Below are 112,139 nucleotides of genomic sequence, written 5' to 3' on the forward strand. Positions count from 1 at the left end.
TTTTGTGGGGGCCCCCCTTTTTCCCGGGGTGGGGGCGCGGGGGGGGGGCCCCCGGTTCCCGGGGGTTGTTGTGGGGGGGGGGGGGGCGCGGGTCCCGGGGGTTGCCCCCGCGCCCCGCGGGGTGTGCGTCAGTCGTGGAAGGTCTCGCCCTTCTCCGCCTTCTCCACGAGCAGCGCGGGCGGCAGGAAGCGGTCGCCGTACCGCTCCGCGAGTTCCCGGGCGCGGGCGACGAAGCCGGGCAGGCCGCCCTCGTACCCGTTGATGTACTGGAGCACGCCGCCGGTCCACGGCGGGAAGCCGATGCCCATGATGGAGCCGATGTTGGCGTCGGCGACGGTGATCAGGACGTTCTCCTCCAGGCAGCGGACGCTGTCCAGCGCCTCGGAGAACAGCATCCGCTCCTTCATGTCGATGAAGGGGATGTCGGTGTCCGGCTTCGTGAAGTGCTCCCGCAGTCCGGGCCAGAGACGGGTGCGCTTGCCGGCCTCGTCGTACTCGTAGAAGCCCGCGCCGCCGCTGCGTCCCGTCCGGCCGAACTCGTCGACCATCCGGTCGATGACCGCGTCCGACGGGTGACCCGGCCAGGTTCCGCCGGCCTCTTCGACGGCCCGCTTGGTCTCGTTGCGGATCTTGCGGGGCAGGGTGAGCGTCAGCTCGTCCATCAGGGAGAGCACCTTGGCCGGGTACCCGGACTGGGCCGCGGCCTGCTCGACGGAGGCGGGCTCGACGCCCTCGCCGACCATGGCGACGCCCTCGTTGATGAACTGGCCGATGACGCGCGAGGTGAAGAAGCCACGAGAGTCGTTGACGACGATCGGTGTCTTCTTGATCCGGCGGACCAGGTCGAAGGCGCGGGCCAGGGCCTCGTCGCCGGTCCGCTCGCCCTTGATGATCTCGACCAGCGGCATCTTGTCGACGGGCGAGAAGAAGTGCAGCCCGATGAAGTCGGCCGGGCGCGAGACGCCTTCGGCGAGGACGGTGATGGGCAGGGTCGAGGTGTTGGAGCAGAGCAGCGCGTCCGGCTCGATGATGTCCTGGATCTCCTGGAACACCTTGTGCTTGAGCGCGGTGTCCTCGAAGACGGCCTCGATGACCGCGTCGCAGCCGGCCAGGTCGGCCGGGTCGCCGGTCGGGGTGATCCGGGCCAGCAGTTCGTCGCGCTCGGCCTCGGTGGTGCGGCCCCGGGAGAGCGCCTTGTCGAGCAGCTTCTCGCTGTACGCCTTTCCCTTCGCGGCGGCCTCGGTGGAGACGTCCTTGAGGACGACCTCGATGCCGGCGCGGGCGCAGGAGTACGCGATGCCGGCGCCCATCATCCCGGCGCCGAGCACGGCGACCTTGTTGACCTGGCGTTCCTCGATGCCCTTGGGGCGGCTGGCACCGGAGTTGACGGCCTGGAGGTCGAAGAAGAACGCCTGGATCATGTTCTTCGCGACCTGGCCGGTGACCAGCTCGGTGAAGTAGCGGGCCTCGATGGTCAGCGCGGTCTCGAAGTCCACCTGGGAGCCCTCGACGGCGGCGGCCAGGATGTTGCGCGGCGCCGGCATCGGGGCGCCCGCGAGCTGCTTCTTCAGGTTGGACGGGAAGGCCGGCAGGTTGGCGGCGAACTTCGGGTTGGACGGGGTGCCGCCGGGAATCCGGTAGCCCTTGACGTCCCAGGGCTGCTGGGACTCGGGGTTGGCGTCGATGAAGGCGCGGGCCTTTTCGAGCATCTCCTCGCGGGTGGCGGCGACCTCGTGGACCAGGCCGTTCTCCAGGGCGCGCGACGGGGTGTACTGGGTGCCCTGGAGGAGGACCTTCAGCAGCGCGTCGGCGATGCCCATGAGGCGTACGGTGCGGGTGACGCCGCCACCGGCGGGCAGCAGGCCGAGGGTGACCTCGGGCAGGCCGATCCGGGAGCCGGGGGCGTCGAGGGCGACGCGGTGGTGCGAGGCGAGCGCGATCTCGTAACCGCCGCCGAGCGCGGCGCCGTTGATGGCGGCGACGACGGGGATGCCGAGGGTCTCGATGCGGCGCAGCGAGTTCTTGATGGCGGTGCCGGTGTCGAAGGCCAGCTGGGCGTTCTCCGGACCGATCCTGATCATGTCCTTGAGGTCGCCGCCCGCGAAGAAGGTCTTCTTGGCGGAGGTGTAGATGATGCCGCGGATGGCATCCTTCTCGGCCTCGGCGCGGTCGGCGACGGCCGCGATGGAGTCCTTGAACGCCTGGTTCATCGTGTTGGCGGACTGGTTCGGGTCGTCGAGTACGAGGGTGACGACGCCGGTCTCGTCCTGTTCCCAGCGGATGGTCGTGCTCTCGGTCATTGCTGTTCTTCTCCGTAAGTGAGGGGCCGGCGGTGGGTGGCGTGGGTGAAGGAGCGGGGCTGGGGTGCGTGCATCACAAGGCGGAGGATCGAGGCAACGCAATGGTGTCTGCCCTGCTCGAACGAAGCCGGGAGCTCGGGGAAGTCGGTGATTGACGACAACACCTAGAGGCGCGTGCCCCGGCCCCGCGACGCCTCGCCACCCGCCGCCGGCCCCTACCGGATGGCCGTGGGACGGTCAGAGACGCTCGATGACGGTGGCGATGCCCATGCCGCCGCCGACGCAGAGGGTGGCGAGGCCGTAGCGCTGGTCGCGGCGCTCCAGTTCGTCGATGAGGGTGCCGAGGATCATCGCCCCGGTCGCGCCGAGCGGGTGGCCGAGCGCGATGGCGCCGCCGTTGACGTTGATCTTGTCGAGGGAGAGACCCATGTCCCTGGCGAAGCGGAGGACGACCCCGGCGAACGCCTCGTTGATCTCGACGAGGTCGATGTCGTCGATGGTCAGCCCGGCCTTGGCGAGGGCCTTGCGGGTGGCGGGCGCGGGGCCGGTGAGCATGATGGTCGGCTCGGAGCCGGAGACGGCGGCAGAGATGATCCGGGCGCGCGGCGTGAGTCCGTAGCGCTCGCCGACCTCCTTGTTGCCGATCGCGACGAGCGCGGCGCCGTCGACGATGCCGGAGGAGTTGCCCGCGTGGTGGACGTGGTCGATCTTCTCGACCCAGTGGTACTTCTGCAGCGCCACCGCGTCGAAACCGCCCATCTCGCCGATCGCGGCGAAGGACGGCTTGAGCGCGGCGAGGGAGTCGGCGGTGGTGCCGGGCCGCATGTGCTCGTCGTGGTCGAGCACGACGAGGCCGTTGCGGTCCTTGACGGGGACGACGGAGCGGGCGAAGCGGCCGTCCTTCCACGCTTCGGCGGCGCGTTCCTGGGAGAGCGCGGCGAACTCGTCGACGTCCCGGCGGGTGAAGCCCTCGATGGTGGCGATGAGGTCGGCGCCGACGCCCTGCGGGGCGAAGCCGGTCTCGAAGTTGGTCATCGGGTCCATCGCCCAGGCGCCGCCGTCGGAGCCCATCGGCACCCGGGACATCGACTCGACGCCACCGGCGAGGACGAGGTCCTCCCAGCCCGAGCGGACCTTGGCGGCGGCCAGGTTGACGGCCTCCAGACCCGAGGCGCAGAAGCGGTTCTCCTGCACGCCGGCGACGGTGTCCGGGAGGCCGGCCGCGATGGCGGCGATCCGGGCGATGTCGGAGCCCTGGTCGCCGAGCGGGCTGACCACCCCGAGGACGATGTCGTCGATGGCCGCCGGGTCGAGGCCGGGAAAGCGGCTGCGGAGTTCGTGGATGAGGCCGACGACGAGGTCGATCGGCTTGGTGCCGTGCAGGGCGCCATTGGCCTTGCCGCGGCCGCGCGGGGTGCGGATCGCGTCGTAGACAAACGCTTCGGTACTCAAGACAGCAGCCTTTCGGGGGTGGTTGTGCGACGGGGTCAGGCGAGCAGCGAGCGGCCGATGATCTCCTTCATGATCTCGGTCGTGCCGCCGTAGATGGTCTGAATGCGGCCGTCGGTGAATGCCCTGGCGACCGGATACTCCGCCATGTAGCCGTATCCGCCGTGGAGTTGGAGACAGCGGTCGGCCGCGCGCTTCTGCAGTTCGGTGGCCCACCACTTGGCCATCGAGGCGTGCACGGCGTCGAGCGTCCCGTCGGAGTGGTCGACGATGCAGCGGTCGATGAAGGTGCGGGTGACCGCGCACTCGGTGGCCATCTCTGCGATCTCGAACCGGATGTGCTGGAGCTTGGAGAGCGGCCTTCCGAAGGCCTCGCGCTCCTTGACGTACTTCGTGGTGATCTCCAGCAGGTGTTCCGCCGCGGCGATCCCGGCGACCGCTATGCCCATCCGTTCCTGCGCCAGGTTGGTCATCAGATGGATGAAGGCGCCGTCCCGTTCGCCCAGCAGGTTCTCCTTGGGCACGCGGACGTCGTTGAAGAACAGTTCCGCGGTGTCCTGGGACTTCTGGCCGATCTTGTCGAGGTTGCGGCCCCGCTCGAAGCCCTCCGCGCCGCGTTCGACGACGATCAGCGAGAGCCCCTTCGCACCGCCCTCCGGGGTGGTCCTGGCGACCACGACCACCAGGTCGGCGAGGATGCCGTTGGAGATGAAGGTCTTGGAGCCGTTGAGCAGCCAGTGGTCGCCCTTGTCCTCGGCGGTGGTGCGGATGCCCTGGAGGTCGGAGCCCGCGCCGGGTTCGGTCATGGCGATGGCGGTGATGGTCTCGCCGCTGCAGAATCCGGGCAGCCAGCGCCGCTTCTGCTCGTCGGTGCCGAGGCCGGTGAGGTAGGGGCCGATGATGTCGTTGTGCAGCCCGAGCGCGAGGCCGGGAGTGCCGGCCCTGGTGAACTCCTCGGCGAGAACGGCGCTGTAGCGGAAGTCGGTGTTGCCGCCGCCGCCGTACTCCTCGGGCACGGCGAGGCCCAGCAGCCCCTGCCGGCCGGCCGCGAGCCATGCCTCGCGCGAGACGATGCCGTCCTTCTCCCACTGCTCGTAGTGCGGGAGGACCTCCTTGGTGAGGAAGGTACGCACGGTCTCGCGGAACGCCTGGTGCTCTTCGGTGAAGATCTGCCGCTGCACTGCGTGCCTCCTAGAACCAGTTCTTGACGGTGGGGATGGGCCGGTCCGGTGCGGGCCCGCCGGGGATCACGTCGAGCCGCACCATCAGCCGGCACCCTGCTCAGGGGTCCTCGTGATGCCGGGTACGTCCCAGTCGGCGGCGACCGCCGCGGTGTCCGCGCCGGGCTGCGCCGGTCCGCGGCGTACGGAGACGGGGGTCGCGGAGAAACGCGGTGCGGGCGCCGGCTGGGTGAGCCCGTCGTGGTCGACGAAGGTGGAGCGGGCGGCGAGGTGCGGGTGGTGCGGCGCCTCGCGGAGCGAGAGGACGGGGGCGACGCAGGCGTCCGATCCCTCGAACACCTCGGTCCACTCGGCACGCGTCCGGGTCCGGAACCGATCGGCGACGACGGTGCGCAGCTCCTCCCAGCGGCCGATGTCGCTCCGGTCCGGGGCTTCGTCCCCGATCCCGAGGAGCCTGCCGAATTCCTCGTAGAATCGCTGTTCCAGCGGCCCGACCGCCATGTACTGGCCGTCGGCGGTCTCGTACGTGCCGTAGAACGGGCAGCCGCCGTCCAGGAGGTTGGAGCCGCGCCGGTCCTGCCAGCCGCCGGCCGCCAGCATTCCGTGGATCATCATGGCGAGATGGGCGGCGCCGTCGACGATCGCCGCGTCCACGACCTGGCCCCGGCCGCCGGGGGTGCGGGCGTGCTGGAGGGCGGCGAGCACACCGACGACGAGATAGAGCGAGCCGCCCGCGTAGTCGCCGACGAGATTGGCCGGGACGGTGGGCGGCTCGCCGGGCTTGCCGATCATGGAGAGGGTGCCGGTGAGCGCGATGTAGGCGACGTCGTGGCCGGCCCGCTCGGCGAGCGGGCCGTCCTGGCCCCAGCCGGTCATCCGGCCGTAGACGAGCCGCGGATTGCGGGCCAGCGCGGCGGCGGGGCCGACGCCGAGGCGTTCGGCGACGCCCGGCCGGTAGCCCTCGATCAGGATGTCGGCGCGCTCGACCAGATCGAGCACCCGGGCAGCTCCGTCCTCGGCCTTGAGGTCGACGAGCACGGAGCGTTTGTTGCGGTTGGTGAGGTCGTACGCGGGGTCGATGCCCAGCCCCGCACCGCCGGGCCGGTCGACCCTGACGACGTCGGCGCCGAGGTCGGCCAGGAGCATCGCGGCGAAGGGGCCGGGTCCGATGCCTGCCAGTTCGACCACCCGCACCCCTGACAGCGGGCCGTGCGAGCCGTGCTCTGTCGTTGCCATCGAGCCCCCAGCGGTATGACACAACTGATGTAACAGCGATGATGCTAAGAACGCGCCGCGCTCCGCACAACCCCTTTGGCCGAGCAAGCGCTTAGTTCTTCCCCCGGGATCCTCCCCCATGGGGGCCGCCCGGCCGCACACCGCCACGACCCCCTCCGCTAACCTCTGCCTGCCACATCGGCGCCGGCCCCGCGGAGGCACGCATGAACAGGCAGAACGGGGCACAACGCCCCTTTGACGTAATCCTCTTCGGCGCCACCGGCTTCGTGGGCGCCCTCACCGCGGAATATCTCGCCGCCCACGCACCTTCCGGCTGCCGCTGGGCCGTGGCCGGACGCGACCGGGCCAAGCTGGAGCGCCTGCGCGAACGTCTCGCCGCGATCGACCCGCGCTGCGCGGAGCTCCCGCTGCTGCACGCCGACGCCGGGGACGAGCACTCGCTGCGCGAACTGGCCGAGTCCGCCCATGTGGTGGCCACGACGGTGGGCCCCTATGTCTGGTACGGCGAGAAGCTGGTCGCGGCCTGCGCCGAGGCGGGGACGGACTACGCGGACCTCACCGGTGAGGCGGAGTTCGTGGACCGGATGTACCTGGAGCACGACGCGCGGGCCCGCGAGACCGGGGCCAGGATCGTGCACGCCTGCGGTTTCGACTCCGTACCGCACGACCTCGGGGTGTACTTCACCGTCCAGCAGCTGCCGCGGGACGTCCCCCTGACCGTCGACGGCTTCGTACGCAGCAACGCCGTCTTCTCCGGCGGTACGTTCGCCTCGGCGCTCACCGCGATGGGCCGCGGGCCCCGGATGCTGAGCGCCGCCCGGGAACGCCGGCTGCACGAACCGCGGCTGGTCGCCCGCCGTGCCCGCGCACTGCTCGGCACCCCGCACTTCAGCACGGAGACCGGCACCTGGGCGCTCCCGCTGCCGACCCTGGACCCGCAGGTCGTCGAACGCTCGGCCCGGGTGCTGGCCCGGTACGGCCCCGACTTCCGCTACCGCCACTTCGCCTCGGTACGCCATCTGCCCGTGGCGCTCGGCGGCACGGCCGCGGTCGGCGCCCTGCTGGGTGCCGCTCAGCTCCCGGCGGCCCGGTCCTGGCTGATGGACCGGTACGAGCCGGGCAAGGGGCCGGACGCGGAGCGCCGCCGGCGCAGCTGGTTCACCGTGCGCTTCGTCGGCGAGGGCGGCGGGCACCGGGTCTTCACCGAGGTCTCGGGCGGTGACCCCGGCTACGACGAGACGGCGAAGATGCTCGCCGAGTCCGCGCTCTGCCTCGCCCTGGACGAACTCCCGCCGACCTCGGGTCAGGTCACCACGGCCGCCGCGATGGGGGACGCGCTGCTGGAGCGGCTCCGCTCGGCCGGGCTGCGCTTCCGGGTCGCGTCGGCCCGCTGAGCGGCGGGCGTCCCGGGCGGGCAGGTGGCTCGTCCCTGTGGTGACCCCGGTCCGGGCGAGGCGCACTCGTACGGGTGACGTCCGATGCGCGGCCCGGGTCTCCCCGCTCCGCCGCGTATGCGCAGGCAGGAGCACCCCTGGCAGGGGGTGGGAGCGGGGCGGGTCCGCAGGGCCGACGGGTCGGCCGCTCCTCGGCCGTCCGGTACGGAACGGGGCTTTCACTACGATCTGCGTCCCGCGGGTCGACGCGCCTGGGCACGTTCCCGATGCGCGGCGTTGACCTGCGGCTATGCACACAGAGAGTCGGGGAAGAACCATGACGGACAACACTGTGGCGGGCCGTGACGAGCAGCCCGGGCGAGCGCTCGCCGAGTTGCTGAGGAACTGGTGGGAGTCGTCGGCCCGCGACGGCCGCGAGAAACCCACTCAGCAGTCCCTCGCCAAGCGGCTGGGTGTCGACCAGACCACCCTGTCGCGCTATCTGAATCCCGCCCACGCCTCCAACGCACCGCGCAGGATCGTCGAGCAGCTGCACTCGGCGCTGCGGGCTCCCGCCGACGACCTGGCCCGGGCGTGCGCCCTGGCCGACGCGGCGGCGGGGGCGGCCCCGTCCCGCAAGCGCCCGGCGGCCACGGCCGCGCCCGGACCGGCATCCGTGCCCGCCGGACCGGCCGACGGGCACGGGGCGACGGCCCGTTGGTGGGACCGCTCCCCCGTCACATACCCGACCCTTGCCGTCGCCTCGCTCCTCCTGCTCGTGCTCGGCGGCTTCGCGTGGTGGCTGGCGCCGGCCACCGGACAGAGCGATGCCAAGGCCACGGCGCACGTGTCGGACCGGCCGTCGGAAGGCACGGACTGGCCACTGGCCCGCAAGGGCAATGTGCTCTGGAAGGCACGTACCGTGCAGTCGCTGCTGCGGGCCAACGGCTTCGACGTGAAGGTCGACGCCGACTTCGGTCCGGCCACGGCGGAGGCCGTTAAGCAGTTCCAGGCGGCACATGGTCTGACCCCGGACGGCAAGGTCGGGAAGGACACCTGGCCGCTGCTGATCGTCACGGTCGACTCGCGCACCACGAAGCCCGACGCCATCACGGCGGTGCAGTACCTGCTGCACCACGCCGGAGTGCCGACCGACAGCACCGGTACGTACACCCTCTCGACCATGCGGTCGCTCAAGGAGTTCCAGGAGTCCAGGAATCTGCCGGCGACGGGGATCGGGGACGAGGGAACCTGGCGCGCGCTGCTCAACGCCCAGGGGCCGGATCAGCACAAGTAGCCGCGGACCGCCGGGCAGGCGGGGAGAGGGCGGCCGTGCGCTGCGGGCTCAGAGCGCCCAGGAAACCAGCGTGCAGATCATCGAGACGGCCCAGGCCACTCCCGCGATCATCCCGAGTGTCATCCCTATCGCGACCCGGCGCTGAGCGAGATAGACGGTGCCGGGTCGTGTGGACGTTCGATGTTCGTTCATGCGTACAAGCTTGCCGGTGATGATCGGCAAACGGAATCCGTACGCGTACTCACGCGCGCCGCGTACTCAGGCGGTCGCCTCCCGCAGCGTCTTCCGGCAGAGCGAGTCGGCCCTGCGGGTGGTCTCCGGCTGACGGAAGTCGCGGGCCAGCAGCAGGGTGTGGGCGCAGGCGTTGTCCAGGCCGGTGCGGTGACCGACCGACACGAAGACGGGCTTCACGCCGTCCTGGGTACGCAGCGCCCGGCCCACCTCCTCCTGGCCGTCGAGCAGCGGGGACCAGTCGCCGCGACGGGGGCCCGGTTGCTCGTACGAGAAGGTGAACGGGTTCTTGGCGACGCCGATCACCGGGAGGCCGGTGAGCACCCCGAGATGGCTGGCGAGTCCGAAGCGGCGCGGGTGTGCCCGGCCGTATCCGTCGCAGATCACCAGTCCGGGGTCGACCGGCAGGGATTCGAGCGCGGCCAGCACGGTCGGGATCTCCCGGAAGGCGAGGAGGCCGGGGATGTACGGGAAGGTGATCCGGCCGACGGCGGTGGTCTCGGCGACCACTTCGAACGTCGCCCCGTCCAGGACGACCGCCGCCGCGACGACGACATCGCGCTCGTCGTCGTAGGCAACGTCCACCCCCGTGACCCGCCCGGTCCCGGGCGGTGGGCCGGGTTCGTCGAGCACCACCCGGGAACGCAGGGTGTCCTGGACGGCTCGGGCTTCGGCCTCGTCGGCGGGCATCGGAAGGTTTGTCATGGTGCGGCCGAGTCTAAGTGCTGCCCACGGGCCGGGCCCGGGGGTCCGCCGGGCCCGGCCGTACCCGTAGCCTGGCGATCATGTTTGTACTCGAACTGACCTACACCGCCCCCGTCGAGCGCGTCGACGAACTGCTCCCGGACCATGTCGTCTGGCTGGACGCGCAGTACGCGGCGGGGGTGTTCATCGCGTCGGGCCGCAAGAACCCGCGCGACGGCGGGGTGATCCTGGCCGTCGGGGACGATCGTGCGCGGATCGAGAGGATCGTTTCGGAGGACCCCTTCTCGGTCCGGGGCGTGTGCGCGTACCGCATCACCGAGTTCATCGCGACGAAGACCTCGGACGAACTCGCCCCGCACCGCCAGCAGTTGCCCGGATAGCGGGCACTCGGAACAGGGTGGGCTTCCGTGCCGTGGAGTACGCACGCCGTCGATCTCCGGTCCGACCGCGTGATCAAGACGTTCCGGCGTGACAGTCACGGAGAGTGCGAGCGGGAGTGGCGCGCGCTGAGGCTTCTCGCCGCGTACGCACCGGACTTGGCCCCCGTCCCGCACAGCGTGGATCTCGCAGCGGAGGAACCGGTGGTGGTGATGTCCCGCGTGCCGGGCGAGCCGCTGCGCGGACAGCCGCTCGACGACCGGCGGCTGGCGGCTCTGGCAGCGGCCGCGGACGAGCTGTACGCGGCCGTGCCGCTCGACGTCCTGTCCGAGGTCCCCGTCCGGCCCGGCCGGCAACAGCGGCTCGTCGCCCGGATCCACGCCTGGGTACCGCGGACTCGCCCGCGAGTCGGCGGCGAGGTGGGCGAGGCCATGGACCGCGGCCTTGCCTGGCTGTCCCGCTCGGGCATGGACCGGGCCGGTCGGCCGGACGTCCCGGTGGTCTTCGGTCCGGGGGACGGCAACCTCGCCAACTATCTGTGGGACGGCGCTCGTGTGCGGGTCGTCGACTTCGAGGACTCCGGCCTCAGCGACCGGCCCTTCGAGCTGGCGGAGATCACGGAGCACGTGTCCGGCTGGATCGGCCCGCCCCTCGATGTGGCGGCGTTCCTCGATCGGTTCGACCTGACCGCCGCCGAACGCGCGCGGCTGCCGGAATGCCGCAGGCTGCTGGCGCTCGTCTGGTTGTTCCTGCTGTCCTTCGACGACCCTCGCCATCCCCGCAACCCGCCGGGAACGGCCGAGCGGCAAGCCGCCCGGCTGTGCCGGCTCCTTGCCTGAGGCCGGACCCCGGCCGAAGCTGTGGGCAGGCCGCCCCGCTGCCCGACGGTGCGGGCGGGCAGCGGGGAACCGTGCGGACTCGTGGTGGCCGGTTACCGGGCCGGACGCTGTCCCGCGTGTGCCACGCGGCCCTTCTCTCCCGCGGCCCAGCAGCCGCCGTCCGGGGTGCAGTCGACGGTGTCGTACGAGCCGGTGTCGACCGTGCGCCAGGTGCGGCCGCCGTCCGTCGTGAGGTCGGTGCCGGTCGGACCGACCGCCAGGGCGCCGGACCTGCTGTGCGGCAGCCAGGCGACGCCCGAGCGGTAGGCGCTGGGCGGGGTGGCGGCCTGTTGCCAGGTGCGGCCCGCGTTGCCCGTCGTGGCCGCGGCGTTCGGCGACGGCTCTCCGGCACGGTAGTCGCCGCCGACCGCGAGGCCGTGGTGGCGGTCTCGGAAGGCGAGTCCGAAGACGCCGCGGGCCGGATCGCCGGCGGGGATGGCCGATTCGGTCGCGGTCCAGGTCAGCCCGCGGTCGGCGGAGTGCAGCACCCGTGCGGTGGCGGCGCCTCCGGTGGCGAGCCAGACGTCCCGGGGGCCCGACGAGACCAGGCACTGGCCGCTTGCGGCGAATCCCGCCTCACCGGGCTGGGCCCGCGGCATGCCCGTGTCGGGCAGCACCCGCCAGTTCCGGCCGCCGTCCGAGGTGGACAGGATCCGGTACTTGCCGTCCACGGGATCGCTCATCGCCAGTCCGTGCCGGCTGTCGAAGAAGGTGAGGCAGTCGTAGAAGGCGCGCGCGTCGGTGTTGCGGAACGACTCCGTCCAGGTCGCTCCCCCGTCGTCCGTGCGGAACACCCGGGAGGCCTCGCCCTCCCCGATGGCCAGGGCCACCGCACGTCTGCCGTCGAACGCTTCGATGTCGCGGAACTCCAGCGCCTCCCGGGCCGCGCCGGGCGGTGACACATCGCGCCAGTGCCTGCCTCCGTCAGAGGTGCGCAGCACCGTCCCCCCGGTGCCCGCGACCCAGGCGGTGCGCCGGCTGACGGCGGCGAGGCCGCGGAAGCGGGCGTCCGTTCCGGTGTCGGTGAGCGTCCAGGCCGGTCGTTCGCCGGGCCGTTGGTGTTCCCACGGTGTCGCCGCGGCTGCCGGTGTGGCCAGTGCCGCGGTCAGCGCCGCCGCACAGAGCCCCCATGACATCAGTCGTCTCGTCTTCCCCTTGACCCTCATGGCGCTGGAAGCTAGCCCACGCGTTGCGCCCAGTCCAGGGCGCGCCGCCGTGAAGCGGCCGGGCGCCGGGCGCGGCGGCGGGCGGTGATACAGCTCACGCCACCTTCCGGTGCACGGATGAGGGACTTCCCTCGTCTGTATCAGTGCCGGGAACCGTTCATCTGGCCGAGAAAGGGAGCAGGTCTTGTCCACAGTTATCGAGCAGTCCGTGCAGGCCCGCATGGTCGCATCCGCACCGCGGATGGAGACTCTTCCCGCCACTCTGCACTACGACCCGAAGGATCCGTTCGCCGTACGCATGGCGTTTCCGGCCCCGGCGACCCTGGAGGGCACCGAGGTCGCCTGGGAGTTCTCGCGTGAGCTGCTGGCGGCGGGGATGGACGGGGCGGCCGGTGTCGGGGACGTACGCGTCAGGCCGTTCGGCTACGAGCGTACGGTCCTGGAGTTCCATGCCGCCGAGGGAATCGCGATGGTGCACGTCCGCACGGCGGAGTTGCGCCGTTTTCTGGAGCGGGCGCAGGAAATGGTGCCCGTCGGCGACGAACACCGGTTCCTGGATCTCGACCGCGCTCTGACCGATCTGCTCGGCGGTCCCTGCTGAGACCTCTCGTCCGGCGGGGCGGGCCGGCCTCTGGGCGGGCAGGCCGTACGGGCGGGGCGTCAGCTGTGGAGTAAGGCCCAGGCCTTGCAGCCGCCGGACGGTGTCAGCGCGGGCGCCAGCCCCCAGTCCCCGCCGTGCGCGTCGACCGCGGCGGCCAGCAGCCACATGCTGTCGCTGCGGCGCTCGCGGCATTCCTCGGACTTCATGGCCGAGCCGTGGGAGGGGTGCTGGTCGTAGAGGGTGATGCGGAGTGCGTCGAACTGCCAGTGCACCCGCAGCAGCATCTCCCGGTCCGGGGTGAACCGGTAGGCGGTGGCGACCAGTTCCGAGGCGGCGAGCACGGCCGTCTCCCGGAGGTCGGCGAGGCCGTGCCGGGAGAGCAGGTCACCCACGGCGCCGCGTGCGAGGCCGGCGCAGAAGGCGCCGCCGGGCAGTGCGAACGAATAACTCAGGTTGTCCGCCACCGGTGGGTGGGGTCCGGCAGGTGTGACGGACGGAAGACAACGCAGTGCGCCCTTCATCAAGATGCTCACATTTCGGTAATTGTGGTGACGATCACACATAGGCGCGGTCGCCCCGTGTGAGACTTGCGCTACCGACCGTAGCGCACCCTGGAGCACAGTGCTACTACTTGTGCGGTTCCGGTCATTTCACTCCCAGCCCCCGGAAGGGACCACACCTTGCCGCCCAGAAGCACCCCGACCGCCCGGCAGCAGCGACTCGGGTACGAACTACGCAAACTGCGCGAGCAGTCGGGCATGCCGGTGCAGCAGGCCGCCGCGCTGCTCGGCGTCGACCGCACCCGCATCCCGAACATCGAATCGGGGCGGTTCGGCATCAGCGCCGAACGGGTCCGCACCCTCGCCTTCAACTACGGCTGCCCGGACACCGGCCTGATCGACCTGCTCGCCGAGATGGCCCAGGAACGCGCCAGGGGCTGGTGGGAGGAACACCGCGGACTGCTGCTGCCGGGGCTGCTCGACATCGCCGAACTCGAATACCACGCAGTGGAGTTGACGACCTCCACCACCACGCACATCCCCGGCCTCCTGCAGACCGAGCAGCATGCGCGGGCGGTCTTCGACACGGCCGATCCGCCACTGCCCGGACCCGATCTGAAGGCCCGGCTGTCGCTTCGGCTGCGCCGCCAGGAGGTGCTGGAGCGGGACCGTCCGCCGATGTACGAGTCGGTGGTCCACGAGGCGGCACTGCGCATGCAGTTCGGCGGCCCGAAGGTGGCGCGCGCCCAACTGGACCACATCCTCGGGCAGTCCGAGCGGGACCGGATCACGGTCCGGGTGATCCCGTTCACGGCCGGCGGTTTCCCGGGCGCCGGACAGTCGTTCACCTATGTGGGCGCCGCGGTGCCGCAGCTCGACACCGTGCAGCTCGATTCCTCGCATGGTTCGATGCTGCTGGACTCCGACATGCAACTGCGCCGCTATCGCGGCCTGTTGGAGCGCCTGCGCACTCTCGCGCTGCCCGTCGAGGAATCGCGCGACTTCATCCGATCCATAGCCCAGGACCTCTGAGGAGCGACCATGACCGATATCTGCTGGGACGAAGCCTTCTGCAGCGAGGGCGCCAACTGCTTCCGCTTCGGACTCGACGACCAGGGCAGGGCCTACATCGGCTCCACCACGGACGCCACCGCCTATGTCAGCGATTCCGTGGAGGCGCTGCGGGCGCTGATCTCCGCGGTGAAGTCCGGCGCGGCGGACCACCTGCTCTGACCGCACTCCCCGACCGTGCCCGCGCCCCCGCGATGGTCCGCTCCGAGTACGCCGACAGCTCTGAGCGCTCCCCGGCCGGGGGCCGGCCGGTCGCCGGCCGACCGGAATCCACCGGCGCGCCTCCCCCGCAGCGCGCCGCACCGAATCCCTTTCACGGACCCACGTCCGCCCCGGGACCTGCGTACATAACGTTACGTAACCGGGCATCGCGAGGGCGGGCTTGGCGGTGGCCTTACCGCCGCTTTAACCTACGGTCTCGTAACCTACGTATCCGTAGGTAATTCTCCCGTCCCCAGGAGTTCCCCGTGACGATCACCGCTCCCCACCTCGGCAGCCCCAAGGCGTGGACCGACGCCCAGCTGCTGTACGCCCTGGAAGAGGTGGTGGAGAAGGAGCTCAACCGCCATCTCAAGGTCGCCAAGGACTGGATGCCCCACGAGTACGTGCCGTTCTCCGACGGACGGAACTTCCCCGGCGTCTTCGAGGACGGTGAGGCCTGGCAGGCCGACCAGTCCAAGGTCACCGACATCGGCAAGATCGCCCTGGTGGTGAACCTGTTGACCGAGGACAACCTCCCGAGCTACCACCACGAGATCGCCTCCCTCTTCGGCCGGGACGGTGCCTGGGGCACCTGGGTGCACCGCTGGACCGCCGAGGAGGGCCGGCACGGCATCGTGATGCGGGACTACCTGCTCACCTCGCGGGCCGTCGACCCGGACAAGCTGGAGCAGTTCCGGATGGCGCACATGGCGGAGGGCTTCGAGTCGGACAACCGTCACTCGATGCTGCACTCCGTGGCGTACGTCGCGTTCCAGGAGCTGGCCACCCGTGTCTCGCACCGCAACACCGGCCACCAGTCGGGCGACCCGGTCTGCGACCGCATGCTCGCGCGGATCGCGACCGACGAGAACCTGCACATGGTCTTCTACCGCAACCTCCTCGGAGCGGCCTTCGAGCTCGCCCCGGACCTGACGATGCAGGCGGTGCGCGATGTCGTCGTCAACTTCCGGATGCCCGGTCACGGCATGCCGGGCTTCGAGCGGGCCGCCGCGCAGATGGCGATCGGCGAGATCTACAACATGCGCATCCACCACGACGACGTGATCCAGCCCGTGTTGCGCTACCTGAAGGTCCTCTCCATCGACGGCCTGGGCCCCGAGGGCCTCAAGGCGCAGGAGGAGCTGGGCCTGTACATGGGCGGTCTGGACAGCGAGGCGGCGAAGTTCGACGAGAAGCTGGCCGCCCGCAAGGCGCGGATGGCCGCGCGCGCCGGCGCCTGACGGCCCCCGGGATCCGGCAGCCCCGGTCCCCCGGCGGGGGATTGGGGCTGCCGGATCTCCCATCGATTCGTGTCACACCGTTTCGTGCAGGTCCCGCGCGTAGTGCTCGATGGCCGCCCGGTACTGACGCACATACGGATCCGTGCTGCTGGTGGCGAGCAGTTCCAGCAGCAGCCGCATGGCCTCGTGGTGCTCCCCGGTGTTGAACAGCGCCATGGCGAGAAACGTCCGTAGCGCCCCGTCGTCCGGGAACCGCTCGACACCGCCGCGCAGCACCTCCACGGCCTTCTCGTACTGCCCGAGCACCCGGTACGTGCTCCCCAGGCCGAGGAGCGCGCCCCGGCGGTCCTCCTCCGACAGCCCGCTCCCGCCGAGCCCGCGTTCGTAGAACGGCACCGCCTCGGCCTCCAGCCCGAGCACATCGTGGGCCCAGGCGGTCTGGTAGGCGATCTCCGCGTCCGCGGGGAACTCGGCGGAGAGTGCCAGCAGTCGCTGCCGTGCCTCCTCCCGGTGGCCCTCGGCGCGCAGCCGTACGGCCGCCGCGAGTGAACTGTCCCGGTCGTGATCATTCATACCGGCATCGTCCCAGGCCGGTGAGGTGGCCCGGCCCCGGCCCCCGCGTCATGGCACGACCGGCCGCCGCGCGTCCTCCCGGATCAGTTCCGCCGCCTTCTCGGCGATCGCGACCGTCGGTGCGTGGGTGTGGCCACGGGTGATCCGCGGCATCACGGAGGCATCGACGACGCGGAGCCCCGCCACTCCGCGCACCCGCAGCCGCGGATCGGTCACGGCGGCCGGGTCCTCGCCCATGCGGCAGGTGCCGACCGGGTGGTACAGCGTCTCGGCACCGCTACGGATCGCCTCGGCGAGACGGGCATCGTCGACCGGGCCGGGGTACCCGCCCATCGGGCCGGAGGCGTGCGCGCCGAGCCGGGGGCTCGCCAGCAGCGACTCGGCACGGCGGACCCCGGCGATCAGACGGCCGAGATCGGCTTCGGAGGTCAGATGGCCAGGGTCGATCCGGAGCCCCGGGTCGGCCGCGGGTCCGGAGCCGGAATCCGCGTCCTTCGGGTCCGGCTCCTTCGCGTTCAGCGTGATCCGGCCCGCGCTCTCGGGCTGGAGGAGCACCACCCCGATGGTGACCCCGTGCTGGGTCGGGGCGGTCAGACCGTGGTTGATGAACGGCGCCGGGGCAAAGATCAGTTCGAGGTCCGGGGCGGCCAGTTCCGGTGTGCTGCGGACGAAGGCGACCGCCTCGGCAGGGTTCGAGGTGAGCGGCCCGCGACGGGCCAGCAGGAAGCGGCCCACGTCGGCCGGGCTGTCGGCCCCGGTCAGCCTGACCGGCCGGGGGCAGAGCATCGTCACGGCGAACGAGAGATGGTCCTGGAGGTGGCGGCCGACGTCCGGGGACTCGACGCGCACCTCGATGCCCGCCTCGCGCAGCCGGCCGGGGTCGCCGATGCCGGAGCGGAGCAGCAGATACGGCGAGCCGATGGCCCCCGCGCTCAGGACGACCTCGCGGCGGGCGGTGATCACCGGCGCGCCCAAGGCGTTCCCGGTGATCACACCGACGGCCCGGGCGCCTTCGAGGGCGAGGGCGCGGACCCGGACGCCGGTCAGCACGTCCAGGTTGGGGCGGCGGCCGGCCGGTTTCAGATAGCCGTCGGCCGCGCTCCAGCGGCGTCCGCCCCGCCGGCTGAGCGGGGCGATCGCACAGCCGCTGTGGTCGGGGCCGTTCAGCTCGGCCAGCAGTGGCAGGTCATCGTCCTGGCAGGCGTCCAGGAAGGCGTCGGTGAGCGGGTTCGGGTCACGGGGCGGCGAGATGAACAGCGGGCCCTCGGTGCCGTACACCGTGCCGTCCGCGGTGTCGCCGGTCCACCGTTCCGCGCGCCTGAAGTAGCGGGCGAGCGCGTCGTACGACCAGTCGTCGCCGGCCGTCCCGGCCCAGGCTTCGTAGTCGTCGCGGTGGCCGCGCACCCACATCATCGCGTCGATCGATGAGCATCCGCCGAGTGTGTGGCCACGCGGCCGGTACAGTTCGCGGCCGCCCGGGGCCGACTGCGCCACCGTACTGAAGTCCCGGTCGTACGCCGCCCCGAACGGCTTCGGAAAGGCGGCCGGGATACGGATCCCCGGTTTGCGGTCACGCCCGCCCGACTCCAGGAGCGCGACCCTGACCGTCGGGTCCTCGGAGAGTCTCGCGGCCAGCACACAGCCGGCCGATCCCGCTCCGACGACGATGTAGTCGTACTCGCTCAACCCGGATCCCCTCGTGGCTCGCACGAACGCCGCAACGGGTGTGCGGAGGTCCGAATCGTCCCACGGGCAGAGCGTGTTCGGACCTGGGATCGCCGTGTCCCGATCCGAACGGATGACCCTCAGTCGCGACCGGTTCTGCGCAGCAGGTCCCGCTCCTTCTCGGACAGCCCGCCCCATACGCCGAAGCGCTCGTCGTTGGCGAGGGCGTACTCCAGGCACGCCTCGCGCCCCTCGCAGGCGTTGCAGAGCTGCTTGGCCTCACGGGTGGAGCTGCCGGGGGCGGGAAAGAAGAACTCGGGCCCCGCCTGGGCGCACAGCGCAGTCTCCTGCCAGGCGAGTGCGGGGTCGGCCGCGGTGTTGATCAGCATGCGGTCCACAGTGCCCGGTGGCGATAAACGACCGATCAACGCTTCATCAATGCGGCGCGCCGATGACTTCCGGTCAGCTCTGCGGCGGCGCGCTCTTGATCAGAGAGAATTCGGCCCCGTCCGGATCGGCGACATCGGCGAACCTTCCCACACCTTCCATCTCCGTGGGTTCCAGGGTCAGCCTGCCGCCCAGCCGCTCCACGTCCGCGACCGCCTCGTCGCAGTCCTCCACCTCGAAGCGGGGCAGCCAGTGCGGCCCGGCCACCGCCCTCGTCGGCACCGTGTTCAGCGGTACGAAGCCGCCGAAACCCGCCTCCTCGCCCCCACCGCCGGTCCGGATCACCGTGTAGGAACCGCCGCCCCCGGGGTACGGCACCCGGACGCTCTCCCATCCGAGGACCGCGTTGTAGAACGCGGCGGCCGCGGGCACGTCCGGGGTGTACAGCTCGGCCCAGCACAGGCTTCCGGGGACGCCCACGGCGCCCAGGCCCGGATTCTCCCTGGGCTGCCAGATACCGAAAAAGGCCCCTGCCCGGTCCTTGAATCCGGCCATCCTGCCGAAGTCCAGGACATCCATCGGGGCGAACGGTACGCTGCCGCCGGCCCGCTCGACCGCGGACGCCGTGGCGTCGGCGTCCGACGACCGGAAGTACACCGACCAGGACGGCCCGGCCTGCTCCTCGGTGACCGTCATCGCGCCGCCGACCGTCTTCCCGTCGAGCGTGAACACGCCGTAGCCGCCGGTCTCCGGGCCGCCGGCCACGTACTCCCAGCCGAAGAGGCCGGTGTAGAACTCGACGGCCCCGTCGAGATCGGGTGTGCCCAGATCGGTCCAGTTGGGCGCTCCGTCGACGTAACGGGTGGTGAGCATGGCCGGCTCCTTCGACGGTGCTTGTGCCGTGCGGCACGGGAGTCCTTCCCGACGTTCCGAGTCTCGCACCGGGCACCGGGCACCGCAGCCCGCGCCCGGCGCGGTGGCGGCGTCGCGGTGGGCCGTACGGAGGCGGCCCGCGGACGGCCGGTCCTCGCCCCGCGCCGTGTGCGGGGGATTGCCCGCAGGCACCGTTCCCGTGGATGATCTCCCCCATGACCACCAGAAAGGCCCATGCCGCGTAGGCGCCCCCCGATCCGGCACTCGGCGAACGCGCCGCCGGTCCTGCGCATGCCCGCAGCCGACCGTTCGCGCACAAGCCGAGGAGCACCATGGAATCCGTCCGCCTGACCGAGTACGCCCGCCTGCCGCGCGCATACGGCCGGCTGCACCTTCTGCACAGCACCGTCGACGCGTACGGCCGCACGCACTGGCTGCTGACCGAAGCCGCCCCCGGGCCGGGACCGGCCGATCCGTACGAGGCCCTGGTCGTCACCGCGGACCGGGGCGATGTGTACGAGACCCACCTCGGCGCGGTCCGGCTGTACCGGCCCCGGCTCGATGCCCTGCCCGACGGCGGTTTCGTGCTCGCGGAGGCCCGCAGCAAGCCCCGCGTCCACCACGTGCAGGTCTTCGACGCGCTCGGGCGTTCGTCGTGGACGTTCCGGGTGGGCGATGCGATCGGGCATCTGCTGACCGACACCTCGGGTGCCCTGTGGGTCGGCCACTCCGACGAGGGGGTGTACGGCGACGATCCGCTGAGCCACCCCGGTCTGCGGCGCTGGAGCAGCACGGGCGAACCGCTGTGGTCGTTCAGCCCGGGGCCCGGACCGCTGGACATGTCGGACTGTCTCGCCCTCAACGTCCACGGCACGACGGCGTGGGCGTGCCCGTACATGCACCATCCCCTGATCGAGGTCGGGGCCGACGGCTCCGTGCGGCTGCGCACCACCCGGGTGCGCCGCGTCAGCGGCCTCGCGCTGGAGGGCGGGCGGGTGGCCTTCCTGGATCTCGACGACGTGCTGACATACGGCAGGATCACGGAGCACACGGTCGAACCGGAGCCGGGGGCGGCACGGCTGGTCCGGCCCGACGGCCGGGCCCTGGCGGGCCGGAGCCTGGTCTGCCGGGGGCCGCGCATCCATGTCCGTGAGCGCGGCGGAACGGACTGGTCGGTGTTCGACATCGGTCGCGGTGATCGGTGAGACGGATGAGGACGGCTGCGCTGTCTTCGCCGTCGGCCCCGGCACACACCGCGTCTCCGAGTCCATGCCGTCCACCCGTACTCCAGGGGAGCGTCGGCCCCGGCACACACCGCGTCTCCCGCTGAGCGGGGCCCGGCCGCCGGGGAGCGGGGGCACGCCCGCGCTCCCGCTCCCCGGCCGCCGGTTCCGTCGCCGGACCCGGTCAGCGGGTGATGCCCAGTGCCGGAAGCACCGTTTCCGCCACCCGGTAGGCCTCCTCCAGCAGCGGGTTGCCGGAGAGGATGAACGTGTCGACGCCCAGTTCCTCGAACTCCTTCAGGCGCTCGACGACCTGGGCCGTCGAGCCGACGACCGCGGTGCCCGGCCCCGGTCGGAACAGGCTCATCCCCGGCCACATGCTGGGGTGCGTCTCCAGCTCCCGGGCGTGCGCCGGGACCTTGCCGCCGTGCTGGCGGAACTGGCGCTGCCAGCCCACGCCGTCCTCCCCCGCCCGGTCGCCGAGCTGCCGGGCGTATGTCGCCTCGCTCGTCACATCGAGGAGCCGGTCGGCCGCCGCCCAGGCCTCGTCCTCGGTGTCCCGGACGATGAGGTGGAGCCGGAGCCCGATCCTGAGCGTGCGGCCGTACGCGGCGGCCCGCGCCCGGACCCTGTCCAGCTTCTCCCTGAGCAGGTGCGGGGGTTCGCCCCAGGTCAAAAAGACGTCGACGTGCTCGGCAGCCATCTCGATCCCGGGAGCGGACGAGCCGCCGAACCAGAGCGGGATGTGCGAATCCTGGACCGGCCGCAGCTCCCTGAAGGACGCGCCCGCGTTCTTCAGGTCGTAGAAGCGGCCCTTGTGGTCGAAGACCTCACCGGCGGTGAGCCGCTTCACGATCGACCAGTATTCGGCGCTCAGTTCGTACCGCTCGTCGTGCTCCACGTGGAGTCCATACTCCTGGAGCGACTTGGTGGAGCCGTTGACGACGTTGAAGCGGAGCCGGCCGCCGAAGAGGTTGTCGAAGCTGAGGGCCATCTTGGCCAGCAGGGTGGGCGAGATCAGTCCGGGGTGGACGGCGAGCAGCGGCTTGAACGCGGTGCTGGTGGAGGCGGCCAGCGCACTGCCGAGCGGCCAGACGTCGTACAGGTCGGTGGCGAGCAGCGCACCGCTGTAGCCGAGGCGTTCGACCGTGCCGGCGAGCTGGGCGAGGTAGCCGAGGTCGACCGGCCGCCGCCCCTCGGGCTCCCAGGGGTAGGCACCTTCGCGCGGGATGACGTACCAGAGGACTTCGGTCGCCATGTCGTCATACCGCCTTGTCCGCACCGGAGCCGGCACCTTCGCCGCCGGCGAGGGCGTGGGCGACGGTGACCGGACGGTCGATGAAGCCGGTGCGGTGGAAGATGTCGGCTGCTTCCTGCTGCTCCGCGATGAAGGCGTCGGTGACCGGCTCGATCTTCCACGGCAGGGTGCGCAGCGCGGTCTCCCAGTCGTCGGCGGTTCCGCCGAGGTCGGCGGCGGCGATCTCGGCGGCCCGACGGGGGTGGGCCGCCGCCCAGTCGTCGGCACGCCGGAGGGCGCGGGTGAGCGCCTCGATGACCTCGGGGCGGCTCTCGGCCAGGTCGCGGCGGGCGAAGAAGACGGAGCGGTCGGTGATGACGTCGCCGGTGCGGATCAGGGTGCGCAGCCCGCCGGTGCGGCGGGCCGCGGCCAGTTGGGCGCCCTGGGCCACCCAGGCGGCGATGGCGCCGGTGCGCAGCAGTTCCTCGCTGTCGTCGCCGCCGCGTACGGCGGTGATGTCGTCGGCGTAGGAGAGCCCGGCGTCGTCGAGCGCCTTGGCGACGAGGTGGGTCTGCCAGGAGCCGATCGCGAGGTGGACGGTGGCGCCCTTGAGATCGGCTACCGTCCGTACGGGGCTGTCCTCGGGGACCAGGAGCGCGCCGTGTCCGGGGCGCGGGGCGGAGACGGCGGTGTAGACGATGTCGTGTCCGGCGGCCTGGGCGGTGACCGGCGGGGTGGAGCCGGTGCCGCCGAAGTCGATGACGCCGCGGCTGAGGAGTTCGCCGGTGCGGACGCCGTTGGTGTACGGGTGGAAGACGACGCTCTCGCCGAGCGGGGCCAGCTCCTCCTGGGCGAGGCCGAGCCGGGTGAGGTGGTACAGGTGGTAGAGGGACGGGTTGCTGCTGTGCACACCGATGGTGATGGTCATTCAGATCACTCCGACTTCGGTACGTTCGGGGGTGGTTGAGGGGCGGTGCGGGGCCGTCTCGACGCCGAGGTCGTCGAGGAGGCGTCGGCGCAGTGCTCCGAAGGCGGGGTCGCCCGGGTCGCGCGGCCGGTCGACGGTGACCGGTTCGTCGGTGACGAGCCGGCCGTCGCGCAGTACGGCGACCCGGTCGGCGAGCCGTACCGCCTCGTCCACGTCGTGGGTGACGAGGAGGACGGCGGGCCGGTGCTTGCGGCACAGCTCGCCCACCAGGTCCTGCATCCTGAGCCGGGTCAGGGCGTCGAGTGCGGCGAACGGCTCGTCGAGCAGCAGCAGTTCGGGTTCGCGGACCAGGGCGCGGGCGAGGGCGACGCGCTGCGCCTCGCCGCCGGAGAGGGTGGCCGGCCAGGCGTCGGCGTGCCGTTCGAGGCCGACCTCGGCCAGGGCCCGCAGCCCGTGTCCGGCGCGGCCGCGCGGCAGGGCCACCGTCACATTGGCGAGGACCTTCTTCGACGGCACGAGGCGGGGCTCCTGGAAGACAACGGTGCGGGCCTCCGGGACGAGGACCTCTCCGCCGTCGGCTCCGTCGAGCGCGCCCAGGATGCGCAGCAGGGTCGTCTTGCCGCTGCCGCTCGCGCCGAGCAGGGCGACGAACTCGCCCCGTGCGATGTCGAGCCGGAGGCCGTCGAGCACGGCACGGTCGCCGAAGACTCGTCGCAGTTCCCTCACACGTACGGCCGGTCGAGGGGTGGGGTCGGTCATCGGGTGGCTCCCTGTGGGGTGCGCCAGGGCATCAGTACGCTCTCCAGCAGCCGTACGACCATGTCGGCGGTGAGCCCGAGCAGCCCGTAGACGAGGATGCAGACGGCGAGGATGTCGGTGCGGGCGTAGCTCTGTGCCTGGGACATCAGATAGCCGATGCCGGCCGTGGCGTTGATCTCCTCGGCGGCGATCAGGGCGATGACGCTGAGTGTCATGGAGAGCCGCAGTCCGGCGAGCAGGGACGGCAGGGCCCCGGGGAGGACGACTTCGCGTACGAGGGCGAAGCGGCCCATGCCGAAGCTGCGCATGGCCTCGACGAGTTTGGGGTCGGTGTTGCGTACCCCGCTCGATGTCGACACGTACATCGGGAAGGTGGTGGCGACGGCGATGAGGAGGATCTTCGCGGTCTCGTTGATCCCGAACCAGACCATGAACAGGGGCACCAGGGAGAGGAACGGGATGGTGCGCAGGGTCTGGATGGAGGAGTCGAGGAGTTCGTCGCCGAGGCGGGTGAATCCGGTGGTGATGCCGAGGACGAGTCCGGCGGCAAGCCCGATGAGGAGGCCGAGGCCGGAGCGGGTGAGGGAGGTGGTGAGTGCGTCGGGCAGCTGCCCGTTGCCCCACAACTCCCCCACCGCGCGGAGCACTTCGGCGGGTGAGGCGAGTACGTCGGAGGTGAGGACGCCGGTGGCGGAAGCCCCCCACCACAGGACGAGGAGGGCGAGCGGGCCGAGTGCCCGGACGGTCGCGGAGCGGGTCCGGCTGCGGGCCCTGCGCCGTTGGGGGCGGGGCCGGACGAGGCCCGGGTGCAGGGTGGTCCCGCTCATTTCAGCTTCTCGATGTCGAGGAGGCTGGCGGCGACGTCGACCTTGTCCGGGGTGACCTTCTGCTCGGCGTAGAAGCCGGCGACGTCCTCGAAGCGTTCGATGTCCTCGGGCCCGATGGGGTCGACCGTGCCGCCCTTGCGGGTGAATGCGGTCTGGACCTCCTTCGCCTTCCCGGTGACGGCGGTCGGCCCGACGTCGGTGAAGACGTTCAGGTACGCGGCCGGGTCCTGCTTCTCCTTGGCGCTGGCGTCGTGGAGGTACCGGTAGAGCGCCTTGACGACCCCGGGGTGCTGCTCGGCGAAGCCGGTGCGTACGGCGTTGAGGCTGTAGTTGTCGGAGCCGATCGCGGCGCCGTCGGCGACGAAGTGGGCCTTGCCGCTGCCGATCTCGGCCACGGCGTATGTCGCCCAGACCGCCCAGGCGTCGACCTTGCCCGCGTTGAACACGGCGGCCGTCTGGTCGGGCCGCAGATATACCCGCTTGACCTTGTCGGCGGGGATGCCGGCCTTGGCGAGTGCCTTCAGGAGCAGGTATTCGCCGGTGCCGCCCTGGTTGACGGCGACCTTCCTGCCGACCAGGTCGGCGACCGACCCGATGCCGGAGCCGTTCTTGACGAGGATGCCCTCGCCGGCCGCGTCCGGGTCTACGGCGGTGAAGAACTTGAAGCCGGGGCGCTGGGCGAGCGAGGTGATGCCGGAGGTGATGGAGCCGGTGGCGATGTCGAGCTGGTCGGCGTTCATCGCCTGGGCGGCCGGGGCGAAGGGTCCGGCGCTGCCGGTCCAGCGCACCTTGGCACCGGCTTTCGCGAGCGCCTTGTCGAGGCTGCCGTCCTTCTTGCCGAGGGCGAGCACTCCGGAGTTGCCGGGGTCGGGGATGCGGATCTCGACCGTGCCCCCGGCGCCGGAGCCGCTGTCGGCCTCGGACGAGCCGCAGGCGGTGAGGGCGAGGAGTGCGGTGGCCGTGAGGAGCGCGGGGGCGGCGGCCGTGCGCAGTGGTCGGGGAAGGTGCATGGTGTCGTGGGTCCTCACAACTCAGGGGCGAAGGCGCGGTGGGCGGGGCGGGAGGCGGCCAGTTCGGTGGCGCGGCGCAGCGGCTCGGGGTCGGCCCAGGCCGTGATGTCGACGGGTTGGGGCAGGAAGCCGTGGGCGCGCAGCCCGGCCTCCTGCTCGGCGAGCAGGGTCAGGCGGTCCGGGGAGAGATCGGGGTGGAGGGTGAGATGGGTGCCCGGCCGGTAGGCCCCGGCGACGCCCTCGGCGCCGGCGCCGGTCTCGGCGCCGAGGATCCGGGCGACCTCGGCGGGCTGTTCGGCGGCCCAGTCGGCGGCCCTGAGCAGGACGGCGAGGAAGCGGTCGACGAGGCCGGGGTGGTCGTCGAGGAGCTGCTGGTGGACGGTGATGGGACGCGGGGTGCCGTTGTTGACGCGGAACCGGCGGTCGGCCAGCTCGTCGAGTTCGACGGCGACCTCCGCACCGGCCTGCCGGGCGGCCTCGACGGCCAGGGCGCCCTTGACGTAGACGGCGTCGACGTCGCCGCGCCGCAGCGCCGCCAGCTCGGCGCCCCACTGGCCCCGGTGTCCGGCGGCGGGTACGTCGACGAACGTGGCGTCGTCCCATACGAGTCCGGCGGCGGCGAGCGCGCCCTCGAAGCCGCGCAGGGCCATGGCCCGCCAGAAGTCGATGGCGATGTCGTGCACGGGTACGGCGAGCCGCAGTCCGCGCAGCGCCTCGACGCCCCGGATTCCGGAGCCGGGACGGACCAGTACGGTCTGCCGCTCCTCGATCCAGGTGAGGCCGATCAGCCGGGTCCGCTCTCCGCGTGAACGGGCCCACAGCGCGGGTACGTTGCCGCCTTCGCGGAACAGGCCCGGCAGGGCGTGGGTGTAGTGGGCGGCCCGGTCGGCACCGGGGGCGGCGTCCTGGAGGGAGCGCACCTCGATGCCGTCGGGGGCGAACTCTTCGGTGAGCCACCGGCGGTCGGCGGCGATGCCGGTCGCGGTGGGTACGGGACAGCGGGTGAACCAGAGCGTCCGGGGCAGGACGGCATACGTCATGGAGTCTTCCCGAGGGGTCGGCGAAGCAGGGGGCGCGCGGCGAGACGGTGTGGCGGGCGCGCGGCAGGTACGTCGGGGATGTGGGACCGCGTACGGCGAAGCGCCCCGGACCGTGTCGGAACGCGGCGGAGTCGAGGGCTCTGCGGAGGGGGAAGCGGTCAGCGACAGGCGGCGCTGGCGACCCGCGCCAGGTCGATGTGACGGCGCAGCGTCAGGGCGAGCGGGACCGGGGCGGCGTGGGCGGGGGTCGCTGTCCGGTGGCCGGCCATGGCACTGCTCCCTTCCGCTCGTCGGTGGTGACGTGGTGCAGACTGTCACGGACCCGGACCGGCCCACAACTCGCTTCCCATCATGTGGGATTGAATGTGAACAGAGTGTTTCCCGGCCAGGAATCCGCACCTCTCAACTCCCGTAATGTGGCAATCACATGCCCCTGATCCCCTCACGAGCGGAGAGTGAACCGATATGACCGAGGCCGCGGCAGTGCGTGCTCCCGGTGGCGCGCAGGCCGTCCAGCGCGCCTTGGACGTGCTGCACTGCTTCCACGACAACGGCCCCGACCTCAGCGCCTCCGACCTCGCCCGCCGCCTCGGGCTCGCCGCCTCCACGGCGCACCGTCTGGCCCGCACCCTGCTCGGCGCGGGCTTCCTGGAGCAGGACGCCCGTACCTCCCGCTACCGGCTGGGCCCCGCGGTGACGGAGCTGGGCAGGCTCTCGTACCACCAGCGGGGCCTTCATCTGGCCGCCCCCGAGCTGACCGATCTCGCCGAACGCACCGGCGCCACGGCCGACCTGGCGCTGCGCAGCGGCCCGCATGCGGTGATCGTGGCGGGCGGTTCGGTGACGCCGAAGGTGGGGCTGCGCAGACCGCTGCACTCCACCGCGCTCGGCAAGGTCCTGCTGGCCTGGGCCCGGCCGGGCGAGGGCGGGCCGTCCTCGCTGCCCCCGCTGCCCGCGTTCACCGACCGGACGATCGTCGAACCGGCGGCCCTGGAGGCGGAGTTGGCGAAGGTGCGGTCCGACGCCTACGCGCTCAACGACGGCGAGTCGGCGCACGGGGTGCGGACCCTTGCGGTCCCGGTCCTGGACGGCGCCGGTCATGCCCGCTTCGCCCTGGCGGTCCGGGCCACCCCGTCCGTGATCACGGACGCGCGCACCGACTGGTTCCTGGCGCAGGCCCGCTCCTGTGCACGCGCCCTGGAGGTCCTGCTGCTCTCCCCGGCCGAGCGCCGTCCGCACACGCGCTGAACGGACCGGTCTGTCGGTGCCGCGTGGCACGATAGGAATCGTCCGGGGCAGGTGCCGGGCAGGACGGCAGCCGGGCTGCGCGGACAGAGGGACGTACATGACACAGGCCGGAGCGACGGAGGACGTGGCACCCACGGGAAGGGCCGCCCGTGAGCTGCTGACCCGGGCCGAGGGGTTGCTGGAGACGGCGCGCGCCGTGCTGGCCGATCACACCCGCGCCGTCGATGCCGTGCACACCGCGCTGAAGCCGCTGCTCGACTCCCTCGTCCGCCGGGAGCTGGCCGCCATCCCGGCCTCCAGGCTCAAGGACGTCACCGAGGGCCGGCTGCGGCTCGGCGCGGTCGAGCAGGCCGGTTTCACCACCGTCGGCCAGGTCCACGAGGCCAGTCGCTACGAGCTGCGCCAGATCCCCGGGGTCGGTGCGCAGACCGCCGACCAGGTGATGGCCGCGGCCGGGCAGATCGCCCACGCGGTGCGGGACACGGTCGCGGTCCGGATAGACGTGGACGCCCCGGACGACGCCACGACCGCGCTGGTCGTCGCGCTGCACCGGCTGGTCGAGGCCGGTCCCGACGTGCGGCGGGCGGTGGCCGCGGCGGGCCGGCTCGTCGGGCGCCTCGAACCCCTGCTGGCCTCCGCGGGACCGGCGCGGGGGCGGCTGCGCATGGTGTTCACCCGGCGCCAGGCCCGCTCCCGGGCGCTGGAGGCGGTCGCCGAGGTGCGGGCCGTCGTAGGCGAGGCGGACGAGCGCGAGCTGCCGCTGCTGTTCGGGCAGGTCTCGGTCGATCTGCTGCGGGGCGCGGAGTCGGACGTCGCGGCCTGGGTGGATTTCGAGCTGCGCTCCGCCGAGTTCTACAGCCTGATCGCCGAGATGTCCGGCTCCGGCCCGGACCGGGACGCGGCCGAGGGGTTCCTGCCGTCCGGGATGGCGGACCGGGTGCGCGGCCTGCGGCTGGACGACGCGCATCTGCGGGTCTCGCTGCGCGGCTACCAGTCGTTCGGCGCGCGGTTCGCGCTCGCGCAGAAGCGGGTGATCCTCGGTGACGAGATGGGGCTCGGCAAGACCGTGCAGGCCATCGCCGCGCTCGCGCACCTCTCGGCACGGGGCGAGACGCACTTCCTGGTGGTCTGTCCGGCGAGCGTGCTGATCAACTGGGCGCGCGAGATCCGCGCCCGCTCCACGCTGCGCACGCTGCCGGTGCACGGCCCCGAGCGGCAGTCCGCCTTCGACGAATGGCGTCGCGGCGGCGGGGTCGCCCTCACCACGTTCGACGCCCTGCACACCCTGCCGGCCGCCGCGGACTGCGGCACCCGGCCCGGCATGCTGGTGGTCGACGAGGCCCACTACATCAAGAACCCCGCCACCCGCCGTTCCCGGGCCGTGTCCGGCTGGACGAAGCACACCGAACGGGTGCTGTTCCTGACGGGCACGCCCATGGAGAACCGCGTCGAGGAGTTCCGCAGCCTGGTCCGTCACCTCCAGCCGGAGCTGGCCCCCTCGATACACACCACTCATGGGGCGGCCGGTTCGCTCGCCTTCCGCAGGGCGGTCGCCCCGGCCTATCTGCGGCGCAACCAGGTGGACGTGCTGACCGAACTCCCGGCGCTGGTGCAGGTCGACGAGTGGGAGGAGTTCAGCCCGGAGGATCTCGACGCCTACCGCGAGGCGGTGGGTGCCGGGCATTTCATGCGGATGCGCCGGGCGGCGTACGCCCGTCCCGCGACGTCCGCGAAGCTGAACCGGCTGCGCGAGCTGGTGGCCGAGGCCGCGGCCACCGGCCTGAAGGTCGTGGTGTTCTCCTACTTCCGCGAAGTGCTCCACACCGTCGGACAGGCCCTGGATTCACCGGTGTTCGGCCCGCTGTCGGGCAGCCTGCCGGCCGCCCGCCGCCAGCGGCTGATCGACGATTTCGCTGCCGTGGACGGTCATGCCGTTCTGCTGAGCCAGATCCAGGCGGGCGGAGTCGGACTGAACATGCAGTCGGCCTCGGTGGTCATCATCTGCGAGCCGCAGATCAAGCCGACGATGGAGCATCAGGCGGTGGCCCGCGCCCATCGGATGGGGCAGATACGGACCGTCCAGGTGCACCGGCTCCTCGCGGCCGACAGCGTCGACGAACGGATGCTGGACATCCTGGCCCGCAAGGAGCGGCTGTTCGATCTGTACGCACGGCGCAGCGACGTCGCCGAGACGACGCCGGACGCGGTGGATGTGTCGGACGGGGCTCTGGCCCGGCGCATCGTCGAGGAGGAACAGCTGCGGCTGGCCACCGGCGCGGCCGGGGCGGTCGACGCGGACGAAACGGACGGCGCAGCCGGGGTGGACGGGACGGCTGTGGAGGTGGCGGAGGGCTGACGCCGTCGGGAAGTGTGCGTGCCCCGACGGCGTCCGGCCCTGCGGACCCGCCGTGTCAGGAGCCGTGCGCCGCCGGATCGTGCGCGGTGGTGTCCTTCGCCGATTCCTTCGCAGTGTTTTTCGCCGTGTCCTCGGCTGCTGTGCCATGGGCCGCCATGTGGTGCGGTTCATACCCCGGCACGGTGCCGTCCGGCTTGGCGACCAGCAGCAGTCCGGCCATGCCCATGTCCGAGTGGCTCTGCACATGGCAGTGGTACATCCAGGCGCCCGCGCCCACGTGTTCGCCCGCGATGACCTGGAAGCCGAAGGAGTCCGCCGGCCCGACGATCTTCGTGTCGATGACCCGGCTCGGATCATCGGGGCCGGTGAGCAGCCCGGTCCGGTTGTCCGCCCAGCGATGACCGTGGATGTGGAACGTGTGGTAATACTCGCCGTGCGTGATCATGACGACTTCGAGCCGGTCCCCCACCGTGGCCTCGAAGTCGGGGCTCTCGTGGGCCGGCTTGTTGTTGATCGTCATGTCGTTGAAGACGATCGTGATCGTCTTGTCCGGCAGGATGTCGCCCTTGCGCCGGACGATCAGCGGACCGTAGAGGCCCTTGCGGATGCCGCCGGTGCCGTGATCGGTGCCGACGACGTGGTCGTGGTAGTGCCAGTAGCCCGCGCTGCCGGGCTGCCAGGTGCCGTCCTTGCGCCGGCCGGGGGCATGGGTACGCCAGGTGTAGGTACGGGTGGCGCCCGGTTCGACGATGCTCTTGTTCATCCGGGTGCCGTCGCTCGCGATGTCGTAGTCGACGCCGTGCGCGTGGAGACTGGCCGCCACATCCGTCGTGTTCTCGAACTCGATGTGCAGGGTGTCGCCCTCGTTGATCTCGATGAGCGGCCCCGGTACCGACGCCTTCCCCTTCTCCAGGCCGTACCCGAGCTGACCGTCAGCCAGTTTCTCGGCGTACAGCTTGAGATGGCGCACCACGCCGCCCGCCGGGGCGGTATCCAGCGTGGGCTCCGCCGAGTTGGCGTCGATCGAGCCGAGGGACAACGATGTCAGGCCGGTCGCGGCCGCCACTCCGCCACCGACCAGCAGCCGCCGGTTGAAGCTCCTTCTGTCCATGCCGAACTCCCCACCGATCCAAGGAATTTGGAGCGCCGACCCGCCCCGGACGGGCCACACCGTAGCCGGAGGACTCCCGTTTATCCACAGCCAGGACAAAGTTCGTGCAATTGCCGCCATAGCTATTGGCGGACCACGAAAAGAGGTCTAGCTTCATGCGCTGTTGCAGTGACCAAAGAGGGGTGGGTGACCACATGCAGCGCGCACCACATCACAGGTCCAGATCGCGACGCGGACTCGCGGCGGGCCTCGCGGCCGGCGCACTGACCGCTTCCCTGCTCGGCGCCAACACCGCCGAGGCCAGGCCTTATCCGGAGCCGCCGGGCTCCCTGGCGACAACGTTGTCCCTGCCGTCGCCGCCGGGCGGCTCCGACGTCAAGGTGCTGGTGTTCCACGCCTCGGCCACCGAGGAGTCCCCGACGGTCGACGCCGGGATCGCGGCGATCGAGAAGATCGGCCTCACCGGTCCGGAATCCGGCCGGTTCAAGACCGTCGCCACCGACGACCCGGCGGTCTTCACCAACGGCAAGCAGCTCGGCAAGTACAACGCCGTGGTCTTCCTGACCGGCGGCGGCGACGTCCTGGACCCGGAGCAGGAGGCCGGCCTGGAGGCGTACATGGAGGCGGGCGGCGGCTTCCTCGGCATCCATGACGCCGCACGCACCGAGCCGTACTCGGACTGGTTCACCGGCCTGGTCGGCGCCCGCCCGGCCGCCGACAGCCCGACCGCCGTACAGCGTGCGACGGTCGAGATCGGCGACCGGCAGCATCCGGCGACCAAGAACCTCCCGCTGGAGTGGAAGCGCCCCGACAAGTGGCTGAACTGGACGAAGAACCCGTCCGGCGATGTGCACACCGTGGCGCGCGTCCGCGAGATCACCTACAAGCCCGGCGCGAGTGCCAACGGCTGGGACCACCCGGTCTCCTGGTGCCGCGACTACGACGGCGGCCGGTCCTTCTACACGGCGATGGGCGGTACCGCCGACAGCTTCGCGGAGACCGACTTCCGCGACCATCTGCGCGGCGCGCTGGACTGGACGACCCGGATCTCGCAGGCCGACTGCAAGGCGACGATCGACGCCAACTACAAGGCCGAGCGGGTCACCCAGCCCAATCAGCCGGGGCAGAACGACCAGATCGGCGAGCCGCACGGCCTGGTCACCGCCCCCGACGGACGGGTGCTGTACATCGGGCGCGGCGGCGCCGACAGCAGCAGGCCGGTCGTCACCGACTGGAACGACCCGGACATCGGCAAGGGTCTGGGGCAGATCCACGTCTACGACCCGAAGACCAAGAAGGTCACCCTCGCCGGTGAGTTGACGATCTTCGGCAACAAGGGCGGCGGCGACGAACTGATCAAGGTCGAGGAGGGGCTGCTCGGCATCGAGCTGGACCCGGACTTCGAGAAGAACGGCTGGGTGTATCTGCACTACACCCCGCACTCGAAGCTGGACCGCGACAAGCAGCTGGCGGTGCGCCAGGTCTCCCGCTTCACCATGGACCTGTCCAGCAACAAGCTGGATCTGTCCTCGGAGAAGGTGCTGTTGCACTGGCCCGTACAGGTCCACAGCTGCTGCCACGCGGGCGGCGGGATGGCCTGGGACTCCAAGGGCAATCTGTACATCGCGACCGGTGACAACAACTCCTCCGGCTTCAGCGACGGTTACTCCGGGAACAACCCGCAGCCGAATTACAAGGGCGTCTCGTTCGCCGATGCCCGCCGAACCGCGGGCAACACGAACAACCTCAACGGGAAGATCCTGCGGATCCACCCCGAGGACGACGGCACCTACACACTGCCCGCGGGCAACCTCTTCACCGGCGAGGAACCCGACGAGGGCGGCGGCAGGACCCGCGGCGAGATCTATGTGATGGGCGTGCGCAACCCGGCCCGGATCTCCGTCGACAAGTCGACGGACACGCTGTACGCGGGCTGGGTCGGTCCCGACGCCGGCGCGCCCTCCACCACCTGGGGCCCGGCCAAGTACGACACGTTCGCCGCGATCACGAAGGCGGGCAACCATGGCTGGCCGTACTGCATGGGCAACAAGCAGCCCTACCGGGACCGCAATCTGCCCGACCCGGCCAAGCCGCTGGGCTGGTACGACTGCGACCACCCGAAGAACGAGTCGCCGAACAACGACGGCCTGGTGAACCTGCCGCCGGTCACCGCCAACACCATCTGGTACTCGCCGCAGGGCGGTGGCGTGGACTACCCGCGCGACGCGAACGGCATCCCGAGCTACAAGGTCGAGGACCAGAAGCAGTTGCTGCCCTGGCTCAAGGGCGGCGGCCAGGCCACGATGAACGGCCCGGTCTACCGGTACGACGCGGCGAGCACCAGCGCCGACAAGTGGCCCTCCTACTGGGACGGCAAGTGGTTCGTCGGTGACTTCTACGACGACACCCAGCCCCGGCACGCCGTGCTCACCGACCCGAAGACGGTCGGCAAGGGCGGCCTGCCGACCCACGCCGAGTCGCTGCGGAAGATCATCCCGGTCGGTGCGGACGGCATCCGGAACCTGATGGACTGGAAGTTCGCCCCGGACGGTTCGCTGTACGTCCTGGACTACGGGCGCGGCTTCTTCACCTCCGACTCCAAGTCCGCGCTGTGGCGTGTGACGTACAAGGGCGGCGGTCCGACCCCGGCCGCCGAGGATCTGGCCAGGAAGGCGGCAGTGCAGTGAGACATCGTCCGGTCCTCTCCCGAAGGCGGTACCGCCCCGCCAGACTGTGGCTCGCGCTGCTGGGTTCGTTCCTGATGGTGCTGGGGCTGACCTCGACGGCGGCGTACGGCCGTGCGGCGGCTCCCGCGGACGCGGACGCGGCGGCCGACCAGGTTCTCACCTGGACCGCGGGCGACCCCATCGACCACTATCTGTCCGCCCCGAAGACCGCGGTGGCCGGCAAGGCGACCATCGTCTTCGAGAACAGCACGGCGACCGGCAACACCACCGGGATGCCGCACACCCTCACGTTCAGCGTCTCGGACCCGGAGTTCAACAACGACGTCACACTGAACATCCTGGCCAACCCGGGCGACGACCAGGGCGGCAAGCACACCGCCGAGGTCACGCTCACCCCCGGCCGGTACTTCTACCACTGCACCATGCCGGGGCACGAGGCGATGCAGGGCATTCTCACCGTGACCGACGGCGGTGGCGGCGAGGACACCACGGCGCCCGACACGTCGGCGAAGGTGGACGGTGACAAGAACGCCGACGGCGCGTACATCGGTCAGGCTACGGTCACCGTCTCGGCGACCGACGACGGCTCCGGCGTCGACACCGTCGAGTACGCGGTCGGGGCGGACGGCGCCTGGCAGCCGTACACCGCGCCGGTCGTGGTCGACGAGGTCGGTACGCACACGGTCCGCTACCGGGCCACCGACAAGGCGGGCAACGCCGCGGCGGAGAAGTCCGTCGACTTCGCGGTCGCCGCACCGCCGACGGACGACAAGACCCCGCCGGAGACCTCGGCGACCGTGTCCGGCGAGAAGGACGACCAGGGTCGGTACCTGGGCATGGCGACGGTCACCGTGACCGCCTCCGACACCGGGTCCGGCGTCAACACCATCGAGTACGCGGTCGGGGCGGACGGCGCCTGGCAGCCGTACACCGCGCCCGTGATGGTGCACGAGACCGGTACGCACACGGTCCGCTACCGGGCCACCGACAAGGCGGGCAACGCCGCGGCGGAGAAATCGGCCGAGTTCACCGTGGTCGCGCCGCCGACGCAGGACAAGACCCCGCCGGAGACCTCCGCGAAGGTCGAGGGCACCAAGAACTCCGACAACGCCTACATCACCAGCGCCAAGGTGACCCTCACCGCGACCGACGCGGAATCGGGCGTGGACAAGGTCGAGTACTCGCTCGACGGCGGCCCGTACCTCGCGTACACCACCACCGTCATCGTCGACCGGGTCGGCTATCACACCGTCGCCCACCGGGCGACGGACAAGGCCGGCAACACCTCCGTGGCGAAGCAGGTGTCGTTCACCGTCGCGGAGAGCGGGGGCGTCCCGGCTCCGAACTGCCCGGAGTTCGACGAGCGGCTCACCGTCATCGTCGGCACGGTCGACACCGGTGTCCCCAACCGCATCACGGGCAACCGCTGCACCATCAATGAACTGATCGAGGACGAGAAGGACTGGTCGTCGCACGCGCTGTTCCTCAAGCACGTGGACGGTGTCCTCGACAAGCTCCTCACCGCGGGTGTGATCGACGCCCGCGAGCACAAGAAGATCTACCGGGCGGCCAAGGAGTCGGGCATCGGCAGGCCGGGCCAGGACGAGGGGTACAAGAAGCTCTTCGACGGCACGGCGGAGTCGCTGGCCAAGTGGCAGCAGGTCGGTGGCGGGAAGTTCGGGCTCAACGCGGACGGCTCGATCACCAGCTCCACGACCGTGGACGGCATGGGGATGCTCTGGTTCCCGGGCCGGCAGTACGGCGACTTCTCGCTCAAGCTCCAGTGGCGCGACGACGCGCCCGGTGCGGGCAACGCCAACGGCGGTGTCTTCGTCCGCTTCCCGAACGTCCACGACAACCCGGAGGAGTCCCGCCCGGAGTGGGTCGCCATCAAGTACGGCCATGAGGTGCAGATCCTCGACAGGCCGGACGGCGACATGTACAAGACCGGATCGGTCTACGGCTTCGACCGGATCGGTCTGGCCGGCGCCGGGGTCACCCCCAAGGGCACCTGGAACGACTACGAGATCCGGGTGGTGGACCAGCACTACTCGGTCTACCGCAACGGTGTCCTGCTGAACGAGTTCGACAACAACCGCGGCCAGGTCTTCGAGCCGCCGCGGGGCGACGACCCGGGCACCGACGGCAGGCGGTACTCGTCCGGCTACATCGGACTCCAGGTCCACAGCACCTCGGACGTCATCTCGTACCGCGACATCCGTATCAAGGAGCTGTAGTCCGGGACCGGTTCAGGTGGCCGTGGCCGCGTGCTGAGGCATGTGGTCACGGCCGCCGGGGTGCCGGTGTCGCCACACCCAGAACACCGTGCACGAGACCAGCGCCCAGCCGGCGAGGACCAGGTAAGGGAAGACCCGCTGGTGTCCCTGGTAGTAGACGGCGGCGTGCTGGGCGTTGACCGAGGCGCCCGGGGGGAGCCAGCGGCCGATGAAGCCGAGCACCGACGGCAGCAGCGGCCAGGACACCGCACCACCGGAGGACGGGTTTCCGAGCATCACCATCAGTCCCCAGGTGGGGATCATCGCCCAGCGCCCCATCAGGGCGTTGAACATGGTGAAGACCATGCCCGTGGTGAACATGGTGAAGGCGAGGATCAACCACGACTGGACGAACGGCAGGTCGACGGAGCCGAGCAGCCAGTCCACCACGGCGGCGATGGAGAACCCGCCGAGCAGGGCGTAGGCGACGGTGAACCCGACCCGCTCCAGGGGCTCCAGCGCCTTGGCGTGCACACTCAGCTGGATCGCGCCGATGAACCCGACGATCACCGCGGCGAGCGAGATGTAGAAGAGAGCGAGGCCGCGCGGGTCGCCCCGCTGCAGGGGCTTCACGTCCGTGACCTTCACCGGCACATGAGCCGCTTCCCCCACCTTCAGCGTGGACTCGGCGAGCAACTGGGCGACCGAGGCTCCGGAAGCGCTCGCGACGTCCAGACCGACCCCGCCATCCTCGGACCGCAGGACGGCGAAGACCTTCTGCTCCTCCAGCGCGAGGCGGGCTTCGGCTTCGGTGGCGTACTCGTGCAGCACCAGCGACGTGTCGAGTGCGCCCTCCAGCCGGTCGAGGAAGACCTTGTCGCGCGGGGTGTCGAGCTCGCCGACCACAGCGGCCGGAATATTGCGCGGGGTCGGGTTGGCCATCGCGTACGTGTAGGAGCCCGCGAAGAGACCGGCCGCGGCCGCGATGATGAACAGAAGCACGACGGCGGGCAGATACGGGGACGCCTTGAACTCCGACCATCGGTCACCGCGGGCCGGGGGCCGGGCATGTTCCCCGTGCGGTACGGCGGGCTCCAGGTCGGGCGCGCTCACCCCTCGGCGTCCTCGTCGTGCCGGGCCCGGCTCGGCTGGACACGTTTCGGCTCGCCCGGCATCTTGGGGTACTCCGGCGGGTACGGCATGTCGCCGAGCCCGCGCTCCCGCTCGTCGCGGTCCGCCAGCTCCAGCAGCCCGTCGAGCCGGAAGGCGTGGTCGTCCATGTCCGCGTGCACATCACCCACTTCGGCGTAGCGCTTCGGCATGGTCCTGATGTCGAAGTCGCGCGGTTCGGCGTCGTCGATCTCCTCCCAGCGCAGCGGTGCGGAGACCGGGGCGTAGGGGCGCGGGCGTACGGAGTAGGCGGAGGCGATCGTGCGGTCGCGGGCCGTCTGGTTGAAGTCGACGAAGATCCGCTCGCCGCGCTCCTCCTTCCACCAGGCCGTGGTCACCCGGTCCGGCATGCGGCGTTCCAGTTCCCGCCCGGCGGCGATCGTGGCCCGTCTGACCTCGGTGAACGTCCACTGTGGTGTGATCGGGACGAAGACGTGGATGCCCCGGCCGCCGGAGGTCTTGGGCCAGCCGCTCAGCCCGTGGTCGTCGAGCACGGACCGCAGCTCGTGGGCGGCCCGCACCGCGTCGGCGTAGTCCGTTCCCGGCTGCGGGTCGAGGTCGATGCGCAGCTCGTCCGGGTGGTCGGTGTCGGAGCTGCGGACCGGCCAGGGGTGGAAGGTGAGCGTGCCGAGGTTGGCCGCCCAGATGACGGCGGCGAGCTCGGTGGGGCAGATCTCGTCGGCGGGCCGGCCGCTCGGAAAGGCGATCCGGGCCGTGGGGATCCAGTCGGGAAGGTTCTTCGGGGCCCGCTTCTGGTAGAAGAACTCGCCCTCGACGCCGTCCACGAAGCGCTGGAGGGTGGTGGGCCGGTCGCGCAGGGCACGGGTGATGCCGGGCCCCACGGCCAGGAAGTACCCGGCCACGTCCCTCTTGGTGTAGCCCTTCTCCGGGAAGTAGACCTTGTCCGGATTGGAGAGCCGTACGGCCCGTCCGCCGGCTTCGAGTTCCACTGCTTTCGCCGCTGCACCCATGACGGTCACGGTAGGCCGAGGGCACATATGGCGCATATCGGGAGACTTGTGTCAGGTGATGCGTGAGAATCGGGCCATGGATCTGCCGGTGATGCCTCCCGTGAAGCCGATGCTCGCCAAGTCCGTGTCCAGGATCCCGCCGGGCATGCAGTACGAGGCCAAGTGGGACGGATTCCGCGCGATCGTGCACCGGGACGGCGAGGAGGTGGTGATCGGCAGCCGCACCGGCAAACCGCTCACCCGCTACTTCCCCGAGCTGGTCACCGCCGTCCGGGACAATCTGCCGCCGCGCTGTGTGATCGACGGCGAGATCGTGATCGTGTACGACGGACGGCTCGACTTCGACCGGCTCAGCGAGCGCATCCACCCCGCCGATTCCCGGGTGCGGCTGCTGGCCGAGCAGACCCCGGCCAGTCTGATCGCCTTCGACATACTGGCGGTGGGCGACGATTCGCTGCTCTCCACCCGTCAGTCCGACCGCCGCGCCGTACTGGAGGCGGCCCTGTCCGGCGCCTCGGCCCCCGTCCACCTCGCCCCGGCGACCACGGACCCGGCGCTCGCCCAGGAGTGGTTCGAGCGGTACGAGGGCGCCGGGCTCGACGGTGTGGTGGCCAAGCCGCTCGATCTGCCGTACCGCCCCGACACCCGGGTGATGTACAAGATCAAGCACGAGCGGACCGCGGACTGCGTGGTGGCGGGGTACCGCTTCCACCGGAGCGGCCCGGTCGTCGGCTCGCTGTTGCTCGGCCTGTACGACCCGGCGGGCGTGCTCCAGCACGTCGGCGTCTGCGCGGCCTTCTCGATGAAGCGCCGGGAGGAACTGGTCGCGGAGCTGGAGCCGCTGCGCGTCGACTTCTCCGGTCACCCGTGGGCGGCCTGGGCCGATGCCGAGGCCCACGAGCGGGCCCGGCTGCCCGGGACGCAGAGCCGCTGGTCCGGGAAGAAGGACCAGTCATGGGTGGCGCTGCGCCCGGAGCGGGTCTGCGAGGTGGCCTACGACCACATGGAGGGCGACCGTTTCCGGCACACCGCCCAGTTCCGCCGCTGGCGGCCGGACCGCGCCCCCTCCGGTTGCACGTACGCGCAACTGGAGGAGGTGGTGCGGTACGACCTGGCCCAGGTGCTGTCAGCCGGCGGACGCTGAGCCCGACGGTGTGGCGCACGGGTCCTCGGTGGTGCTCGGGTCGGGGTCCGGGGACTCGGTGGTTCCGGCCGTCTCGCTCGGGTCCGGTGACGGTGATCCGGTGGGGCAGCCGGGGCCCGGCTCGGTTGTGCCGGGGTCGGGGCTGGTGCCGGGGTCCGGGGTGGCCGGTCCGCTGTCGGTGGGATCGGGTGAGCCGGTGCCCGGGTCGGTGGGGTCCGGGGAGAGGGTGGGGTCCGGGGAGCCGGTCGGTGATCCGGAGGGCTTCGGGGTGGTGGACGGCGAGGGCTGGTGCGAGCCGCCGGGCTGCGGGCCCACGATGATGCCGCCGTCCGGGGCGCCGGGGCCGCCGACCGGGTGCTTCGGCTTGTTCGGTCCGCCCGCGCCGGGGCTCCTGGGCACGGTGCCCTTGCCGTCGGCCACCGGGTGGATGCCCTTGCGGTAGAACTCCAGCCAGGACAGCACGGTGCGCAGATAGGTGTCCGAGTGGTTGTAGCTGAGGATCGCCCGGTCCAGATCGGCCTTCACCGACAGATCGCGCGGTCCGGCGCAGAGGTAGTGTCCGGCGGCGAGTGCTGCGTCGTAGATGTTGCCGGGGTCACGGCGGCCGTCACCGTTCCCGTCCTGCCCCCAGTGGGCCCAGGTCGACGGGATGAACTGCATCGGGCCGACCGCCCGGTCGTAGCGCCGGTCGCCGTCGTAGGCGCCGCCGTCGGTGTCCGGGATGTTGGCGAATCCCGCGCCGTTGAGTACCGGCCCGAGGATCGGTGTGAGCGTCGTGCCGTGGGCGTCGACCCGGCCCCCGCCCGCCTGGCCGGACTCGACCTTGCCGATCGCCGCGAGTAACTGCCACGGCAGCCGGCAGCCGGGGTCGGTCCGCCCGAGTGCGCGCTCCGCCTTGCGGTAGGCGGCGAGCACCGTGGCCGGGATGCCCGCCTCGGACCACGAGCGGGCGGCGGCCGGGCTCTGCTTCCCGCCTGCCTTCGGTGGCTCCGGCGACTGCAGCGGCGGCAGTTCGGTGTGGTATGAGTCGTCGTTGGGTACGTGCGACCACTTGACCTCTTCGGTCTCCGGGCGCTCCTTCGGCGGCGCTTCGTGAGCGGCGGTCCCCGGTGCCTGGGACGCGGTGAGCGCGGCCATCGCGGCGACCGCGGCCGCCGTGCCGCCGAGTCCGCGGCGCATCGTGCCGTTGAACCTCATGCGTGCTCCCCTCTCCCCCCGGGTCACCGGGTGAACGTATCGATGGCGGAGATCCGCCAGGTGTCGCCGCGGCGAACGGCGTCCACGGCGAACATGGCCGCCGCGTAGGTCGTCTCGTCCGACTTGCCGGTACGGGTGTTGCTCTGGTCGGCGAAGATCAGCAGCCGGGCCCGGTCGCCGTCGAGAAGCTCCACGCCGCTGTCGGTGACGGTGGTGGTCAGCACGAGTTTCTGCTTCTGCCCCTGGGCCCTGACCTGGGCGAGCATGTCCTTGTGCTGCTGCACCGCCTTGCCGACCAGATGCGTACCGGCCGCCTGTTCGGACTTCTCGGGCGAGGCGTAGTCGTACGAGAAGACCGCGCCGACGGCGTCGGAGATCTGGCCCTTCACCTCGCTGGTGCGGCTGATGTCGGTGAGGGCGGTGTTCTGCCGGGACGGGTCCTCGCGCAGGCTGCCGGCCGAGGCGAACGCCCAGGCGGCGAAGGCACCGAGCAGCACGGTGAGGGCGCAGAGCACGGCGGGCAGCCGGATCCGGAGACGGGACGGCCGCTCGCCCTTCGGTTCCTTCTCCTCCGGGGCCGCCGCCGGAGCGGCGTCGTCACCGCCCTCGTCCTGCGTGGCCTCGACATCGGTGCCGGTGTCCTTCGTGGACAGCTCCGGCGCCGCTCCGTCGAGTGCGGTGTCAGGGGTCGCGGTTCCGCGCGCCGGCGCGGCGGCGCGCTCCGCGGCGACGGTGGCCAGGCGGCGCTGACGGTTGACGAGGTGACGGGTCGTCGACATGTCCGGTGGTCCTCTCGGTGGCGGGGTGGGAGTCGGAGGCGGTCGGGTGACCGGCTCTCAGCCGGCCGTGTTGCCGACGGGTGCCTGGCCGAGGGCGCTGAGCTTCCACCCCTCGGAGGTACGGCTGAGCCGGCCGAGCATCCGGCTCTCCTTCACCGCGGGCTTGCCCTTCGGCGCGGTCACGGTGACCCGCAGCGCCACCATCACTCCGGCCTTTCCGGCCCGGTCGTCCAGTTCGGTCACCGCCCCGGACAGGATCTGCGCCGTGCTGACCGTCTTCGCCTCCTGGATCTGTTTCACGAACGCGTCCCGCCCGTCGACGAGTTGCTGGTGCAGATCACCGGTGGTGGAGTCCTCCCAGCTGTCGAGGCCCTTCGCCAGCTTCCGGTGGTCCAGCGTGTTCATGTTCTGCACGGCCTGCTCGCCCGCGGCCAGTGCGTCGTCGCGCGCCTGCGCGTACGCCGCCGACTCGTCGTGCGCGGCCTCGTAGCGGGAGACTCCGCCCCAGGCCGCCGCCCCGGCCGCCACGACGGTCAGCACGACCGCCGCCGCCATCAGCGGGTTCCTCGTGATCCGTACCCGTGCCATTGCTGTCTCTCCCCTGCCGGCCGATCCGTACCGAGCTGCGCGTGTGTGGGTACTGCTATCTGGAGGCGATCTCGACCACGGTCCAGTGGCCGTCCCGCAGTTCGGCGGTGACGGAGAGCTGGGCGGCCGCCGTGGTGGCCGGCTTGCCCTCGCGCTCGTAGACCTGGTCGAGGAAGACCAGCAAGTGGGCGCTGTTCTCCGTCAGCCGGGTCACCCCGGCGCGCACGACATGGGTGGTGAGGGTCAGCTTCTGGTCGGCGGCCTGCTTCTCGACCTGGCCGAACAGGGCGGCGTACTGCTGGAGTGCCTTGCCGGCCAGCAACTGCTTCGCCGACTCCTTGGTGACGGCGGTGGCCTGCGGGCTGTAGGAGAAGACCTTGCCGAGTGCGTTGCTGACATCGCCCGCGACCCGGGTGGTCGCCTCGCTGTCGGTCAGTGCGCGGTTGGCGGTGGCGGGGGTGTCGCGCAGTGCTCTGCCCTGGGCGAAGAGCACACCGCCGGCCACCAGCAGTGCGACGGCCAGGACCGCCGCCATGACGCGCGGCCACCGCCGGGCGGGGGCGGGCGGCAGGTCCGCCCGCCCCTCGTCGGTGGCGGCGCCGGGCTGTGCCTCGGCCTCTTCGCGCTCCTCGACGTCCCGCGCGTCCACGTCCGTGCTCACGACCGCCGTCCCTCCCCGCTGTTTCATGCGCCGCTCCCCACCGGGATCGCGCTGAGCGCCTTGACCTTCCAGCCGTCCTGGGTCCGGGACAGCGTGGCCTCGAAGCGCTTGCGTTCGGAGCCGCTCTTTCCGGTGCGCGGGGTGACCTCGACATCGACGGTCGCGATCAGCTCCGCCGTACCGGTCCGCTCGTCGAGCGCGGTGAGCGCCGCGTCGGTGACCTTGCCGCGTGCGGTGGCTCCGGACCGGGTCAGCTCTTTCGCGTCCTTGCTCCGGGTGCGTCCGAGCTGGTCGTGGAGCGGCCCGGTCGAGGAGTCGAGCCAGGCGCCGAGACCCGCGTCCACGGTCCGGGCGTCCTTGGCATCGAGGCTGTTCAGCCGGGCGAGGTGGTGCTTGCCGTCGGCCAGCGCGGCATCGCGGCTCTTCGCGTACGCCAGGTTGTCGTCGCCGCGCGCCTGGGCGTACGACCAGCCGCCGAGGGCGCAGATCAGCGCCCCGGCGAGCAGCGCCGCCCAGCAGGTCAGGGTTCTGCTCCGGGGCGTCATCGGCCGCCTCCCTGTCCGAGTCCCAGCAGTCCGGCCATGCCGTCGTCGGCGGCCGGGGCCCGGCCGGTGACACCGAGCGCCCCCGGGAGCCGCTTCTCGGATCCGTTCCCCAGCAGCATCGAGCCGGGCCTGGCGGGCTCGGGCACGGCGCCGCCCTTCGGCGCGTTGGCACTGCCCCGGACATTGATGCCGGTGCCGGGCGAGGAGGTGCAGCGGGCCTTGGTGTTGACGGGCGGGCCGGCCGAGGTGTCCAGACCGCTGCGGTAGACGGTGCCGCCGTATCCGGCGGTGCAGGGCAGGGGTTCGAAGAAGGTGACCGACATGCCGAACCGGGCGCCCTTCTCGTCGATCGCACTGGCTCCGGCGGCGGCCACCGCGGGCAGTTTCACCAGCAGTTCCTCGATGCCGCGCTGCCGGGTGACGGCGACCTCGGAGGTGGTGAGGAGGTTGGCGACGACGACACCGAAGCTCGGGTCGAGATCCCGCAGCAGTCCGCTGATCTGTCCGGTCGCGTCAGGGGCGACCGCGATCAGCTTGCGCAGATCGGTGTCGGATCCCTTGAGCTGTGCGGCCAGTTCCGCGGCGCCGGAGGCGAAGCCCTTGAGCGCTTCGCCCTGTTCGGCCTGGGTGCGCAGCACGGTCCGGCCGTCGGCCATCAGCCGGGTGTTGACGGGCAGTGCGTCGTCCGCCGCCCGGACGAATTCGCTCCCGGTGTCCAGCAGTACCTGGAGGTCGTCGCCGCGCCCCTCGAACGCGGTGCCGAACTCGTCGACGACCGTGCGCAGGGATTCCAGGTCGACCGAGCCGGCCAGGTCGTTGACGCTGGTGAGGACGTTGGTGACGGGGGCGGGGACGGTGGTGTCGGCCTGGTCGATGACGGAGCCGTTCGCCAGGTACGGGCCCTCGGTGCGGGTGGGCCGCAGGTCGACGTACTGCTCGCCGACCGCGGAGAGGCTGGCGACGACGGCCTTGAGCCCGTCCGGGATCTTCGGGGCGTCCTTCTCGATGCGCAGTTCGGCCTCGACCCCGTCGTCGGTGAGCTCGATCGGCCCGACCCGGCCCACCGAGACTCCGCGGTAGGTGACGTTGGAGTGGGTGTACAGCCCTCCGGTGCGCGGGAGTTGGACCTTGACGGTGTAGTAGCTGCGCAGGCCGATGTAGTGGCCGAGGTCGGCGTACCGTACTCCGAGGTAGCCGAGTACGAGCACCGCGATGATCAGGAAGGCGATGTTCTTGAGCCGGATGGCGAGGGTGATCATCGGCTGCTCCCGTTGGTGCCCGCCGTCGGTACCGCGGGGAGGGGCAGCGGCAGTGCCCGGCTGGTTCCACCGGTACCGGTCCCGGTCCGCGGCGGGACCGCCGGGACGATCGGCGGGACGATCTGTGTGCCGGGCATGGCCGTCACATCCAGGTAGACGTTGAGGTAGTCGCCCTTCACCCCGCGCAGCACCTCGTCCGTGAAGGGGTAGGTGAGCAGCACCTGGAGGGAGTCGGGCAGGTCGCGGCCGGAGTCGGCGAGCGCCTTGAGGCTGGGGGCGAGGGCCTTGAGGTCGGCGATCATGTCGGCCTTGCTCTTGTTGACCGTGTCGACGGCCACGGTGGAGAGGGTGTCGAGCGAGCGCAGCATGGTGAGGAGCGAGCCTCGCTGCTTCTCCAGGACCTTCAGGCCGGGGCTCAGCCCGGTGAGGACGGTGCCGACGTCCTGTTTGCGGGTGGCGAGGGTGGCTGAGAGCCGGTTCACCCCGTCGAGGGCGTCGGTGATGTCCTTCTTGTGGTCGTCCAGGTCGGTGACGAGGGTGTTGACCCGGCCGAGCATGGAACGGATCTGAGGTTCGCGGCCGGCGAGTGCCTTGTTCAGCTCGGTGGTGATGGTCTTGAGCTGGTTGACGCCCCCGCCGTTGAGGAGCATCGACAGGGCGCCGAAGACCTCTTCGACCTCGGGGTTCCGGTTGGTCCGGGTCAGCGGGATGCGGTCTCCGTCGGCGAGTCTGCCCTGCGCGGTGCCGCGCGCCGGGGCGGCGAGCTGGATGTACTTCTCGCCGAGGAGGCTGGACTGCTCCAGGTGGGCGTAGGCGTTGGCGGGCAGTTCGACCTTGCCGTTGACGCGCATGGTGACTTTGGCGTTCCAGCTGCCGGAGCCCAGGGAGACCTTGGTGACCCGGCCGACGGCGACATCGTTGACCTTGACCGATGCCTGCGGGGCGAGGCTGAGCACGTCGGCGAATTCCGCAGTGATCTCGTACGGGTGGTCGCCGAGGTCGGCGCCGCCGGGCAGCGGCACCTGGTCGATCCCGGTGAACGACGGCAGGCCGGAGGCGGTGACGACGAGGGCCAGGCCGACACCCACGGCCAGCACCGCGGCGACGCCGGTCGTGCGGGCTCCGGGTCTGCGCAGCGCACGGCTCATCGGTTCGCCCCCTTCTTTTCCGTGGCGGTCTTCGCCGGGGTGCCGTAGACGGTGCCGACGGCGGGGAGCGGCAGGGTGGGCAGCGCCTTGCGGCGTGCGCCGTCCACCGGGGTGAGGCCGGCGAGTGCGTTCGCCCCGGTGAGCGGTCCCATGGAGAGCTCGTTGAGGTTGGTGCGGCCGTTGAGGGTGCGGTTGACCGGGTCGTAGGCGTTGACGACGTTGCCCGCGGCGAGCGGCAGTGTGTCCATCGACTCGGCGAGCGAGGCCCGCTGGTCGACCAGGGTCTGGGTGAGCGGCACCAGGGCGTCCACGTTCGCCTTCAGGGCGCCGCGGTTCTTCTGGATGAAGCCCTTGACCTGGCCGAGTGCGGTGCCGAGTTCCTTCAGTGCGGCGCCGAGGTTCTCCTTGTCGTCGGCGAGGAACCCGGTGACCGAGTTGAGCTGCTGTTCGGCGGCACGCACATTGCCGTCGTTGTCCTTCAGCATGGTGGTGAAGGTCTGGAGGTAGGACAGCGTGTCGAAGAGGTTCCCGCTGCTCTTGTCGAGGGTCTTGGTGGCCTTGCCGAACTGCTCGATGGAGTCCCCGAGGGCCTTTCCGTTGCCGTCGAGGTTCTTGGCCCCGGTGTCCAGGAGTCCGGAGAGCGCGCCGTCGGCGTTGGCTCCTTCCGGGCCCAGTGCCTTGGAGAGCTCCGTGATGGAGTCGTACAGCTGGTCCACCTCGACGGGGGTGGCGTTGTTCGCGGCCGGCAGTACGGCGCCCGCCGCGAGCTCCGGTCCGCCGTCGTAGGCGGGGGCGAGCTGGACGTAGCGGTCGGCGACCAGGCTGGGGGCGACGACCACGGCGTGCGCGGCCTTGGGGACCTTGACGCCCTTGTCGACGCGGAGGACCACCCTGACCTCCTTGCCCCGGGGCGTGACCGATTCGACCCGGCCGACCCTGACGCCGAGGATCCTCAGATCGGATCCGGCGTAGACGCCGGTGGCCTGGTCGAAGTAGGCGGTGACGGTGGTCGTTCCCTCGTCGTCCATGGCCATCACGCCGGTGGTGGCCGCGACGGCCACCACGGCGAGTCCGGCGCCGATGCCGACGATGCGCTTCATTCTCATGTCAGCGGCCGCCTTGCTGCTTGGGTGGCTTGCACTCGGCCCCGGCGGGGGTGCCCGCGGGCACGTACTCCTTCGGGACGACTCCGCAGACGTAGTTGTCGAACCAGCGGCCGCTGCCGAGGGTGTTGCCGACGAGCCGGCTGTACGAGCCGGCCAGCGAGAGCACCTTGTCGAGGCTCTTGCGGTTCTTCACCAGTACGGCGGTGACCCGGCCGAGCGAGTCCAGGGTGGGCTTCAGCTGCTTGTTGTTGTCCTTGACGAGGCCGGTGAGCTGGGTGCCCAGGTTCCGGGTGCCGGTGAGCAGCAGGTGGATGGAGTCGCGGCGGGCCTGGATCTCGCCGAGGAGCAGATTCCCGTCCTTCAGCAGGATCTCGAAGCTGCTCTTCTTGTCGGCGAGCGTCTTGGTGAGCTGCTTGCTGCCCTTGAGGAGGGTGGCGAGTTCGGCGTCCCGTTCGGAGACGGTCTTCGAGAGTGCGGAGAGTCCTTCGGCCGCGCTCTTCACGTCGGGCGGGGAGTCCTTGAAGGTGGCGGAGATCGTCTCGAAGCTCTTGGCGAGCTGCGCGGTGTCGATCTCGCCGATGGTCTCGCCGAGTCCGTTGAACGCCTGGGTGACGTCGTACGGGGAGGTGGTGCGGCTCGCCCGGATGCGCTCGTCCGGGTCCTGCGGGGCGTTGCCCAGCGGGTCGACGGCGAGGTACTTCTCGCCGAGCAGGGTCTTGATGGCGATGCCCACGGTGGAGGAGTTGCCGATCCAGACATCCTTGACCCTGAAGCTGACCTTCACCTTGGGGCCGTCGAGCGAGACTCCGGTGACCTCGCCGACCTTCACTCCGGCGACGCGTACCTCGTCGCCCTCGCTCAGTCCGGCGGACTCGGTGAAGTCGGCGCTGTAGGTGGTGCCGCCGCCGATGAAGGGCAGCGAGTCCACGCGGTAGGCGCCCAGGCCGATGAGGGCGAGGACGAGCAGTCCGACGACGGCCACGGCGACGGGGTTGCGTTCGCGTACGGGTTTGATCCTCATGACTGGCACCTCGGCTTCCTGACCTCGATGCCGGTGGGCGGGGCGCTGCCGTCCTCGGTCGTCACTCCGGCGACCTTGGCCTCGCAGAGGTAGAGGTTGAGCCATGAGCCGTACGAGGTGAGCCTGCTGATCGCCGCCATCTTGGCCGGGGTCTTCTGCAGGAAGTTCTCGATCTGCGGGGTGCCCTTGCCCAATTGGTCGGAGAGGCGCCCGAGTTGCTTGATGTCGCTCTTGAGGGGCGCCCGCCCGTCGTCGAGCAGGTCCGCGGTGACGGTGGTGAGCGCGCCCATGGCGGTGACCGCCTGGCCGAGCGGTTTGCGGTCGCCGGCGAATCCGGTGACGAGCTTCTGCAGGGTGACGACGAGCTCGTCGAATCCGGCCTCGCGGTCGTTGACGGTCTTGAGAACCGTGTTGAGGTTCTTGATCACCTCGCCGATCACCTTGTCCTTGGCGGCGACCGTGCCGGTCAGCGAGCCGACGTGCGAGAGGATGCTGTCCACGGTGCCGCCCTCGCCCTGGAGCACCTGGACGATGGATCCGGCCAGTTGGTTGACGTCGGGCGGGGAGAGCCCCTCGAAGAGCGGCTGGAAGCCGTTGAAGAGCTGGGTGAGGTCGAGCGCCGGGGTGGTACGGGAGACCGGGATGGTCGCTCCGGCGGCGAAGCTCCGGCCGACCGGTCCGGCCCCCTGGTCGAGGTCGATGTAGCGCTGACCGACCATGTTGAGGTACTTGATCGAGGCGGTCACCGACGCGGGGAGCTTGCGCCCCTTGCGGACGGCGAAGCCGACCTCGGCGAGCCTCTTGTCGGCCACCCGGATGGACTCGACCTGTCCGACCTTCACCCCGGCGATCCGGACGCTGTCTCCGACGACCAGTCCGGTGGCGTCGGTGAACCTGGCCCGGTACGTGGTGGTGTCGCCGACACTCGTGTTGGCGATGGAGAGTGCCAGCACGGTGGTGGCCAGCACGGTCACCAGGATGAAGACGATGGACTTCGTGAGCGGAGCGGCGAGAGAGCGGCGCTTCACTTGAGCTTCACCTCCGCACCGCGGAAGGCCGGACCGATGAGCACGCTGCTCCAGTCGGGCAGGGTCTGCGGCTGGACTTTCAGTGAGGGAGCGACCAGCTCGTTGACGAGCCGGCTCTCCTGCGGGGAGTTGGGCATGCCGAGACCGGACTGCGGACCCGACGGCGCGGGGCCGGTCCGCTGTCCGGCGGGGGTGGTGCCGGGTGCGGAGACCGGCGTCGCCGCGCGGGTGTCCGCGGTCGGCACGGCCTTGCCCACGTACGGCACGGAGTAGCAGTGCGGTCCGCCGGTGGCGTCGTACACCGGGGCGTCCTTGCCGGGCAGGTACTTGCCCCGGGACTTCACGGGCTTGATGGTGACGTGGAGTCCGGGCCGGTCGGTGCCCTTGCCGAGCGCCTTGTCCATGGCCGGTACGAAGCCGGCCATGGTCCGCAGGGTGCACGGGAATTCGGCGGAGTGCTTCGCCAGCAGTTCCAGCGTCGGCCTGCTCTCGGCGGAGAGCCGGATCAGGTTGTCCTTGTTCTCCCGCAGGAACGAGGTGAGGTCCTGGGCGGAGGCGGTGGTGGAGCCGTACAGCCCGGCGAGCTGTGCCTGCTGTTCGGCGATGGTGCCGCTGGTGGTGGTGAAGTCGGTGAGCGCGTCGAGGACATCGGGGGCGGCGTCCCCGTACACCTTGCTCACCTTGACGAGTTCCTTGATGTCGGCGTTGAGCGTGGGGAGTTGGGGGTTGAACTTCGCCAGGTGGGCGTCGAGCGTGGAGAGGGTGTCGCCGAGCTTCTCGCCGCGTCCTTCGAGGGCCTGGGAGACCGCGCCCAGGGTGGCGGCGAGCTTCTCCGGCTTGACGGCGGTGAGCAGCGGCAGGACGTTGTCGAGGACCTCCTCCAGCTCGATGGCGTTGCTGGAACGGTCCTGCGGGATGACGGAGCCGGCCCGCAGCGGCTGTGTGGACGGCAGCTCGGGCGGTACGAGGGCGACGAAGCGTTCCCCGAAGAGCGTGGTGGGCAGCATCTGGGCGGTCACATCGGCCGGGATCCGGTCGAGCTTGTCGGGGTCGATGGCCAGGGTGAGCCGGGCTCCGTCCCCGTCGGCCGCGATGTTGCGGACCTGGCCGACAACGACGCCGCGCAGCTTCACATCGGCGTTGTCGTGCATCTCGTTGCCGACGCTCGCGGTGCGTACGGTCACGGTGGCGTCATCGGTGAAGTCCTTCCGGTACACCGAGACCGAGACCCAGACGAGCACGGCGGGCACAAGGAGGAAGGTGACTCCGGCGAGTCTGCGGCGGACGGTCTGCGTCCGGTGGGAGTTCATCAGCCGGCCACCTTCACCGTCGTGGTCGCGCCCCAGATGGCGAGGGAGAGGAAGAAGTCGGTGACGCTGATCAGCACGATGGCGTTGCGCACCGACCGCCCGACCGCGACCCCCACCCCGGCGGGCCCGCCGGTGGCGTGAAAGCCGTAGTAGCAGTGGGCGAGGATCACCATCACGCTGAAGATCAGCACCTTGAGCACCGACAGCAGCACGTCGTCCGGGGAGAGGAAGAGATTGAAGTAGTGGTCGTAGGTGCCCGCGGACTGCCCGTTGAACAGGACGGTGATGTAGCGGGAGGCGAGGTACGAGGAGAGCAGCCCGATCGCGTACAGCGGGATGATCGCGACGACCCCGGCGATGATCCGGGTGGAGACGAGGTACGGCATGGACCGGATCCCCATCGCCTCCAGGGCGTCGACCTCCTCGTTGATGCGCATCGCGCCGAGCTGGGCGGTGAAGCCGGCGCCGACGGTGGCGGAGAGCGCGAGTCCGGCGACCAGCGGGGCGATCTCGCGGGTGTTGAAGTAGGCGGAGATGAAGCCGGTGAAGGCGGAGGTGCCGATCTGGTTGAGGGCGGCGTATCCCTGGAGGCCGACGACGGTGCCGGTGAACAGGGTCATCGCGACCATCACACCGATGGTGCCGCCGATGACGCCGAGACCGCCGCTGCCGAAGGCCACTTCGGCCAGCAGCCGCTGGACCTCGCGCAGATAGCGCCGCAGGGTCCGGGGAACCCAGATCAACGCACGTACGTAGAAGGTGAGTTGTTCGCCGGATCGGTCGAGCCAGCTGAGCATCGACATCGGTCAGCTCCCCTTCGCGGGGACGATCTGGAGGTAGATCGCCGTGAGGACCGTGTTCACGAAGAACAGCAGCATGAAGGTGATGACGACGGACTGGTTGACCGCGTCGCCGACGCCCTTGGGGCCACCGCGCGGGTTGAGTCCGCGGTAGGCGGCGACGATGCCCGCGATGAAACCGAAGATGAGTGCCTTGACCTCGCTGATGTACAGGTCGGGGAGCTGGGCGAGGGCGGAGAAGCTGGCCAGGTAGGCGCCGGGGGTGCCGTGCTGGAGGATCACGTTGAAGAAGTAGCCGCCGAGCGTGCCCACGACGGAGACCAGGCCGTTGAGCAGTACGGCGACCAGCATGGTGGCGAGTACGCGCGGGACGACGAGGCGCTGGATGGGCGAGACGCCCATGACCTCCATCGCGTCGAGTTCCTCGCGGATCTTCCGGGAGCCGAGGTCCGCGCAGATGGCCGAGCCCGCGGCGCCGGAGATCAGCAGGGCCACGATGATCGGGCTGGCCTGCTGGATGACGGCGAGGACGCTGGCGCCGCCGGTGAACGACTGGGCGCCGAGCTGCTGGGTCAGCGAGCCGACCTGGAGGGCGATGACCGCGCCGAACGGGATCGAGACGAGCGCCGCGGGCAGGATGGTGACACTGGCGACGAACCAGAACTGCTCGATGAACTCCCGTACCTGGAAGGGCCGTCGGAAGACCTCCCGGCTCACGGTCGCGGCGAGCGAGAACAGCTTCCCGGTCTCGCGCAGCGGGGAGAGCAGCCGGTTCGGGGGCTTCTCCGCCGGCTGCTTCGGCGCCGCCTCGGCGGGCGGCGGCTCGGGGGGCAGTACGGGCAGGGGGGCCGTCACGGGCGTTCACCGCCCGCGGCCGGGGTGTAGCTCTTCATGATGGCGGTGCGGGCCGCCTCGGGCAGCTGGCCCATCATCGACAGGACCCGCTCCCGGCGGCGCACGGCGGCCTGCCGTACGGGCATGCCGGGCGACGGCTCCAGCTGGGGCACGACGGTGCGCGGCCCGTTGGCGGAGCTGATGCCGACTCCGTAGCCGTTCATCTCCTCGGCGGCGAGGGTGGCGGCGTCCTTCTCCTCGGCCATCCCGATGGGTCCTTCGCGGCGCCCCGCGAGGAACTGGGCGACCACGGGCACATCGCTGGTGAGCAGCACCTCGCGCGGCCCGAAGGTGACGAGGTTGCGGCGGAAGAGCATGCCCATGTTGTCCGGGACGGTGGCCGCGATGTCGAGGTTGTGGGTGACGATCAGCATCGTGGCGTCGATCTGCGCGTTGAGATCGATGAGCAGCTGGGAGATGTACGCGGTGCGGACCGGGTCGAGTCCGGAGTCCGGTTCGTCGCAGAGGATGATCTGCGGGTCCAGGACGAGGGCGCGGGCCAGGCCGGCCCGCTTGCGCATGCCGCCGGAGATCTCGCCCGGCAGCTTGTCCTCGGCGCCGAGCAGACCGACGATGTCGATCCGCTCCATGACGATCCGCCGGATCTCCGACTCCTTCTTGCGGGTGTGTTCACGCAAGGGGAAGGCGATGTTGTCGAAGAGCGACATCGATCCGAAGAGCGCGCCGTCCTGGAACATGAGCCCGAAGAGTTTGCGCGTCTCCATGATCTCGCGTTCCGGGCTGTTCACCATGTCGACGCCGTTGATGAGGACGCGTCCCTGCTCCGGCTTCAGCAGACCGATGATGGATTTCAGGAAGACGGTCTTTCCGGTGCCGGAAGGCCCGAGCATCACGCTCACCTCGCCGGCGGGCAGCGTAAGGGTGACGTCCTGCCAGATGTTCTGCTTGCCGAAGGACTTCGTGAGGCCCTCGACGACTACTTCGATTCCCATCGGCCCTCCTTCGAAGTTGTTGTGAACGAAGTCATCTGTCAGCGCTCCGGCTCTCAGAAATGCGTTGGCGGCTCGTCACACATGCACCAGGAGGCGCACGCTATGTCCGCCGAAACCGCCAGGACAAGCCGTTGAACAGCGGAAATCGACGAACTGGGCTCTCGGTGTGGATCATTTGTCACCGAGTGACAAAGCCGGATGCGGGCTTTGTCGAAATCTGCGCAAGGTTTCCGGCCCGCGAACCGGGGCCCCGCGTCCGGCGAACCGGAGCCACTGGGGCTCCAGAGGTACCGAACAGGCAGCAGCGGATACGTTTTCCCGCTGCTCAACGGGACGCTACGGCCCGGTAACCAGCCACCGCAATACCGGTTCGAAAACTTTTTGCACGCCATTCGACGGCCTTTTTGTTTTTGTGAGCGAGTGAGTATTGCGCATCGCCCACTTGTCGATAAGTGAGCCCTTCGGTACACCGGTATGCAAACGCCCGCCGCGCCCGGAAGAATGCGCCGGGCGGGGCGGGCGGCATCGCTGATCTCCGTACTCCGCGAAATGAGGTACCGGAGAGGTACCTACCGCGCCACTCCCGCGTGCCAGCTCTCCGAAAGCAGCCGGCCGGCGTTGGGAGCCGCCGCACCGGGCAATGCCAGGCCCCCGGTGTACGTGGCTGCGTTGTTGAGCACCAGGTTGTTGTTTCCGGCCGCCGACGGCAGCGCCGTCTTCAGGTTGACCGCCCAGTTCAGCTCACCGAGGGTCAGGGGTCCGCAGCCGCTCACCCCGGGGACGGCGAAGCCCGCGTCGCCCTGTGCGTTTCCGGTCAGCTCGATGCGGTTGAGCAGACCGCCGGTGTTCGCCGTGCCGTCGGCGTCGAATCGCTTGCTGCCCACGGCCGGCTGGGTGAGGTTCTGCGGGCGCAGCACGATCGGGTCGGAGGTGGTCCCGATGAAGCACTTCGAACCCAGGAAGGGGTTCTCCAGATGGATGCGGACCGGGATGTCGACGATCGTCTTCCCGCTCTGCATCCCCGCGGCCACGTCGAAGTTCCTGGGCGTGCCGGCCGACTGCACCGTGGCGACGACCCGGTTGAGGCTGTTGTCCGTCAACTGCTTGCAGATGTCGGTGACCACCGGAATCCCACTCGGGCACATGAGACCGAGCAGACCGCCGGGAATCTCCGTCGGCGCTCCCACGATCGCCCCGCCCGCGGGCGGCACGACCTTGGACTCGCCCGTCGCCGTGTTCCGTATGACGCCGAACTGGAGGTCGTTGGCACCGGTCGTCGCCAGGGTGTTGCCGAGCTTGATGGAGCCGCTCTCGGAGTGCGAGGCCACACAGATCGCGATGTCCGTCTGGCCGTCCGCGGCCAGCATGGCCGGGTCGTCGACCGGACACCGGGTGAAGGGCGCCCAGTTGCCGTTCATCTCCTGCGCGGAGGCGGCGCTCACCGGCGAGGTGCTCAGCGGAATGCCGACGGCGACCGCCATCAGCGCGCCGAGGAGGGCGGGTCTGACACTTTTCGGGGCAGCTCGCATGATTGGTCCAGCCTTTCTGGGGATCCGGGAGTCAGCGCTTGCGGAACAGCTCTCAGCGTTCGGGCTCGGGCTTCGGCGGCTCGGGACAGTTCGCCGGAACGCCTTCGACACACAGCGGGGACTGCATCATTTTCGTGTAGTTGCCCTTCCCGGAGACCGAGGCGGTGAAGAGGTTGTCGAGATCCTCCGTGACACCGCATCCGGTGAACGGCGGCACATCCGCGTAGCCGGTCAGCGGCCCTCCGGTCTTCACCGTGTAGCCCTCGGGGCCGCCGGCGCCGGACGCCCCCTTGCCGACCAGTTCCAGCGTCATCGGGCTCGCACTGCGGCAGTTGGGGCCGACGTCCAGCGGCTCCCCGTTGACCTCCACGTCGTAGAGGCGCGCGCGCATGGGAGCGATGGCGGTCGTCGTCTCCTTGTACTTCTTGGTCTCCGGGTCGGGAGCCGAGTCGCCCAGCGTTCCGATGTCGATCCTGCCTTCGAGGATCAGTTCCACCTTCGCCGTCGTCGGCATGAAGCCGAAGGTGAGGAAGGTGGCCTCGGCCGGCGGCATCTGGGCCTTGCCCTTGTGGTCGAGCGTGCCGTCGGTGGTCAGCCAGCTCTTCACGCCCGTCGGGCATCTCAGGAAGGAGACGGACGTGTTCAGGTTGAGGCGAAGATGTCCGGGGTCGTTGAACTTGATCGCCCCGGCCAGTTTGTTGACGTTGGAGTATCCCGCCATGTAGCCGTGTGCCGGCTTGGGCACCTGCGGGAGCGGACCGGTCATGAGCGTGCAGTCGGTGGGTGGCTGCACGCCCCCCGACGGCAGATCCGCCGCCCGTCCGGCTTTCGCACCGCCGGACCGGTCGGGGGTGGTGCCCCCGGACGGCTCGGGGGCGGCCCCGGAAGGCGGCGTGGTTCCGCTCTCCGGGGGAACGGTGACCGTGGCCAGTTCCGCGCTCTGGTCCGGATCGGCCTTGCACGAGAAGGCCAGCGGGGGCGGCGCGTCCCCGGCGCCCTCCGCGGCGCGCGGGGCGAGGCCCACGTCCAGCTGCCCCAGGGCGAAGAGCACGTCGCCGCTGGATCTCGGCGTGATCGTCGGAACCTCGCCCGTCGCCCGGAGCGAGAGGTCGCCCGTGGCGGGGAGGGGGGACTCCGGGATCTCCAGCCCTTGCCAGGGCACATCCGTCGACTCGCCCCGCTGCGAGACCTCGGTCAGCATCCGCGCGGATCCCGAGACGGCCACCGGTTCGGCCCCCGGCGACGCGGAGAGCGCCGAACGCGGGAGCTCGAAGGAGAGGGCCACGTCCCGGAGCCGGATCGCCGTCCCGATGCTCGTGGTCACCGGCAGCTCCGCCGTGATGTGCACCGCGACCGGCTGCGCGCCGGAGGGAAGGTCACAGGTGTAGGCGACGTCCGCCTCGGCGGTCCGGGTGTCGGTCGCGGCTCCCGTTCCCGGCATGAATCCCGCCACGAGCGTCACCGCACCGACTGCGGCGATGCGCGCGGCGCGCCGCGGGTCCGTGGTCCTTGTTCTCATCTCGGCCTACCTGCCGTCGTCTCGGTGCTCGGCACTCGTGCGTGTTGCGGAGGGACCTGCCGACGGCGGGCCGCGGAGAGGAGGTGAACCTCCGCTCCGCGGCCCTTCCTTGCCACCGGCTCCGGTCCGGTTACGGCGAGGTGATGGTGAGCGGCGCAGCGACCTTGTACGTCGCGTCGAACGTCGCCGAGTCACCCGCGTTGAGCAGCCCCGAGCAGTTGGCGGCGCTGTCGACCTTCAGGCCGGTGCCGGTGTTGATGTCGAGTTCACCAGTGGCGTTGTTGTACGTCACGTTGCTCACGGACCCGGAGATCACGGCCTTGCAGGTGCCGAGGATGGTGTCACCGGTCAGGTCGACCTTGACCCCGGACAGGCTTCCCGAGGTGATGCCACCGCTGTAGCTGCTCGCGTCGATGCTGATGACAGCACCCGATGCGAGTGAGGCCGTGAAGTTCGAGCCGAGCGGTCCCGGGCACGGGCTGGCCGTGGTTCCCCAGGCGGCGGCGGTGATCTTCGCGATGCCGACGCCGGTGGAGTACGTGCCGCTCGGAGCGGTACCACTGGCAGTACCCACCGAGCAGTCCACCTGCTGGCTGGTGTTGGTGTCGACCAGGGTCGCCACCGTGCCGGCCTTGAGCTGGGCCGTGAAGGTGCCGTTCGCGTTGGGGTTGACCACGGTCCACTGCGCGAGGGCGGTGGCCGAGGCCGACGTGGCGGCGAAGCCGAACGCGGCTGCGGCGACGGTCGTGGCGAACAATGCTCGTCTGAGGGTGTTTCTCACGGAACTTACCTCCGGGAAGTGGAGTTGGACGTACCCGATTACCTCGCACCACGCCCTGGGAATGGGCCCGGCACGAGGGCGGCTCACATCGTGGAACGCAGAAGTCGATGGACTCGACTGCGTGATCGAACTCCGTGCGGATCGAACGTTACGAGCCAGTAGCCCAACGCGGCAATACCCGGCGCAGAAAATCCCCGCGCCCCTCAGCAAAAGCATTCCGCCTTAGCGACAACTCAGCAGATCGCCGCGATTTTCTATACGAAAGTGAGTAGTTACGGCCGTGTCATGCGCCCCGACCCCCGCCGGACACTCATCCAGGCGCAGTCACCGGCGGCGGGCCGGCCCGCCGACCGGCCACGTACCCGCCGGTAAGATCGTCGGGACCTCGGCCGAATGACGCCCTGGCGCCCCGCGTCCACCGCACGGCCGAACCCCCGTTGGGCGTCGCGGAACACCGCCCCGGACCGCGGAACACACCGCCACCGGCGAACCGTCGGCGAATTATCCATTCCGGCCGACCGGTTTTGACATTCGCCCGCCGCCCCCAGATGATTCCCCTTCCCCGAATAGCGTGTTCCCCTTGTAATTCCGCGACCCAAGAGGCGGAAAATGGCCGCGTCCCGCCACGGCCGCAACACTCCGGGAAGACGCACACCAGCGGCACGAATCCGCATCAATCACCCGGGCCGGAATCCGTTACCCACGGTTACTTTCTTGTTGCCGGGAGAGCAGATGTCCGAAAAACATTGTCCTGAAGTGAGCACTGGCGTCCCACCTGCACCGAAGCACCACAACGGGGCCGAGATATGTGCCCCTTGCACTTCGATCTTGTCCAAGTAGTGGGCACAACCGCTCACTTGGTCTATCTTCATCGCGAACTTGGTACGCACCTGTCGGTTCGTGGGAGCGCTTTCCCCACCGCCTGTCCCCCCACCGGGCGCCGGAGAGCAGGGGGGACTGTCATGCCTGAACTCATTCAGCCGTTGGACACGGGGGATCCACTGGGGCCGCTCCCCCAGGAATTCGCCGCCATCATGCGGCCCGAACTGCCGAGCCTGATCAAGGAGATCGGCGTCGAGGTCACCCGGGCCTACCCGGAGTACGCCAGACTGCTCGACGGCCCCAACGGGCAGGCCATCAGGGTCGGCGTGGAGCAGAGCCTCTCCTCCTTCGTGGACCTGGTCGCCGAGCCGTCCACGTCGACCTCGCTGCGCGACGACATGTGCCGCCGCTTCGGGCGTTTCGAGGCGTACGAAGGCCGCACGATGGAGACGCTCCAGGGCGCCTACCGCCTCGGGGCCCGGGTAGCGCTGCGCCGGGCCAAGAAGGTCGGCCGGAGTCACAACTTCTCACCGGCCCTCATGCTCAGTTTCGCCGACGCGCTCTTCACCTACATCGACGAGCTCGAATCCCTCTCCCGGGAGGGCTTCCTGGAGGTGCAGTCACAGACCGGCGAGCAGACCGAGGCCATGCGCCGGCGTCTGCTGCACCTGATCCTCGCCGGACGCCCCTCGCCCCGTACCGCCATCGCCGAACTGTGCGAACAGACCGGATGGGCGCTGCCCGACGAGGTCACCCTGGTCGCCGTCCGCTCCCCCGCCGCCCTGGACCGGGCCGTGGCCGACCGTGATCTGCTGGCCGATCTCAGCGCACCGCAACCACACTTATTGATTCCCGGAGCTTTCGACGACACCCGAAGACGCATGCTGGACGAGGCGCTCCTCGGCACCCACGCCGCGATCGGCCTGACCGTGCCCATCGCCCTGGCCTCGGACTCGATCCGCTGGGCCCGGCGCGTGCTCGAACTCGTCGACACGAACATCATCGACGACGCGCCCGTCATCCTCTGCGAGAACCACCTCATCACCCTGTGGCTGCTCTCCGACCCGGTACTGGTCGACCAGCTCGCCCAACGCGAACTGGCCCCCATCTCCGGAATCAGCGCCACCCGCCGGGAACGGCTGGTCGAGACCCTGCGGATCTGGCTGGACACCCGTGGCACCGCGGCCCACATGGGCGAGTTGCTGGATGTCCATCCGCAGACGGTCCGCTACCGGATGCGCAATCTGGAGTCCATCTTCGGCGAGCAACTGACCGATCCCGAGAGCCGGTTCTCCACCGAGGCCGTGCTGCGGGCGCTCCAACTGCGGGCCCGTGGCGACGAAACACCGCTCTGAGCCGGCTTTCGGCCGGATCACGGTCCTCACCACGAGTCAACTTACTTACGGGTAAGGCGAAATAGACGGTCACTCTCAAACGGTTGCCACACGGAGACGTTCTCAACGAGAAACCCGGAACCGCGTCCCGTACATATGGAGAAGTCGGCCGCCGCACCCGGCGGCCGAACCGAGAACCACCTCCTGGCCGACCATTCCGAGAGGGATCCCCCCATGACCGCCTCGCACCTCCTCGTCCCCGTGCCGATCCCGGACCGGGTCGCCGCGCTGATCGGATCCTGCATCCCGCCGCACATCCTCCAGGCGGAATTCGACGCCGACTGCGCCGCACGCGAGGTGCGCAGGTTCCGCGGTCCGCGGCTCTGCGACGAGGACCGGGCCGACCGCGAGCAGGCGCTGTCCGAACTGGCCCGCGCCAACAAGATCCTTTCCGCCCACCACCCCCGGCTCGCGGTGCGCCCCGGCAGCCCCTGGTGACACCCTCCGCACGGCACCCGTCTTGCGGAGGGGTGACCCGGCACCTACCTTACTCAAAAGTAAGTTTACTTCGGAGTAAGGAACTGGTGTGGCCGACAACAGCAGCGGGAACCTCACCGCCGAACTGGCCGGGCTCGACTTCGCGGCCGTCTCCCCCGAGGAGTTCGCCCGGATCGTCAGGGGCCTGTCCGCCAAGCAGCTCGGCGAGATGATGCACGGCGAGCTGCGCTCCCGGGTGCTCGGTGAGGTCTTCGGCCGGATGAAGCAGCAGTTCCGCCCGGAGGCGGCGGGAGCGCTGACGGCGCTGATCCGCTGGAAGATCACCGGCGACAGCGAGGTGGTCTACGAGACCTCCATCGACAAGGGCACCTGCACGGTCGGCGAGGGCCGCTCCGAGGCCGAGCCGCGCACGACGCTGGTGATGGGGGACGCCGAGTTCCTCAAGCTGGTCTCCGGCAACGGCAATCCGGTGACCATGTTCATGATGCGCAAGCTGAAGGTCGCCGGCGATGTCGGGCTCGCGGCGGGACTGACCCGCTACTTCGACATCCCGAAGGCCTGATCCCATGAGCTTCTTCTCCCTCGCCCTCACCGAGGAGCAGCAGGATCTGCGGGACTGGGTGCACGGCTTCGCCGCCCGGGTCGTCCGGCCCGCGGCCGCCGAGTGGGACGCCCGGGAAGAGACCCCGTGGCCCGTCATCCAGGAAGCCGCCCGGGTCGGACTGTACGGTTTCGAATCCCTCGCGGACATGTACGGCGACCCCACCGGGCTCTCCCTCCAGATAGCCAACGAGGAGCTGTTCTGGGGCGATGCCGGGATCGGCATGGCGCTGTTCGGCACCTCGCTCGCCGTCGCCGGGATCTTCGCCTCCGGCACTCCGGACCAGCTCGCCGAGTGGGTGCCGCAGTGCTACGGCGACGAGGACGCCCCGAAGGTCGCCGCCTTCTGCGTCTCCGAGCCCCAGGCCGGCTCCGACGTCTCCGCGATGACCACCAGGGCCCGTTACGACGAGGCCCGTGACGAGTGGGTGCTCACCGGCCAGAAGGCATGGATCACCAACGGCGGGATCGCCGGGATCCATGTGGTCGTCGCCTCGGTCGACCCGGCGCTGGGGGCCCGCGGCCAGGCCGCGTTCATCGTGCCGCCCGCCACGAAGGGCCTCGCGGCGAGCCGCACCATCAAGAAACTGGGCCTGCGCGCCTCGCACACGGCGGACGTGTTCCTGGACGACGTACGCGTACCCGGGCACTGCCTGCTCGGCGGGAAGGAGAAGCTGGACACCCGGCTGGCCCGGGCCCGCGAGGGCACCAACGCCAAGGGGCAGGCGGCGATGGCGACCTTCGAGGTCAGCCGCCCGACCGTCGGCGCACAGGCGCTGGGCATCGCACGCGCCGCGTACGAGTACGCGCTGGAGTACGCCGGTGAGCGGGAGGCCTTCGGCAGGCCCGTCATCGAGAACCAGTCGATCGCGTTCGCGCTGGCCGACATCCGTACCGAGATCGAGGCCGTCCGGCTGCTGATCTGGCAGGCCGCCTGGATGGCCCGCAACGACCGGACCTTCGACGCCGGGCAGGGCTCCATGTCCAAGCTGCGCGCGGGCGAACTCGCCGTGGCCGCGACCGAGAAGGCCGTCCAGATCCTGGGCGGCGCCGGGTACAGCCGGGAGCATCCCGTGGAGCGGATGTACCGCGACGCCAAGATCTACACGATCTTCGAGGGTACGAGCGAGATCCAGCGGCTGGTCATCGCGCGGGCGATCTCCGGTCGCCACATCCGCTGACCGCCGCGTTCCGCCGGCTCTTCCCGCGCGGGTGCCCCGGTCTCAGCCGGCGACCGGGGTGAACCGGACCGGCAGCGACCGCGGGCCCCGGGTGAAGACACCCTGCTCGCCGGGGGTGAAGCCGTCCGCGAGCCGTAGATCGGGCATCGCGTCGAGCAATTGGTTCACCCCCGTCTCCACCTCCGCCCTGGCCAGCAGCGCACCGACGCAGAAGTGCCTGCCGAGCGCGAACGCCAGATGGTCGGCGGCCGCCGAGAAGGCGGTGGCGCAGGTCAGATCGGTACGGAAGATGTCGAACCGGTCGGGCTCGCGGTAGCGCGCCCCGTCGCGGTTGGCGGAGCCGATCAGACAGGTGACGGTGGCCCCCGCCGGGACCGTACCGCCGCTGAGCTCCACCTCCTTCGCGGCCTGACGCATGATCATGTGGACCGGCGGGGTGTGGCGCAGGGTCTCGGCGAAGGCCCGGTCGATGAGGCTCCGGTCCTCCCGCACCGCGGCGAGCTGCTCGGGGTGGGTGAGCAGATTGGCGAAGACGGAGGCGATGGCCTTGTCGGTGGTCTCGCCGCCCGCCGCCAGCAGCAGGCTGCAGAACGCCTTGATGTCCTCGTCGCTCATCCGCACCCCGTCGACCTCGGCGGCGCAGAGCGCGGAGAGCAGGTCGTCGCCCGGCTCGCTCCGGCGCCGCCGGATGACCGGGATCATGTACTCGGCGAACTCCCGGCGGGTCCGCTCACCGGCCGCGGCGACCTCCGGGTCGCCCGCCAGATTGCCGAGGAAGGCGATGACGGTGGTGTACCAGCCGTGGAAACGGTCGTGGTCCGCCCGGTCCAGGCCGAGCATGTCGGCGATGACGAGGACCGGGAAGCGGGTCGCGAAGTCGCCGACGAGATCGGCTTCTCCGGTGTGCCGGAAGGCGTCGACCAGCTCGCGCGCGTTGCGCTCGATGACCGGCAGGAACTTCTCCCGGAGGTCCGTGCCCCGGAAGGCGGGGGCGACCAGGGCCCGGCGGACGGCGTGCTCGCGGCCGCTGAGCTGGAGAATCGTCCTGCCGTGGACGGGTTCGATCTGCCAGTCGTAGTTGTCGGTGGTGAACTCCCCCGCCCTGTCCTTGAACACCCGCTCCACGTCCTCGTACCGGGAGATGAGGTAACTGTTCGTGGCCTCGTGCCGGATCAGCGGCGCGCTCTCCCGCATGATCCGGTACGCCCCGTAGGGATCGGCCGCGAAGGCGGGCGAGAGAATGTCGGGCAGGGACGGCGATCGCGATGCGACCGGCTCGTGCGCGGCAGGGGTCATGACGCTCCAGGATCGTGAACGGGCAACGCCGTCAAGGCTATTGATCAGCAGTCCACCGACACACCCCCTGGGGGGAACGCCATGCCCGCCGGTTCACGACCGTCCGTCCTGTTCGTCACCGACCTCGCCTACGAGGCGCGGGGCCGTCGCTACTGCGACGAGGACATCCAGCTGACCTCGCGGCTGCGGGAGGAGTTCGATGTCGCGCTCTGTCACCCCCGGGACGCCGCCGCGCTGCTGGACGGTTTCGACGCGGTCGTCATACGCAACAGCGGTCCGGTGCTCCACTACCAGGAGGCGTACGACGCGTTCCGCGCACGGGCGCGGGAGCTGGGCACCAGGGTCTACAACCCCTTGCACGGCCGCGGGGACATGGCGGGCAAGCAGTATCTGGTCGATCTGAGCCGGGCCGGCCATCCGGTGATCCCCACCGTGGACCGGGCGGCCGATCTGGGGACGCTGCCCGAAGCCCCCGAGTACGTGGTCAAGCCGAAGCTGGGGGCGGACTCGGCCGGGCTGCGGTTCGTGCGGGAAGCCGCGCTCCCAAAGGGCGAGGACGGCACGCTGCTGGTCCAGCCCCGGATCGACTTCCGCTACGAGGTGTCCTTCTACTTCATCGACCACGACTTCCAGTACGCGCTGTACGCCCCGGACCCGGAGCGGCGGTGGGTGCTGGAGCCGTACGCGCCGGACGCGGCCGATCTGGCGTTCGCCCGCGGCTTCGTGGAGTGGAACAGCCTCGACCACGGCATCCAGCGGGTCGACGCCTGCCGTACCGCGCGGGGCGAGCTGCTGCTCGTCGAGTTGGAGGACCTGAATCCGTATCTCTCGCTGGACCGGGTGGCGGAGCCCGTACGGGAGGCCTTCGTGACGCGGCTGAAGGCCTCCGTACGGGATCTGCTGGCCTGACGCCCCGTCCGGCCGTCCCCCACATGCGGGAGGGACGGGGCGGTGTGAAGGTGCAAGCGTGACCACTGCCAGCGAGACCGCCACCGTCGCGCAGAGTGCCGCCGCGCCGCCCGTACTCGATCCGCGCCGCCGGAACATCGTCTTCGCGACGATCGTGCTGGGAATCCTGCTGGCCGCCCTGGACCAGACGATCGTCGGCACCGCGCTGCCGACGATCGTCTCGGATCTGGGCGGCGCCGCCCATATGTCCTGGGTGGTGACCGCGTATCTGCTCGCCGAGACCGTGGCGACGGTCCTGGTGGGCAAGTTCGGCGACCTGTTCGGCCGGAAGATCATCTTCCAGCTTTCGGCGATCATCTTCATCACCGGCTCGTTCCTCTGCGGTCTCGCGACCAACATGACGCTGCTGATCGTCTGGCGCGGGTTGCAGGGCATCGGGGCCGGCGGGCTGATGGTCACCTCGATGGCGCTGATCGCCGATGTGATCCCGTTGCGCGAACGGGGCAAGTACCAGGGCGCGATCGGCGCGGTCTTCGGGGTGTCGACGGTGATCGGGCCGCTGCTCGGCGGGCTCTTCACCGACCATCTGAGCTGGCGCTGGGCGTTCTACGTCAATGTGCCGATCGCCATCGTGGTGGTCATCGCCGCGGCCCGGACCATCCCCTCGGTGAAGACCGCGGGCAAGCCCGTCATCGACTATCTGGGCATCGCGATGGTCACGGTCGGCGCGAGCGCGCTGATCCTGGCGACGAGCTGGGGCGGTAACGAGTACGCGTGGGGCTCGCCCGTCATCCTCGGTCTCTTCGCGGGCGGTCTCGTCGCGCTGGCGCTCTTCTGCCTCGTGGAGTTCCGGGCCCAGGAACCGATGCTGCCGATGCGGCTCTTCCGGAATCCGGTGTTCACCGTCTGCTCGGTCCTCAGCTTCATCGTGGGCTTCGCGATGCTCGGCGCGATGATCTTCCTGCCGACCTATCTGCAGTACGTGGACGGGGACTCGGCGACCCTGTCCGGCGTACGGACGCTGCCGATGGTCCTCGGGCTGCTCGTCGCATCGATCTTCAGCGGCAACGTGGTCTCCAAGACGGGCCAGTACCGGATCTTCCCGATCGTGGGCTCGCTGATCATGACGCTGGGGCTGTATCTGCTCTCCCGGATGGGCCCCGGCACCGGGGTGTGGCTGGAGTCGCTGTACATGCTGGTGCTCGGGGTCGGCATCGGTCTGGCCATGCAGGTCCTGACGATCGCCGTGCAGAACACGGTGGACTACGCGGACCTGGGTACGGCGACGTCGGGCGTGACCTTCTTCCGTACGCTCGGCAGTTCTTTCGGCACGGCGGTCTTCGGCACCATCTACGCCAACGCGCTGAAGCCCAATCTGACCGACGGCGTCGCCGCCGCGGCGCGGGCCGGCGGTGATCCCGCGACGCTGGCGAAGGCGGCACAGAGCCCTGCGGGGCTGCACGGTCTTCCCGCCGCGCAGTCCGCGCCGCTGGCCCAGGCGTACGCGGACACGCTGCACACCGTCTTCCTGTGGACGGTGCCGGTCGCGGTGCTGGGGTTCTTCGTCGCGCTCTTCCTGAAGCAGGTGAAGCTGCGGGACACGGTCCGGGTCGGCTCCACGGACATGGGCGAGGGCTTCGCACAGCCGAGCTCCGGCGACTCGGCCAAACTCCTCGAATTCGCCGTGGCCAAGATCCTGCACGGGGCGGGCCCGGACACGGCCAGGCGCATCATCGCGGACTCGGACACCCGGCTGGACATGGCGGGTGCCTGGGCGGTGATGCAGGTCGAGCTGTTCACCCGCATGGTCGGGCACGCGGGTCTGCGGCTGATCGCGACCCGGCACCGGCTGCCGCCCGAGGTGCTGGTGCCGGTCTTCGACCGGATGATCGAGGAGGGCTACCTCACCGGCGACGGTCATGTGTTCACGCACACCGCCGCCGGGAGCCGGGAGGCGGCGGCGATCACCGACGCCTGGGCGCGGTGGCTGGGCGAGCGGCTGGACGAGCACGGAACGCGGGCGGACGACCGGCAGCTGCGGGCCGCGGTGGACGTGATCGCCAAACGGCTGCTGGCGGAGGACCTGGCACAGCAGCTGTCACCGGAGAAGCCCCTGGCGGAAACGGCGGCCTGACCCGTTCCGGCCGCCGCACCCGCGGGTGTCAGTCGACGAAGACCGCGGTCGCGTAGACCCAGGCGCCGTCGTGCCGGACGAATCGGCTCTTCTCGTGGAGCGAGTCCGGCCGCCCGTCGTCCGTGAAGTGCGCGCGGAAGGTGACCGTGCCCGTGGTGTGGAACGGGCTGCCGTCGGTCGTCTCCAGCACCTCCAGGCGCACCCATCGCATCCCGGGGTCGAAGTCGACGGAAGGCGGCCGGGTGTCGGGATGCCAGGTGCGCAGCAGATACGCCTCGTCCCGGACGACGAAGGCGGCGTACCGGGAGCGCATCAGCGACTCGCAGGTCGGCGCGGCGGCGGTCCCGGCGAGCAGCCGGCCGCAGCAGTCCGCGTAGGTCGCGGGCAGGCCGCACGGGCACGGCGATTGCGCGGTGACCGCGGGGGTGCGTGCTGCGGCGGGGGCGGGCCGTCCCGGTCGTTTCGTGCGTCGTGACATGCGTCCATTGTGACCTGCGGCGGGAGCGGCTCAGGGGGCCGGGGTGAACCGGCGGCGGTACTCGCCGGGGGTCAGTCCGGTACTGCGGCGGAAGTGGGCCCGCAGGTTGGCCGTCGTGCCGAGTCCGCTGGCCCGGGCGACCACGTCCAGGCGCTCCTCACCGCGTTCCAGCAGCCGCCGGGCGAGTGTGATCCGGCGTTCGGTCAGCCAGCCGAGCGGGGTCGTGCCGAGCTGGGCGCGGAAGCGGCGGTGCAGGGTGGCCGGGCTGACGGCGGCGCGGGCGGCGAGGCCGGTCACCGTGAGGTCCGAGCCGAGGCGTTCCTCGGCCCAGGCCAGGAGCGGGCCCAGCGAGGTGTCGGGGACGTCGGGCAGCGGGTGCTCGACGAACTGGCGCTGGCCGCCCTCGCGGTGGACGCCGAAGACCAGCCGGCGGCTCACGGCCGCCGCGATCTCGGCGCCGTGGTCCGCGCGGATGATGTGGAGCCCGGTATCGAGGGCGGCGGCGCTCCCGGCCGCGGTGATCACCCGGCCCTCGTCGACGAAGAGCACGTCGGGGTCGAGCCGGACCAGCGGGTGGCGGGCGGCGAAGTCCTCGGCCCAGCGCCAGTGGGTGGTGGCGCGTCTGCCGTCCAGCACCCCGGCGGCGGCGAGCGTGAAGGCCCCGGTGCAGAAGCTGACCAGTCTGGCGCCCCGGGCGTCCGCCCGCCTGATCGCGTCGAGGACGGCCGGGTCGGGTGCGCTGCCGGGGTCCGGGCGGTTGGGCACGATGACGGTGTCGGCGCGGTCGACGGCGTCGAGTCCCGCGACGCCGGACAGCTGGAAGAAGCCGTGGTGCATGCGCACGGTCGGGGTCTCGGCGCAGAGCTCGAACCCGTACCAGGGCACGGGCAGCTCGGGACGGCGCAGCCCGAAGAGTTCGGTGGCGACACCCATCTCGAAGGGGTTGGAACCGGCCGACACGATCATTGCGACCCGATGCGAGGATTCTTGCGTCATGTGCGATTCCTAGCACTCGACGGGTGCGGACGGCACGCCGAGGATGGGGATCATGAGCGATGACACGACGAGGAACACCCCCGGCCCGGTGCTGCTGAGCGATGCGCTCGGCACGTTCGGGACGCTGTGGAGTCCGCGGATCGTGACCCGCGTCAACGACTACGACGTACGGGTCGCCAAGGTCCGCGGCGAGCATGTGTGGCACGTCCACGAGGACACCGACGAGTTCTTCCAGGTGCTCGACGGCGCCCTGGACATCCACCTGCGCGAGGCGGACGGTGAGCGGACCGTCACCCTCGACCGGGGCGCGGTGTTCGTCGTCCCGCGCGGTACCTGGCACAAGCCGCACTCCGCCGAGGGGGCCTCGCTGCTGCTGTTCGAGCCGTCGGGTACGTCGACGGTGGGCGACCGGCACGACGAGGTGCCCGGCCATGTGGACGCGACGACCGGCCATGAGCTGGGGAGCTGAAAGGGGCGGGCGCCCGCCCGGTTCGGCACTGTGCCGGAGCCGGTGGCGGCCGAAGCCTCCCGGTCCCGAACGGGCCGGACCAGGAAGGTGCGGTCAGGGCTTGCGGGCGACGCCCGCGTAGCCGGGGATCGGCTCGTCGCCGGGGACCTCGACGGCCTCGCCGAGCTCCGGGTGCCAGTCCGCGGAGAGCGAGACACCGGGCTCGACCAGTTCGAGCCCGTCGAAGAACGTGGTGAACTCGGCGTGGGAGCGCAGGCGCAGCGTCATCCCCCGGGCCCGGTACATGGCGGACGCCTCCGCCGCGCGCTCGGGGGCGAAGTCCCCGGTGGTGTGCGAGAGCACCAGGTAGCTGCCGGGGGCGAGCCGCTCGACGAGGCGGTCGACGAGTTCGGCCGCGCCGTCCTCGTCGTCCAGGAAGTGCAGCAGGGCGAGCAGCGACAGGGCGATCGGCTTGCCGAAGTCGAGCACCCGGCCGGCCTCTTCGAGGATGGCTTCCGGCTTGCGGGCGTCGGCCTGGATGTACTCGGTGGCGCCCTGCGGGGTGGAGCGCAGCAGGGCCGCCGCGTGGGCGAGGACGATCGGGTCGTTGTCGCAGTAGACGATGCGCGCGTCCGGGGCGGTCCGCTGGGCGATCTGGTGGAGGTTCGGCTCGGTCGGTATGCCGGTGCCGATGTCGAGGAACTGGCGGATGCCGTTCTCGGCGAGCCATCGGGTGGCCCGGTGCATGAAGGCGCGGTTCACCCGGGCCATGTCCCGCCCGCGGGCGTCGAGGGCGAGCAGCTGCCGGGCCATCTCTTCGTCGACCGGGTAGTTGTCCTTGCCGCCGAGGAACCAGTCGTACATCCGGGCGGGATGCGGCTTGGTGGTGTCGATCTCGATGGCTCGGGGGTCGTGCCCGGTCATAGCGCGCTCCATGGGTCCAGAGGTCGGCGAACAACAAGAGTCTGGGGCCGGGACGGCCCCGGCGCGGCGGATTCGGGCAAGAGAGCCGGTCCGGGCGCGGGGCCGGCCCGGTCGGGAGGCCGCGGAATCAGGTGAGCAGGAAGTCGGCCTGACCGGACTTGGCGCCCTGGATGAAGGCGGCGATCTCGCGTGGGGAGTAGATCAGGGCCGGGCCGTCGGGATCGGCGGACTGGCGTACGGCGATTCTGCCGTCGGACAGCTTCATCGCTTCGACGCAATTGCCTCCGTTCCCACCGCTCCACGGCTTGTGCCAGCCCTCGGAGCCGAGTTCGGCGGCCGGCATGCCGTTGTATATGGGATCCATCACAGCTCCTTGCGGAAGTCCCGGAGGATTTCCTTCGTGCGTTGTGCAGTTGCGGCCTGAGCCGCCATGCGGTCCATGACTTCGAGGTAGGAGGCCACCTCGGGGCGCGCGTCGAAGTAGACGGCACCGGTCAGGTACTCGCTGTAGACCATGTCGGGGAGTTCGGGGACGCCGAAGCGGAAGAGGACGAACGGGCCGTAGGTGCCCGGGTGGTGTCCCGTCGAGAATTCGGCGATCTGCAGGGTGACATGCGGCAGCTCGGTCGCTTCGAGCAGCCGGTCGATCTGTTCCCGCATGGCCTCGACGCTGCCTACGGGGCGGCGCAGCACCGTCTCGTCCATCACCACCCACAGCCTCGGGGCGTCCGGCCGTGTCAGCAGGGACTGGCGCTGCATCCGCAGCGCCACGTGGCGCTCTATGTCCTCGGGTCTGGTCTGGCCCACGGCCCCGGTGCGCATCACCGAACGCGCGTAGTCCTCGGTCTGCAGCAGTCCGGGGACGAAGTGCGGTTCGTACATGCGCAGGAGGCTCGCGGCGCCCTCCAGGCTGACGTACATGCTGAACCAGTCGGGCAGCACGTCGTGGAACCGCTGCCACCAGCCGGGCTTGTTGGCCTCCTCGGCGAGCTCCACGAAGGCGTCGGCCTCGTCGTCGGAGACCCCGTAGGCCCTCAGCAGCATCTGCACATAGGGGATCTTGAGAGCGACCTCGGCGGTCTCCATCCTGCGTATCGTCGCAGGTGCGACGCGCAGCACCTTGGCAGCCTGGTCACGGCTCAGGCCGACGCGCTCCCGCAGATCCTGCAGGCGCTTGCCGAGAACGACCTGACCCACGGTCGGGGCGGACCGCGGTTCGCTCACTTCAGACCTCCCCATGCGCTGTTTTTGAGCAGTGTGCCATGTGCGGGCCGACCAGAACACAGCCACTCTGAAAATTTCAGAGTGCCCCTTGCCAAGTGTTCACGACAGGGGGAGAGTTGGTGAGTGAACCAGTTCACGATGTCGCGACCGCCCTCATTCACATGGGTGCGCGGAGCGTGACGCAGCCCCCACTGTGAGGAATCGGTTGTGGCACCTGGCAGTGCGCTCATCCCCCGGCTCATGGATCTCAGTCCCGGGACGGAGGCGCTCCGGTACTGCTTCGCCCTGCCCGCGCACCCCGAATCGGTAGCGGGTGCGCGGCGGCTGACCAGAGCCCGGCTCGACCAGTGGCAGCTCGACGCGGACGCCCACGACTCGGCGATCCTGATCGTTTCGGAACTGGTCACCAACGCGGTCGTGCACACCGTGAGCGCTCGCGTCCTGTGCGAGCTGCGCTGCCTCGACAGACGGCTGCGGATAGCCGTGCAGGACCAGGGGCACCAGCCCGGCGGGCCGCAGCTGCGGCGTACCTCCGACGACGAGCACGGACGCGGCCTGCTGCTCGTCGACGCGATGTGCAGTTCCTGGGGTTCCCGCGACGCGGGCAACGGCTCGGGGCGCATCGTCTGGGCGGAACTGCCGCACGGCTCGGAGCGGTCATGCTGAAGAACGCGATGTCCCATCTGCTGGGCACCCGGCGCCCCCGTGAGCTGCGGCCGGCCGCCGGCCCGGTCGGCACGGTGCAGCTGCCGCTGCCGCCCGCGCTGTCGGCGAGCCTGGGCTGCGACGCGGTGGGGGTGCCCGCCCGGTACGGTTTCCGGCTGATGTCCCACCTGCCGCGCACCGGCTGCGTCTTCGCGGATGCCGAGCGCTGGTGGTGGATCGTGCCCGCGGGCTCCGACCTCGACCTGGACTGGCCCGCGCAGGCCTGCTACGCGAAGGGCGCGTTCGTCCCCGCGGTCCGGCCCCGGCTGATCCACCAGCCCGACAGCCGCACGCCCTACACCCCGCCCATCCCGCTCTTCCTGATGGTGTGCCAGGTCACCGGTGTGGCGCCGTCCTGGGCACCGTCCGGTGGCGAGCGTGCCGTATCCGCTCCGTGACGATGCCGGGCGCGGTCACGGGGCTCCGGTGCGGCACGGGTCGATGGCGTGTGAGCGGACGGGGCAGTGCCGCGTGCCCGGACGGCTGTGTGCCGCACCGGTGTCCCGTGGACCGTCATCGTGCGTAGCCGTGCGGTGCCTGCAAGCACCTCGCCTGGCGGTTGACCTGCGGTTTCACCCGTAGAACACCCCGGTCACGCTGCGTTGTCAGTGCTCCGTTCTACTGTGGCACCACTGATCGAAAAGCCCGCGGCGGAGCGGGCTGCGGGCGGGAAGGGGGCGGAACTGTGCGCCGCTGGGAATATGTCGAAGGCACCGCGTCGAAGTTCTGGGAGACCGAGGCCGAGGGCGCCGTGGTGACGGTGCGCTACGGACGGTGCGGGAGCGACGGTCGTAGGCAGACCAAGGAGTACGCGTCGGCCGAGGCCGCTGCCGCCCAGGTCGTCAAGACGATCGCGGAGAAGGAGAAGAAGGGGTACCGCGAGGTCGAGGCGTCCGCTTCGACGCCCACCGCCCCGGACACCGCGGCCGTCACCGGCACTGCTCCGGCAGCGGCCGCCCCTGCCACGGTTGTGGACGAGAACGCGACCGTTCTCCCCGACGAGGACGCCTTCACTCTGCCCGACACCTGGAAGCGGGTGCTGCACCCCCGGCGCGGCGGAGTGCGCCGCGGGCCGGCCAAGGCGAAGCGGGAGACGATCGAGGCGATCGAGACCAGGCTCACGGAAGAGGCCGCCTGGATCGCGGAGTTCGCGGACTCGCCGCGTTCGGACACCGCGGCGGCCGAGGCACTGCGCGCACACCTCGACGGCGCCCCCTGTCCGGCCGGTGCGGCGGCGCTGACCGCGATCGCCAACGCCTCTGGATGGGCGGACTTCTGGTCCGAGCGCTACGACCTCCCGTTCGCCGCACGGGCCGCGACCGAAGTGTTCTCGGTCGACGCCGACTGGCAGCAGAGCGGCCTCACACGGAGCGCGCCCCGGCTGCGGGCGCTCCCGGGCCCCCGCCACCAGTACTGGGCCTGGCACCACCGCTCGCCGGTCGACCGGGTCCGCGCGCTGCTCGCGGCAGCCGACGAAGCCACATACCGGGCGGCGGTCGAGGCACTGGCCGAGTGCCGCACCGACACCCTGCGCAGGATCATCGTCTCCTATCTGGTCCCGAGCGAGACCGACTGGGTCGACGAGCTCTGCGCGGATCCGGCGGTGCACGCCGAGCAGGACCGCACGCTGCGGGCCATGGTGTTCAGCTCGCTGTACTCGGCCGACCAGATGGCGCTGCTGCCCTACCGCCCGGACTACACCCTCGGGGTGGCGACCATCGCCACGGTCGCCGAGGGCGTCGGCCCGGCCATCGCCCCGGCGCTGGCCGACACCCTCGACGGCACCCACTACTACTCGGACAGCGTGAAGCTCGCCGCCGGCGCCCTGGTGGAGCTGCCGACGGACGATGCCTTCCTCGGCCTGCTGGCGCACGCGGACTCCAAGCACGTCCGCCCCTCGCTCCTCGAAGCCATGCGCCGGTATCCGGTGCGGGCGGTGCGGCTGCTGGCCGCCGAGGCGGGTGGCAGTCCGGCAGCGGCGTCCCGGTCCTTGCAGTTGCTCCGAAGCCATGTCGGTGCCCACCGCGAGGTGGTGTCACTGGCGCTCGGCGATCTCGGCCCCGAGGTCGTGGAGATCGTCGAACCGCTACTCAATCCGGTGGATCTGGTCCCCGACGCACCGGTGGACGCCCTGCCGGCCGTGCTGACGGCTCCGCCGTGGTCCCGGCCCCGCACCACGGTCAGGGCCAAGCCCGTGACCGGGCTGACCGCCGTCTGCGAGCCCACGCTGGAATGGCTGCCCGAGGAGCAGGCGGCCTGGGCGGCCAGCTCCTCCTGGTACACGAGGAATCGCAGCGACAGCGACGTGAACGAGTACATCGCCGTGCTGCGCCAGGAGCCGCTCCCCGATGATCTGCGACCGGCGTGGGTGTTCGTCCACGGCGACAAGGACGCGGTCGCCCCGCTGCTCGCCGCCTGGGATCCGACCGATCTGTGGGACGGCGAGGACACGCTCAAGCCGATCGCCGCACGCTTCGGCCTGGCCGCGCTCCCGGTGCTGTTGCGCGCCGTGCCCAGGCATCCGAGCACGCTCGCCCCGCTGTTCCTCCCGTTCGTCGATGCGGATGTCGCCCGGCACATGGCGGACTGGGCGGTCCGGCTCAAGTCCACCGCGTCGACCGCCCGCGCCTGGTTCGCCCGGCACGGCGTGGCAGCCGCCCCGTTGCTGGTCCCGGCCGCCGTGGGCAAGGCGGGCGCCGCACGGAACGCCGCCGAGCAGGCTCTGACGTCGATCGCCAGGACGCACGGCGACGACGTGGTGCGCGAGGCCGCCCGGGCGTACGGCCCGGAAGCCGCGGCAGCGGTGGACGAGCTGCTGGCCGCCGATCCGCTGGAGCGTGCGCTGCCCGCCAAGATGCCGGCGCTGCCGGGCTGGGCGGAGCCTTCGGTGCTGCCGCAGGTCATGGTCCGGTCCGGCGGTGCGCTGCCGGTCGCGGCGGTGCGCAACGCCCTGACGATGCTGGCGCTGTCGAAGCCCGGTGAGGTGTACCCGGGTATCGCCGCGCTGACCGGGACGGCCGAGTCCGCCTCGCTCGCGGAGTTCGCCTGGGCCCTGTTCGAGCAGTGGCGGATGGCGAACATGCCCGCCAAGGAGTCGTGGGCGCTGCACGCGCTGGGGCTGCTGGGCGACGACGAAACGGTCCGCCGGCTCACCCCGGTGATCCGGTCCTGGCCCGGTGAGTCGGCGCACCACCGGGCCGTCGAGGGCCTCAATGTGCTGGCCGCCATCGGCAGCGATGTGGCGCTGCTGCATCTGCACGGCATCTCGCAGCGGGTGAAGTTCAAGGGCCTCAAGGTGCGGGCCGGGGAGAAGATCGCCGAGGTGGCCGCGGGGCTGGGGCTGACGGGTGAGCAGCTCTCCGACCGCCTCGTGCCCGACCTCGGGCTGGACGCGGACGGTTCGACGGTCATCGACTACGGTCCCCGTTCGTTCACGGTCGGTTTCGACGAGCAGTTGCGGCCGTACGTGCTGGACGGTGACGGCAAGCGCCGCAAGGACCTGCCGAAGCCGGGTGCCCGCGACGACGCGGAGCTCGCCCCGGCGGAGCGCAAGCGGTTCATGGCGCTCAAGAAGGACGTCCGGACGATCGCCTCCGACCAGGTGCGGCGTCTGGAGGCCGCGATGGTGACCGGACGTTCCTGGACGGCCCGGGAGTTCCAGGAACTGTTCGTCGGTCATCCGCTGCTGTGGCATCTGGTGCGCCGGCTGGTGTGGCTGAGCGACCTGGAGGACGGGACGCGCACCGCGTTCCGGGTGGCGGAGGACCGTACGTTCGCCGACGCGGAGGACGATGTCTTCGTCCTGGCCGGTGACGCGACGGTGCGGCTGGCGCATCCGCTGCACCTCGGTGACGAACTGACCGTCTGGTCGGAGCTGTTCGCCGATTACGAGATCCTGCAGCCGTTCCCGCAGCTCGGGCGGGGTGTGCTCGCGCTCTCCGAGAAGGAGACCGACGGGTACCGGCTCACCCGGTTCGAGGGGCTCAAGGTTCCGATCGGGAAGGTTCTGGGGCTGCAGCGACGCGGCTGGGAGCGCGGGGTGCCGCAGGACGCCGGGGTGGAGCGCTGGATCTCCAAGCGGCTGAGCGACGACTGCTATCTCGTGATCGCGTTGGACCCGGGCATCGCGGTCGGCGTGGTCGACATGTTCCCCGACCAGACCCTGGAGACGGTCTGGCTCGACAGCCGGCCCGACGACCACTGGAGCCGTGGCGAATATCAGCTCCGCTTCACCGGCCTGGACGCGGTGGCCGTGTCCGAGTTCCTGAGCGACCTGGCCGAACTCACCGAGGGCGTGGCGTCATGACCGCGCGGGAGGAGGCGCATGCCGGGGCGCCGGGCGGTGGAACAGAACCGGTGCAGCGGCCCCCGGCCGAGGTTCGGTATGCCGAGGAGCTGGCGGCGCTGCGCGCCGACGACCGTGATCCGCGTCCGCCTGGCTGGGAGCTGAGCCTGCGGGCGGCGCGCCGGTTCATCATCGGTGACGCGGACACCGGCATCGGCCGGAAGTTCGTCGGCAACCCCTCGCTGGTGGACCGGGCCCTGGTGACGCTGGCGACGAACCGTGGGCTGATGCTGGTCGGTGAGCCGGGCACCGCCAAGTCGCTGCTCTCCGAGCTGATCGCGGCCGCGGTCAGCGGCGATTCGACGCTGACGGTGCAGGGCGGCGCGGCCACCACCGAGGACCAGATCAAGTACGGCTGGAATTACGCGTTGCTGGTCGCCGAGGGGCCCTCCACCCGGTCGCTCGTACCGGCCCCGATGCTGCGCGGCATGGCGGAGGGCAGGCTCGTCCGGTTCGAGGAGATCACCCGCTGTCCGCTGGAGGTGCAGGACTCGCTGTTGTCGCTGCTCTCCGAGCGGGTGGTGGCCATCCCCGAGCTGACCGGGCCGCAGGGCATGGTCTTCGCCCGGCAGGGCTTCAATGTGATCGCCACCGCCAACACCCGGGACCGGGGCGTCAACGAGATGAGCGCCGCGCTCAAGCGGCGGTTCAACTTCGAGACGGTCTTCCCGATCCCGGACCTGGACACCGAACTTGCCCTGGTCGAGGCCGAGGTGACGACCCTGCTGCGACGCTCCGGGGTGGAGCCGCCGCCGGACCGGGATGTGCTGGAGGTCCTGGTCGGGACGTTCCGGGAGCTGCGTGCCGGGGCCGGTGAGAAGGGCGGTGCCGGTTCGGACCGCCCGTCGGCGGTGATGAGTACGGCGGAGGCCGTGTCCGTCGCCCACGCCGTGGGGGTGCGAGGCTGGTTCCTGCGCGGCGAGCCGGGCAGCGCCGCCGATGTGGTGGCGTGTCTGGCGGGTACCGCTGCGAAGGACAGCCCGGAGGACCTGGCCCGGCTGCGCCGCTATCTGGAGCAGCAGGTGCCTCGCCGCCGCGGACCGCAGTGGAAGGCCCTGCACGACGCACGCCATCTGCTGGCCGACTGATGTCCGCGGTGTTCCTGGGGGTACGTCACCACTCCCCCGCCTGTGCACGGCTCGTCGAACGGACCGTCGCGGAGCTCCGGCCCGCCCAGGTGCTGATCGAGGGTCCGGCCGAGATGAACGGCCGGCTGGGCGAGCTGCTGCTCGGGCACGAGCTGCCGGTCGCGGTGTTCAGCCACTACCGCGACGGACAGCGGGCCGCGACGTCCTGGGCCCCGCTGTGCGACTACTCGCCGGAGTGGGTCGCGCTGCGGGCGGGGCGGTCGGCCGGGGCGGAGGTCCGCTTCATCGATCTGCCGGCCTGGCATCCGGCGTTCGCCGAGCGCACCAACCGCTACGCCGACGCGGAGGCCCGCTACGCGGAGGCGACGGAGCGGCTGTGCCGGCAGTTCGCGGTGGACTCCTCCGACGCCCTGTGGGACCGCCTGTTCGAGGTCGAGCCGGACGTCGGTCTCGCCGAGCGGCTCGACGCGTACTTCGCGCTGGTGCGCGGTGACGCGGAGGCCGACGCGGGGGACCGGGCCCGGGAGTCGTACATGGCCGCGTGGGTGCGGGCTGCGGTGGAAGCGGCCGGTGACCGGCCGGTCCTGGTGGTCACCGGTGGCTTCCACCAGCCGGCGCTCCAAGCGCTCACCGCGCCCGGTGCACGGGACGCGGCGGGCGGGCAGGACGGCGAGGGCTGGGAGCTCGGCACGGACGGGTGGCCGGTGGTGCCCGCCCCGCCGGACGGCGCCATGGCCGGGAGCTTCCTGGTGCCGTACTCCTTCCGGAAGCTGGACGCGTTCGCCGGGTACCAGTCGGGGATGCCGTCGCCCGGCTACTACCAGCAGGTGTGGGAGGCCGGCCCCGAGGCTGCGGCGGACGGCCTGCTGCGGGTGGTCGTCGAGCGGCTGCGGGCCCGGAAGTACCCGGTGTCCACCTCCGATCTGATCGCCGCCCGCAGCCTGGCCGAAGGGCTGACGGCGCTGCGCGGCCATCCGAGCCCCGCCCGGATCGATGTGCTGGACGGCCTGGCGGGTGCCCTGATCACGGACGATCTGGACCGGCCGCTGCCGTGGACCGGCCGCGGCACGCTGACGGCGGGAGCCCATCCCGCGGTCGTCGAGATGGTCGCCGCCTGCGGCGGCGACCGCACGGGGCGGCTCCATCCCGAAACTCCGGCACCGCCCCTGGTGCATGACGTGGCGGCGCAGCTCGCCGGGCTGGCGCTGGACGGCGGCCCGGAGGCGACGTACCACCTCGATCTCACGGACGCCACCGATCTGGAACGCAGCCGGGTGCTCCACCGACTGCGGGTGCTGGGTATTCCCGGCCAGGTGCGGACCGCCGGGCCCACGCACGGCGTCGACCCGGTATTCACCGAACGCTGGGAGGCGCAGTCCGTCCTGGGGCGCGAGGCCGCGCTGGTGGAAGCGGGGGCGTACGGGGCCACGCTGGCCGAGGCGGCCGCCGTCGCCCTCAGCGAGCGCACGCGGAGCGGTACGGCGGAGGCCGACGGTCCGGCGGGGGCGCTGTTCGACGCGGTGCTGTGCGGTATGGGCGGCTTCTCGGAGCAGCTGCTCGGCGAACTCTCCTCCTGTGTACGTGAGTTGCAGGCCACCGGCCCGCTCGGGGAGATCCTCGCCACGGCTCTCGGGCTGTGGCGGCACGACCGGGTGTTCGGCATGGCGCGCGGTCCGCTGCTCGCCACCGTGATCGACGGGGCGACGGAGCAGCTGCTGTGGCTCCTGGAGGGGGCGCGCGGCTCGTCGGGGGTGGACTTCCCCCGTCTGCGGGCCGTGGTCGCGGTGCGCGACGCGGTGCTGCACGCACCGGAGTTGCTCTCCGTCACCCGTGAGGTCGCGGCCGGGATCGCCCGGCGGATCGCCGAGGATCCTCAGGCGCCGATCGATGTGCGCGGGGCCGCGTTCGGGCTGGCCCGGTCCCTCGGGCAGATCCCGGGCTCCCGGGGTACGTCGGGGGATCCGGCCCGGGTGGTGCGTACGGTGGCGAGAGCCGGTGCCGATGCGCTCGGCGACTGGCTGGCCGGGCTGTTCGCGCTGGCCCGCGACGAGGTGACGGGCGCGGTGGGCAACGACACCGCCGACGGAACGGACGGCGCGGCCGAGTCGCTGATCGATGTGCTGGACGGCCTGGTCAGCGCGTTGTCCGACGAGGAGTTCCTGATGGGGCTGCCCGCGCTGCGGCAGGCCTTCGCCTTCTTCCCGCCGCGAGAACGGGACCGGATCGCCGCCCGTCTGCTGGAACGGCGCGGGGTGCGCGGCTCCTCGCGTTCCCTGCTTCGGACCACCGCGGACCCCCTGCTGATCGCCCGGGCCCGCGCCCTGGAGGAGTCCGTGTCCCGACTGCTGGCCCGCTACGAACTGGATGCCACCCCATGACCACCCCCGAACAGGCACCCGGCCGGGCGCTCGGGCCCGAGGAGGGTTCCGGCACGGTCCCCGACGCGGGGCTGGAGCGCTGGCGGCTGGTCCTCGGCGCCGCCGCCGAACGGCACACCGGGCGGCCGGGTCCGGCCGACGCCGGCCGGGACGCCGCGCTCGACTGGCTCTACGGCCGCGACCCCGAGCTCAGCCGGCGCGGGGTGCGCCGTTCCGGCTCGGCTCCCCGGACGGGCGGCGACGGGCCGTCCGCGGTGACCGCGGTCGACTGGCTCGACGACATCCACCGGCTCTTCCCGAAGGAGACCATCGAGCGCCTGGAACGGGACGCCGTCGAGAAGTACGGCATCCAGGAGATCGTCACCGACCCCGCGGTGCTGGAGCGGGTCGAGCCCAGCCAGACGCTGCTGCGTGCCGTGCTGCGCACCAAGCATCTGATGAACCCCCAGGTGCTGCGGCTGGCCCGGCGCATCGTCGAGTCGGTGGTGAAACAGCTCATGGCCAGGCTGCAGCCGGAGATCCGCCGGGCGTTCCACGGCACCCGCTCCCGCAAGCCGAGCCGGGTTCCGCTGGCGAGGGACTTCGACTTCCGGCAGACCGTGAAGGCCAACCTCGCCCACTACCAGCCGGCCGAACGGCGCCTGCTCATCGAGCGCGCCCACTTCCACTCCCGCACCCGACGCCATGTGACGCAGTGGCAGCTGATCCTGCTGGTCGACCAGTCGGGCTCGATGGCCGGGTCGGTCATCCACTCCGCGGTGACCGCCGCGTGCCTGTGGGGCCTGCCCGGCCTGAAGACGCACCTGGTCGCCTTCGACACCCAGGTGGTGGACCTGACCTCGGACGTGACCGATCCGGTGGAGCTGCTGATGCGGGTCCAGCTGGGCGGCGGCACCGATATCGCACGGGCCGTGGAGTACGGCGCGGGTCTGGTGGAGAACCCGCGCCGCACCGTCGTCGCGCTGATCACCGACTTCTACGAGGGCGGCGACCCGTACCGGCTGGTGCGGGCGGTGCGGGGGCTGGTGGAGCAGGGCTCGACCGTACTGGGGCTGGCCGCGCTCGACGAGGACGCCGACCCCGACTACGACCGGGTGACGGCCGGGAAGCTCGCGGCGGCCGGGGCGCACATCGGAGCGATGACGCCTGGCCGGCTCGCCGAGTTCGTCGCCGGGAGGCTGGGCCGATGACCGTGCCGACGACCGCTGAAGGGACCGGCGCCGCCGTGCGCCCCGATCTGCTCGCCCTCACCCCGGAAACGCTCGCGGCGCTCGCCAACCGGGGCCTGGTCAAGCGCGCCACGAAGGAGCTGGACGCGGGAACGGTTCCGGTGCTCACGACCGATCCGGACACCACGGTGCGGGCCAGGTTCGACGACGGCACCACCACGGCGCTGCCGCCCGGCACCGGTCTGGACGAGGGCGACTGCAGCTGCGCCGCACCGGGCGTGTGCCGCCATCTCATCGCCCTGGTGCTGGCCCATCAGCGCAGCGTCGAGGCCGATCCGGACGGCGCCCCCGCCGCGTTCACCGACTGGTCCCCGGGCAGCACCGCCGACGCCGCGCTCACCGACGCGGTGGGCATCCGCCCGGTCGTCTCGGCGCGGCGCACCCTCGACCGGGGTTATGCCGCCGTGGTGCACCGCCCGTCCCCCCATCGTCCCGAACCCTGGGTCGAGCTACCCACCTGTACGGTGCGTTTCCCGGTCCCCGGCGAGATCGCCCACGCGTTGACCGACGCGGCAGCCGCGCTGCGGGGCGAGGTGGTGGCCCTGGCGGTCTGGGCGTTCCGGGCCGCCGACGACGCGGACACCGACGAGCGCTCCGTACCCGTCCAGGTCGGCGGTCGCGCCGCCGCGCCGGTCACCGCGCTGTCCGCGCTCGACGCGGCCCTCGGGCCGGCGGACGAACTGCTGGCAGAGGGTGTGGCCCATGTCGGCCCGGTGCACGGCGGAGCCCTCGCACGCGCCGGTGCCGCGCTGACCGCCCGGTCGATGCACTGGCCCGCGGGCGCGATCGCCGAGCTGGCCGACCAGCTCACGGCGTACGCCGACCGCACCGCCCAGTACCGCCCGGAGTCGGTCGCCACTCTGCTCACCGAGTTGCACGCCCGGCGGCGGGCCGCCGCGCATCCCGGCGTGCTCGGCACCCGCGAGGCCGGGGACACCCCGCTGCGCCGGGTCCGGCTGGTCTCGCTCGGCTGCCGCGTCCACGGCACCGGACAGTCCCTGATCTCCGAGGTGTACTTCGCCCACCCCGGCGCGGGCACCGTCCTGGTGCTGCGCAAGGCATGGACGGCCGCGGAGGGCAAGGAGCTGTCCGCCCACCAGCTGGCCACCCGTCGTGTCCTGGCCACCACGCTGGCCTCGCTGGCCACCGGAAGCCTGGTCAGCGAGAGCGTCCGGCGCACCCCGAGCCATGCGCTGACGGTCGCCCGGGGCAGGCTCGGCGCGACGACCATCACCCCGGTCGGCGCCGCCTGGACGGAATTGCCCGAACCCTTGCTGGTACGGGATCTGACCGCCCTGACCGCGGGCTGGAACAGCAGGCCGCCGCGGCTGATCCGGCCCCGCGTCGAGGCGGAGGCGGTCCATGTCGTCGAACTGTCCGAGGTGGAGAGCGTCGGTTACGACCCCGCCGAGCAGCGCCTGGAAGCCGTGGTGCGGGATGCGGCGGGGGGCCGGGCGCTGGTGGCGTCGGAGTACCGGCCGGAGTGCCCCGGTGCGCTGGACGCCCTGGCCGATGCGCTGGAGGGCGGCGCCACGCACATCAGCGGTGCGCTGCACCGGTCCGGCGGCGGGGTGCGGATCGATCCGCTCGGGGTGCTCACCCCGGCGGGGACGGTCGTGCCGGATCTCGCCGCCGGTGACGGCTCCACGGCCCTGGCCGCGGTGGTGCGGCGGTCGTCCGATCCGCTGACGGCCGCGCTGGACGAGGCGATATCCGCGATGTCGGCGGTGCCGCACAGCGGGCTGCGTCATCTCGGCGTCCCCGCCCGCGCCCGGATCGACGAAGCCGCGACCGCGCTGTCCCGCACCGGCCTGACCCGTGCCGCGACGCTGTTGCGCGCCTTCGTCGAGGCGCTGGACGACGGGGCGCTGCCGGCCGGGGAAGCTCTCGCGGCCCGTTCCGGGGCGTGGCTGGACGCCCAGCTCCACCTCCTGGTCAGCAGCGAACTCCGCTCCAGCGGAACGGAGTCCGAGCCGGCCGAACGACCAAGGGCCGTGTCCGGGTAGTACCTACGGGCGGTTCAGATAGGCGAGTTGGGGATGGACCTTGATGTAGCCGTCGACGAGACGTCCGGCCACGGTCACCGAGTCGACCAGCGGGTGCAGTGCGAAGGCCTTCACGGCGGTGGCGCGGGAGCCGCTCGCCGCCGCGTCCAGCACCGCGCGCTCGACCGCCTTGACCGCGGTGACCAGCCCGACGGCGTGGTAAGGAAGCGGGTCGACGGCGACGGGATGGGCACCGTTGGCGTCGACCAGGCAGGGCACCTCGATGACGGCGTCCGCGTCGAGCACCGGGAGCGTGGTGCGGTTGCGGACGTTGAGGATGAGCGAGGTCCGTTGGTTGCGGGCGACGGCCCGCATCAGGGCGAGCGCCACCTGCTCGTAGCCGCCGGACTCCAGATCGCTCTCGTCCCGCTCGCCGACCCCGGCGACCTCCCTGTTCTCCGACATGTAGGTGGCCTCGCGCTCGGCGCGGGTGCGGTCCCAGGTGGCCAGGGCGGGGGTGGCGGGGTCCTTCATCCGGGCGTAGAAGCCCTCCTGCTGCTCCCGCAGGAAGGCGCCGCGGGTCTGCTCGGCGTCCTGGTAGGCGCGGACCGCTTCCCGGTTGAAGTAGTAGTAGTGCAGGTATTCGTTGGGGACGGCGCCCAGCGACCGCAGCCAGTCGGTGCCGAAGAGCCTGCCCTCCTCGAAGGAGCCGAGGAGTTCCGGGTCGGCGAGCAGTCTCGGAAGTTCGTCCCGGCCGTCGACGTACAGTCCGCGGACCCATCCCAGATGGTTGAGCCCCACGTAGTCGATCCGGGCCCGGTCGGGGTCGGCGCCGAGCACCCGGGCGATCCGGCGGCCGAGGCCCACCGGGGAGTCGCAGATGCCGATGACCCGGTCGCCCAGGTAGCGGGACATGGCCTCGGTGACCAGGCCGGCCGGGTTGGTGAAGTTGATGACCCAGGCATCGGGAGCGAGCCGCGCGATGCGCTGCGCGAGGTCGACGGCGACGGGCACGGTGCGCAGCCCGTACGCGATCCCGCCCGCGCCGACCGTCTCCTGGCCGAGCACGCCTTCGTCGAGGGCGACCCGTTCGTCGGCCGCCCGGCCTTCGAGGCCGCCGACGCGGATCGCCGAGAAGACGAAGTCGGCGCCGCGCAGTGCTTCGTCGAGGTCGGTGGTGGCGGTGACGGTGGGCGCGTCCGGGACGTCGGCGGCCTGTTCGCCGAGCACCCGGGCCACGGCGGTGAGCCGGTCGGCGTCGGTGTCGTAGAGGGTGACCGCGTCGACGCGGCCTTCGGCGTGATCGGCGAGCAGCGCCCCGTACACGAGTGGTACCCGGAATCCGCCGCCGCCCAGAATTGTCAGCTTCACGCTTGTGCATGGTACGGGGGCGGTCCCGGTCCGGGGCCCCGGCGGCGTCCCGCCCGGTGGCCGTGGACCCGAAAGTCCTCGGTCACCGGGCCGGACGCCGCTGCCGCACTCACTCCCGAGGGGCGTGTCGGGTCAGTTGCCGCTCCACCACCGGGAGACGGCCCGCCACAGCCTCGCCGGGGCGGATTCGCCGCGCTGCTGCGGGATCCCGCCGACGGCGGAAGGGGCGGGGGCGGGGCTCCCGGATTCGTCGACGGCGGTGGCCGTGGACGCCGTACTCATCGGGGGGGTGGCCGTGGCGCGGCCGGGTGTGGGCGCGGTGTGCCGGACGGTCGACTGCACCTCCCAGTCCTGGCGCGGCGGATTGGGCCTGCCCATGGACGGCGGTTCCTTGTCGTCCTGCGGCGCGCGGGAGGCGAAGTCGGCCGGCAGTTCCACCAGGTGCCGGCCCATGATGTTCCCGACCCAGCTCAGCTCGGTCTCCTCGACGGCGAGTTCGAGGTCGGGCAGTCGCATCAGCAGGGCGTCGACACCGACGTCCGCGATGGCTCGCCCGATGTCCTGCCCGGGGCATTCGTGGGGGCCGCCGCTGAACGCGAGGTGGGCGCGGTTGCCCGCCATGTCGGCGCTGAGATCGGGCCGGACCACCGGGTCGGTGTTGGCCGGCGCGATGCCGACGATCAACGCGTCGCCGGCCTTGATCTGCTTGCCGCCCAGCTCGGTGTCGCCGACCGCCCAGCGGCCGAAGACCGCGGTGAACGGCGGCTCGTCCCACAGCGTCTGCTCGACCGCTTCGGGGACCGTCATGTGACCACCGCTGAGCCTGGCCCGGAATCGCGGGTCGGTGAGCACCATCCGCAGGACGTTGGCGATCAGGTTGGCGGTCGCCTCGTAGGAGGCGATGAGGATCAGCCGGAGATGCTCGCTGACCTCCTGGTCGTTCAGCCCGGCGGGGTGTTCGACGAGCCAGGTGGCGAAGTCGTCGGCGGGTTCGCGCCGGCGGCGCTGGACGAGCCGGGTCAGCGCGTCGAGCACATAGGCGTTGCTCGCGACGGCGGTCGCCGTGCCCCGGGTCATGTCGCGGGCGGCCTGGACCATCCGGTCGTTGTACTCCTCGGGCATGCCGATGATCGCGCACATCACCATCATCGGCAGCCGCTCGGCGAACTGGCTGACCAGATCGACCCGGCCCTGCTGGCAGAAGTCGTTGACGAGCCGGTTGCTGTAGCGGTTGACGTGGCGGCGGACGCCGCGGGTGTCGATCCGGCCCATGCTGTCGGTGACCGCGCCGCGCAGCCGTTCGTGGGTGGCCCCGTCGGCGAACACGCACATCGGCTGCCAGGTGAAGATCGGGGCCAGCGGGTGGTCCGGAGCGACACTGCCGTCCTGCAGGGCCCGCCACCGCCTGGAGTCGCGGGAGAACTGCGAGGGGGTGCGGGTCATGTGCAGGTTCTCGCTGTGTCCGAGGACCAGCCAGGCGGGTACGTCCCCGTGCAGCAACACGGGGGCCACGGTGCCGTGTTCGGCGCGCAGCTTGTCGTAGAGCCCGTGGGGGTTCCGCTCGGCCTCCGGGCCGTAGAGCCGGCGCAGTCCGCCGGGGCCGATACCGAGGCCGTGGGCCGGGCACTCGGGGGGCGGAACCGGCCCGGGGGCCGCTCCGGGCTCGTAGTGGAATGGGGTTGTCACGATCGCTCCAGGGATCAGGCCAAGTACCGGACGGATGGGGATGCGCGAAGGGGGTTGGTACTGCGGTCAGGCGAGCGGGAGGGCCAGACTGTGCAGATAGCGCATCAGGGTCATCAGCACGTCGCGGCTGGAGCCGCGCAGTCGGGCGTCGCAGTCGATCATGGGGACCTCGTCGGGGAGGTCCAGAGCGGTCCGCAGCGCCTCGACGGGGTGCTTCGGGGCGCCGGGGAAGGTGTTGACGGCGACGACGAACGGCACGCCGCGCTCCTCCAGTCTCCCGATGACGTCGAAGCTGACTTCGAGGCGGCGGGTGTCGACCAGGACCACCGCGCCGAGGGCACCTTCGAACAGGCCGTTCCACAGGAACCAGAACCGTTCCTGGCCCGGGGTGCCGAAGAGATAGAGGATCAGCTCCTCACTGATGGAGATCCGGCCGAAGTCCATGGCGACGGTGGTGGCGGTCTTGCTCTCCACCCCGAAGTTGTCGTCCACGCCGACGCCGGCCTGGGTCATGGTCTCTTCGGTGGTCAGCGGCCGGATCTCGCTGACGGAACCGACCATGGTCGTCTTGCCGACCCCGAACCCGCCGACGATCACGACCTTCACCGCGGCTGTCGCCGTGGTGGGAAGGACGTCCTCGCTCCGGGGGCCGGTGATCGTGTCAGAGCTTCTGAAGTCCATGCATCACCGCTTCGAGAAGGGACCTGTCCGGGAGGGTGGCGCGGACGATGGGTGCGCGCGATTCGATGAGTCCGGCAGCGAGGAGTTCGGTGAGGAGCGAGGTCACCACGCTGAAGGGCAGACCGAGGTATGCCGAGATCTCGGCGACGGATAACGGCGCCTGGCAGAGCCGCAGGATCACGGCCTGCTCGGGCTGGACCGTCGGCGTCGGCTGTGCCTGCGCGACGATCATCGTGACCAGGTCGAGCTGCGCCCGCTCGCTGCCGTCGGGATCGCCGGTGATCACGTACAGCCGTTCCGGATCGCTCAGAGCCGGATCGGCTTTTCGGCGTTCTCGTCGGGGAGAGTTCATCCGGCCTGCCCGTCGTGGCGCGGCGGGCTCGTCAGGTGGGCGCCGATCCTGACGACCATGTCACGCATTCGCGATCCGACGAGCCCCGCGTCGACCGTCTCGCCGGCGAGCACCGCGAGGTAGGCGCCCGTTCCGGCGGCCATCAGGTAGAAGAATCCGCCGGTGACCTCGATGACGACCAGCCGCATGAGCCCGTCGCTGTAGGGGATTTCGGAGGCGACGGCGGCGGCCAGGCTCTGCAGCCCGGCACAGGCCGCCGCGAGACGGTCGGCGACATCGGGGTCGCCGCCGTGCCGGGCGATGCGCAGACCGTCGGCGGAGAGCACCACGATCTGGTGGATGTCCGGTACGTCGTCGGCCAGTTCCTTGAGCATCCAGTCCATGTTTCCCCGCTGCTGGATCACTTCAGGTCTCCCTTGTCCCACGCATCGTCAGAGTCTTCGTCGGTCTTCGGGTCCTGCGGTACGCCGTTGACCGCGTTGGTGAAGGCCTCCAGCCAGAGCCCGGGGGGCTGCTCCTTGCCGCCGCCGTCACCGTGGCCGTTGGTGTGGCCGTTGGTGTGGCCGTTGCGCCGGCCTGCGGTGGGGTCGGCGGGCTGGGCCGGGAGGTTGTGCGAGCCGAGCGGTGCCCGGCCGCGACTGCGGCGTTGCGGAAGTCCGCCCGCGGTCCACTCGGTCACCACGGGGACGTCGTCCTCCATGGCGGCGGGGGGCAGGACCGGCCGGGTGGCGGGTGCGACCGGCCCGGTGGCGGGTCGCTGGGCCACGGGGGTACGGGGCTTGCGACGGGCCGGCACGACGTGCTTCATGGCCTCCTGGTCGATGTCGCTGGTGGGCCTCGACGTGGCGCCGATGCCGTGGGCGATGCCGGGAGCGGGTCCGGTGGTGATCATGGCGCGGGGCACGATGAGCACGGCGCGGACACCGCCGTACGCGGACTGCCGCAGCGAGACCTGGAGGTCGTACATCCGCGAGAGCCGGCCGACGACGGCCATGCCGAGCCGCGGGGACTCGCCGAGGTCGTTCATGTTGGAGCCGGCCTGCGCCCTGGCGAGCATGTTCTCGGCCCGCGAGCGGGCCTCCTCGCTGAGCGAGACGCCGCCGTCCTCGATCTCGATGGCGATGCCGGTCTGTACCTCGACGGCGGTGACGTGCACCCGGGTCTGCGGGGGCGAGTACCGGGTGGCGTTGTCGAGGAGTTCGGCGCAGGCGTGGATGAGCGGCTCGACGGCGGTGCCGATGATGGCGACCTTGGCGATCGAGTGCAGATCGACGCGGGGGTATTCCAGGATCCGCGACATGGCGCCGCGCAGCACGCTGAACAGCGGTACGGGCTTGGGCCACTGGCGGCTGGGCCGGGCACCGCCGAGCACCGCGATGGAGTCGGCGAGGCGGCCGATCAGTGCGGTGCCGTGGTCGATGCGGAGCAGGTCGTCGAAGACGTCGGGGTTGCGCCCGTGGTGCTCCTCCATCTCACGCAGTTCACTCGCCTGGCGGTGGACGATCGCCTGGACGCGCCGGGCGACGTTGACGAAGGCGCGCTGCGCGGAGTCACGCATCGCCTCTTCGTTGTCGATGATGTGCAGCACCGTGTAGACGAGGGTGCGCTGGGCATCGGGCAGGTCGCGGTACATCTCGTCCGCGTCGACGACGTCGCGGAGCACCTCTTCGGGCGAATTGCCCACGCGCAGCCGGTGGATGGCGGCCGGCAGGAGCTCCTTGCTGATCCGCACGGTCTCGTCGTCGTGGGTGGCGATGCGCCGTTCCAGGTCGGCGAAGCGCCGTTCGTACACCGCGCGCTGGGTACGCAGCTCGCGCGCCCGGCGGGTGAGCCTGACGCTCAGGGCGGCGACCACGACGGTGGCGACGGCACCGCACCAGACGACTGGTATCCGCGCGGCCGTGGAGACCAGTGCCGCCGCGGCGGCGGTGGCGCCGCCCATCAGGAGCACGGGCAGGAACACGGCGCGAGCGACGGAGGGTTCTCGGTCGATCGGCGGTGATTCAACACGAACCATCTAAGACCTCTGGCGGTTGATTCGGGAGGTATGCACGCTTGCAGGACAGTCGGGAACAAGCGCTCGAATTCATATCAACTCGACTTCACTGCGCGTGAGCTTAGTCAGATCGAATCAGTGCTTCGGCACATTCACCCAACCCCCTGCGCGAGCGCTCCAGCGGTAATACACTCACGAGTTTTTGCACGCACCGCCGTCACGCGTGCACAAGGAGTGACAGTCGAGGTGATCCGTCGGGAACGGTCTCCGTTCGTACCGGAGAGCGGGGCAACATAGGCTTGAATCAAGGAAGTTCGGGAACTTCGATCCGGTTGTTCACGCGCACCCGTCCCGCAGCACAGGACAGGCGCACATGTGATCGAACCGGATCGAAAGGAGCACATTCGAGCGAAGGGGAACCGGCACGCCATGGGACCGAATCGGAGCTACACCATCGAATCGCTCGACACCGGGCTCCGGTTGATGCAGCTCTTCCTGGCCCATGACACGCTCACGGTCTCCGAGGCCGCCGAGCTGCTCTCCGTGGGCCGGTCCACCGCGCACCGGGTGCTCCGCACGCTGGAAGGACGCGGCTTCGCGATCCGGGACTTCTCCGGCCGGGGCTACTCGGCCGGTCCGGAACTGGTCCGCCTCGGCCGCCCGGCGGGGTTCGGCCCGGCCGTCCGCGAACGGCTCGCGGCGGTGCTGGAGGACGCGGTGCTGCGCACCGGCGAGACGGTGCAGTGCACGGCGCTGAGCGGTGACCGGATCATCGTCACCGACGGCCGCGAGTCCCCACATTCGGTACGCGTGATGGCGGAACCCGGCAGTACGCACCCCGCCCACGCCACGTCGGGCGGGAAGTTGCTGCTCTCCCGGATGACGCCGGAGCAGGTCTGCGGCCTCTACCCGCGCCAGGAGCTGCCCGCGACCACATCGGAGACCCTCGCCTCGCGCTCCGCGCTGCTCGCCGAGCTCAAGGAGGTCCGCTCCCTCGGATACGCGCTCAGCCGCGGGGAGTCGGTCCGGGGCATGAACACCGTGGCCGTGCCGCTGGCGGGGTCGAGCTGGCGCGACCGGCTCGCCCTGATGGCATCGGCACCCGCCGATCGCGGGGACGACGCGGCACTCGTCCGCCTGGCCGGAGAACTCCGCTTGTCCGCCGCGCTGCTGGACACGGACTGAGCCGTTCCGGCCCGGCGGCCACCGTTGTGCGTACGCCGGAACGGACCGCCGGAGCGCGCCGTCCCGCTCCGGCGCCCGGCTCCGGCGGTCCGCCGCCGGTGGCGTCTACAGGCGGAGTTCGATGGCGTGCTCCCCCACCAGGGCGGCGATCCGTGCGAGGAATTCGTCCGCGGGCCGCGGCGCCGGCCGGGTTCCGTCGCGCAGCCGCGGGGCCACTTGTCCCTCGGCGGCCTCCCTCGCTCCGATGACTGCCTGGCAGGGCACCAGACGGGCCTCGCGGACGCGGGCCGGGAGGGTGCCGCGTTCCGGTCCGGCGATCTCGGCCCGCAGTCCCAGGCCGGCGCACTGCCGGGCGAGCGCCCGGGCGTCGGGGAGTTCGGCGTCGGAGATCGGGATGATCGCCAGCTGGGTGGGGGCGAGCCAGGCGGGGAAGGCCCCGCCGTGCACCTCGATCAGCTGGGCGACGGCCCGCTCCACGCTGCCGACGATGCTGCGGTGGATCATGACCGGCCGGTGTTTCGCACCGTCGGCGCCGGTGTAGTGCAGATCGAACCGGCCCGGCTGATGGAAGTCGATCTGCACGGTGGAGAGGGTGGACTCGCGCCCGGCGCCGTCGGCCACCTGGACATCGATCTTGGGGCCGTAGAACGCGGCCTCGCCCTCGGCCGCCTCGTAGGGCACCCCGGAGCGGTCCAGGACCTCGGTCAGCAGGGCGGTGGACTTCCGCCACATCCCGGGATCGTCGACGTACTTCCCGCCCGGACCGGGCAGGGAGAGCCGGTAGCGGGCCGCACTGATGCCCAACGCGCGGTACGCCGCGCCGATCATCTCCAGGGCGGCCCGTGCCTCCTCGGCGACCTGGTCCGGGGTGCAGAAGATGTGCGCGTCGTTCAGCTGGATGGAACGTACCCGGGTCAGTCCGCCGAGCACTCCGGACAGCTCGGAGCGGTACATGCCGCCCAGCTCGGCCATGCGCAGCGGCAGTTCGCGGTAGCTGTGGGAGCGGGAGCGGTAGATGACGGCGTGGTGCGGGCACAGGCTCGGCCGCAGCACGACCTGTTCCCCGCCCAGGTCCATCGGCGGGAACATGTCGTCGCTGTAGTGCGACCAGTGCCCGGAGATCTCGTACAGCTCCCGCTTGCCGAGCACCGGCGAGTACACGTGCCGGTAGCCGGCCCGCCGTTCGGCGGTGCGGATGTACTCCTCCAGGGTGTGGCGCACGGCGGCGCCGTCGGGCAGCCAGTAGGGCAGTCCCGCGCCGATCAGCGGGTCGGTGTCGAACAGGCCCAGTTCGCGGCCGAGCTTGCGGTGGTCGTGCATGGCGGTCTCCTCACGGTCGTCGGGCGGGTGACCGCAAGGCGAAGCCCCGGGGCACTCGCCCCGGGGCTTCTCACTGCACAGCTGTCAGCGCGCCGGGACACTCTCCGGCGTCGTCGTCATGGCAGCGCGCTTCATGCGGTGGACGTTAGCAACGGCGTACGGGAATCCGCGCGGGATTTTTCTCCGGGGCCGTCGGAACCGGCATCGGACCTGTCCCCGCGTCTCAGTGCCGGGCGCCGCCGATGCGTCCCTCCAGTTGCACCAGCAGCTCGCTGAGCTGGGCGCTGAGCCTGGTGCGCGACTGCTCGTCGAGACCGGACAGCACCGCACGTTCGTACGCGAGCTGCCGAGGCAGCAGCATGTCCACCAGCGCGCGCCCCTCCTCGGTGAGACGGATGTGGTTGACCCGGCGGTCGCGTTCGTCGCTGCGGCGGTCGACGAGTCCGCGCTCCTGGAGGACCCGCAGCCGCTTGGTGACGGCGGCGCCGGACGAGAAGGTCTCCCTGGCCAGTTCTCCGGGGGTGAGTTCCCGGTCGGTGCGGCGTACGGCACCGAGCAGGTCGAACTCGGCGCGGGTCAGGCCGGCGGCGCGCAGCGGGGCGTCCTCGGCCTGCTGGAGCAGGGCCGCGCAGCGGTTGATCCGGCCGATGAGCTCCATCGGTCCGGTGTCCAGTTCCGGGTTGACGGCCTGCCACTGCCGTACCACCGAGGCGACGATGTCGTCGGTCACACCGCTCCGTTCTCCGGGGCGCGGGCGATCGACCCCCGCCGTGTTGCTGTCGCGGCGAGCGTACGGTGTCCGGCCTGCTCGGCCGCGAGGACCCGCTCCTGGGGCAGGGCGCGCTGCCACCATTCGCCCGCGGCCGTGTCGTCCGCCTCGCGCAGTTCGACGAGCGATCCGGTCAGCCTGCGGCCTGCTGCGTCGAGCGCGGCGGGCGTGGGCTGCGGGGCGGCCAGTGCGTGTACGGCGTGGGCGCGGGCCAGGTCGGTGGCGGCGAGCGCCTTCTCCAGGCGTCCGGCGGCGCGGCGGTTGGTCACCAGCATGGCGGCGAGGATGCCCACCCCGGCGCCGATGAGCGTGTCCAGGACCCGGTCGCCGATGAGTTCACCGGCCGGGTGGGTGCCGCCGAATTCCAGCACCAGCAGTGCCATCGGGGTGACGGCGACGGAGCCGAGCCAGTAGTTGCGGGTGATCAGGGCCTCGGCCGCGAAGCCGAAGAACAGGCAGAAGCCGATGAGGGCCAGCGGTCCGGTGCGGCTGACCGGGAGGATCGCGGCGAAGACGAGGACGCCGAGCAGATTGCCGAGGGTGCGCTGGAGCGCCCGGTTCCAGGACAGGGTCACATTGGCCTGGTACAGGGAAGCGGCGGTGACGATCGCCCAGTAGGGGCGGCCGACGCCGACCGCCTGGGAGACGTATCCGGCCAGGGCGCACCCGAGGAGCACGCGGGCGCCGATGGGCAGCAGCGGGGAGCCCGGGGCGAGGCTGCGCAGCAGTGCGCGGCGGGCCTCGCGACGGTTTCCGCCGCGCCGGGCGGCCCGCTCGGCGTCGATGCCGAAGAGTTCCTCGTGCGTGCCCGGGGCGGGCGGCGGGGTGGGTACGGGGCCGCGGGCGCGGGTCTGCCGGGCCCAGGCGCGCAGCCGTTCCGGGTCGGGTCCGGCCGGGTCGGCGCCGGGGGTGGCTGCGGTGAGGGCGGCTTCGGCGTGCACGACCAGGCGTTCGAGGTCCCGGCGTACGGGCGTGGGGCGGCCGGCGGCGAGCAGGGTCTGCCAGGCCGCGTGCACGGTGGCGGCCGCGGTGTGCCGGGTGCGGTGGCCGGGGTCGGCGAGGTGGGCCGCGGCGGCGTCGAGGGCGCGGGCCGTGGCCCGGCGCTCCGGGCCCTCGCGGCGCAGGAGCGCGGGGCCGGCCGTGACCAGCCAGGCGAACGCGCCGGCGGCCAGGGTCAGCGCGAGATGGCCGGGCACCTGGCCCAGATGCTGCGGGGCGAAGAGGGCGGCGGAGGTGACGAAGGTGAAGATCACCGGTCCGGGCGGGCCGATGCGGGTGGCGTCGCAGAGCATCTTCTGCGCGGCGGCGAGCAGCGCTCCCACGGCGATGAGCACGGCGGTCGACCCGGTGAGAGAGGCCGCGGTCAGGGATATCGCCATGCCTATGACCATCGACACGACGACTCCGGCGACCGCCCGGGCGCGCCGGGCGTACGGCAGGTTGTGGCCGTACAGCGCACAGAGCGAACCGGCCATCGTGTACATCACGAGGTCGAGCCGGTCGGCGGCGAACAGCACCAGGTCCGGTACGGCGGTGGCGACGACCACGCTCAGCGCCGGTTTGAACCACATGTCCGAGGGCCGGGCGAGACGCAGCGGGGCGGCCAGCGGGAGTCTGCGGACGGAGGGTTTCCGGAACCGGGTACTTGTATCACTCACCCAAATACTTTAGCAGGTATTACACCCGTAAAACATTTCTTCCCCGATGGCCGGGCCCCGCGTGAGGTCATAGCGTTCAACTGCGCAGGGACTGGCAGGTGCGGCTCCCGTACGCGTCCACGCGCCCACGCATCCACGGAGGAACCCGAATGAAGCTCACCGAACCGGTGCCCAGTGGCCCCTGCTGGATCGAGCTGAGTTGTCCCGACATCCCGGCCGCCAAGTCGTTCTACGCGGCCCTCTTCGGCTGGCGCTCGGAGACCGATCCGCGCGAGGAGGCGGGCGGCTACACGATGGCGCACCTCGGTGACGCCCGGGTGGCGGCACTCAGCCCGATCTATCAGCCGGGCCGGCCGACCGCCTGGACGGTCTCCTTCGCGACCGAGGACACGGACGGCACCGTGGAGCGGGTGAAATCGGCGGGCGGCTCGCTGCTGGTCGGCCCGATGGACGTGTTCGACCAGGGCAGGTTCGCGGTGGTCGCCGATCCGTCCGGTGCGGTGTTCTCGCTGTGGCAGGGGCGCGCCTTCGCCGGCGCCGAGCGCCTGAACGACCCCGGTGCGCTCGGCTGGGTCGAGCTCGTCACCCGCGAGGCCGACCCGGCGCTCGCTTTCTACCCCGCGGTCTTCGGCTGGACGGTGAACGCCGCGTCGGACCGGTACACGCAGTGGGGTGTGGCCGGTGAGGACTTCGGCGGGATGCTCATCATGGACGACCGGTTCCCGCCGGAGGCACCGTCGAACTGGCTGCCGTACTTCGCCGTGGCGGATGTCGACGCGACGGCCGCGACGGCCCAGGGCGCCGGCGGCGAACTGCTGATGCCGCCGACCGACATCCCGGACGGGCCGCGGATCGCGGTCGTACGGGATCCGCAGGGTGCGGTGTTCGGCATCCACCGGACGGGCGAAGAGGGCTGACGGCTGCCCGGCGGTCGCACGCCGGCGGACAGCCACCGGATCTCGCCGCACAGCCCGGACGTCCGCACGGCCGGTGCCCGGAAGCCGTTCCGTACCCACCGGTCCGACATCCGCCCGAAGCGGGCGGCGAACACGGTCCACCTGGAGTTCAGCCGATGTACGAGAGCGATGCCGGTCTGCTCGCCCCCGGGCGGGCCGGCTCCCCCGCCGAGGCGGCCACCTCCGACGGCGCCTTCCTGCAGGCGATGCTCGACGCCGAGGCCGCGCTCACCCGCGCCCAGTCCGGCTGCGGACTCGCCCCCGCGGAGGCGGGCCGGGCGGTCACGGCCGCGACGGCCGAGCCGGGCCGCTTCGACGTGCGTGATCTGGCGCTGCGCGCCCGCCCGGGCGGCGATCCGGTCGCCCCACTGGTGATGGACCTCGCCGCCGCGGTGGAACCGGACGTCCGGCCGTATGTGCACCGGGGCGCGACCAGCCAGGACATCCTGGACACCGCCGCCATGCTGGTCGCCGCGCGGACCCTGGCTCCGCTGCTCGACGATCTGGCGCGGGCCGCGGAGGCGGTGGCCCTGCTCGCCACCGCACATCGCAACACCCCGATGGCCGGCCGGACCCTCACCCAGCACGCGGTGCCGACCACCTTCGGGCTCAAGGCGGCGGGATGGCGGGCGCTGATCCTCGACGCGAGGGACCGGCTCTCGGTCGTACGGGAGTCGCTCCCCGCACAACTCGGCGGCGCGGCCGGGACGTTGGCCGCCTTCGAGGCGTACGCGCCCACCGAGGACATCGACGCGATCGATCCCGGGCTGCCCCTGATCCAGGCGTTCGCGAACGAACTCGGCCTGGCCGAACCGCTGTTGCCATGGCACACCCTGCGTACCCCGATCGCGGACCTGGCGGGCGCGCTCGCCTTCACGGCGGGTGCGCTCGGCAAGATGGCGGCCGATGTGCTCACCCTTTCCCGGACCGAGATCGGCGAGGTCACCGAGGGACAGGGCGACGCTTCGCCCGCCATGGCGCACCGGGCCGATCCGGTGCACGCCACGCTGATCGCGGCGGCCGCCCGTCGCGCCCCCGGCCTGGCCGCGACGCTGTACGGATCGCTGGCCGCCGAGGACGAGCGGCCGGCCGGGGCGTGGCACGCCGAGTGGGAGCCGCTGCGCGAACTGCTGCGGCTCGCCGGCGGGGCCGCGCGCCGCGCCGCCGAACTCACCGGGGCGCTGCGCGTAGTCCCGTACGCCATGCGCGAGAATCTTCAGCTCACCGACGGACTGATCGTCTCGGAGCGGCTGGCCGCCGTGTTCGCCGAGCGGATCGGCCGCAAGCGCGCCGAGGAGGTTCTGGCCGGCGCCGCCGACCGGGCCCGCGCGGAGACCACGGACCTGGCCGACGTCCTGGCCGATGTGCTCGACGAGGAGCCCGAACTCGCCGGTCTCGACCTGGGCGAACTGACCGACCCGGCCCACTACACCGGCTGCGCGGGCCCCCTCACCGATCGCGCACTCGACCGCGGCTGACCGGCCGCCGCCGCGCCGGGCCCGCACGTCTCAGACCAGCCGGCCCTCGCGGGCGATCACCCGGCCCGCGCGTACCACCACGGACGGAACCGGGCGGTCCACGATGGCCTCGGGCAGCGAATCCGCGGCCACCAGGACGAAGTCCGCCGGGTCGCCGGTCTCCAGCCGGGAGGCGGGCAGTCCGAGCAGTGCGGCGCCGCCCTGGGCCACCGCCTCGTAGCAGGCGGCGAGTTCGGCATCGGTGCGGGCGTCCGTGCGGTACGCGAGCAGATGCGCCCGGGCGATCATGTCGCCGTCGCCGAACGGCGTCCAGGCATCGCGCACACCGTCGGAACCGACGCCGAGCCGCACGCCGCGCGGGGTGAGCAGTGCGGGGTCCAGGACCGGGTCTCCGCCCAGCGCGCAGGTGACCAGGCAGACGCCCGCGTCGGCCAACAGCGCGGCGAGCGAGTCGAGTTCGGCGCCCTCCAGCTCGGCCACGGCGAAGGCATGGCCGAGGGTGACCCGTCCCTGCATCCCGGCGGCGACGGTGCGCCGGGCGATCTCGGTGATCTGGCGGATGCCCTCCGGTCCGCCGTCGTGCAGATGGATGTCGAGCGGTGCGCCCCTGCGGTCGGCCAGCCCGAACACGAAGTCCAGCTGGCCCTCCATGTCGCCGTCGATGCCGATCGGGTCGAGGCCGCCGACGACGTCGGCGCCCTCGGACAGGGCCTGCTCCATGAGTTCGGCAGTGCCGGGCTCGCTCAACAGGCCGAGCTGGGGGAAGGCGACGATCTGCACATCGAGGAGGTCCTTGCGTGCTTCGGCCGCCGCACGCACTCCGTGCACTCCCGAGAGGCCGTGGACGGGGGCGACATCCACATGGGCCCGCATGGCGCGGGTGCCACGGGCGACGGCCCGGTCCATCAGTGCCCCGGCCCGCTCCGCCACCGGCTCCGTGAAGGCGGTCCTGGACCGTACGTCGCCATCGATCAGGTCCCGGAGCGTGTGGGCGGGTTCACGGCTCAGCCAAGGTCCGCCCCAGGTCGATTTGTCGGGGTGGATGTGCGCATCGACGGGCGAGGGCAGGACGAGGGCCCCCGCGGCGTCCACGGTCGCGCAGCCGGCGGGCAGCTCCGCCGGGTCGTAGGCGGCTATCCGGCCTTCGGAGACCAGCAGGTCACGGGTGCGCCCGTCGGCGGAACGGACGGCGGTGAACAGGACATCGGGGCGGGCGGGGGCGGGCGTCGCCATGGGGCTGGGATCTCCTTCGGTGGTGCGCGACGTCGTGCGCGCGATGGGCGTCGTCTCGGTCAGGACCGGCGCCGGGGGCCGGCGTCCGCGGGCCCGGCAGCGGGGCCGGTCCCGGTGTCCGCGGTGCCGGCGGCGAGCATCCGCATCGCGGTCTCGCGCGTGCCGGCCACATGGCGGCGGGCGATCCGCTCCGCCTCGTCCGCGTCGCCGCTCCGGATCGCCTCGTAGAGCAGTTCGTGCTCACCGCACATCACGGGGCCGTCGCCCGGCTCGGAGGTGAGGCTGAAGAGCCGGCGCAGCCGGCCGTCGAGCGGTGCCATCAGGCCCTGGAGCAGCGGATTGCCGGACATGACGACGATCTGCTGATGGAAGTCGGCGTGGACCGAGCCCAGTTCACGGGTCCGGCGGGAGGAGTCGGCGGCGCGGCGGGCCCGGTCCAGGAGCTTTTCCAGGGTGCGCAGTCCGGCCCGGTCGGCGCGGCGGGCGGCCAGCGAGGCGGCCAGTGCCTCCAGGTGTTCCCGGATGTCGAAGAAGTCGGCGGCCTCGGCCGGGCCGAGCGGGGCGACGAACGCGCCCTTGCGGGCCTGCGCCGCGATGAACCCCTCGGTCTCCAGCCGCTGGATGGCCTCCCGTACGGGGATACGGGACACCCCCAGCTCGTCCGCGAGCTCCCGTTCGACGACCCGGTGCCCGGAGGGGTAGCGGCCGTCGATGATCCTCTCGCGCAGTTCCGCATAGACCTGGTCGCGCAGCGACTGATGTGCCGCACCGATGGTGCCGTTGGCGGTGAGGCCGGCGGTTCGGCTGCTGCTCATGGACTCGCTTCCTGCCCTTCGGAGCCGGTCTCTTTCCGGCTCCCGTGCCGCGATCATCGCAGATTCCGGAAACCTTCCGTACCCCCTTGCCTGGTATTCGGTATACCAGATAGCTTGAGCGCCGCGCCCAATCGGGCCGCCCCTGAACTGGTCTTTTCCGCTGACCCATGCCTGGAGAAGGCATCGGATTCGGCGCCCAGCCGCCCGTTCGCACCTGAGGAACCACCGATGACGCAACCCTCGACGGCCGTCCCGCCGCCCGCCTCTCCCGCCCCCTCCGCCCCCTCCGCCCCCGTGGATCCCGCCCCGCCGTCCGGCGGTCCTTCGGGAAGCCTCGCCAAGGGGCAGATCGGCACCTTCGATCTGGTCTTCTTCGTCGTGGCGGCGGCCGCGCCGCTGACCGTGCTGGCCGGGGTCGCGCCGTTCGCCATCGGGATCGGCGGTCCGGGCACGCCGCTCGGCTATCTGGTCTCCGGTGCGCTGCTGGTGCTGTTCGCCGCCGGGTTCACCGCGATGAGCCGCTATGTGCGCAACGCCGGAGCCTTCTACGCGTACGTGGCCCGAGGGCTCGGCCGTACCCTCGGCGTCGCCACGGCCTACCTTGCGACGCTCTCGTACAACCTCGTCGCCCCCGGTGTCGCCGCCGGGTTCGGCTACTTCGCCTCGACGACCCTGAGCGATCTCACCGGTGCGCAACTGCCCTGGTGGCCGCTGTCGACCCTCTGTGTGCTGGGCACCGGGGTACTGGGCTGGCTGCGGGTCACACTGAGCGCGAAGGTGCTGGGGGTGGCACTGGTGCTGGAGGTCCTGGTGCTGCTGGTGATGGACGTCGGGGTGCTGGCGGACCGGGGGGCCGCGGCTCTGGACATCACGTCCTTCGATCCGTCCGTGCTGTCCTCCTCGGGCGGCATGGCGGGGATGTTCGTCCTGGTCATCGGCGCGTTCACGGGCTTCGAGGCGACCGCGATCTACGCCGAGGAGGCGCGTGACCCGGAGCGCACCGTGCCCCGTGCCACGTTCGTCGCCATCGGGTTCCTGGCACTGTTCTACGCCGTCGGGGTGTGGATCCTGATGGGCAGCTTCGGTACGGACAGGTCCGTCTCGATGGCCCGGTCCTCGGACGGTCCGCAGCTGACGTTCCACGCGGCCGACCGGTTCGTCGGCCCGTGGCTCGCGGACTCCATGCATGTGCTGATCGTGGTCAGCGCGTTCGCCGCCACCCTCGCCTTCCACAATGCCGCGGCCCGCTACCTCTACGCCCTTGGCCGCGAGGGTCTGCTGCCGCGCCGGCTGGGCCGGGTTTCGGCCCGGCAGGGTTCGCCGGTGACGGCGGTCGTCGTACAGAGCGTCTTCGGCCTGGTGATCGTGGTGGGCGGTGCGCTGATCGACGCGGATCCGTACGCCGAGATCTTCCTGTGGACCAACAGCACCGGTGTGCTCGGCATCATGATCATGCAGGCGCTGGCCGCGCTCGCCGTGTGTTTCTTCTTCCGCCGGGACCGGCGCGGCATGTCGGTCTGGCGGGTCGCGGTCGCACCGCTGATCGCCTTTGTGGGGCTCGCGCTCCTTTCGGTGCTCGCGACGCTCCACTTCGACCTGCTCACCGGGCGCACGGGTGCGGTCAATGTGGCGCTGCTGGTGCCGCTGCCGGTGGTGCTCGTGGCCGGGTTCGTGGTGGCCCTGCGCATCCGGCGCGCCGATCCCGGCAGGTATGCGCGGCTCACCGAGGTGGACGTCGAACGGGACTGAGCGCCGCGCCGGAGCGGGGGCGGCCGGCGCTGCCGCCCCGTCGCGGTCAGCGCCTCGCGTCGTCCCCGCGCAGCCGGGCATGGAGGTGCATGTCGTGCCAGCCGTCGGCGTGGAGGAGGGACCGGCGCCGGGTGCCCTCCAGGGCGAAGCCCGCCTTGGCCGCCACCCGGCAGGAGGGCCCGTTCCGCACGGAGTGCGCGAGTTCGATCCGCTCGAATCCGATCTCGTCGAAGGCCCAGCGTGCGAGCGCCGAGACGGCCCGGGGCGCCACGCCCCGCCCGCGGGCGGCCGGCAGCACCCAGTAGGAGCATTCCGCCATGCCCATCGCCGTCATCAGGGACCGGAGCGAGACCCGGCCGAGCACTTCGCCGGCCCCGTCGCCCGCTCCCCCGGTACGTACGACGGCCCAGTGAGCTCCGGTCCGGCCGCGCCAGGCGTCCTGCCACTGCCCGATCCAGGCGCGTGCCTCGTCCTGGCTGTCGGCCCGGCGCAGATGCCAGTGCTGGATCGCCGGATCGGAGAAGGCCGCCACGACCGCCGGTGCGTCCTCGGACCGCCACGGGCGCAGAAGCAGGTCGTCGTCGGCGGTGAGCACCGGTTGTTCGAGGTCCGCGAGGCGGCCCGGAGGGATGTGGGGCGGCACCAGGTATGGCATGGGCGCATCATGGCACGGGGGCGGGCCCCTTCCCGGGCGGCACTCCTCGACCGAGCCGCCCCGCCGGTCAGCCGGCCTGTTCGTCGGTGGCCTGGACGTGGTCGGCGATGCCGACGACGAGGACCCGGGTGTTCGGTGCGATGGGCCGCCACCGGTGGACGAGGCCGCCCGCGCAGTAGAGCGTGTCGCCCTGTTCCAGGCGGTAGAAGTTGCCGTCCGCCTCGACCTCGGCCGAGCCGTCGGCCACGTAGAGGATCTCGTCGTTGCGGTGCCGGAACTCCCGCCCCCAGTCATGCGCACCGGTGAACTCCAGGGCGTGCAGCCGCTGATGGCCCCGGACCAGTGGGCGCATCCGGCCCTCGCTCTCGCCCTGTGCCCCGGTCTCGCGCACGGCGGCGGAGCTGTGGCGCACCACGTCCACGGGCCGCGGAGCCTCGGCCGTGGAGAGCAGCTGGACCGCGCTCGTGTCGAGCGCGTCGGCGATGCGCTGGAGGGAACCCATGCTCGGCCGGGAGCGGCCGTTCTCGATCTGGCTGAGGAAGGGGACGGAGAGTCCGGCCCGGCGCGCGACCTCCGCGAGGGTCATCTCCAGGGCTCGGCGCCGTCGGCGAATTCCCGGGCCGACCAGCGGGGTGTCCGCCTCGCTCATCTCACTCACTCCGTGTCCTGCGTGCCGCACACCACAACCGGCGGGGGAGATAGCAGCCTACCGGGCCGGTTAACCTTTTAAGTCCCACCTAAAAAAGTTAACCGAGAGGATCGATCCATGCCCCTCGTGGACCAGAACCAGCGACGACGCCGCGGCACCGGACTCATGGCCCTGGACGAGGACGCCAGCTACGGCGGGTACACCCTCTTCGCCCCGCTGACCGGCAGCGGCGAGGTCTACCTCATCGACATGCGCGGTGAGGTCGTCCACCGGTGGAACCTCCCCTACCGCCCCGGCCGGCACGCCCGGATCCTGCCCAACGGCAACCTGGCCTACAGCGGTGTCCTCCCGGACGAACCGGCTCTCTTCCCGATGTGGCACAAGTACCGCGGCGGGATCATGCAGGAGATCACCCCGGACGGCACGGTCGTGCGCGAGCACCGCGACCGCTACCAGCACCACGACGCGTACCACTACGGCGACGGCCGCCTCCTCTACTCCGCCCTGGAGCCGCTGACCGGTGAGGCCGCCGCCGCGGTCAGGGGCGGCGTGCCCGGCTCGGAACCCGGGGGCACGGTGTGGGCGGACACCATCGTGGAGGTGGACGCCGAGGGCAACACGGTGTGGGAGTGGAAGGTCTCCGAGCACCTGGACCGCGACGCGTTCCCGCTGCACCCCGACTACTCGCGCGAGCACTACCCGCTGATCAACAGCGTGCTGCCGACCAGCGACGGCAACATCCTGGCGAGCTTCCGCTCCGTCTCGGCCGTCGTCGTCATCAGCCGTGAGACCGGCGAGATCATCTGGCGCAGCGAGCCCGGTGCCGTGTCGCAGCAGCACTGCCCGACCGAGCTGGAGAACGGCAACTTCCTGGTCTTCGACAACGGCGTCTTCCGCCCGCACTGGGACGTACCGTTCAGCCGCGTCATCGAGATCGAGCGCGCGAGTGGCACCATTGTGTGGGAATACCACGATCCGGCGCGCGAGTCGTTCTTCGCCCCGTTCATGGGCAGCGCCCAGCGTCTGCCCAACGGCAACACGCTCGTGACGGATTCCCCCGCCGGCCGCCTCTTCGAGGTGACCGCGGACGGGTATCTGTGCTGGGAGTACGTCGTGCCGTTCTTCGGCGGCTACCAGGAAGAAGAAGTGCGCAAGCTGTTCCCGTCGGAACCCAACGCCGTGTTCCGCTCCTACCGTTACTCGGCCCAGGAGCTCCCCTGGCTCGACGTCCCGAAGGGCTGAGCCGGACCATGGCTTCCCCCGTCCCCGACACCGCCGCCCCCCTCGCACCGGTCGCGTCCGTCGCGCCGGTCGACGAGCGGCTCCCCCTCCCCCGGCTGGCGCCCCTGGCGTTCCAGCATCTGCTCGCCGGGATCGCCGCCCCCGTCTCCTCGGTGATCCTGATCGGCACCACGCTCTCGCTGTCGGCGTCCCAGACGGCTTCGCTGCTCAGCGCGACGCTGGTGCTGTGCGGTGTCGGGGCGCTGCTCCAGTCGCTGGGCATCGGGCCGCTGCGCATCGGCGCCCGGCTCCCGTTCCTGATGCTGCCGGGCGGAGCGGCGGTGGCGATCTTCCTCCAGGTGGCGAAGGAGCACGGGCCGGCCACCGCGTCCGGTTCGGTGCTGATCGCCGCGGTCTTCCTGATTCTCGTACTGCCGCTGTACGGGCGTCTGGTGCGGTTCTTCCCACCGCTGGTGATGGGCACCACGGTGGTCCTGATCGGCATCAACATGATCAAGATCACCGCGCCGATGATCGCCTCGGGACCGGGGCTCGGCTTCGCGACGCTCGGTATCACCGCGCTGTTCTTCCTCGTCATGCGTGGCGTGTGGCGGCAGATGTCGGTGCTGTTCGGCCTCGTGGGCGGCACGCTCGTCGCCGCGGTCAGCGGTACGGCGTTCCACCTGGCGCACGGCAGCACGTTCGCGCTGCCCGACCCGTTCCCGTACGGCACCCCGCACTTCGATCTGCTGGCCGCCGTGCCGCTGCTGGTCTTCGCGCTCGCCTCGCTCGCGGAGGCCACCGGCCAGACCGTGCTGAACAGCGAGGCCGTGGGCCGGACACCGGACGCCGCGCGTGACGTGCCGCGGATCTCCCGGGCCGACGCGGTGGCCTCGCTGGGGGCCGGGGTCTTCGGTACGTCGCTGATGGTGACGAGCGCCGAGAACATCGGCATCGTCCAGCTCACCCGGGTCCGCAGCCGGTTCGTCACGGCGGGCGCGGGGGTGCTGCTGATCGTCTGCGGTCTGATCACACCGTTGACCCGGCTGCTCGCGGCCATCCCGGAGCCGGTGGTCGGAGCCGCGGGCCTGATCATCTACGCGGTGATCGCGACGATGGGGTTCGGCATGCTCAGCCGCGAGAACCTCAGCCACGGCACCAACGGCATCGTGGTCGCGCTGGCGCTCTGCGTCGGCCTGCTGCCGGTCTTCGCGCCGGAGATGTACGCGGGCCTGCCGGTGTGGGCCCGCACGATCTTCGGCAGCGGCGTCGCCGCCGGGGCGCTGGCCGCGGTGGTCCTCGCGGCCGTGTTCGGCCGGCTCGGCCCGAAGGAGGATCAGCTGCACAAGGAGCCTGCGCAGGAGCCCGCGGCGGAGTCCGCGGCCGGCTCCGCCCCGTAGCGGGCCCGCTGCCGCACCGGGTGCCCCCCTCGCACGGACGATCGTGCCGGGGGGGCACCCGCACATCATTCGCCCCACTCACCCCGTCCCACCCCTCATTGAAAGTTCACACACCGCGTACGATGACGGCATGAACCGGCTGAGCGAACGGACCCAGCGACGAGTGCGGTGCACCCGCGCGTCGGCCGTGCTCGGCTGGCTGTTCGTGCTGCTCGCCATGGTCTCGTGCTGTTCGATCACGGCCCCGGCCGCACACGGCTCCGGCACCCACACGGCCGTCGCCCGCACCGTCACGCCCACGCACCAGGCGCTCGCCCGGATCGTGGTGGCCGACGCCCCCGAGGACCGGGGCGTGGGCAGTTCCTGCCACGGGAGCTCCGAGCACGCGACCCCGGTCGTGCTGCCCGGCCAGAGCGCGCCCGTGGCGCTCCCCGGTGCGACCGCCGTCGTTCCGGTCGCCCCGCTCACCGGCGCGGCCGCGATCCGTGGCCCGTCCAACGACGCCGTGCGGGAAGTCGACCATCTCCGTCTGCAGGTTCAGCGGATCTAGAGGCAGGACCCGTTCCCCGGAACACCGGGGGACGGACTCCGCATGCCCTCAGCTCCATCCCTCTTGTTGAACCGAAGGACCCCCATGGCTTCCGCCAAGCAGCAGAACACCTCTGCCTCCGCACGTCGCGCCAAGCTGGAGGAGGCCCGCCGCAAGGAGCGGGCCCGCGAGCGGCGCAGCCGCATCATCACCATCACCGCGTCCGTCGCCGTGGTCGCCGCACTCGTCGCGGGCGGCGGCTATCTGATGTCCGCCGCCGACGACAAGGACAAGGCCGAGACCGCGGCCAAGTCCTCACCGGTGAAGGGCGAGCGGACCTGGGACAAGCTCACCCAGAACCACGTCGAGAAGAAGGTCGACTACCCGATGAACCCGCCGGTCGGCGGCGACCACAACCCAATCTGGATGAACTGCAACGCGGACGTCTACACCAAGGCGATACCGAAGGAGAACGCCGTCCACTCCCTGGAGCACGGCGCGGTCTGGGTCACGTACACGAGCAAGGCGAAGCCGGCCGATCTGGACAAGCTCCGCGAGCGGGTCAAGTCGACGCCCTACTCCCTGATGAGCCCGGTCGAGGACCAGGCCGCCCCGCTGATGCTCAGCGCCTGGGGCAAGCAGGTCACGGTGGACGGCGCCGCCGACGCGCGCGTCGGGCAGTTCTTCACCAAGTACGTACAGGGCCCGCAGACCCCGGAGCCGGGCGCGGCCTGCACGGGCGGGGTCGCCCAGTGACGTCCGCGGTACGCTCCCCGCGTCCGATGGTGCTGGCCGGTGGCGTGGTGCTGCTGCTGGCGGTGGGCCTGGTCGCGCTCATGCTGGTACGGCCGTCCTCGTCCGCGGGCTCCGCCTCCGTCGCGGCCGCTCCCTCGGACACGTCGGTCGACGTCGGGTTCGCCCGTGACATGTCGATCCACCATCAGCAGGCGGTCGAGATGTCGTTCATCGTGCGGGACCGCACCTCCGACGAGGCGGTGCGCCGGCTCGCGTACGACATCATCAACACGCAGGCCAATCAGCGGGGCATGATGCTCGGCTGGCTGGAGACATGGGGCCGGGCGAAGTCCTCCTCGGCCGTGCCCATGAAGTGGATGGACCACCCCTTCACTCCGAGGGGCGACGGTTCGCTGATGCCCGGCATGGCGACCGACAGCGAACTCGACGCGCTGCGGGCGGCGAAGGGCAAGGAGGCCGAGGTGCTGTACCTGAAGCTGATGACCCCGCACCACCGGGCCGGTGCGGAGATGGCCGCGGCCGCGGCCGGCTCGGCGGACACGGACGAGATCAGGAACCTGGCGGCGGGCATGGTGCGCGGCCAGCAGTCGGAGATGGCGCTCATGGCGGACATGCTCAAGGAGCGCGGCTCGAAGCCCTGAGCGCCGGACGTTCCGGCTTCCGGCACGCGGCCGGGCCGTTCGCGGCGGACTCCTCCGCCGAGAACGGGCCGGCCCCGGTCATGGCACGGCGACCTCCACCCGTGCGGGGACCGGCGCGGTCCCGTCCGGCGGACCCCACGCCCGCCGCCCCGCCGCCGGACGGATCGCCCTGCCCTCCGCCGTCGGCCCGTTCCACGTCGACGCGACGTGTGTGAGCAATGTCCGGTTCGCGGCGTTCGTGAAGGCCGCCGGCTATCGCACCGCGGCCGAACTCATCGGCTGGTCCCATGTGTTCGGCTCCTTCGTCGGGGCGACGAACTCACCCCCAGGGGCAGGCACCGCTGCAATGTCCGGCGGGGTGACTTCCCCGTGCGCAACACCGGCGAGGACGGCTTCCCCTCCACGGCCCCGTCAGCTCCTGCCCGCCCAACGGCTTCGGCCTGTACAAACACCTCGGGCAATGTGCGGGAGTGGTGTGCCGACCGGTTCAGCGCCGACCGGCACGTGGCCGACCGCCCGACCACCCGCGTCGATCCCGTCGGGCCGCCGGCCGGCGGGAACCGGGTGCTGCGCGGCGGCTCCTACCTCTGCCACAGCTCCTGCTGCACCCGCTACCGGGTGGCCGCCCGCACCTCCAACACCCCGGACAGCACGACGGGCCACGGCTGATTCCACTGCGCGCTCCGAGCGGGCCCGGGGCGTCGAGGAAGGGATCGCACCGGGAGTCGCACAGGGGATCGCATAGGCTCGGCTCCGACATGAAGAGCAACGTCACACCGCTGGGGCCCAAGGCCGACAAGGACACTGTGCGCCGGAGCAACCTCAGCCTGGTGCTGCGGGCCGTCCGTGACGAGGCCGAGGGCGGGGCGACCCGGGCCGGGGTCGCCGCACGGGTGGGGCTGACCCGGGCCGCGGTGTCCTCGCTCGTCGAGCAGCTGCTCGACACCGGATTCCTCACCGAGTCCGGCAAGACGTTCAGCGGGCAGGCGGGCCGCCCCGGGACCGCGCTCAAGGTGGCGCGCACCGGGCCCGCCGGGCTCGGCGTGGAGATCAACATCGACTACGTGTCGGTGTGCGTCGTCGACCTGGCGGGCACCGGACGGGTCCGGCTCACCGAGCACCTCGACAACCGCGGCACACCCCCCGGGGAGGTTCTGGCGCGGGCGGCCTCGATCGCCGCGCGCACCCTGGACTCGGCCCGCGAGCAGGAGCTCCGCCCGGTCGGGGTGGCGCTGGCGCTGCCCGGACTGGTCTCCGGCGGCACGGTGCGCCAGGCGCCCAACCTGGGCTGGAACCGGGTACCGGCCGAGGAGCTCTTCGCGGCGGCGCTCGCCGGCGCCCGCCCCGGACACCGGGCGCTCGCGGTGACCTCCGAGAACGAGGCCAATCTGGCCGCGCTGGCCGAACTCTGGTTCGGCGGCCTGGAGGCCGTGCGCAGCTTCCTCTATCTGACCGGTGAGATCGGTGTCGGCGGCGCGCTGGTCATCGACGGTGAACTGCTGCGCGGGGCCCACGGATTCGCCGGCGAGATCGGGCATGTGGTGGTGGACGCCGAGGGGCCGCAGTGCCGGTGCGGCTCGCGCGGCTGTCTGGAGCAGTACGCGGGTCAGGCGGCGCTGCTGCGGGCCGCCGGTATCGCGGAGTCCGGCGGCGGCGCCGGGGTGGCCGAGCTGGAACGGCGCGCCCGCGCGGGGGACGAACGGGCGGTGGCCGCGGTGGCGGAGGCCGGCCGGATGCTGGGGCGGGTGCTGTCGGGGGCGGTGAATCTGCTCGATCCGGACGCGGTGGTGCTCGGCGGGATCTACCGGAACCTGATGCCGTGGCTGTCGCCACCCGCCGACCGGGAGCTGACCGGCCGTGTGGTGTCCGGGCTCTGGTCCCCGGGGAGCGGGCGGCTGCGCGCCTCGTCCGTCGCGGGTGACGCGGCACGGGGCGCCGCGGCGCTGGTGCTGACGGGGGTGCTGGCCGATCCGGTGGCGTACGCGGGCCGCCCGGCCGGCTGAGCGGCCGGGCGGTTTCCGGGGTCAGCGAACCCCGAGCAGGTGGTCCATCGCCAGCTGGTCCAGGGCCTCGAACGCCATCCCCCGTTCCGCCGCCGCCGTCACATCGAACTCCTCGTACGCCGACCGGTCGGCCAGCAGCCCGGCGATGCCGTCCTCGGCGGTGCGGCGGGCCAGTTCGTCGAGCCGGGACGCGCGCAGCGCCTCCTGGACGGCGGGGTCGGCCCGGAAGGCGGCGGCGCGCTCCTTGAGGATCAGGTAGTTGCGCATGCAGCCCGCGGCCGAGGCCCAGACCCCGTCGTGGTCCTCGGTACGCGGCGGCTTGAAGTCGAAGTGCCTCGGGCCCGCGTAGCCGGCCGTCTCCAGCAGGTCGACGAGCCAGAAGGCCTGGCGCAGATCGCCCGCGCCGAAGCGCAGGTCCTGGTCGTACTTGATGCCGGTCTGGCCGTTCAGATCGATGTGGAAGAGCTTGCCCGCCCACAGCGCCTGCGCGATGCCGTGCGGGAAGTTCAGCCCGGCCATCTGCTCGTGCCCGGTCTCCGGGTTGACGCCGAACAGCTCCGGGCGCTCCAGCCGCTCGATGAAGGCGAGGGCGTGGCCGATGGTGGGGAGCAGGATGTCGCCGCGCGGCTCGTTCGGCTTGGGTTCGATGGCGAACCTCAGGTCGTAGCCCTGCTCGGTGACGTACTCGCCGAGCAGGTCGAAGGCCTCCTTCATCCGGTCCAGGGCGAGCCGGATGTCCTTGGCGGCGCCGGACTCGGAGCCCTCCCGGCCGCCCCAGGCGACGTAGGTGGTGGCGCCGAGCTCGACGGCGAGGTCGATGTTGCGCAGCGTCTTGCGCAGGGCGTAGCGGCGTACGTCACGGTCGTTGGCGGTGAACGCGCCGTCCTTGAACACCGGGTGGGTGAACAGGTTCGTCGTCGCCATGGGGACGACGAGCCCGGCCGCGTCCAGCGCCTGCCGGAACCGCTTCACGATGCCTTCGCGCTCGCTGTCCGTGGAGCCGAACGGAATCAGGTCGTCGTCGTGGAACGTCACACCGTACGCGCCCAGCTCCGCGAGCCGGCGCACGGATTCGGCCGGGTCGATCGCCGCGCGGGTCGCGTCGCCGAACGGGTCGCGTCCCTGCCAGCCCACCGTCCAGAGTCCGAAGGTGAACCGGTCCTCGGGGGTGGGCGTGAAGCGTTCCGTCATCGTCTGGCCGCCTTCGATGCGTCGGGACCGGGGCCAGCGAGCCACCCGGACCTTATTTGTTCACTGTCATGACTAATGATGCATGTACCGCCTCCGGCGCGTAACTCCCTCGCACTGCCACTGTTCGACGGGGGTCCGGTCACGTATTTTGTTCGGTGCACGACCGAAATTCTCCGCGCCCGCCATACGGGGCCGCAGCACAGGAATGAGGGCGCCATGCCGCCGCGTACCGTCGTCATCGGCGTGGACAGTTCCACCCAGTCCACCAAGGCGGCCTTCGTCGACGCCGCGAGCGGGCGGCTGCTCGCCGTCGGCCGCGCGCCGCATGCCGTGCGGGGTGAGGCGGGGGCACGCGAGAGCGATCCGGAGGCGTGGTGGCAGGCGCTGCGCGGCGCCGTCGCCGCCGGGCTGAAGGAGTCCGGGGCCGCCGCGTCGGCGGTGACCGGCATCGCGATCGCCGGGCAGCAGCACGGGCTGGTGGTTCTCGACCGTTCGGGCCGTCCGCTGCGCCCCGCGATACTGTGGAACGACACCCGCTCCGCCCCGCAGGCCGCCGCACTCACCGAGGCGCTCGGCGGCCCGGACGCCTGGACGGCGCGGACCGGATCGGTGCCGGTGGCCGCCGTCACCGCGTCGAAGTGGCGGTGGCTGCGGGAGAACGAGCCGGACACCGCCGCCGCGACCGCGGCCGTACGCCTCCCCCACGACTTCCTGACCGAACGGCTCGCGGGCACCGCCGCCACCGACCCCGGCGACGCCTCGGGCACCGGCTGGTACTCCACCGCGACCGGCTCCTACGACCCCGGACTCCTCGAACTCCTCGGCCTGGACGCCACGTTGCTCCCCGAGGTGGCCCGGACCGGCGCGACCCGCGTCGGCTCGCTGACCGCGGAAGCGGCCGAGGCCCTCGGGCTGCCCACCACGACCGCCGTGGCCGCGGGCACCGGTGACAACATGAGCGCGGCCGTCGGCCTCGGGCTGGGCGCGGCCGGTCTCGTCGACCACCCCGTCCTCAGCCTCGGCACCTCGGGCACGGTCTTCGCGGCGTCCCGGACCCGGCCCGCGTCCCCGGCGCTCTCCGGCTTCGCCGCGACGGACGGCACGTATCTCCCGCTGGCCTGCACCCTCAACTGCACGCTGGCCGTGGACAAGGTCGCCGCGCTGCTCGGCCTGGACCGCGACGACACGTCCCCCGGCGGCGAGGCGGTGCTCCTCCCCTACCTCGACGGCGAACGCACCCCCGACCTGCCCACCGCCGCCGGACTCCTCACCGGCCTCCGGCACGACACCACGCCCCGTCAGCTCCTCGGCGCCGCCTACGAGGGTGCCGTCGTGACCGTGCTGCGCGCCCTCGACGAACTGCTGTGGGCCTGCGGCCTCGACCCGGCGGACCCGGCGGTGGCCGCCCGCCCACTGCGGCTGATCGGCGGCGGTGCCCGGGGCCGGGCCTGGGTGGAGACGGTACGGCGGCTCTGCGGGCGGCCCGTGATCGTGCCCGGGATCGGCGAGCCGGTGGCGCTGGGCGCCGCCGCACTGGCCGCGGCCGCGGCCACCGGTGCGGACCCGGTCGCGGTCGCCACCGGCTGGAGCACCGGCGAGGGCGTCCGACTGCCGCCCGTGCGGCGGGACTCGGCCACCTGGGAGCGGGTCGGGTCGGTACTGGAGCGGGCCTCGGGGCCCTTGCTCGGCGGTTTCTGACGGTTCCCCAGCGGCCCGCGGACCGGTTTGGGGTAGCGCCGCGATCTTCACTAGTATCCGGCGATGATCATAAGAAAAAGGCTGACGGCCGGGGTGGGCATCCTGCTCGCCACCCTGACCGCCGGGCTCGGCACGGCACTCCCCGCCGCCGCCGACGAAGCCCCCGCCAAAGCCTCCCCCAAGGTCGAGCTGGTGCTCGACGTCAGCGGCTCCATGCGGACCCGCGACATCGACGGCCAGTCCCGGATGACAGCCGCCAAGCAGGCGTTCAACGAGGTCCTGGACGCGGTGCCCGAGCAGGTGGAGCTCGGCATCCGGACGCTCGGCGCCGACTATCCGGGCAACGACCGCAAGGTCGGCTGCAAGGACACCAAGCAGCTCTACCCGGTCGGCCCGCTGGACCGCACCGAGGCGAAGACCGCGGTCGCCACCCTGGCCCCCACCGGCTGGACCCCGATCGGCCCGGCCCTGCTGGGTGCCGCCGACGACCTAGAAGGCGGTGACTCCACCCGCCGGATCGTACTGATCAGTGACGGCGAGGACACCTGCGGCCCGCTCGACCCGTGCGAGGTGGCACGCGACATCGCGGCCCGCGGTATCCACCTCGTCATCGACACCCTGGGCCTGGTGCCGAACGCGAAGATCCGTGAGCAGCTGACCTGCATCGCCGAGGCCACCGGCGGCACCTACACCGCGGTCCAGCACACCGATGAACTCTCCGGCCGGGTCAAGCAGTTGGTGGACCGGGCCGCCGAGCCCGTCGTCACCCCGGTGGCGACCGAGGGCGCGAACAGCTGCTCCGCGGCGCCGCAGCTCAAGGCCGGCCTGTACACCGACCGCGAGAAGTTCGGCGAGCACCGCTGGTACCGGGTGGATGTGCTGCCCGGTCAGGAACTGCGGGCCTCGGTCAGCGTCTTCGCCGACCGTGCCGTGAACAACGACTACGGCGTACTGCTGCGCGCGCTGACCGTGCACGGCCGGGAAATCGTGCGCGGTTCGGAGTCGGGCACCGGCCGCACCGACGCGATCTCCTCCGGTCTGCGCTACCCGAAGGCCGAGCAGGACGACACGGACAGCGATGACAAGCCGGCCGCCGAGACCGTGTGTCTCCAGGTCAGCAACTCCTTCTCGGCCCCCGCCTCGGTGAAGACCTCGCCCGGCATGCCGGTCGAGCTGACCGTGGACCTGGTGGACTCCCCGGACGAGGCCGCGGATGTCGCCGCGTTCGGGCTCGGCCGCGGCTGGTGGCTGCTGGGCGTGCTGGTGCTCACCGGGCTGATCGCGGGCCTGGTCGTCGGCTGGGTCTCGCGCTGGCGCGTCGCTGTCTGGAGGACCAACTGATGCGTAGGACACGTGTATTCGCGGGCGCGCTGCTCGCCGGGCTCGCCCTGCTGACCTCGGCGGGCGCCGCGGTGGCCGACGACCCGTCGGCGAGCCCGAGCCCGAGCGCTTCCGAGGACGGTGCCGGCCCCACCGAGGCCGGCACCACCTTCCGTACCGCGACGGCCGTCCGGCAGAACCAGCTCGCCACCGCCGGGGCTTCCACGGGTGACTACCTGTACTGGGTGTTCCCCGCCGACGCGGGCCAGCGGGCCACCGTCAAGGCGAAGGTCACCCTGCCGCCGAGCGCCTCCCGGCACGGCACGTCGACATGGCAGGTCGATGTGTACGACGGGCTGCGGCGCCGCCAGGCCTGCATGTACGGCCGCCAGACCGGCAAGGCCGCGGCCGACGCCTCGGCGGTCGAGCTGACCTGCGTACTGCGTACCGTCCGCGCCTGGTCCGAGCCCTGGGCCAACGACCCGCTGCCGGGCAGCTACTACGTACGGCTGACGGTCGTCGATCTGCCGTCGGCGGACCTCGGGCTCCCGGTGAAGACCGAGGTCGAGGTCACGGCCGCCGACAAGGGCGGCGCCGGTGATGTGGACGGCACGCTCGCCGAACCGCTGGTCCCCGGCGTGTCCTCCGTGGCGCAGGCCTCCGACGGCTCGTCCGACGGTGACGAGGACGGCTCGTCCAGGGTCTCGCTCGGCAGCGAGCCGGAGGACGGCTGGGCATCGGGCTGGTGGACCGACCGCTGGCTGTGGACGGTCGGCGGCGGTGTGCTCGGAGCGATCGCGGCCGTGTTCGGCTACTCCCTCACGCGCGGCAACGGCCGCCCGTCCCGGGTGCCGCCGGGCGTCTGACCCGCACACCCCGCCGGACGGGCCCGGCTCCCGGGCCCGTCCGGCGGCGGCGCACAGCGGCTACCCTCGACAACTCACGTACTGCACAAGGCCGATGACAGGTTCCAGGGCGTGCGGTACCGCTGAAGTCAGGTCGCCGCGCGCCGGATCGGTGCGCCACAAGGGAGCGGAGACATTCATGTCCACGGAGACCGGCCCGGTCATCGACGCCGAGCCGCGGAGCCACCGGATCGTGCCGGGCCCGAAGGGGCTGCCGTTCCTGGGGAACCTGCCGCAGTTCGGGAAGAACCCCCTCGCCTTCTTCGAGCGGCTGCGCTCCCACGGGGACATGGTGGGCTGGCGGTTCGGCCCCAACTCCTGTGTGTACATAGCCGATCCGGACTGCATAGGCGAGCTGCTCACGGAGACGGAGCGCTCCTTCGACCAGCCGGCCCTGGGAATCGCCTTCCGGACCGTGATGGGCAACGGCGTGGTGGTCGCCCGCGGCACCGACTGGCGGCGGAAGCGTTCGCTGGTGCAGCCCTCCGTACGTCCCAAGCAGGTGCGCTCGTACGCGGCGACGATGGCGAGCAGCACGGTGGAGCTGGCGGACACCTGGTCGGGCGGTGAACGCATCGACATCAAGCGGGAGATGGCGGCGCTGACACAGCGGATCGCGGTGCGCACCATCTTCGGTGTCGACACTGCGGCCGACGCCGAGGCGATGGGCCGGGCGATGGATGTGGCGCAGCAGGAGATCGGCAAGGAGTTCGCCGGGATCGGCGCACTGCTGCCGGACTGGGTGCCGACCCCCGGCCGGGCCAGGATCAAGAAGGCCGCGGCGGTCATCGACGCCGAGGTGGGCCGGGTCGTCGCCCGTCATCGTGACGGCGGGGACGAGCGCCCCGACCTGCTGAGCCGGCTGCTGACGGCGGTCGACGAGTCGGGGGAACGCCTCACCGACCGGGAGATCCGCGACGAGACGGTCACGCTGTACATCGGTGGGCACGAGACGACCAGTTCCACTCTGGTGTGGGCCTGGTATCTGCTGGCCCGC

At 71.3% G+C, this 112,139-nt stretch carries 102 protein-coding genes (1 of these 102 only partly in view); 43 read left to right on the plus strand and 59 right to left on the minus strand.

Annotated elements, in window-relative coordinates; translation table 11 throughout:
- Nucleotides 1-128: 128 nt before the first annotated feature.
- The 4 genes from ACFVH0_RS02235 to ACFVH0_RS02250 form a co-directional block, all read right to left on the minus strand.
- Nucleotides 129-2,300 (minus strand): 3-hydroxyacyl-CoA dehydrogenase NAD-binding domain-containing protein, encoded by a 2,172-nt coding sequence (locus tag ACFVH0_RS02235; protein WP_385817549.1) that lies wholly within the window; start codon nucleotides 2,298-2,300, stop codon nucleotides 129-131.
- A gap of 237 nt (nucleotides 2,301-2,537) precedes the next feature.
- Complete coding sequence (locus tag ACFVH0_RS02240) at nucleotides 2,538-3,752, minus strand: acetyl-CoA C-acetyltransferase (RefSeq protein ID WP_385817550.1); 1,215 nt, start codon at nucleotides 3,750-3,752, stop codon at nucleotides 2,538-2,540.
- Nucleotides 3,753-3,787: 35 nt separating this feature from the next.
- Nucleotides 3,788-4,930 (minus strand): acyl-CoA dehydrogenase family protein, encoded by a 1,143-nt coding sequence (locus ACFVH0_RS02245; protein ID WP_385817551.1) that lies wholly within the window; start codon nucleotides 4,928-4,930, stop codon nucleotides 3,788-3,790.
- Between the two features lie 84 nt (nucleotides 4,931-5,014).
- Nucleotides 5,015-6,166 (minus strand): CaiB/BaiF CoA transferase family protein, encoded by a 1,152-nt coding sequence (locus tag ACFVH0_RS02250; protein ID WP_385817552.1) that lies wholly within the window; start codon nucleotides 6,164-6,166, stop codon nucleotides 5,015-5,017.
- 203 nt (nucleotides 6,167-6,369) lie between these two features.
- On the opposite strand from ACFVH0_RS02250, the gene ACFVH0_RS02255 reads away from it, so the two are divergent.
- Both ACFVH0_RS02255 and ACFVH0_RS02260 read left to right on the plus strand, forming a co-directional pair.
- Nucleotides 6,370-7,560 carry a saccharopine dehydrogenase family protein gene (locus tag ACFVH0_RS02255; protein WP_385817553.1) on the plus strand — a complete coding sequence of 397 codons (1,191 nt, stop codon included), beginning with the start codon at nucleotides 6,370-6,372 and terminating at the stop codon, nucleotides 7,558-7,560.
- 316 nt (nucleotides 7,561-7,876) lie between these two features.
- The gene (locus tag ACFVH0_RS02260) at nucleotides 7,877-8,836 is read left to right on the plus strand and encodes a peptidoglycan-binding protein (protein WP_385817554.1); all 960 of its coding nucleotides are present in this window, start codon (nucleotides 7,877-7,879) and stop codon (nucleotides 8,834-8,836) included.
- Nucleotides 8,837-8,884: 48 nt separating this feature from the next.
- Here ACFVH0_RS02260 and mmpA read toward each other — a convergent pair whose 3' ends face one another.
- Together mmpA and ACFVH0_RS02270 are read right to left on the minus strand one after the other, a co-directional pair.
- Nucleotides 8,885-9,028 carry a morphogenic membrane protein MmpA gene (mmpA, locus tag ACFVH0_RS02265; protein WP_259928398.1) on the minus strand — a complete coding sequence of 48 codons (144 nt, stop codon included), beginning with the start codon at nucleotides 9,026-9,028 and terminating at the stop codon, nucleotides 8,885-8,887.
- Between the two features lie 66 nt (nucleotides 9,029-9,094).
- A complete protein-coding gene (locus ACFVH0_RS02270) occupies nucleotides 9,095-9,772 on the minus strand; it encodes an endonuclease V (protein WP_385817555.1) in 678 nt (225 codons plus the stop codon).
- Nucleotides 9,773-9,852: 80 nt separating this feature from the next.
- Here ACFVH0_RS02270 and ACFVH0_RS02275 point away from each other — a divergent pair, with 80 nt between their 5' ends.
- Nucleotides 9,853-10,152 carry a YciI family protein gene (locus ACFVH0_RS02275; RefSeq protein WP_385817556.1) on the plus strand — a complete coding sequence of 100 codons (300 nt, stop codon included), beginning with the start codon at nucleotides 9,853-9,855 and terminating at the stop codon, nucleotides 10,150-10,152.
- Nucleotides 10,153-10,179: 27 nt separating this feature from the next.
- The gene (locus tag ACFVH0_RS02280; RefSeq protein WP_385817557.1) at nucleotides 10,180-10,989 is read left to right on the plus strand and encodes a phosphotransferase family protein; all 810 of its coding nucleotides are present in this window, start codon (nucleotides 10,180-10,182) and stop codon (nucleotides 10,987-10,989) included.
- 92 nt (nucleotides 10,990-11,081) lie between these two features.
- Here the strand turns inward: ACFVH0_RS02280 and ACFVH0_RS02285 are convergent, their stop codons facing one another.
- The gene (locus ACFVH0_RS02285) at nucleotides 11,082-12,194 is read right to left on the minus strand and encodes a WD40/YVTN/BNR-like repeat-containing protein (protein WP_385817558.1); all 1,113 of its coding nucleotides are present in this window, start codon (nucleotides 12,192-12,194) and stop codon (nucleotides 11,082-11,084) included.
- 184 nt (nucleotides 12,195-12,378) lie between these two features.
- On the opposite strand from ACFVH0_RS02285, the gene ACFVH0_RS02290 reads away from it, so the two are divergent.
- Nucleotides 12,379-12,795, plus strand: a complete 417-nt coding sequence (locus tag ACFVH0_RS02290) for an SsgA family sporulation/cell division regulator (protein WP_385817559.1) — start codon at nucleotides 12,379-12,381, stop codon at nucleotides 12,793-12,795.
- Nucleotides 12,796-12,854: 59 nt separating this feature from the next.
- Here ACFVH0_RS02290 and ACFVH0_RS02295 read toward each other — a convergent pair whose 3' ends face one another.
- Nucleotides 12,855-13,259 (minus strand): ATP-binding protein, encoded by a 405-nt coding sequence (locus ACFVH0_RS02295; protein WP_385817560.1) that lies wholly within the window; start codon nucleotides 13,257-13,259, stop codon nucleotides 12,855-12,857.
- Between the two features lie 216 nt (nucleotides 13,260-13,475).
- On the opposite strand from ACFVH0_RS02295, the gene ACFVH0_RS02300 reads away from it, so the two are divergent.
- The 3 genes from ACFVH0_RS02300 to ACFVH0_RS02310 all read left to right on the plus strand — a co-directional run bounded on the left by ACFVH0_RS02300 (nucleotide 13,476) and on the right by ACFVH0_RS02310 (nucleotide 15,808).
- Nucleotides 13,476-14,327: a Scr1 family TA system antitoxin-like transcriptional regulator gene (locus ACFVH0_RS02300; protein ID WP_385817561.1), complete on the plus strand. Its 852-nt coding sequence runs from the start codon at nucleotides 13,476-13,478 to the stop codon at nucleotides 14,325-14,327.
- A gap of 9 nt (nucleotides 14,328-14,336) precedes the next feature.
- A complete protein-coding gene (locus ACFVH0_RS02305; protein ID WP_385817562.1) occupies nucleotides 14,337-14,528 on the plus strand; it encodes a hypothetical protein in 192 nt (63 codons plus the stop codon).
- Between the two features lie 305 nt (nucleotides 14,529-14,833).
- Entirely contained in the window at nucleotides 14,834-15,808 is a 975-nt protein-coding gene (locus ACFVH0_RS02310; RefSeq protein ID WP_259928391.1) for an acyl-ACP desaturase, read from the plus strand.
- Nucleotides 15,809-15,880: 72 nt separating this feature from the next.
- Here ACFVH0_RS02310 and ACFVH0_RS02315 read toward each other — a convergent pair whose 3' ends face one another.
- The 4 genes from ACFVH0_RS02315 to ACFVH0_RS02330 all read right to left on the minus strand — a co-directional run bounded on the left by ACFVH0_RS02315 (nucleotide 15,881) and on the right by ACFVH0_RS02330 (nucleotide 19,306).
- Nucleotides 15,881-16,381, minus strand: coding sequence for a tetratricopeptide repeat protein (locus ACFVH0_RS02315; protein ID WP_385817563.1), 501 nt, complete (start codon nucleotides 16,379-16,381; stop codon nucleotides 15,881-15,883).
- Nucleotides 16,382-16,429: 48 nt separating this feature from the next.
- Nucleotides 16,430-18,067 carry a GMC family oxidoreductase gene (locus ACFVH0_RS02320; protein ID WP_385817564.1) on the minus strand — a complete coding sequence of 546 codons (1,638 nt, stop codon included), beginning with the start codon at nucleotides 18,065-18,067 and terminating at the stop codon, nucleotides 16,430-16,432.
- Nucleotides 18,068-18,186: 119 nt separating this feature from the next.
- Nucleotides 18,187-18,435 carry a WhiB family transcriptional regulator gene (locus ACFVH0_RS02325; RefSeq protein WP_385817565.1) on the minus strand — a complete coding sequence of 83 codons (249 nt, stop codon included), beginning with the start codon at nucleotides 18,433-18,435 and terminating at the stop codon, nucleotides 18,187-18,189.
- A 73-nt stretch (nucleotides 18,436-18,508) separates the two neighbouring features.
- Nucleotides 18,509-19,306, minus strand: a complete 798-nt coding sequence (locus ACFVH0_RS02330; RefSeq protein ID WP_385817567.1) for a VOC family protein — start codon at nucleotides 19,304-19,306, stop codon at nucleotides 18,509-18,511.
- Nucleotides 19,307-19,638: 332 nt separating this feature from the next.
- On the opposite strand from ACFVH0_RS02330, the gene ACFVH0_RS02335 reads away from it, so the two are divergent.
- Nucleotides 19,639-20,511, plus strand: a complete 873-nt coding sequence (locus tag ACFVH0_RS02335) for a hypothetical protein (RefSeq protein WP_385817568.1) — start codon at nucleotides 19,639-19,641, stop codon at nucleotides 20,509-20,511.
- 202 nt (nucleotides 20,512-20,713) lie between these two features.
- Here the strand turns inward: ACFVH0_RS02335 and ACFVH0_RS02340 are convergent, their stop codons facing one another.
- The 7 genes from ACFVH0_RS02340 to ACFVH0_RS02370 form a co-directional block, all read right to left on the minus strand.
- The gene (locus ACFVH0_RS02340) at nucleotides 20,714-21,787 is read right to left on the minus strand and encodes an LLM class flavin-dependent oxidoreductase (RefSeq protein ID WP_385817569.1); all 1,074 of its coding nucleotides are present in this window, start codon (nucleotides 21,785-21,787) and stop codon (nucleotides 20,714-20,716) included.
- A 4-nt stretch (nucleotides 21,788-21,791) separates the two neighbouring features.
- A complete protein-coding gene (locus ACFVH0_RS02345) occupies nucleotides 21,792-22,694 on the minus strand; it encodes an ABC transporter substrate-binding protein (RefSeq protein WP_385817570.1) in 903 nt (300 codons plus the stop codon).
- Entirely contained in the window at nucleotides 22,695-23,453 is a 759-nt protein-coding gene (locus ACFVH0_RS02350) for an ABC transporter ATP-binding protein (protein WP_385817571.1), read from the minus strand.
- Nucleotides 23,450-24,280, minus strand: a complete 831-nt coding sequence (locus ACFVH0_RS02355; protein ID WP_385817572.1) for an ABC transporter permease — start codon at nucleotides 24,278-24,280, stop codon at nucleotides 23,450-23,452. Before ACFVH0_RS02355 ends, ACFVH0_RS02350 begins: the two co-directional genes overlap by 4 nt.
- Complete coding sequence (locus ACFVH0_RS02360; protein WP_385817573.1) at nucleotides 24,277-25,290, minus strand: NrtA/SsuA/CpmA family ABC transporter substrate-binding protein; 1,014 nt, start codon at nucleotides 25,288-25,290, stop codon at nucleotides 24,277-24,279. The genes ACFVH0_RS02355 and ACFVH0_RS02360 overlap by 4 nt, the downstream gene beginning before the upstream one ends.
- A gap of 14 nt (nucleotides 25,291-25,304) precedes the next feature.
- Entirely contained in the window at nucleotides 25,305-26,330 is a 1,026-nt protein-coding gene (locus tag ACFVH0_RS02365; RefSeq protein ID WP_385817574.1) for an ABC transporter substrate-binding protein, read from the minus strand.
- 158 nt (nucleotides 26,331-26,488) lie between these two features.
- Complete coding sequence (locus ACFVH0_RS02370; protein ID WP_385817576.1) at nucleotides 26,489-26,599, minus strand: putative leader peptide; 111 nt, start codon at nucleotides 26,597-26,599, stop codon at nucleotides 26,489-26,491.
- A gap of 196 nt (nucleotides 26,600-26,795) precedes the next feature.
- On the opposite strand from ACFVH0_RS02370, the gene ACFVH0_RS02375 reads away from it, so the two are divergent.
- Together ACFVH0_RS02375 and ACFVH0_RS02380 are read left to right on the plus strand one after the other, a co-directional pair.
- Nucleotides 26,796-27,578: an IclR family transcriptional regulator gene (locus tag ACFVH0_RS02375; RefSeq protein ID WP_385817577.1), complete on the plus strand. Its 783-nt coding sequence runs from the start codon at nucleotides 26,796-26,798 to the stop codon at nucleotides 27,576-27,578.
- Nucleotides 27,579-27,675: 97 nt separating this feature from the next.
- Nucleotides 27,676-29,934, plus strand: a complete 2,259-nt coding sequence (locus ACFVH0_RS02380; protein ID WP_385817578.1) for a DEAD/DEAH box helicase — start codon at nucleotides 27,676-27,678, stop codon at nucleotides 29,932-29,934.
- A gap of 55 nt (nucleotides 29,935-29,989) precedes the next feature.
- Here the strand turns inward: ACFVH0_RS02380 and ACFVH0_RS02385 are convergent, their stop codons facing one another.
- Nucleotides 29,990-31,045, minus strand: coding sequence for a multicopper oxidase domain-containing protein (locus tag ACFVH0_RS02385; protein ID WP_385817579.1), 1,056 nt, complete (start codon nucleotides 31,043-31,045; stop codon nucleotides 29,990-29,992).
- Nucleotides 31,046-31,239: 194 nt separating this feature from the next.
- Here ACFVH0_RS02385 and ACFVH0_RS02390 point away from each other — a divergent pair, with 194 nt between their 5' ends.
- A complete protein-coding gene (locus ACFVH0_RS02390; RefSeq protein ID WP_385817580.1) occupies nucleotides 31,240-33,732 on the plus strand; it encodes a ThuA domain-containing protein in 2,493 nt (830 codons plus the stop codon).
- Nucleotides 33,729-35,969, plus strand: a complete 2,241-nt coding sequence (locus tag ACFVH0_RS02395) for an OmpL47-type beta-barrel domain-containing protein (RefSeq protein WP_385817581.1) — start codon at nucleotides 33,729-33,731, stop codon at nucleotides 35,967-35,969. The genes ACFVH0_RS02390 and ACFVH0_RS02395 overlap by 4 nt, the downstream gene beginning before the upstream one ends.
- A gap of 12 nt (nucleotides 35,970-35,981) precedes the next feature.
- Here ACFVH0_RS02395 and ACFVH0_RS02400 read toward each other — a convergent pair whose 3' ends face one another.
- Together ACFVH0_RS02400 and ligD are read right to left on the minus strand one after the other, a co-directional pair.
- Complete coding sequence (locus tag ACFVH0_RS02400) at nucleotides 35,982-37,061, minus strand: ABC transporter permease (RefSeq protein WP_385817582.1); 1,080 nt, start codon at nucleotides 37,059-37,061, stop codon at nucleotides 35,982-35,984.
- Nucleotides 37,058-38,068: a non-homologous end-joining DNA ligase gene (gene ligD / locus ACFVH0_RS02405; protein ID WP_385817792.1), complete on the minus strand. Its 1,011-nt coding sequence runs from the start codon at nucleotides 38,066-38,068 to the stop codon at nucleotides 37,058-37,060. The genes ACFVH0_RS02400 and ligD overlap by 4 nt, the downstream gene beginning before the upstream one ends.
- Before the next feature lie 97 nt (nucleotides 38,069-38,165).
- Between ligD and ACFVH0_RS02410 the strand changes: the two genes are divergently transcribed.
- Nucleotides 38,166-39,233: an ATP-dependent DNA ligase gene (locus ACFVH0_RS02410; protein ID WP_385817583.1), complete on the plus strand. Its 1,068-nt coding sequence runs from the start codon at nucleotides 38,166-38,168 to the stop codon at nucleotides 39,231-39,233.
- On the opposite strand, the gene ACFVH0_RS02415 is transcribed toward ACFVH0_RS02410, so the two are convergent.
- From ACFVH0_RS02415 to ACFVH0_RS02495, 17 genes are all read right to left on the minus strand, one after another.
- Nucleotides 39,216-40,430: a lytic murein transglycosylase gene (locus ACFVH0_RS02415; protein ID WP_385817584.1), complete on the minus strand. Its 1,215-nt coding sequence runs from the start codon at nucleotides 40,428-40,430 to the stop codon at nucleotides 39,216-39,218. The genes ACFVH0_RS02410 and ACFVH0_RS02415 overlap by 18 nt on opposite strands.
- Before the next feature lie 23 nt (nucleotides 40,431-40,453).
- A complete protein-coding gene (locus ACFVH0_RS02420) occupies nucleotides 40,454-41,209 on the minus strand; it encodes a hypothetical protein (protein WP_385817586.1) in 756 nt (251 codons plus the stop codon).
- A 57-nt stretch (nucleotides 41,210-41,266) separates the two neighbouring features.
- Nucleotides 41,267-41,764: a hypothetical protein gene (locus tag ACFVH0_RS02425; protein ID WP_385817793.1), complete on the minus strand. Its 498-nt coding sequence runs from the start codon at nucleotides 41,762-41,764 to the stop codon at nucleotides 41,267-41,269.
- 88 nt (nucleotides 41,765-41,852) lie between these two features.
- Complete coding sequence (locus ACFVH0_RS02430) at nucleotides 41,853-42,485, minus strand: hypothetical protein (protein ID WP_385817587.1); 633 nt, start codon at nucleotides 42,483-42,485, stop codon at nucleotides 41,853-41,855.
- Complete coding sequence (locus tag ACFVH0_RS02435) at nucleotides 42,482-43,003, minus strand: hypothetical protein (protein ID WP_385817588.1); 522 nt, start codon at nucleotides 43,001-43,003, stop codon at nucleotides 42,482-42,484. The genes ACFVH0_RS02430 and ACFVH0_RS02435 overlap by 4 nt, the downstream gene beginning before the upstream one ends.
- Nucleotides 43,000-44,262, minus strand: coding sequence for an MCE family protein (locus tag ACFVH0_RS02440; protein ID WP_385817589.1), 1,263 nt, complete (start codon nucleotides 44,260-44,262; stop codon nucleotides 43,000-43,002). The genes ACFVH0_RS02435 and ACFVH0_RS02440 overlap by 4 nt, the downstream gene beginning before the upstream one ends.
- A complete protein-coding gene (locus ACFVH0_RS02445; RefSeq protein ID WP_385817590.1) occupies nucleotides 44,259-45,410 on the minus strand; it encodes an MCE family protein in 1,152 nt (383 codons plus the stop codon). The genes ACFVH0_RS02440 and ACFVH0_RS02445 overlap by 4 nt, the downstream gene beginning before the upstream one ends.
- Entirely contained in the window at nucleotides 45,407-46,516 is a 1,110-nt protein-coding gene (locus tag ACFVH0_RS02450; RefSeq protein ID WP_385817591.1) for an MCE family protein, read from the minus strand. The genes ACFVH0_RS02445 and ACFVH0_RS02450 overlap by 4 nt, the downstream gene beginning before the upstream one ends.
- A 1-nt stretch (nucleotide 46,517) precedes the next feature.
- Nucleotides 46,518-47,537, minus strand: coding sequence for an MCE family protein (locus ACFVH0_RS02455; RefSeq protein WP_385817593.1), 1,020 nt, complete (start codon nucleotides 47,535-47,537; stop codon nucleotides 46,518-46,520).
- Nucleotides 47,534-48,565, minus strand: a complete 1,032-nt coding sequence (locus tag ACFVH0_RS02460; protein ID WP_385817594.1) for an MCE family protein — start codon at nucleotides 48,563-48,565, stop codon at nucleotides 47,534-47,536. Before ACFVH0_RS02460 ends, ACFVH0_RS02455 begins: the two co-directional genes overlap by 4 nt.
- The gene (locus ACFVH0_RS02465; RefSeq protein ID WP_385817595.1) at nucleotides 48,562-49,875 is read right to left on the minus strand and encodes an MCE family protein; all 1,314 of its coding nucleotides are present in this window, start codon (nucleotides 49,873-49,875) and stop codon (nucleotides 48,562-48,564) included. Before ACFVH0_RS02465 ends, ACFVH0_RS02460 begins: the two co-directional genes overlap by 4 nt.
- A complete protein-coding gene (locus ACFVH0_RS02470) occupies nucleotides 49,875-50,678 on the minus strand; it encodes an ABC transporter permease (protein WP_266909900.1) in 804 nt (267 codons plus the stop codon). Before ACFVH0_RS02470 ends, ACFVH0_RS02465 begins: the two co-directional genes overlap by 1 nt.
- A 3-nt stretch (nucleotides 50,679-50,681) precedes the next feature.
- Nucleotides 50,682-51,530 (minus strand): MlaE family ABC transporter permease, encoded by an 849-nt coding sequence (locus ACFVH0_RS02475; protein WP_385817596.1) that lies wholly within the window; start codon nucleotides 51,528-51,530, stop codon nucleotides 50,682-50,684.
- Nucleotides 51,527-52,522 (minus strand): ABC transporter ATP-binding protein, encoded by a 996-nt coding sequence (locus ACFVH0_RS02480; RefSeq protein WP_385817597.1) that lies wholly within the window; start codon nucleotides 52,520-52,522, stop codon nucleotides 51,527-51,529. Before ACFVH0_RS02480 ends, ACFVH0_RS02475 begins: the two co-directional genes overlap by 4 nt.
- A 569-nt stretch (nucleotides 52,523-53,091) precedes the next feature.
- On the minus strand, nucleotides 53,092-54,051 hold the full coding sequence (locus ACFVH0_RS02485) for a hypothetical protein (protein WP_385817598.1): 960 nt from the start codon (nucleotides 54,049-54,051) through the stop codon (nucleotides 53,092-53,094).
- A 52-nt stretch (nucleotides 54,052-54,103) separates the two neighbouring features.
- Nucleotides 54,104-55,570, minus strand: a complete 1,467-nt coding sequence (locus ACFVH0_RS02490; RefSeq protein ID WP_385817599.1) for a DUF6801 domain-containing protein — start codon at nucleotides 55,568-55,570, stop codon at nucleotides 54,104-54,106.
- Nucleotides 55,571-55,700: 130 nt separating this feature from the next.
- Nucleotides 55,701-56,351, minus strand: a complete 651-nt coding sequence (locus ACFVH0_RS02495; protein WP_385817600.1) for a hypothetical protein — start codon at nucleotides 56,349-56,351, stop codon at nucleotides 55,701-55,703.
- 962 nt (nucleotides 56,352-57,313) lie between these two features.
- Here ACFVH0_RS02495 and ACFVH0_RS02500 point away from each other — a divergent pair.
- From ACFVH0_RS02500 to ACFVH0_RS02515, 4 genes are all read left to right on the plus strand, one after another.
- A complete protein-coding gene (locus tag ACFVH0_RS02500) occupies nucleotides 57,314-58,528 on the plus strand; it encodes a helix-turn-helix domain-containing protein (protein WP_385817601.1) in 1,215 nt (404 codons plus the stop codon).
- A 213-nt stretch (nucleotides 58,529-58,741) separates the two neighbouring features.
- Entirely contained in the window at nucleotides 58,742-59,005 is a 264-nt protein-coding gene (locus ACFVH0_RS02505) for a hypothetical protein (RefSeq protein ID WP_385817602.1), read from the plus strand.
- A gap of 88 nt (nucleotides 59,006-59,093) precedes the next feature.
- Entirely contained in the window at nucleotides 59,094-59,567 is a 474-nt protein-coding gene (locus ACFVH0_RS02510; RefSeq protein ID WP_385817603.1) for an SCP2 sterol-binding domain-containing protein, read from the plus strand.
- A gap of 4 nt (nucleotides 59,568-59,571) precedes the next feature.
- A complete protein-coding gene (locus tag ACFVH0_RS02515) occupies nucleotides 59,572-60,786 on the plus strand; it encodes an acyl-CoA dehydrogenase family protein (protein ID WP_385817605.1) in 1,215 nt (404 codons plus the stop codon).
- Between the two features lie 42 nt (nucleotides 60,787-60,828).
- On the opposite strand, the gene ACFVH0_RS02520 is transcribed toward ACFVH0_RS02515, so the two are convergent.
- On the minus strand, nucleotides 60,829-62,082 hold the full coding sequence (locus ACFVH0_RS02520) for a cytochrome P450 (RefSeq protein ID WP_385817606.1): 1,254 nt from the start codon (nucleotides 62,080-62,082) through the stop codon (nucleotides 60,829-60,831).
- Between the two features lie 81 nt (nucleotides 62,083-62,163).
- On the opposite strand from ACFVH0_RS02520, the gene ACFVH0_RS02525 reads away from it, so the two are divergent.
- Both ACFVH0_RS02525 and ACFVH0_RS02530 read left to right on the plus strand, forming a co-directional pair.
- Nucleotides 62,164-62,991, plus strand: a complete 828-nt coding sequence (locus tag ACFVH0_RS02525) for a hypothetical protein (RefSeq protein ID WP_385817607.1) — start codon at nucleotides 62,164-62,166, stop codon at nucleotides 62,989-62,991.
- 58 nt (nucleotides 62,992-63,049) lie between these two features.
- Nucleotides 63,050-65,125 carry an MDR family MFS transporter gene (locus ACFVH0_RS02530; protein ID WP_385817608.1) on the plus strand — a complete coding sequence of 692 codons (2,076 nt, stop codon included), beginning with the start codon at nucleotides 63,050-63,052 and terminating at the stop codon, nucleotides 65,123-65,125.
- A gap of 28 nt (nucleotides 65,126-65,153) precedes the next feature.
- On the opposite strand, the gene ACFVH0_RS02535 is transcribed toward ACFVH0_RS02530, so the two are convergent.
- Both ACFVH0_RS02535 and ACFVH0_RS02540 read right to left on the minus strand, forming a co-directional pair.
- Nucleotides 65,154-65,603 (minus strand): YchJ family protein, encoded by a 450-nt coding sequence (locus ACFVH0_RS02535; RefSeq protein WP_385817609.1) that lies wholly within the window; start codon nucleotides 65,601-65,603, stop codon nucleotides 65,154-65,156.
- A gap of 30 nt (nucleotides 65,604-65,633) precedes the next feature.
- A complete protein-coding gene (locus ACFVH0_RS02540; RefSeq protein WP_385817610.1) occupies nucleotides 65,634-66,599 on the minus strand; it encodes a helix-turn-helix domain-containing protein in 966 nt (321 codons plus the stop codon).
- Nucleotides 66,600-66,651: 52 nt separating this feature from the next.
- Between ACFVH0_RS02540 and ACFVH0_RS02545 the strand changes: the two genes are divergently transcribed.
- Entirely contained in the window at nucleotides 66,652-67,068 is a 417-nt protein-coding gene (locus tag ACFVH0_RS02545) for a cupin domain-containing protein (RefSeq protein WP_385817611.1), read from the plus strand.
- A gap of 93 nt (nucleotides 67,069-67,161) precedes the next feature.
- Here the strand turns inward: ACFVH0_RS02545 and ACFVH0_RS02550 are convergent, their stop codons facing one another.
- From ACFVH0_RS02550 to ACFVH0_RS02560, 3 genes are all read right to left on the minus strand, one after another.
- A complete protein-coding gene (locus ACFVH0_RS02550; protein ID WP_385817612.1) occupies nucleotides 67,162-67,971 on the minus strand; it encodes an SAM-dependent methyltransferase in 810 nt (269 codons plus the stop codon).
- A 127-nt stretch (nucleotides 67,972-68,098) separates the two neighbouring features.
- Entirely contained in the window at nucleotides 68,099-68,335 is a 237-nt protein-coding gene (locus tag ACFVH0_RS02555) for a DUF397 domain-containing protein (RefSeq protein ID WP_124720717.1), read from the minus strand.
- Nucleotides 68,335-69,195 carry a helix-turn-helix domain-containing protein gene (locus tag ACFVH0_RS02560; RefSeq protein ID WP_385817613.1) on the minus strand — a complete coding sequence of 287 codons (861 nt, stop codon included), beginning with the start codon at nucleotides 69,193-69,195 and terminating at the stop codon, nucleotides 68,335-68,337. Before ACFVH0_RS02560 ends, ACFVH0_RS02555 begins: the two co-directional genes overlap by 1 nt.
- Nucleotides 69,196-69,402: 207 nt before the next feature.
- Here ACFVH0_RS02560 and ACFVH0_RS02565 point away from each other — a divergent pair, with 207 nt between their 5' ends.
- The 7 genes from ACFVH0_RS02565 (at nucleotide 69,403) to ACFVH0_RS02595 (ending at nucleotide 80,946) form a co-directional block, all read left to right on the plus strand.
- Complete coding sequence (locus ACFVH0_RS02565; protein WP_385817614.1) at nucleotides 69,403-69,861, plus strand: ATP-binding protein; 459 nt, start codon at nucleotides 69,403-69,405, stop codon at nucleotides 69,859-69,861.
- Entirely contained in the window at nucleotides 69,855-70,298 is a 444-nt protein-coding gene (locus tag ACFVH0_RS02570) for a hypothetical protein (RefSeq protein ID WP_385817615.1), read from the plus strand. Before ACFVH0_RS02565 ends, ACFVH0_RS02570 begins: the two co-directional genes overlap by 7 nt.
- Before the next feature lie 287 nt (nucleotides 70,299-70,585).
- Complete coding sequence (locus ACFVH0_RS02575; RefSeq protein ID WP_385817616.1) at nucleotides 70,586-74,206, plus strand: DUF4132 domain-containing protein; 3,621 nt, start codon at nucleotides 70,586-70,588, stop codon at nucleotides 74,204-74,206.
- Nucleotides 74,203-75,333 (plus strand): AAA family ATPase, encoded by a 1,131-nt coding sequence (locus tag ACFVH0_RS02580; RefSeq protein WP_385817617.1) that lies wholly within the window; start codon nucleotides 74,203-74,205, stop codon nucleotides 75,331-75,333. Before ACFVH0_RS02575 ends, ACFVH0_RS02580 begins: the two co-directional genes overlap by 4 nt.
- Nucleotides 75,333-77,711 carry a DUF5682 family protein gene (locus ACFVH0_RS02585; RefSeq protein ID WP_385817618.1) on the plus strand — a complete coding sequence of 793 codons (2,379 nt, stop codon included), beginning with the start codon at nucleotides 75,333-75,335 and terminating at the stop codon, nucleotides 77,709-77,711. Before ACFVH0_RS02580 ends, ACFVH0_RS02585 begins: the two co-directional genes overlap by 1 nt.
- Nucleotides 77,708-78,901 (plus strand): VWA domain-containing protein, encoded by a 1,194-nt coding sequence (locus ACFVH0_RS02590; protein ID WP_385817619.1) that lies wholly within the window; start codon nucleotides 77,708-77,710, stop codon nucleotides 78,899-78,901. Before ACFVH0_RS02585 ends, ACFVH0_RS02590 begins: the two co-directional genes overlap by 4 nt.
- Nucleotides 78,898-80,946 (plus strand): hypothetical protein, encoded by a 2,049-nt coding sequence (locus tag ACFVH0_RS02595; RefSeq protein WP_385817620.1) that lies wholly within the window; start codon nucleotides 78,898-78,900, stop codon nucleotides 80,944-80,946. The genes ACFVH0_RS02590 and ACFVH0_RS02595 overlap by 4 nt, the downstream gene beginning before the upstream one ends.
- A gap of 3 nt (nucleotides 80,947-80,949) precedes the next feature.
- On the opposite strand, the gene ACFVH0_RS02600 is transcribed toward ACFVH0_RS02595, so the two are convergent.
- The 6 genes from ACFVH0_RS02600 to ACFVH0_RS02625 form a co-directional block, all read right to left on the minus strand.
- Nucleotides 80,950-82,296, minus strand: a complete 1,347-nt coding sequence (locus tag ACFVH0_RS02600; RefSeq protein ID WP_385817621.1) for a 6-phospho-beta-glucosidase — start codon at nucleotides 82,294-82,296, stop codon at nucleotides 80,950-80,952.
- Between the two features lie 132 nt (nucleotides 82,297-82,428).
- Entirely contained in the window at nucleotides 82,429-83,982 is a 1,554-nt protein-coding gene (locus ACFVH0_RS02605) for a cytochrome P450 (protein ID WP_385817622.1), read from the minus strand.
- A 66-nt stretch (nucleotides 83,983-84,048) separates the two neighbouring features.
- On the minus strand, nucleotides 84,049-84,663 hold the full coding sequence (locus ACFVH0_RS02610; RefSeq protein WP_385817623.1) for an ATP/GTP-binding protein: 615 nt from the start codon (nucleotides 84,661-84,663) through the stop codon (nucleotides 84,049-84,051).
- A complete protein-coding gene (locus ACFVH0_RS02615; protein WP_259928340.1) occupies nucleotides 84,644-85,015 on the minus strand; it encodes a DUF742 domain-containing protein in 372 nt (123 codons plus the stop codon). The genes ACFVH0_RS02610 and ACFVH0_RS02615 overlap by 20 nt, the downstream gene beginning before the upstream one ends.
- Nucleotides 85,012-85,419 carry a roadblock/LC7 domain-containing protein gene (locus tag ACFVH0_RS02620; protein WP_093896207.1) on the minus strand — a complete coding sequence of 136 codons (408 nt, stop codon included), beginning with the start codon at nucleotides 85,417-85,419 and terminating at the stop codon, nucleotides 85,012-85,014. The genes ACFVH0_RS02615 and ACFVH0_RS02620 overlap by 4 nt, the downstream gene beginning before the upstream one ends.
- Complete coding sequence (locus ACFVH0_RS02625; RefSeq protein ID WP_385817624.1) at nucleotides 85,416-87,032, minus strand: sensor histidine kinase; 1,617 nt, start codon at nucleotides 87,030-87,032, stop codon at nucleotides 85,416-85,418. The genes ACFVH0_RS02620 and ACFVH0_RS02625 overlap by 4 nt, the downstream gene beginning before the upstream one ends.
- A gap of 408 nt (nucleotides 87,033-87,440) precedes the next feature.
- On the opposite strand from ACFVH0_RS02625, the gene ACFVH0_RS02630 reads away from it, so the two are divergent.
- A complete protein-coding gene (locus ACFVH0_RS02630) occupies nucleotides 87,441-88,196 on the plus strand; it encodes an IclR family transcriptional regulator (RefSeq protein WP_385817625.1) in 756 nt (251 codons plus the stop codon).
- A 105-nt stretch (nucleotides 88,197-88,301) separates the two neighbouring features.
- On the opposite strand, the gene thrS is transcribed toward ACFVH0_RS02630, so the two are convergent.
- The 3 genes from thrS to ACFVH0_RS02645 all read right to left on the minus strand — a co-directional run bounded on the left by thrS (nucleotide 88,302) and on the right by ACFVH0_RS02645 (nucleotide 91,943).
- Nucleotides 88,302-89,597 (minus strand): threonine--tRNA ligase, encoded by a 1,296-nt coding sequence (gene thrS, locus ACFVH0_RS02635; RefSeq protein WP_385817794.1) that lies wholly within the window; start codon nucleotides 89,595-89,597, stop codon nucleotides 88,302-88,304.
- Between the two features lie 142 nt (nucleotides 89,598-89,739).
- Complete coding sequence (locus ACFVH0_RS02640) at nucleotides 89,740-90,246, minus strand: MarR family winged helix-turn-helix transcriptional regulator (RefSeq protein WP_385817626.1); 507 nt, start codon at nucleotides 90,244-90,246, stop codon at nucleotides 89,740-89,742.
- Nucleotides 90,243-91,943: an FUSC family protein gene (locus tag ACFVH0_RS02645; RefSeq protein ID WP_385817627.1), complete on the minus strand. Its 1,701-nt coding sequence runs from the start codon at nucleotides 91,941-91,943 to the stop codon at nucleotides 90,243-90,245. The genes ACFVH0_RS02640 and ACFVH0_RS02645 overlap by 4 nt, the downstream gene beginning before the upstream one ends.
- 149 nt (nucleotides 91,944-92,092) lie before the next feature.
- Here ACFVH0_RS02645 and ACFVH0_RS02650 point away from each other — a divergent pair, with 149 nt between their 5' ends.
- Together ACFVH0_RS02650 and pcaB are read left to right on the plus strand one after the other, a co-directional pair.
- Nucleotides 92,093-92,860, plus strand: coding sequence for a VOC family protein (locus ACFVH0_RS02650; RefSeq protein ID WP_385817629.1), 768 nt, complete (start codon nucleotides 92,093-92,095; stop codon nucleotides 92,858-92,860).
- A gap of 155 nt (nucleotides 92,861-93,015) precedes the next feature.
- Entirely contained in the window at nucleotides 93,016-94,377 is a 1,362-nt protein-coding gene (gene pcaB, locus ACFVH0_RS02655; protein ID WP_385817630.1) for a 3-carboxy-cis,cis-muconate cycloisomerase, read from the plus strand.
- Between the two features lie 30 nt (nucleotides 94,378-94,407).
- Here pcaB and ACFVH0_RS02660 read toward each other — a convergent pair whose 3' ends face one another.
- A complete protein-coding gene (locus ACFVH0_RS02660) occupies nucleotides 94,408-95,610 on the minus strand; it encodes an amidohydrolase (RefSeq protein ID WP_385817631.1) in 1,203 nt (400 codons plus the stop codon).
- Nucleotides 95,611-95,669: 59 nt separating this feature from the next.
- On the minus strand, nucleotides 95,670-96,425 hold the full coding sequence (locus tag ACFVH0_RS02665) for a GntR family transcriptional regulator (RefSeq protein WP_385817632.1): 756 nt from the start codon (nucleotides 96,423-96,425) through the stop codon (nucleotides 95,670-95,672).
- A gap of 228 nt (nucleotides 96,426-96,653) precedes the next feature.
- Between ACFVH0_RS02665 and ACFVH0_RS02670 the strand changes: the two genes are divergently transcribed.
- Nucleotides 96,654-98,174, plus strand: coding sequence for an APC family permease (locus ACFVH0_RS02670; protein ID WP_385817633.1), 1,521 nt, complete (start codon nucleotides 96,654-96,656; stop codon nucleotides 98,172-98,174).
- A gap of 46 nt (nucleotides 98,175-98,220) precedes the next feature.
- On the opposite strand, the gene ACFVH0_RS02675 is transcribed toward ACFVH0_RS02670, so the two are convergent.
- Together ACFVH0_RS02675 and ACFVH0_RS02680 are read right to left on the minus strand one after the other, a co-directional pair.
- Nucleotides 98,221-98,829 carry a GNAT family N-acetyltransferase gene (locus ACFVH0_RS02675; protein ID WP_385817634.1) on the minus strand — a complete coding sequence of 203 codons (609 nt, stop codon included), beginning with the start codon at nucleotides 98,827-98,829 and terminating at the stop codon, nucleotides 98,221-98,223.
- Nucleotides 98,830-98,896: 67 nt separating this feature from the next.
- The gene (locus ACFVH0_RS02680; RefSeq protein WP_385817635.1) at nucleotides 98,897-99,478 is read right to left on the minus strand and encodes a helix-turn-helix domain-containing protein; all 582 of its coding nucleotides are present in this window, start codon (nucleotides 99,476-99,478) and stop codon (nucleotides 98,897-98,899) included.
- A 117-nt stretch (nucleotides 99,479-99,595) separates the two neighbouring features.
- Here ACFVH0_RS02680 and ACFVH0_RS02685 point away from each other — a divergent pair, with 117 nt between their 5' ends.
- The 7 genes from ACFVH0_RS02685 to ACFVH0_RS02715 all read left to right on the plus strand — a co-directional run bounded on the left by ACFVH0_RS02685 (nucleotide 99,596) and on the right by ACFVH0_RS02715 (nucleotide 106,028).
- Nucleotides 99,596-100,720, plus strand: a complete 1,125-nt coding sequence (locus ACFVH0_RS02685) for an aryl-sulfate sulfotransferase (protein WP_385817636.1) — start codon at nucleotides 99,596-99,598, stop codon at nucleotides 100,718-100,720.
- Nucleotides 100,721-100,728: 8 nt separating this feature from the next.
- A complete protein-coding gene (locus ACFVH0_RS02690) occupies nucleotides 100,729-102,099 on the plus strand; it encodes a uracil-xanthine permease family protein (protein WP_385817637.1) in 1,371 nt (456 codons plus the stop codon).
- A 130-nt stretch (nucleotides 102,100-102,229) separates the two neighbouring features.
- Complete coding sequence (locus ACFVH0_RS02695) at nucleotides 102,230-102,649, plus strand: hypothetical protein (protein WP_385817638.1); 420 nt, start codon at nucleotides 102,230-102,232, stop codon at nucleotides 102,647-102,649.
- An 84-nt stretch (nucleotides 102,650-102,733) separates the two neighbouring features.
- Nucleotides 102,734-103,384, plus strand: a complete 651-nt coding sequence (locus tag ACFVH0_RS02700) for a DUF3105 domain-containing protein (RefSeq protein ID WP_385817639.1) — start codon at nucleotides 102,734-102,736, stop codon at nucleotides 103,382-103,384.
- Nucleotides 103,381-104,025, plus strand: a complete 645-nt coding sequence (locus ACFVH0_RS02705; RefSeq protein WP_385817640.1) for a DUF305 domain-containing protein — start codon at nucleotides 103,381-103,383, stop codon at nucleotides 104,023-104,025. Before ACFVH0_RS02700 ends, ACFVH0_RS02705 begins: the two co-directional genes overlap by 4 nt.
- Nucleotides 104,026-104,232: 207 nt before the next feature.
- Nucleotides 104,233-104,694: a formylglycine-generating enzyme family protein gene (locus ACFVH0_RS02710; protein ID WP_385817641.1), complete on the plus strand. Its 462-nt coding sequence runs from the start codon at nucleotides 104,233-104,235 to the stop codon at nucleotides 104,692-104,694.
- A gap of 89 nt (nucleotides 104,695-104,783) precedes the next feature.
- Nucleotides 104,784-106,028 (plus strand): ROK family protein, encoded by a 1,245-nt coding sequence (locus ACFVH0_RS02715; protein WP_385817642.1) that lies wholly within the window; start codon nucleotides 104,784-104,786, stop codon nucleotides 106,026-106,028.
- A 21-nt stretch (nucleotides 106,029-106,049) separates the two neighbouring features.
- Here the strand turns inward: ACFVH0_RS02715 and xylA are convergent, their stop codons facing one another.
- Entirely contained in the window at nucleotides 106,050-107,219 is a 1,170-nt protein-coding gene (gene xylA / locus ACFVH0_RS02720) for a xylose isomerase (protein ID WP_385817643.1), read from the minus strand.
- Between the two features lie 216 nt (nucleotides 107,220-107,435).
- Here xylA and xylB point away from each other — a divergent pair, with 216 nt between their 5' ends.
- The 4 genes from xylB to ACFVH0_RS02740 form a co-directional block, all read left to right on the plus strand.
- Nucleotides 107,436-108,917: a xylulokinase gene (gene xylB / locus ACFVH0_RS02725; protein ID WP_385817644.1), complete on the plus strand. Its 1,482-nt coding sequence runs from the start codon at nucleotides 107,436-107,438 to the stop codon at nucleotides 108,915-108,917.
- A gap of 63 nt (nucleotides 108,918-108,980) precedes the next feature.
- Nucleotides 108,981-110,258, plus strand: coding sequence for a VWA domain-containing protein (locus ACFVH0_RS02730; RefSeq protein WP_385817645.1), 1,278 nt, complete (start codon nucleotides 108,981-108,983; stop codon nucleotides 110,256-110,258).
- Nucleotides 110,258-111,103 carry a hypothetical protein gene (locus ACFVH0_RS02735; protein WP_385817646.1) on the plus strand — a complete coding sequence of 282 codons (846 nt, stop codon included), beginning with the start codon at nucleotides 110,258-110,260 and terminating at the stop codon, nucleotides 111,101-111,103. The genes ACFVH0_RS02730 and ACFVH0_RS02735 overlap by 1 nt, the downstream gene beginning before the upstream one ends.
- Nucleotides 111,104-111,281: 178 nt before the next feature.
- Nucleotides 111,282-112,139 carry the 5' portion of a cytochrome P450 gene (locus ACFVH0_RS02740; protein ID WP_385817647.1) on the plus strand. 510 nt of this gene lie beyond the right edge of the window, so 858 of the gene's 1,368 nt are visible here — the first part of the coding sequence; the start codon lies at nucleotides 111,282-111,284; its stop codon lies beyond the right edge, outside the window.

This window comes from Streptomyces sp. NPDC127117 (assembly GCF_042677325.1).
GTDB lineage: Bacteria > Actinomycetota > Actinomycetes > Streptomycetales > Streptomycetaceae > Streptomyces.

Excerpts from the sequence above, each read along its gene's own strand:
- ACFVH0_RS02235 (WP_385817549.1), bottom strand. The coding sequence starts at position 2,300 with ATGACCGAGAGCACGACCATCCGCTGGGAACAGGACGAGACCGGCGTC.
- ACFVH0_RS02250 (WP_385817552.1), bottom strand. The coding sequence starts at position 6,166 with ATGGCAACGACAGAGCACGGCTCGCACGGCCCGCTGTCAGGGGTGCGG.
- ACFVH0_RS02255 (WP_385817553.1), top strand. The coding sequence starts at position 6,370 with ATGAACAGGCAGAACGGGGCACAACGCCCCTTTGACGTAATCCTCTTC.
- ACFVH0_RS02260 (WP_385817554.1), top strand. The coding sequence starts at position 7,877 with ATGACGGACAACACTGTGGCGGGCCGTGACGAGCAGCCCGGGCGAGCG.
- mmpA (WP_259928398.1), bottom strand. The coding sequence starts at position 9,028 with ATGAACGAACATCGAACGTCCACACGACCCGGCACCGTCTATCTCGCT.
- ACFVH0_RS02270 (WP_385817555.1), bottom strand. The coding sequence starts at position 9,772 with ATGACAAACCTTCCGATGCCCGCCGACGAGGCCGAAGCCCGAGCCGTC.
- ACFVH0_RS02275 (WP_385817556.1), top strand. The coding sequence starts at position 9,853 with ATGTTTGTACTCGAACTGACCTACACCGCCCCCGTCGAGCGCGTCGAC.
- ACFVH0_RS02285 (WP_385817558.1), bottom strand. The coding sequence starts at position 12,194 with ATGAGGGTCAAGGGGAAGACGAGACGACTGATGTCATGGGGGCTCTGT.
- ACFVH0_RS02305 (WP_385817562.1), top strand. The coding sequence starts at position 14,337 with ATGACCGATATCTGCTGGGACGAAGCCTTCTGCAGCGAGGGCGCCAAC.
- ACFVH0_RS02315 (WP_385817563.1), bottom strand. The coding sequence starts at position 16,381 with ATGAATGATCACGACCGGGACAGTTCACTCGCGGCGGCCGTACGGCTG.
- ACFVH0_RS02325 (WP_385817565.1), bottom strand. The coding sequence starts at position 18,435 with ATGCTGATCAACACCGCGGCCGACCCCGCACTCGCCTGGCAGGAGACT.
- ACFVH0_RS02330 (WP_385817567.1), bottom strand. The coding sequence starts at position 19,306 with ATGCTCACCACCCGTTACGTCGACGGAGCGCCCAACTGGACCGATCTG.
- ACFVH0_RS02335 (WP_385817568.1), top strand. The coding sequence starts at position 19,639 with ATGGAATCCGTCCGCCTGACCGAGTACGCCCGCCTGCCGCGCGCATAC.
- ACFVH0_RS02340 (WP_385817569.1), bottom strand. The coding sequence starts at position 21,787 with ATGGCGACCGAAGTCCTCTGGTACGTCATCCCGCGCGAAGGTGCCTAC.
- ACFVH0_RS02345 (WP_385817570.1), bottom strand. The coding sequence starts at position 22,694 with ATGACCATCACCATCGGTGTGCACAGCAGCAACCCGTCCCTCTACCAC.
- ACFVH0_RS02350 (WP_385817571.1), bottom strand. The coding sequence starts at position 23,453 with ATGACCGACCCCACCCCTCGACCGGCCGTACGTGTGAGGGAACTGCGA.
- ACFVH0_RS02355 (WP_385817572.1), bottom strand. The coding sequence starts at position 24,280 with ATGAGCGGGACCACCCTGCACCCGGGCCTCGTCCGGCCCCGCCCCCAA.
- ACFVH0_RS02360 (WP_385817573.1), bottom strand. The coding sequence starts at position 25,290 with ATGCACCTTCCCCGACCACTGCGCACGGCCGCCGCCCCCGCGCTCCTC.
- ACFVH0_RS02365 (WP_385817574.1), bottom strand. The coding sequence starts at position 26,330 with ATGACGTATGCCGTCCTGCCCCGGACGCTCTGGTTCACCCGCTGTCCC.
- ACFVH0_RS02370 (WP_385817576.1), bottom strand. The coding sequence starts at position 26,599 with ATGGCCGGCCACCGGACAGCGACCCCCGCCCACGCCGCCCCGGTCCCG.
- ACFVH0_RS02375 (WP_385817577.1), top strand. The coding sequence starts at position 26,796 with ATGACCGAGGCCGCGGCAGTGCGTGCTCCCGGTGGCGCGCAGGCCGTC.
- ACFVH0_RS02380 (WP_385817578.1), top strand. The coding sequence starts at position 27,676 with ATGACACAGGCCGGAGCGACGGAGGACGTGGCACCCACGGGAAGGGCC.
- ACFVH0_RS02385 (WP_385817579.1), bottom strand. The coding sequence starts at position 31,045 with ATGGACAGAAGGAGCTTCAACCGGCGGCTGCTGGTCGGTGGCGGAGTG.
- ACFVH0_RS02390 (WP_385817580.1), top strand. The coding sequence starts at position 31,240 with ATGCAGCGCGCACCACATCACAGGTCCAGATCGCGACGCGGACTCGCG.
- ACFVH0_RS02410 (WP_385817583.1), top strand. The coding sequence starts at position 38,166 with ATGGATCTGCCGGTGATGCCTCCCGTGAAGCCGATGCTCGCCAAGTCC.
- ACFVH0_RS02415 (WP_385817584.1), bottom strand. The coding sequence starts at position 40,430 with ATGAGGTTCAACGGCACGATGCGCCGCGGACTCGGCGGCACGGCGGCC.
- ACFVH0_RS02420 (WP_385817586.1), bottom strand. The coding sequence starts at position 41,209 with ATGTCGACGACCCGTCACCTCGTCAACCGTCAGCGCCGCCTGGCCACC.
- ACFVH0_RS02425 (WP_385817793.1), bottom strand. The coding sequence starts at position 41,764 with ATGGCGGCGGCGGTCGTGCTGACCGTCGTGGCGGCCGGGGCGGCGGCC.
- ACFVH0_RS02430 (WP_385817587.1), bottom strand. The coding sequence starts at position 42,485 with ATGAAACAGCGGGGAGGGACGGCGGTCGTGAGCACGGACGTGGACGCG.
- ACFVH0_RS02435 (WP_385817588.1), bottom strand. The coding sequence starts at position 43,003 with ATGACGCCCCGGAGCAGAACCCTGACCTGCTGGGCGGCGCTGCTCGCC.
- ACFVH0_RS02440 (WP_385817589.1), bottom strand. The coding sequence starts at position 44,262 with ATGATCACCCTCGCCATCCGGCTCAAGAACATCGCCTTCCTGATCATC.
- ACFVH0_RS02445 (WP_385817590.1), bottom strand. The coding sequence starts at position 45,410 with ATGAGCCGTGCGCTGCGCAGACCCGGAGCCCGCACGACCGGCGTCGCC.
- ACFVH0_RS02450 (WP_385817591.1), bottom strand. The coding sequence starts at position 46,516 with ATGAGAATGAAGCGCATCGTCGGCATCGGCGCCGGACTCGCCGTGGTG.
- ACFVH0_RS02455 (WP_385817593.1), bottom strand. The coding sequence starts at position 47,537 with ATGAGGATCAAACCCGTACGCGAACGCAACCCCGTCGCCGTGGCCGTC.
- ACFVH0_RS02465 (WP_385817595.1), bottom strand. The coding sequence starts at position 49,875 with ATGAACTCCCACCGGACGCAGACCGTCCGCCGCAGACTCGCCGGAGTC.
- ACFVH0_RS02470 (WP_266909900.1), bottom strand. The coding sequence starts at position 50,678 with ATGTCGATGCTCAGCTGGCTCGACCGATCCGGCGAACAACTCACCTTC.
- ACFVH0_RS02480 (WP_385817597.1), bottom strand. The coding sequence starts at position 52,522 with ATGGGAATCGAAGTAGTCGTCGAGGGCCTCACGAAGTCCTTCGGCAAG.
- ACFVH0_RS02485 (WP_385817598.1), bottom strand. The coding sequence starts at position 54,051 with ATGCGAGCTGCCCCGAAAAGTGTCAGACCCGCCCTCCTCGGCGCGCTG.
- ACFVH0_RS02490 (WP_385817599.1), bottom strand. The coding sequence starts at position 55,570 with ATGAGAACAAGGACCACGGACCCGCGGCGCGCCGCGCGCATCGCCGCA.
- ACFVH0_RS02500 (WP_385817601.1), top strand. The coding sequence starts at position 57,314 with ATGCCTGAACTCATTCAGCCGTTGGACACGGGGGATCCACTGGGGCCG.
- ACFVH0_RS02505 (WP_385817602.1), top strand. The coding sequence starts at position 58,742 with ATGACCGCCTCGCACCTCCTCGTCCCCGTGCCGATCCCGGACCGGGTC.
- ACFVH0_RS02515 (WP_385817605.1), top strand. The coding sequence starts at position 59,572 with ATGAGCTTCTTCTCCCTCGCCCTCACCGAGGAGCAGCAGGATCTGCGG.
- ACFVH0_RS02520 (WP_385817606.1), bottom strand. The coding sequence starts at position 62,082 with ATGACCCCTGCCGCGCACGAGCCGGTCGCATCGCGATCGCCGTCCCTG.
- ACFVH0_RS02525 (WP_385817607.1), top strand. The coding sequence starts at position 62,164 with ATGCCCGCCGGTTCACGACCGTCCGTCCTGTTCGTCACCGACCTCGCC.
- ACFVH0_RS02535 (WP_385817609.1), bottom strand. The coding sequence starts at position 65,603 with ATGTCACGACGCACGAAACGACCGGGACGGCCCGCCCCCGCCGCAGCA.
- ACFVH0_RS02540 (WP_385817610.1), bottom strand. The coding sequence starts at position 66,599 with ATGACGCAAGAATCCTCGCATCGGGTCGCAATGATCGTGTCGGCCGGT.
- ACFVH0_RS02545 (WP_385817611.1), top strand. The coding sequence starts at position 66,652 with ATGAGCGATGACACGACGAGGAACACCCCCGGCCCGGTGCTGCTGAGC.
- ACFVH0_RS02550 (WP_385817612.1), bottom strand. The coding sequence starts at position 67,971 with ATGACCGGGCACGACCCCCGAGCCATCGAGATCGACACCACCAAGCCG.
- ACFVH0_RS02555 (WP_124720717.1), bottom strand. The coding sequence starts at position 68,335 with ATGGATCCCATATACAACGGCATGCCGGCCGCCGAACTCGGCTCCGAG.
- ACFVH0_RS02570 (WP_385817615.1), top strand. The coding sequence starts at position 69,855 with ATGCTGAAGAACGCGATGTCCCATCTGCTGGGCACCCGGCGCCCCCGT.
- ACFVH0_RS02580 (WP_385817617.1), top strand. The coding sequence starts at position 74,203 with ATGACCGCGCGGGAGGAGGCGCATGCCGGGGCGCCGGGCGGTGGAACA.
- ACFVH0_RS02585 (WP_385817618.1), top strand. The coding sequence starts at position 75,333 with ATGTCCGCGGTGTTCCTGGGGGTACGTCACCACTCCCCCGCCTGTGCA.
- ACFVH0_RS02590 (WP_385817619.1), top strand. The coding sequence starts at position 77,708 with ATGACCACCCCCGAACAGGCACCCGGCCGGGCGCTCGGGCCCGAGGAG.
- ACFVH0_RS02595 (WP_385817620.1), top strand. The coding sequence starts at position 78,898 with ATGACCGTGCCGACGACCGCTGAAGGGACCGGCGCCGCCGTGCGCCCC.
- ACFVH0_RS02610 (WP_385817623.1), bottom strand. The coding sequence starts at position 84,663 with ATGGACTTCAGAAGCTCTGACACGATCACCGGCCCCCGGAGCGAGGAC.
- ACFVH0_RS02615 (WP_259928340.1), bottom strand. The coding sequence starts at position 85,015 with ATGAACTCTCCCCGACGAGAACGCCGAAAAGCCGATCCGGCTCTGAGC.
- ACFVH0_RS02625 (WP_385817624.1), bottom strand. The coding sequence starts at position 87,032 with ATGGTTCGTGTTGAATCACCGCCGATCGACCGAGAACCCTCCGTCGCT.
- ACFVH0_RS02630 (WP_385817625.1), top strand. The coding sequence starts at position 87,441 with ATGGGACCGAATCGGAGCTACACCATCGAATCGCTCGACACCGGGCTC.
- ACFVH0_RS02650 (WP_385817629.1), top strand. The coding sequence starts at position 92,093 with ATGAAGCTCACCGAACCGGTGCCCAGTGGCCCCTGCTGGATCGAGCTG.
- pcaB (WP_385817630.1), top strand. The coding sequence starts at position 93,016 with ATGTACGAGAGCGATGCCGGTCTGCTCGCCCCCGGGCGGGCCGGCTCC.
- ACFVH0_RS02660 (WP_385817631.1), bottom strand. The coding sequence starts at position 95,610 with ATGGCGACGCCCGCCCCCGCCCGCCCCGATGTCCTGTTCACCGCCGTC.
- ACFVH0_RS02665 (WP_385817632.1), bottom strand. The coding sequence starts at position 96,425 with ATGAGCAGCAGCCGAACCGCCGGCCTCACCGCCAACGGCACCATCGGT.
- ACFVH0_RS02670 (WP_385817633.1), top strand. The coding sequence starts at position 96,654 with ATGACGCAACCCTCGACGGCCGTCCCGCCGCCCGCCTCTCCCGCCCCC.
- ACFVH0_RS02675 (WP_385817634.1), bottom strand. The coding sequence starts at position 98,829 with ATGCCATACCTGGTGCCGCCCCACATCCCTCCGGGCCGCCTCGCGGAC.
- ACFVH0_RS02680 (WP_385817635.1), bottom strand. The coding sequence starts at position 99,478 with ATGAGCGAGGCGGACACCCCGCTGGTCGGCCCGGGAATTCGCCGACGG.
- ACFVH0_RS02685 (WP_385817636.1), top strand. The coding sequence starts at position 99,596 with ATGCCCCTCGTGGACCAGAACCAGCGACGACGCCGCGGCACCGGACTC.
- ACFVH0_RS02690 (WP_385817637.1), top strand. The coding sequence starts at position 100,729 with ATGGCTTCCCCCGTCCCCGACACCGCCGCCCCCCTCGCACCGGTCGCG.
- ACFVH0_RS02695 (WP_385817638.1), top strand. The coding sequence starts at position 102,230 with ATGAACCGGCTGAGCGAACGGACCCAGCGACGAGTGCGGTGCACCCGC.
- ACFVH0_RS02700 (WP_385817639.1), top strand. The coding sequence starts at position 102,734 with ATGGCTTCCGCCAAGCAGCAGAACACCTCTGCCTCCGCACGTCGCGCC.
- ACFVH0_RS02715 (WP_385817642.1), top strand. The coding sequence starts at position 104,784 with ATGAAGAGCAACGTCACACCGCTGGGGCCCAAGGCCGACAAGGACACT.
- xylA (WP_385817643.1), bottom strand. The coding sequence starts at position 107,219 with ATGACGGAACGCTTCACGCCCACCCCCGAGGACCGGTTCACCTTCGGA.
- xylB (WP_385817644.1), top strand. The coding sequence starts at position 107,436 with ATGCCGCCGCGTACCGTCGTCATCGGCGTGGACAGTTCCACCCAGTCC.
- ACFVH0_RS02730 (WP_385817645.1), top strand. The coding sequence starts at position 108,981 with ATGATCATAAGAAAAAGGCTGACGGCCGGGGTGGGCATCCTGCTCGCC.
- ACFVH0_RS02735 (WP_385817646.1), top strand. The coding sequence starts at position 110,258 with ATGCGTAGGACACGTGTATTCGCGGGCGCGCTGCTCGCCGGGCTCGCC.